Below are 81,431 nucleotides of genomic sequence, written 5' to 3' on the forward strand. Positions count from 1 at the left end.
ATACTAAATGGCGCAGCCCCAGCAGCGGTAACAGGCTGTACAGCAACATATCATAGGCCAGCATGGCGCCCAATATGCTGAGCTTTCTGACCACTCTGTGCGGTTTAAACAAACAAAGAACCAGCAGACATATTGTGGCTATTAACAGATTAGCGGCACTGCCGCAAAACATCACCCAGCCGTGTTGCGCCTGGCTAAGCGGTTCCTGCATGATGCGTGGGTTCCAAATGGCCAAGCCTTGCCAGTCCTGCATCAGGTTAAAGGCATAGTCTTGTTGTTTAAATGCGGATTCATTTTGGATGTAACGCATATAGCCAAGGCCGTCACTGGACCAGGGCAAGTGTATCTGACCCGGCTTTGGATATAACTCTATCCCCGGCCAGATAAAAGCTTGTACATCGACTTGGGGGATGCATTTCACCGCCAGCACATGGCCGTACTCATGAATCAGCACCGAGACAAAGATAAAAACGGGTACAAGCAGCACCCTGGATAATAGGGTTTGGATGCGTGACACTGGCCGTCCCTGGCTTGCGGTGAATACAGCTGCGACATTCAGTTGCAAAGAGAAGTTCCACTTTAACTCTTCTTTATACCCAGTTTTTATAGTGATAACAGGCTGTTACACAAGGGAATTGGTGTTCTGCCGGATGCCGGGTAAGATGCACTTGGGGACGTTTCAAGCCATTGGAGTGTATATGGATAAGTTAGTGGTAAGTGATGACAAGGCGTTGCTGGATCAGCACAGAATCTATGATTTTCTGACTCATCAGAGTACCTGGGCAATGGGTATTTCGTTGTCTGTGGTGCAGAAATCCATACAGCACTCAATCTGTATCGGCGCTTATCTGGACGGTTTACAAGTGGGGTTTTGTCGCGTCATTACCGATCAGGCGACGTTTGCCAATCTGGTGGATGTAGTGGTCTGGCCGGAATATCGTGGTATGGGGATTTCCCGCCGTTTGATGGAAGCCGTGTCGGAGCATCCTGCTTTACAAGGTGTACGCCGTTTTACTCTGGCTACATCAGATGCCCATGGGTTATATCAGAAATATGGCTTTACCGCGTTACACAAGCCACAGACCTTTATGGAAATTTATCGCCCCGACATTTACCAACGCGACACCCGGGAAACGGCCTGATGATTGACCCCATCAGTAAATTTCAGCGTTGGTGGCATGCTGCCCTGCACGATTCTCCGCTACAGCAAAAAAGCGCAGTATGTGTATCTACCGTGGATGCACAGGGAATACCTGATGGGCGTTTTGTTGACCTTAAAGCGGCGGATGAGCGCGGTTTTGTATTTTGTACAAACCTGGATTCCCCCAAAGGTCTGGCCATATCAGACAACCCTAATGTCGCCATGACCATATGGTGGGATCATATGGGGTATCAGGTGCGTATTGTTGGTCAGGCGCAAGCCTTTCAGGATAAAATGGCTGACCAATATTGGCACAGTCGCCATCGTGACGCGAAAATCAGCACGCTGGCATTGCAACAAAGTCAGCCAGTGGCAGACGAGCAACTGCTGTGGGAACAGGTGACTTGCTTCAGTGAGAAGTTTGCAGAGCAGGAAATCGCCCGTCCGGTCAATTGGGGGGGCTATACTGTGGTGCCTCAGCGCATTGAGTTTTTGACCTTTCGGGAATCACGCTTGCATCTTCGCGAGCTGTATATCAAACAACAACAAAGTTGGCATTATCAATTGTTGCAGCCCTGATTCTCTGCTGGAACGCGGTTGTCTGTCGCTCGCCACATTTGTATTTAAGGAAACATTATGTCTAAGAAAGTCTACTGTATTGCTCAATTCCAACCCAAACCGGGCAAGGAAGCGGAATTATTCAAGGTGCTGCAATCCCTTGAACCCAACACCCTGCGTGAAGACGGTTGTCTGCAATACGTGGTGACCCGGCATCTCAGCAGTCCCTTTGCCGAGGGCAAAAGCTTCCCTATTGCCTTTAACGAAATCTGGGCCGATATGGCCAGTTTTGAAGCGCACTGCCAGCGTAAGGAAATTGCAGACTTCTTTGCGACTTACTGCGTGGCCGAAAATGGTTTAGCCGCGGATTGGAACGTCTGCATCTATAGCGATGAACCCAGTGATTTCGACGCCCCGCTGTTGGCTGGATAGAAATGACCAGCAGCACTCAGGTTGCACTGGCCGAACTGCGCCAGAAGATGCAAAGTTATGCGCCGTTGTCTGACCAGACCTGGCAGGCAATGCGCGAGATTTGCCGGACTCAAATGTTGCCCAAGGGCACCTACTGGCTGAAACCCGGCCAACAACCTGACCGCTTTGCTTTTGTGCACCGAGGGCTGCTGCGTATCTACGTGACGGACGGGCAGGGCCGCGAATACAACAAAATGTTTTTTGCCGAGGGCAGTTTCCCTGGCAGTATGGCGGCTCTTTTAGAGAAACGACAGTCTGATTTTGGCCTGCAGGCATTAGAGGACACCTGCCTGCTGGAAATTGATTTTGCCGCCTATCGCAGCTTACTGCAGCGTTTCCACGATCTGGCCCTTTATCAGGTGCACTACCTGGAAACCAACTGGTTACGCGCCAAGGATGTGCGCGAAGTGGCGTTGGTGCAGGAGGATGCCGCCAGCCGATATACCCGTTTTATGGATGAATTTGGCTATCTTGCCCATCGGTTACCTCAATATCATATTGCCTCGCATCTGGGCATTACGCCCACCCAGCTTAGTCGTATAAAAAAAGCCGGCATTATCAACCTATGTAAATGAGTCAGCTGTGGCAGACCCTTATGCTTTTCCTACTGATTCAAACAGAGGAAAAACATAATGTCTCTCATCGATGCATTAAACTGGCGCTATGCAGTACGCGCGTTTTCTGAACAAAAGCTGGACGATATGCAGGTTCTGCAGTTGCTGGAGGCAACCAGCATGAGTGCTTCGTCCTATGGTCTGCAACCTTATCGTATTCTGGTGGTGCAGAATGACGGGCTCAGAGAAAAGTTGCTGAAGCATTCATTTGGTCAGAATAAGGTCAAGGATTGCTCGCACCTGCTGGTCTTTGCAGTGACAACTAAGCCAGTGATTGGCTTAGTGGATGAGCATTTCCAGCGGGTCAGCAGCATCAGAGACGAAGCGATTGACCAATATGTCGGCTACGCCAACCATATGAAGTCTGTGCTGGGGGGAATGAATGAACAGGCACAGCGGCAGTGGGCCCATGAACAAGCCTATATTGCCCTTGGGACCTTGCTGACCAGTGCGGCGATGTTACGTATTGATAGCTGCCCCATGACAGGCATTGACCGGCAAGGTTTTGACCAGGAATTGGATCTGGCCCGTTTTCAATTGACTACCTCCTTTATCTGCACCTTAGGTCATCGCCATCCTGATGATCTGGCCGCCAGCAAGGCTAAAGTCAGGGTGCCGCTGTCTGATTTGGTGGACTGGCAATGAAACTGCTAGGCATTCTGGCGCTTTTAGCGGGGGCTGCCATTGCCACTCAGGCCAGCATGAACGCGCAACTTGGTGTGTTGTTACGTAATTCTTTGCTGGCCACCGCCATTGCGTTTACCGGCAGTATGTTGGTAACCCTGTTGGTGCTGCTTAGCAGCAGCGCCCATTTGCCTAAACTGGATACCTGGTTGGCAGTACCTGTGCACTTATGGTTTGGTGGGGTATTAAGTGCATTAGGCGTGGGCTTGTTTTATTACCTGATCCCTAAAATGGGCGTAGGGCCGATGATGTCATTTGCACTGACCGGGCAGTTGCTGGTGGCGATGCTGGCCAGTCATTACGGGTGGTTTGGGTTGCCGGTAAAGTCGCTGGATGGCATCAAGTTTTTGGGCATTGCTGCCCTAATCACCGGGATACTGCTGATTAACTGGAGAAATGCATGAATAAATCCTCCCTGTTATGGCAGGCGAATATCGATAACCAAGTGGCCCTGTGGCGATTTATGGGGGCTGACACCCTTAACCTGCAAGGTGAACTCTGGCATACATCAGTCAGTTGGCCGAATAAGCTCTGGCCTGACAAACTGCATAACGGCTTGGGTGAAGATATGCTCCACTTACTGAGCGATGCGCTAGCACCCAGCACTGTGGTGCCTGTGTGGACCGGGTTGCATCAAGAGTGCCCTGAAACTTTACCTGGACTGGCTAAAACCGGCGAGTTGGTGCAAATGTACCTTGATCTACAGGATTATGAGCAGTCCATAGGCACAGATAAGGTGGAGCTGGTGCATGTACAGGACCAAACTAGCTTACAACAGTGGTGGCAGATATGTCAGCAAGCCTTCGGCTACGACATCGATATTGAAGTGATGCGCAGATTGATGGCGGAATCTGCGGTGAGAATACTGATGGCGGTAAATAACGGACAGCCCCTGGGTACAGCACTGCTACTGACAACCGGCAGGGTGGTTGGGCTGCATCAGTTTGGTGTGGCACCTGCTTTTCAAGGGCAAGGCTTAGCCAAGCAGATGCTGCTGCAGATACTGGCACTGGCCAAGACCTGGCCAGTTGATTATATGACATTGCAGGCATCCAGTGCCGGGTTAGGGTTATATACAAAGCAGGGTTTTGTTCAACAAGGCAAAGTACATAGCTATATGCTCAGTCCCGGATGACTGCAGATGGTCTGACTGGATGCGGTGTCCGGCGTTTGTGGCTTTGACACCCTCTGACAAGGGGGTACAATGATTATCTTTGTAACTTTCAGGCCAACGGACAGGTCTACTATGTCAGTATCCGGAACAATTGGAAATACGATGCAAAAAGCCAAGTTAACGATCTTTGCTGCCTTGTTGGGAATGGTTTCTCTAGGCGCGCAAGCCAAGGAAGACTACAGTCAAATTAAAGCCAAACTGGTGGAAACGCTGGGGCTGTCGGTCAGCAATATTGAACCCGCCCCGGTGCCTGGCTTGTTGCAGGCGCTGACTAGTCGCGGTTTGTTCTACATCAGTGAAGATGGTAAATACCTGGTGCATGGCAGAGTGTTTAACCTGGATAATCAACTGCTGAATGAAACTGAAATGGCGCTGGGTTCGGTGCGGGCCGAGGGCATTAAGAAGTTCGATGATTCCATGGTGGAATTCAAAGCCAAGGATGAAAAGTACAAGGTCACGGTATTTACCGACACCACTTGTGGTTATTGTCGCAAATTACATTCGCAGATAGATCAGTATAACGATATGGGAATTACTGTGCGTTATCTGGCCTTTCCTCGCGGAGGTGTAAACAGTGAAGGTTATCAGGACCTGTTGTCTGTCTGGTGTGCGGATAACCCGAAAAAAGCCATGACCGACGCCAAAGCAGGTAAGGACATCGCCAGTAAAAGTTGCAACACCAAAGTCAGCGAACAATATGACTTTGGTCAGCAAATTGGCATAAATGGTACGCCAGCAATAATTCTGGAAGATGGCACTCTTATCCCAGGCTACCAACCACCATCAGCGTTGAAAGCCCTGTTAGACGAACACCACTCCTGATAAAGGGCGCGCAAGCGCCCTTTAAAATGTCCTATGCTGAATATTCGTTACCGACAAGCCGAATCCTGGCTGGAGCAAGAGGCTCCACTGCATCCGCGTTTAAAACAAATCTATGCCGGTCGTGGTATCCGCCAGATGGCGCAATTACAGCACAGCACCAAAGCTTTGCTGCATTACCAACAGCTGAACGGCATTGAACAGGCAGTGTCTGTACTGGCCCGTGCCTTGCAGCAAGCCAGAAAGCTGGTCATTATCGGCGATTTTGATGCCGATGGTGCTACCAGTACCGCCCTGTGTATGCTGGCCCTTAAACAAATGGGTGCGACGCAGGTTGAGTACCTGGTGCCGAATCGTTTCGATTTTGGTTATGGCCTGAGTCCGCAGATTGTTGATATGGCCCATCAGCAGGGGGCAGAATTGCTGATTACGGTGGACAATGGTATCGCCTGCCTGGCGGGGGCCAGACGCGCCCGCGAGTTGGGTATGCAATTGCTGATCACCGACCACCATCTGCCGGGCAGTGAGTTGCCCCCGGCAGATGCCATAGTGAATCCCAATCTGACCAGATGCGATTTTCCGTCGAAAAACCTGGCCGGGGTGGGGGTGGCATTTTATCTGATGCTGGCTTTGTGTCGTTATTTGCAAAACACTGGCTGGTTTGCGCAAGCTGCAATACCTGTGCCTAATCTGGCCGACTTGCTGGATTTGGTGGCCCTTGGCACTGTGGCCGATGTGGTCCGATTGGACCAAAACAACCGTATCTTAGTGCATCAGGGGCTGCAGCGAATTCGCAGCGGCCGCTGTCGACCTGGTATTCGCGCTATGGTGGAAGTGGCCGGACGGGAATGCGGACAAATTGCTGCATCTGATCTGGGGTTTGTACTGGGCCCCAGATTAAATGCCGCCGGCAGACTGGATGATATGGCGATGGGCATCGAATGCCTGTTAGCAGAGGAAGAAGGCAAGGCCAGACGTATGGCGGTGGAGCTGGATAGCCTTAACCGCGAGCGCCGGGAAATCGAAAGCAGTATGCAGGCCGAAGCCCTAAAAACCCTCGAGTTGCTAAGCTTTAACGAGCAGCAACTGCCGTCCGGATTGGTGTTATATCAGGCTGATTGGCACCAGGGAGTAATAGGTATACTTGCCGGGCGGATCAAAGACCGCTATTTCCGCCCCACCATCGCCTTTGCCCATCAGGATGACGAGGTGCTAAAAGGCTCTGCTCGTTCTATCCCTGGCCTGCATATTCGTGATTTACTGGAAGAGATCAACAGCCGCTATCCGGGCATTATTGAAAAGTTTGGCGGTCATGCCATGGCGGCCGGCCTGTCGCTTAAAGCCGAAAAGTTACCGGCTTTTGAACAGGTATTTCAACAGGTGGCGGACGAATGGTTGCAAGGCAAATCCCTGCAGGGAGAACTGTGGTCAGATGGTCAGTTGGACGGCAGTGAACTGAATCTGGACTTCGCGCAGTTGTTGAAAGAATCTGGTCCCTGGGGCCAGGGCTTTGAAGAGCCATTATTTGACGGTGAATTTGAACTGCTGGACCAGCGACTGGTAGGTGATAAACATCTGAAAATGATGGTAAAGCAAGGCTCCGGGCCGTTGTTGGACGCCATTGCATTTAATGTTGATTTGGCGGTATGGCCAAACCGGCAAATCAAGCAGGTGCAGCTTGCCTATCGGCTGGATATTAATCATTTCCGCGGCAAAGTCTCCCTGCAGCTTATGGTAGAGGCATTAGCAGCATTATGAGCAAAGCCAACAAAGCGGTGCAGCAAATGTTGCAACGCCATCCTGATTTAGTCCATTCCCAGGATATGAAAGTCCGCTCTCATGTGCAGCGGGAAGAAGATGAATGGTTAGTCAACACCCTGATGCTGGAGGGGCAGGATGTACCGTTTAAATTCCGTCGCAAAAAGCGTTATCGCAGTTTGCAGGGGGCGCGCATCAATATTACTTACTATCCGGATACCGAAGTGGTGGCCGGACTGGAATTTGAATATATGAAAATCGTGCGGATTCGCCAGAGCTGAACGACTTTTACCCCTGACTACTGCTATTATGCACGGATTCTGACAATCGGGTATCCCCCTTGAATCACAGCAGTTTCGAAGCCTTTGTGCTGCATCGTCGCCCTTACCGGGAAACCAGTTTTCTGGTGGATATATTTAGCCGTGAGTCTGGTCGCATCAGCCTGGTGGCCAAAGGGGTACGCAACAGCAAAAGCGCCAACCGCAGCCTGTTACAGCCTTTTGTGCCCTTGCAAATTAGCCTGGTGGGGCGTCATGAACTTAAGAACCTTAAACAGGTAGAAAGCACCGGTCGGGCCATCCCGTTACAGGGTACCGCGCTGTTTTGCGCTTTGTATCTCAATGAACTGTTACAACGTTTGCTACCCTTGGAATTGTCGGCGGAAAACCTGTTTGATGCTTATGTACAATCTCTGCTGAAGCTGCAAGCCGGTCAGGCTTTTGAGCCGTTGTTAAGGGAATATGAACTGCTACTGTTGGCCGAGTTAGGTTATCAGATTGATTTCTATCATGATGCTGAGTCAGAGCAGGCCCTGCGCGGAGACAAATTTTACTGCCTTGATATTGAGCGAGGCTTTGTGCTTAGCCCGGTACAAAAAGCCAGTGCCTCGGATTTTCTCGGTGAGTGGTTGCTGCAGATTGCCGGGGGGGATTGGCAGCCCCATGCGCTACGTAGCGCCAAATTAATTAACCGTATGATGCTTAGGCCCTTACTCGGGAATAAGCCTTTAAAAAGTAGAGAGCTTTTCCAGAGCAATTAGTGGAGTGTAGATGCAATGAAAGACATTTTGCTGGGGGTCAATATTGACCATGTGGCTACCTTAAGAAATGCCCGGGGAACGGCTTATCCCGATCCTGTGCATGCAGCCGAAATAGCAGAAAGAGCCGGGGCGGACGGTATTACTATTCATCTGCGTGAAGACAGACGTCACATTATTGACCGGGACGTGGAAATTTTGCGTCAGACTTTGCAAACCCGCATGAATCTGGAAATGGCGGTCACTGAGGAAATGTTGCTAATCGCATCGCGTATCCGCCCGGAATTTTGCTGTCTGGTGCCGGAAAAACGTGAAGAATTGACCACTGAAGGTGGCCTGGACGTGGCAGGTAATCTGGAAAAGATCCGACTGGCCTGCGGCCGTCTGGCAGCCGAAGGCATACTGGTATCTTTGTTTATTGACGCTGATAAAGCGCAAATTGATGCGGCGAAACAGTCAGGTGCCCCCTATATAGAATTGCATACAGGCGCTTATGCCGAGGCGCGCAACGAACATGAACAGCAGCAAGAACTGGCCAAGATCGCAGAGGGGGCACGCTACGCTCACAGTCTGGGTCTAAAGGTCAATGCCGGCCACGGTTTGACATACCACAATGTCAAACCCATCGCTGCCATTCCTGAGATGATCGAGCTGAATATTGGTCATGCCATTGTCGGCCGCGCGGTGTTTGACGGCTTACCTAAAGCGGTGGCAGACATGAAGCGCCTGATGCTGGAAGCCAGACTGTAAAGATAATTACCACAGAGACCCGGAGAACACAGAGGTGACCACAATAAAGATAGATTCGCCGCTTAGGCCAGTTGAATTGCTGGCGACTACTGACTGGTCGGGCGATAGTGCCGGGAATATACCTACTCTGAATACTCTGTGCCTTGTGTGTCTCTATGGTGACGTAACGATATGGCGATAATTGGTCTAGGCACAGACATAGTGGAAATTGCCCGTTTTCAGGAGCCGCTGGAAAAGTCCCGTCGTTTGGCCCAAAGGGTGCTGAGCGACGAAGAATTACTGGAATTTGATCAGCATAATTTCCCGGCCCGTTTTCTGGCCAAGCGTTTTGCTGCCAAAGAAGCCATGGTTAAAGCCATTGGTAATGGCATTGGCAATGGCGTTAGTTTCCGCCAGATGGAAGTGCGTCACCTTGCCAGTGGTGCCCCGTATCTACATATTAGTGGCTATTTGCAGGAGTTATGTGTGAGCAGGGGAGTCATGTCGATCCACCTTAGTATTGCCGATGAACAGCACTATGCAGTCGCCACGGTAATATTGGAGAGCTGAACAAGCATGGTACAGATTTACAAAGCGGCCAAAGGCCGCAAGCCTGGACCGGTCAGTCTAGCCAAACAGCTTCTGACTATTGATGAGCTGGATCATGCTGGTATGGGGGTATGTCGCAGCCATCAGCCGGTGGTTTTTGTGGAAGGCGCATTACCTGGTGAACAGGTAGAAACGCGCATCATCCAAAAAAAATCCCGCCACTGGCAGGGGCAGGCGGTGAAAGTATTGCAATCCAGTCCCGAGCGGATCGAGGCATTTTGCCCGCATATTAACCAATGTGGTGGCTGTCAGAATCAGCATATTGGTCAGACTGACCTGCTTGCACATAAGCAACAGGCGGTGGCGCAGTTGCTAAGTCGCCAGTCAGGGGTATCTGCACTGCCCTGGCAATCCCCTTTACAAGGGGACGATCGTCACTACAGAAGAAAGGCCAGACTGGCTGTCGATGCACAAGGCAAAGGCGGGCCAAGTATCGGTTTTCGTGCTAAAGGTAGCGAAAAGGTAGTGAACATCCGGCAATGCGCTATTCTAACTCCGGCATTGCAGTCGGTGCTCACGCCGCTGCTACAAGCTGTGAAGGCGTTAAAGGGCGTTAGAGCCATCGGACATATTAGTTTGCTGGATGCCGACAATCAGCTTCAGGTATGTTTGCGAGTTACCCGGGATTTACCGGCAGCCGATCTGGCGCAGTTGCGAATTCTGGCAGAGAAGTGCAAAGTTTCCCTGCTATTGGAAACAGCACCGGAACGCTTTGAATACCTTTCGGGTGAAAGGTTGAGTGCCAGTTATCAGCCTGCCACGGGACTGAACCTGACAATCGGCCCCAATGACTTTATTCAGGTCAATAGTGCCATCAACCAGGCAATGGTGGCACAGGCTTTGGAATGGCTCGACATAGCACCAGGTGAACAGATATTGGATTTGTTTTGTGGTGTGGGTAACTTCAGCCTGCCGCTGGCCAAAGCTGGCACCAAGGTCGTCGGCATTGAAGGTGTTCAGGCCATGGTAACGCGTGCCAGGGACAATGCGCAGAATAACGGACTGGCGGTGGATTTTCGCTGTATGGATCTCAGTGACAGTCAGGCATTACTTAGTTTACCGGTCAAGATGGATAAGGTGCTGCTTGATCCGGCCAGAGCTGGCGCCCTTGAGCTTATGCCTGTGCTGCACAAACTAAAACCCGGGGCGATTTGTTATGTGTCCTGCAATCCGGCAACCTTCGCCCGCGACATCGCCGTACTGGCCGAAAAAGGCTGGCGCATAGATAAGATCAATCTGATGGATATGTTTCCCAATACCGTTCATACCGAGTTGATGGCGCTACTAAAACCTTCCGGGGCAGCGCGCAAAGCATAAGGCGTTTGATAGTGTTCGACCTGATAAAGCTTGAACTCCCGACCCCGACAGGATGAAATGGCAACTGGCAACTGGCAACTGGCAACTGGCAACTGGCAACTGGCAACTGGCAACTGGCAACTGGCAACTGGCAACTGACAACTGACAACTGACAACTGACATTATGGTTTCCATACGTAAGGTACATAAGCAAACTCTGGCCTTCTCCCAGTGGCTGGCTTCATTGCATCTGCCGGCAGACACCGCCGCCAGACTAGCTGCGCTTCAGGAACGCTTTGACTGTCCGCTGATGGGACGGGAAATGGTGGAAATCCTGCATGAACTGCACATGGATGACGATACCCTACAAGCGGCCTTAATGTTGCCGTTGATTGAACAGCAGCAGTGGCAGGAAGAACTCATTGCTGAGCGGCTGGGTAACGACATGCTGGGGTTAGTGCAGGGGGTGAGACGCATGGAAGCCATTCGCACCTTACACAACAATAAACAGGCCCGTACCGACGAAGCACAGATAGACAATTTACGTCGTATGTTACTGGCGATGGTGGAAGATGTGCGGGCGGTCGTGATCAAACTGGCCGAACGTATCTGTACCCTGCGCGACGTTAAAAACGCAGACGAAGAAACCCGGGTACTGGTGGCGCGGGAGTGCGCCAGCATTTATGCGCCTTTGGCTAACCGTTTAGGCATTGGTCAGCTGAAATGGGAACTGGAAGATCTGTCGTTTCGTTATCTGCACCCGGAAACCTACAAGCAGATAGCAGGATTACTGGATGAGAAGCGTGAAGATCGCGAGCAATATATCAGCGATTTTGTCAGTAATTTGCAACAACAGTTGGTTGAACAGCAAATTCGCGCCGAAGTGTATGGCAGGCCGAAGCATATCTACAGCATCTGGAAAAAGATGCAGAAAAAACACCTGGGTTTTGAACAACTGTATGACATCCGTGCGGTGCGTATTATTGCCGAGCGTTTGCAGGATTGCTACGGCGCGCTGGGGATTGTGCACGCCAACTGGAAGCATATTCCACGCGAGTTCGATGATTATATCGCCACCCCTAAGCCTAACGGCTATCAGTCTATTCATACTGTGGTGGTCGGGCCACAGGGTAAGGCGGTAGAGATCCAGATCCGTACCCAGCAAATGCATCAGGACGCAGAACTGGGGGTTGCCGCCCACTGGAAGTATAAGGAAGGTGCGCCGGGTGGACGTAGTGGTTACGAAGAAAAAATCAACTGGTTGCGCAAGATACTGCAGTGGCAGGAAGAGATGGCCGAGTCCGGCGATCTGGTGGAAGAGCTGCGCAGCCAGGTATTTGACGACAGGGTCTATGTCTTCACTCCCAAGGGCGATGTGGTCGACCTGCCTCTGGGGTCAACGCCACTGGACTTTGCTTACTATATTCACTCCAATGTCGGCCACCGCTGTATTGGTGCCAAAGTGTTTGGCCGTATTGTGCCCTTTACCTATCAGTTACAAACCGGTGATCAGGTAGAAATTCTCACCGGTAAACAGCCCAATCCCAGCCGCGACTGGATGAATCCGCATTTGGGCTATGTGCACTCGTCAAGGGCGCGGGCCAAAATCCATACCTGGTTCAAAAAACTGGACCGGGATAAAAATCTGCAGGCCGGTAAAGAAACGCTGGAGAAAGAACTGCAGCGTATTAATTTACCTGTCAAAGAAGCGGCTTTGGCGTGCGAGAAGTTTAATTTTGCCCATCTGGACGACTTGTATGTGGCCATCGGCGGTGGTGATGTGCGGTTGTACCAGGTGGTTAATTTTCTGCAGCAACGTCATGCACCGCCCGCGCCGCTGGATCTGCGCCTGAAGAAAAAGCCACATCCTGCTCAGGGTAAAGATGCGGTGGTAGTGGAAGGGGTGGGCAATCTGATGACCCAACTGGCAGGATGCTGCCAGCCGTTACCGGGGGATCCGATTCAGGGCTTTATTACTCAGGGCCGCGGTGTCAGCGTGCATCGGGAGGATTGTGAACAACTCGCCCATTTGATGCAGGAACATCCCGAACGCAGTATTGAAGTGAACTGGGCAGGTGAGCGCAGCGGTGCGTTTGAGTCCAATGTGGAAATCCTCTGTGCCGATCGTGACGGTATTTTACGCGATATCACCACGATTCTGGCCAACGAGAAAATTGGTTTATTGGGGGTGAACAGCCTGAGTAACGCCAAAGAACACACCGCCAGAATCAATCTGAAGTTGGAAGTGAAAGACTTAAACAGCCTGGCTAAAATCATTGCCAAGCTTAAGTTGGTTAATGGTGTGGCTGAGGTGCGTCGCTCTGAACTTTGAGCTGTTGGTTAGCCGTCGTCAGAGCTTTTATGTCGGAATTCAATTCCGACCTACTGTGGGGGCGCACGTTAGAATGATAAGGAACGGGTTTTGACAATCATACATGATCAGAATTATCCCAACCTCGATAAGCTCCTGTGGGTAATGGACAAACTGCGCGACCCGGATGATGGCTGCCCCTGGGATCTGAAGCAAAGTTTTGCCAGCATTGTGCCCTTTACTATCGAAGAAGCCTATGAAGTGGCCGATGCCATCGAACATGGTGAACCTGCAGACATTCGGGAGGAACTCGGCGATTTGCTGTTCCAGGTGGTGTTTTATGCCCGTCTGGGTAAAGAGCAAGCGCTGTTTGATTTTGAAGATATTGCCGGGCAAATGGCAGAGAAGTTGATTCGTCGCCACCCTCATGTGTTTGCCCAGGCAGAGTTTGATGAGACAGAGGTAAAAGCCAACTGGGAAGCCGAAAAGGCCAAGGAGCGCGCCGATAAGGCGGGTGGCAAGGTGATGCTGCTGGACAATATTCCGCAGGCATTACCGGCCTTAACCCGCGCGGCAAAAATACAGAAGCGTTGTGCCAATGTGGGTTTTGACTGGCCGGACACCGATGGCGTGTTTGCCAAAATTCAGGAAGAAATCCTTGAAGTGCAGGAAGAATTAAACCGGCCGCACGTCAATCAGCAAGCCCTGGAAGAGGAGTTAGGCGACCTGTTGTTCGCCACTGTGAATTTAGTCCGTAAGCTGAAGAAAGACCCGGAAACCCTGTTAAGAAAAGCCAATCACAAGTTTGAGCAACGTTTTCGCCAGGTGGAACAGCGTTTGACTGAGCAACATATCCCTCTTGAACAAGCCAGCCTGGAGCAGATGGAAGAACAGTGGCTTAAAGTCAAGAATCTGAAGAGAAATTGAGAAATATCAATGTCATTATTGTGCTCTGGCGCTAAGCTGGTTAGACAAACAGCTGCTTAGTCTGCTGGATTGCCAGAAGTGATAAGAGACAGTAAGCATGGCCAAACTGAAAATTCACCCGGACAGCCTGCGATTGGGCATGTATGTGAAGTTGCCCTCCGGATGGATGAAGCATCCCTTTCTTTTCAATAGCTTTAAATTGAGCAGCCATGAGCAGATTAGGGTCATTCGTGCCTTAAAGTTACCTTATATCCTGATTGATGCGGACAAAAGTGACGTACAACCACAGGAAGAGGTGCAGTTAGCCCCTGAGCCAGTATTGGATGAGGATACACAGCAGTTGCGCGAACAAATGGAGCAGGATAAGCACCAGCGCATAGAACAGCTGAAGCAGTTTCGTCGCAGTTTACAGAAAACAGAGAAGAACTTTCAGCGCAGTTTAGTGCAGGTACGTAATCTGATGACTAAGGTGGGTAGCAGGCCCTTGCAGGCAGTAGAAGAAGCACAGCAACTCATCAGCGACATGGCCGATATCATTCTGGGCGAAGAAAATGTTGCCCTGCATCTGATGAACCCGGATAAACAGGGAGATAATCTGTATTATCACTCCCTCAATGTGGCAGTACTGGCAATGATGCTGGCCAGACAAGGACAGCTTAGTCGGGAACAAGGGCAGAAACTTGGACTGGCGGCTTTATTTCATGATGTAGGTAAGCTCAAAATCCCCAGTCAGGTGTTAAGAAAAACCGACGCGCTGAGCAAGCCGGAAGAGAATCTGCTGAAAATGCACTGTCAGTACGGGGTGGATTTATTGAGCCATTCTGACGCCTTTCCGGGTGATATATTGCCGGTAATATTGCAACACCATGAACATATCGATGGCAGTGGTTATCCTCGCGGACTGTCAGGAAAAGCCATTGATCCACTTGCACAGATTCTGATGCTGGTAAATGAATACGACAACCTTTGTCATCCTAGGGATCCGGCCAAGGCTAAGATTCCCTATCAGGCGCTGTCGTTTCTGTTCAAGAATATGAAAGCCAAGTTGCCGGATAAAGAAACCAAAATGTTGGTTAAGCTGCTCGGTGTATACCCGCCCGGCACTGTGGTGATGCTGTCTGACAATAGGGTTGGCATGGTCATTTCGGTGAATACCAGTGATCTGCTTAATCCTTCCTTGCTGATGTATGATGCTTCAGTACCCAGCACTGAAGCGCCGATGATCAGTTTAAAAGAACATGACCTGAGTATTCTTAAAGTCATTAAACCCTCGCAACTGCCACCACCTATTTTCGAGTATCTTAATCCCCGGGCACGCATCAGCTACTTTGTCGATAAAGCCGGCTAGGGGCTGTTTATCTTTCAGGTCTGGATTGAAAAGATCAACAGCCCCTTATTCGCTCTTTAGCGGAGCGTTTTTAATGGTCGGTTATCGACGCTTTCTAACCAGGCCTAACGCCAGTAAACCTAAGCCCATCAGCGTTAAAGGGGCTGGCACAGGCACTGGCGTGCCGATAACGCTGCCACCCACTGTCGCACCGTCAAAGGCCATGCCGCTTTGGAAATCATTGTCATTCCAGTTAACCACGCCCATCTGCAAATAATAGTTGCCGGTATTAGCAATGGCATAACTTGCTTTTATCCAGCCGGTATAACCGCAGCCATCGTCATAACAAGTGCCTGAGTCGCTTCCTAGCTGACTCCAGTCCGGCGCCCCTGCAATAATTGGCGTGCTGGCAGGGGTTAAAGTAGCTTCTGGGGTCGGCATATTAAAACCTGGTACGGTATCGCCTCCAGGTGTTGTCCGGGCGGTGAACAATAGAGCCACCTGGTTCATTGCGCTATCGAGCAATCGTGCCCATGCATAGTCGGCAAAGCCAGCTCCATCAGAGGTGACATAATTGAAGAAAAACTCCAGGGAATCGCCTGACTCTGCGCTAAACAGAGGGGACAAGGCCACCGAACCATTTTCGGCACTACCGCTTCCGCCGACACCGTCCAATCCAAGACCAATGGTGCCATTCTGAGTGCTGACATAACCAAACTCGGTGCTGCCAAAAGGGGAAGTGGTAACATCGCCGTCTGCGGCAGAGCTGCCGAAATTACCCTGACCAGTCCAGCCTGTCATTAAAGAGGCAGAAACCTGCCCTGACAGCCCGATTAGGCTTAAAAAAAGATAAGTTGCGGTTAACTTACTCCTAAACTTCATTTACTACTCCTTGGTAATGTTAAAACAACCTGACGTTGACCTTTGTCAGGCGCGCCGTTTTAAGCATAAATTATTCCGGATGGCTTAAAATTAATAAAAAACAATTGGTTATGATTTTTGTTGATGATAAAAGATAAGCAAAGATACAATCAGTGTAAAAAAAAATGACAGTTGGGAGCTGACAGTCATTCAGTCAAACCTGCATGGCATAGTTGTTGTTACCCACTTTGCCAGCTATGTTTTTGTATAAAGTATGTTTTCTTCACGTGTAAGCTCTGGTACACATGTCATTATTACCCAGCTGTACGTTTGGAAATGCCATACAACGGATGGGCAAGTCAGGGAGTCAGGGAGTCAGGATGAGGAAGCGGAGTCAGCAGTGTTAGCCCATAAACAATTTTTCACATTACGTCTGGCTGATTATTTGGCGCCGGAAACGGTGGAGGAGTTTGACAGCTGGCGCTTTATGGGCCGCGAGTGGGCCGGAGAGGCCTTTGGCGCAACAGAGTTTTTGCGTCCACGGGGTAATCCCCATGACACTGTATTGGTAAATCTGGATCTGCAGGAGTTACCGGCACTGAAAATCAAAGAAATTTTGTCCCGCCTGGAATTAGCTCTGACACCTGGCATGGAGGAAACTGAGCTGGCTGCGTTATTGGGTCGCCCTGTCAAACAACATGACTTTTTACCAGATCGTAAAACCCTTGATTACCAGATGTTTCAGCCTGACCCTTATTATCTGTCGCTGACATTGCGCAAAGATAAAGGCCTGACCAATATCTTGTTGATAGCGGAGGAATTATCAAAACCATAGGCTTGCTGGGAGGGATGAGCTGGGAAAGCACACAAAGCTATTATCGGCTTATTAATCAAAACGTCAGGCAACGATTAGGAGGCTTGCACTCGGCCAGTATTATCCTAAACAGTCTCGATTTCGCCTCTGTTGAGAGCTTTCAGCGTCAAGGTGACTGGGAAGGAGCGGCTGAATTATTAGTTGCAGCCGCGTTGCGAGTGCAGCGAGGTGGTGCCGATTGTCTGCTGATTTGTACAAATACTATGCATAAGGTGGCGGATGCGGTTGAAGCCGCACTGGATATACCCTTACTGCATATTGCCGATGCTACAGCGACCGAGTTAAAAGGCCGGGGAATAGACCGTGTTGGCTTGCTGGGTACCGCTTTTACTATGGAACAGGCTTTTTATCGTCAACGCTTGGTGCGACGTGGCCTGGAGGTCATTATACCTGATGAGGATGACCGTCAGACCATCCATCAGGTAATCTATCAGGAACTTTGTCAGGGGCAAATTGTGGACAGCTCCCGGCAGGAATACCTGCGCATTATTCAGCAACTGACTAAACAGGGCGCACAGGCGGTGATATTGGGCTGTACCGAGATTGGTTTGTTGGTCAGTCAGAATGATACCGAGGTACCTCTACTCGATACCACAGTAATTCATGCCCACAATGCGGTGCAATGGGCATTAACTTAAGGAGATATAAATGGCGACTATCACGTTAAAAGGCAATCCAGTAGAAACGGTAAGAGATCTTCCTGCATTGGCAAGTCAGGCCGCTGATTTCAGTCTGGTGAAAACCGATCTTTCTGAAGTGCATTTGGCGGACTATGCAGGCAGTCGCCTGGTTTTAAATATTTTTCCTTCCGTGGATACGCCCACCTGTGCCATGTCTGTGCGCCAATTTAACCAGCAAGCGGCTGCACTGGATAATACTCAGGTGTTGTGCGTATCTGCCGATTTGCCCTTTGCGCTGGCCCGATTCTGTGGTGCGGAAGGGATAGATAAGGTGGTTGGCGTTTCCTGCTTCCGTAGTGACTTTGGTCAGGCGTATGGTGTGACGATTAAAACCGGTCCTCTGGCTGGCTTGCTATCTCGTGCGGTGGTGGTTATTGATGAGAAAGGTAAGGTTGTATACACCCAGCAGGTGGCGGAAATTGCTGATGAACCTGATTACCAGAGCGCATTAGCGGCGCTGGCATAATGGCGCTATAGCCTAAGTAAAAAGGGCTGCCCATGGGCAGCCCTTATTCATTACGCATATTAAGCTTCGCGACTAAATAATGATTCCAGGTTTAACCCCTGGTGACCGAGCATGTCGCGCAGGCGGCGCAGGGCCTCAACCTGAATTTGCCTGACCCGTTCACGGGTTAGACCAATCTCCGCGCCGACATCCTCCAAAGTGGAAGGCTCGTAGCCCATCAGACCAAAGCGTCTGGCCAGCACTTCACGCTGCTTGGCGTTTAGTTCATTCAGCCAGTGCACTATGCTTGAACGCATATCTTTGTCCTGAAGTTCATCTTCCGGCCCATGTCCTTTTTCATCAGCGATGATGTCCAGCAAGGCTTTGTCATTATCACTACCGATAGGGGTGTCGACCGAACTGATGCGTTCGTTTAAACGCAGCATCTTGGTGACATCTTCCACCGGTTTGTCCAGGGCTTTGGCGATCTCCTCCGCGGTGGGTTCATGGTCCAGTTTTTGCGCCAGTTCACGAGCCGCGCGCAGGTATACATTCAGCTCCTTCACCACATGGATGGGCAAACGAATGGTCCTGGTTTGGTTCATAATGGCGCGTTCTATGGTCTGGCGAATCCACCAGGTGGCATAGGTTGAGAAACGGAATCCCCTTTCAGGATCGAATTTTTCCACTGCGCGAATCAGACCCAGATTGCCTTCCTCAATCAGATCCAGCAAGGCCAGGCCACGATTGTTGTAACGGCGGGCAATTTTCACTACCAGGCGCAGGTTACTGACAATCATGCGTTTACGTGAGGCTTCGCAACCCTTAAGGGCGCGACGGGCAAAGTAGACTTCTTCTTCGGCAGACAGGAGCGGAGAAAATCCAATTTCTCCCAGGTAGAGTTGGGTGGCATCCAGATTGCGATGCATATCTTCCTGATTGGCTAGAATTTCCTCCATGGGGTCGACTTCGTCATCTACATCTTCAAGCTCTGATTCGACAACGTCATCAAATTCATCATTCAGCTCAGCATCGGTGATGGCAGTTTTCTTTTGACCCATAACAGCATCTCCAGCAAGGTTGTGTGGTTTAGATAATTTCCCTCTTTCGTCCTCTCTCTATGTTGTTATTATTTATTGTTATGGTTGTTTGGGTAAAAACCGCAACGGATCCACCGACTTGCCTTTGTAACGAATCTCAAAGTGCAACATAGTCTGTGAGGTTCCACTGCTACCCATCTCGGCGATTTGTTGTCCGGGCCGCACCCAATCCTGTTCCTTAACCAGTATTTTGCGGTTATGAGCATAGGCGGAAAGATAGGCGTCAGTATGCTTGATGATAATCAGGTTACCGAATCCTCTCAGCGCGTTGCCCGTATAGACAACCTTGCCAACTGCCGACGCTAAAATCGGCGTACCAGGCGAGTTAGCAATATCAATCCCTTTATTTCCCTGTTCCGAAAGCGAAAACTGCCCTATCACCTTCCCATTTGCTGGCCACATCCACTCTGCGACCTGAGATGGAAAATCCGTTGCGACAGCCGTTGTATTTTGTTTATCGGTTCTGACGCTGGACTTTTGAGCAGTCTTAGATTCACCATACGCCTGCTTTTTCGGGGGGTCAACTGGCTGATTTGCTTTTATTTTTGAGGTCCGACCAGATGAATTTGTAACAGGTTTTGTCTGCTTTTTGTTACTTTCCTGTAACATTAATACCTGTCCAGGGTAGATGGCATAAGGCGCTGAGAGCTTGTTAATTCGGGCAAGATCTTTGTAATCATTGCCGGAATACCAGGCGATGGAAAACAAGGTATCGCCTTTTTCCACTTTGTATTGAGCTTGCTTTCCCAGGTCCCTGAATTGTTTAAAGGATTTAGCTTCGCTGAGTTCTACAACCGGGGCGGGGACATGGCGGGTGCTGCAGCCTCCCAACAGGGCGGCTGCAAAAAGCAGTGGCATGCAGCATCCTCGCCAGCCAATCAATGTCTGCTACCTCAACAACAGGTAAGCCACAATAGCCAGTACCACGGTGGCCCAGCCGAGGGTTTCTACATAGTCGCGCAACTTGTCTTCCATTTTCTTACCTCCCCAGCGCATTAATCCAGCTACCAGATAAAAACGCATGGCGCGACCCACGGTAGAGGCGACCACAAAGGGTAGAAATGCCATTTGCAAAAAGCCAGCACTTACAGTGAATACTTTGTACGGAATAGGTGAGAAGCCAGCGATAAAGACCACCCAGACACCGTATTGTTCAAACCAGGCCACGGCCTTATCCATCTTATGCTGATAACCCATTTCTACAATCATCGGGTGTAGCAGTGACTCAAAGGCCAGTAAACCCAGGCAATACCCGGCGATACCACCTAATACCGATGCCACTGAGGTTAAGAAAGCATAACGCCAGGCTTTATCTGGGCTGGCCAGAGCCATAGGGGCCAGCATCACATCAGGCGGTACTGGGAAAAAAATGGACTCGGCGAAGGTCATGCCACCCAAATACGCTGGGGCATGCTTGTGCCTGGACCAAACCATGGCTTTGTCGTAAAGATACTGAAAAATTTTCACATTATGGCTCCCGGCACCAGCGGCACAAACCGCACGGCTTCCACTGTCTTTTGTTCAAACTCATTCCCTGTTCTGGTGACGGCGTACAATTGCTGGCTGGCATTGCCAACCGGGATAATCAGGCGCCCACCATCGTTAAGTTGTTGCAATAGCATTTCAGGCATATGACTGGCGGCCGCGGTGACGATGATAGCGTCAAAGGGGCCTTTGCTGGCCCAGCCCTGCCAGCCATCACCATGTTTCATGGATATGTTGTGTAAATCCAGAGCCTGCATACGGCGTTTGGCCTGGTACTGTAAGGCCTTGATACGCTCCACGCTATAAACCTTGGCAAACAGCTGTGCCAGCACGGCTGTCTGGTAACCTGAACCGGTACCAATTTCCAATATGTTCTGAGCCCGGTTCGGCGCATCCAACAGCAATTCGGTCATGCGCGCTACGATATAAGGCTGTGATATGGTTTGTCCCTGGCCGATGGGCAGGGCAGTATTCTGATACGCCTGATGTTTAAGGGCATCGGGTAAAAAGGCTTCCCTGGGCGTGGCAGCGATGGCATGCAATACCTGAGGATTGCGAATGCCTTCTTTGCTTAGCAACTGGGCAAGGTTTTCCCCTTTTCTGGAGGTAGCTCTAGGTGTTTGACTCATCTGGGTTCTTTATAGTTTTTCAATCCAGCTCTGCATTTCTTCCAGGCTCTGGTAGGCGGTCATATCCACGCTCAAAGGGGTAACGGAACAGTAACCCTTGGCAATGGCATGAAAATCCGTACCTGGGCCTGCATCCTGTTCCTGGCCTACTTTACCATACCAGTATATTTCCCGTCCCCAGGGGTCCTGACTTTTCAGCATTGATTCTGCACGATGCCGGCGCCCCTGACGCGTCACCTGAATGCCTTTAAGCTGATCATAAGGCAGGTCTGGTACATTGATATTGAGTATTTGATCTGCTGCTAAAGGGTGTGCGCCAAGGTGGCGGATAATATCGCCAACAATACGTGCCGCTGTGGCGAAATGGCCACCCTGATAATTGCATAATGACACAGCAATGGCTGGCAACCCCATATAACGCCCTTCCGTAGCGGCCGCCACCGTGCCGGAGTATATAACGTCGTCACCAAGGTTGGCGCCATGATTGATACCTGATACGACCAACTGTGGATCATCCTGCATAAAACTGTTGATACCCAGGTGTACACAGTCAGATGGCGTACCATTGACTGCGTAGAAGCCGTTGTTCATTTTCTGGATTCGCAACGGTTGCTGCAAAGATAAAGCATTGCTGGCACCGCTGCAGTTTCGATCCGGGGCGATCACAGTGACATCGTGTTGTGCGGCCAGTTCCTGGTACAGACTGGCCAGGCCATCGGCATGCACGCCGTCATCATTGCTGAGCAAAATTCGCATTACTTACCCCCTGTTTGTGCTATGGCGGGCTTTGGGTTGAATAGCTCGCGGGTCACTGCCGTGGCAAATCCCCCGGCTGGTAGACTGAAACTTAGGTGAAGGCAATCTTCCTGCCAATGCCAAACTAAGTTCTGTGGATATTCAACCAAAGCGCGTCTTTCCTGTTTTAACCCCAATGCCGCCAGACCTGCACAAAGCTCAGCATGTTGTTGTACCTGGGCACTTTCGTAAGCCAGGGCTGCCCCTTTGCTGGCCAGCGCACCCTCTCCCCACATGGGCGCACTGAGCAATATATCCTGGCTGTTCAGGCGTTGTTGCAACGTCTCATCCCACTGCTCGGCACAAAAAAAACTGTTACTACCTGCCAGCAGCATAATATCGCCATCCATAGGCTGGTTAAAATACTTATCGCGTATCCTGCAACTGACGATTTCATTGAATAACCAGGCTCGAAGTGCCGAGATGGCCATGGAACGTTTTTGCCTGTCGCGAATCGTTTCACCGGCAAGCATTCTTGCACCCAGATGTAAGTTGCCGTTACGGTTGCCAAAGCGTTGCTCACCAAAATAATTGGGTACACCCGCACTGAGCTTTGACAAACGTGAATTGACCTCATCCACTTGGCTGATCTCTCGCAGTACCAGCTCAAAAGCATTGGCTTTATGTGTACCAGTACGCAGTTTACGGTTGTGTCGAACGGCTTTTAGAATCTCTACCCCTGGTAAGGTAAATGCGTTCCAGTCTGGGTCTGTTTTACCTGGCAAATGCACGCCAATCCACTGCTCGGTGATAGCATATTTATCTTTACGCCCGGAAAAACTGACGTTGCGGGGATGGACACCGGCAAATCTGGCAAGTTGTTCGGCCACATTGGCCGTGTTCAGGCCATTTTTTCGTACCCACAAATAAATATGCTCACCTTCACCGCAAGGCTCATAGCCTAGTTGTTCACGCACGATAAAATCTTCGGCAAAGGCTTTGAGTAAACCTGTACCTGAGGGTTGACCCTGCAGGTACTGCCAGTGGACGGTATCAAGATTCAAAGTTTATTCCTTTTCCAGCAACACCACGGCATGGCAGCCAATGCCTTCTTTGCGCCCGGTGAAGCCGAGTTTTTCAGTGGTGGTGGCCTTAACGTTGATTTGCTCCTGGGTGGCATCCAGATCCTCGGCAATGTTTTTACACATGGCATCGACATGAGGCGACATTTTGGGTGACTCCGCCACTATGGTGACATCCAGATTACCCAGGCGATAGCCCTTGTCTCTGACCAGGGCAAACACATGACGCAGCAGATGACGGCTGTCTGCGCCGGCATATTGTTGGTCATTGTCGGGAAAGTGTCGGCCAATATCCCCCAGCCCCAGCGCGCCAAGTAAAGCGTCACAGATAGCATGCAGTGCCACATCACCATCAGAATGCGCCAACAGCCCTTGTACATAGTCAATTTTTACCCCACCGATAACAATGGGACCTATGCCACCGAACTTGTGCACATCAAAGCCATGTCCTATACGCATCTTCATATGCTGCTCCTGCCGTTATGCAATAATTTATTCAGATAAAACTCCGCCAACATAAGATCCACTGGCTGTGTGACCTTGATATTACAGGCATTACCTTCCACCAGTTGTACTGTGCCGCCAATCCACTCAATCGCAGAGGCTTCATCGGTGATCGCAACGTTGGCATTCAGGGCTTGCTGCAAACTGTCTTTTAACAAAGCCAGAGGAAAAAACTGCGGTGTCAGGGCATGCCACATGCGGCTTCGGTCCAGACTTGTGTTTACCCGGTTATGCTCATCGGCCAGCTTCATTGTGTCTCGTACCGGACAGGCCAGAATGCCGCCAACCGCACCGCCAGCCAGGGCCAGTAATTTATCCAGATCCTGATGAGGCAGGCAGGGGCGCGCCGCATCATGCACCAACACCCACTCTTCATCCTGGATGGCTGCAAGACCGGCCAGTACCGAATCGGCGCGTTCTTTTCCGCCATTCACCCTGGTCAGCCAGGGTTGGCTGGCAATGGGTAGCTCGGCAAAATAGGGATCTTCAGGGTGCAGCGCCAGCACCACCCGACTTATCTGTGGGTGGGCTATCAGGTTCTCGAGCGTTTGTTCCAACATGGTCTTACCCAACAAGGGGAGATACTGTTTGGGGATATCGGCGCGCATACGCTTACCGACACCGGCAGCCGGAACGACAGCAGTAAAGTGTTGGGCTGATGGTGGCGTCATTCTCTGATGATCATGGCTTATTGGTTTGGCGCTTTGGAGGGGAGGATGCGGTAAAACGTTTCGCCTTCCTTGATTAATCCCAGCTCATTGCGGGCTCGCTCCTCAATGGCTTCAAGCCCCAGTTTCAGGTCCTGAATATCGGCTTTCAACAGATTGTTGCGTTGCACCAGATTGGCATTCTGCATCGCCATCTGTTGCGCTTCCTCTTTCATCTGCCAATAATCAGGAATGCTGTGCTTACCAAACCACAGGCGGTATTGCAGCATGCCAAGCAGGGTAACAAGCACCAAGCTTATCCATTTCATGCCAAACCACCTCAATTAATTCGATGCAGGTATTATGCAGGCACAATATTGCCAAGTCTAACCCTTATCTTATTGCTGCTCTGATTAACCTACTGCCAACCTGGACTCTGGGTAAGCTATGCTCCTGGTTCTTGGACTGGCAAGGAAATAGGCCAGGGTTAACGGCCCTAGTCGTCCCATAAACATCAGAATGATGATAATCAGCTCACCTGCGGGTGAAAGACTGGCAGTGAGTCCCCGGGATAACCCCACAGTACCCAAGGCGGAAACCGCTTCGAATACCACATCGATAAAGGCCGCCTGTTCGGTGATCAATAGTAAGAATATGGAAATCCAGGTGACACCCACCGATATAACGGTTAACGCCAATGCCTTTTGCACTGTACCGGTGGGAATGGTGCGGCCAAAGGCTGTGACAGCACCGTCACGCCGCAGGAAACTGTAGGTTGCCAGCACCAGCACCATAAAGGTTACGACCTTGATACCACTAGCGGTGCTTAACGATCCACCGCCAATAAACATTAACAGCAATGTCAGTGCTGTGGTGGCGTCTTCCAGTTGGTGAATAGCCAGAGTATTAAAGCCCGCCGTCCTGGGTGTTACAGCTTGGAACCAGGCCGCCAGCCATTTCCCGCAGCTATTCAACGCGCCGAGAGTGGCAGGGTTGTCGTATTCAATCCAGTAAATGGCCAGCAAAGCAATGACATTGATGAGCAAGGTCCCTGTCAACATTAAGCGGCTGTAGAGGCTAAGTTTATTCCAGCAGCGCTTGCGCCACAGTTCCATCCACACAGAAAATCCCAGACCACCAGTAATAAATAAGGCGGTAATCGTCAGGTTGATGACAGGATCTGCCACATAGGGCATCAGGCTGTCAGGACTCAAGGCAAAGCCAGCATTGTTGAAGGCCGATATGGTATAGAAAAATCCATGTAGTAAACTGGTTTTCCAGCCAAGCTCGGCTGACCAATACAGGGTCAGAATCAGCATGCCGATACTTTCTACTATCAACGAAAACCACAACACCGATTTTGCAGTGCTGACTAAGGTGGATGTGTCGGTCTGATTAAATGCTTCTTTGGCAATGGTTTGCTGTAAGAAGCCAATTTTTCCGCCAAGGGCCAATAGCGTAACAACGGCAAAGGTCATTAGTCCCAGACCGCCCAGTTGTATCAATATGGCAATTACTAATTGACCAAACAAGGTAAAGGCCGATCCTGTATCCACCACTACCAGGCCAGTAACCGTTACTGCAGAGGTGGCAGTAAACAGGCTTTGCATCCAGCCGATAGATTGTGTGCTGGCAAACGGCAGTTTTAATAGCAGCATACCAAGCACTATCAACATCACAAACCCGCCACAAAGCACTAAAGGAGGAGCTGCATGGATTTTCTTTGATGCTTTGGGTTTACGCTCCAGACGGCGTACTCTGGGTTGCCACTGCACCATCAGTTAAACCAACCTTGGTGCCAAATTTTTCAAAACCGCCCGTGTACCGCAGAACAGCGCAATATCTTTGCCGCGCAGGGTGAATTGGGTGTCCGGCTTGGTAAACAATTCCTGCTCACGCTTCACCAGTAAGGTTTCCACAATCCGTAGGTTATCACCCAATAGTTCAGCCACGGTCAGACCGCTCAGCTTGTCAGCAATATGCACTTCCACTACATAGTAGCCATGGCCTATTGACAGGTAATCGTTAACCATAGGGTAGTTCAATGCCTGGGCCACCCGTACCCCCATATCTTCTTCGGGGTGAATAATGCGCGATACCCCCAGCTTAGACAGTATGGTGTGATGAGCGCTGGTGTTGGCTTTTACCCAAAGCTCCTGTACGCCGAGGTTTTTAAGGTGCAGCGTACAGAGCAGACTGGCCTGCATATCTTCACCTATGGCCACCAGTACTGCGTCACTGTTAATCAGATTCAGTTCTTTTAGGGCACGTTCATCGGTGGCGTCACAAATGATCGTTTGAGTGAGTTCTTCTGCATATTGTTCAGCCAGTTTCTCGTCGCTGTCGACACCTGTTACGGTATGACCCAGATAAATCAATTCCAGGCTCGCAGTAATGCCAAAACGTCCAAGACCAATGACGGTAAAATGTGCCATGTAAGGATCCTTAAGTTAACGGCGCCAGAATAGGGGAGAAAACAGCGCCAGCACGGTAAAATATTCCAATCGTCCGAGGATCATGGCGCCGTTAAGTAGCCATATGCCTGCGTCGCTGACCGGTAGGAAATTGCTGCCCACCTGGCCAAATCCTGGCCCCAGAACGTTGATACAGGCCGCTACAGCAGTAAAAGCTGACCAGAAATCCAGACCGGTCTGCATTAATAACAAGGTCAATACTAAAGATGAGCCAGCGGCAAATGACATAAACCCCATCACTGCGCTACGTACCTCGCTGTCCACCGCCTTGTCCTGATAACGTAACGGCAACATGGCACGAGGGTGGATAAGTTGTTGTATCTCCCGGCGAATTAATTTAAAGGTGATAATATCGCGAATTATTTTATTGCCACCTGCAGTAGAGCCGGCACATCCGCCCAGGTAGGCACAAAACACCAGAAACATGGCACTGGCCGCCGGCCAACTGCTTAAATCCGCCGCGCCAAAACCCGTACTGGTAATAAAAGACACCACATGAAATGCGGCAAAGCTGAAGGATTCCAGAGAGCCATAGCGGTTTTCCACAAGCAGATACAGTCCCAGTGCCGCAGACAATGCTACAACAATAAGGATAAACACCCGGGTTTCCTCATCCCGCCAATACAAGAGCGGCGCTTTGCCATGCAAGACGCGAAAATGCAGGCCGAAGCTGATGGCACCCAGCAGCATAAACAGATTAGAAATCGCCAACAGGCTGTGGCTTTCAAAGTACCACATACTGGCATCATGGGTGGAAAAGCCGCCGGTGGAAACAGTACTGAGACTGTGGGCAATGGCGTCAAAGCCATTCATTCCACCCAAATAGTAACTCAGAGCGCAGAGCAGGGTGATCAATACATAAATAAACCACAAATAATGGGCAGTGTTTGCGATACGCGGCGAGAGTTTATCGTCTTTCACCGGGCCCGGTGTTTCCGCCTTGAGCAGCCGCATACCACCGACGTTTAGCATGGGTAACACGGCAACCACAAAGATCACCACACCCAGACCGCCCATCCACTGCAGAAACTGGCGATACATCAGAAAAGACCTGGGCATAGCATCTAAGCCGGTTAACACTGTGGCACCTGTGGTGGTCAGAGCACTGATGGACTCAAACACCGCGTCGGTAAAGCTTACTCCTGTCACCAGCATTACTGGAAAGGCGCCCAGTACGCCGGTTAACGCCCAGGTCAGAGTGGCAAACAGCAGCGCATCACGAAAACCAATTCGGCTCAGATCGGTGTCTTTCAACAGAAAGTTAATGACCAGCGCCAGAATCAGCATAAAGCAAGCTGGCTCAAAAAAGCGCGCTGCCATCTTGTCGCGAAACCACAGTAGTGACAATAACGCAAAGGCAAACTGCACTATGCCCATCCAGAGCATTGGCATAGCCAGTAGCTTTACAACCCTGTCCAGCTTGACCATGCTGTTATTCGCCTTTTGTGCCCGGTTCGGCAATAAAGCGATAACCAACCCCTGGCTCGGTCTGGATCAGTTTTGGGCAGCCTGCATCATCGGCCAGTTTGCGTCTTAACTGACTGATAAAAATGCGCAGGTAGTGGGTGTCTTCGGTGTGGGTATTACCCCATATATTGCTTAGCAGTTGCTGCTGGGTCACCAACTTACCGGGACGACTGGCCAGGTAACTTAACAGAGCAAATTCTTTACGAGACAGGGCGACCACCTCACTCTGACGCCAGACCTGGTGATTGTCGATATCCAGGCTTAGTCCATCGAACTCCAGTCTGGTTTGTTGCACTACAGTACCAAGGTCGCGTAGCAGCACACGTATGCGGGCGATAAGCTCTTTGATGCCAAAAGGCTTACTCAGATAATCGTTGGCACCACCTTCCAGCAAGCGAACTTTCTCTTCTTCTTCATCCCGGGCTGTAAGCACTAGTACCGGGACCTGGCTGATTTGGCGCAGTTCTGTCAACAAACTAAACCCATCTTTATCGGGTAAGCCTAAGTCCAGAATCACCAGGTCCGGCTCCTGCTCCTGCATTTTTCTCAAGCCCTGCGCTGCCGTTAGTGCCTCAAGGTAACAAAAATGCTCGGCGGTCAGTGAAATGCGCATAAAGCGTTGAATTTGCGGTTCGTCGTCAATAACCAGAATTTTATGCATGGCGATCCCCCTGTTGTAACGGCAGGCGTATCCCCATAGTGCATCCCTGCGTTGACGCCAGTATAGCTAATTGGCCTTGATGAGCGCGGACAATACCGGCTGCCACAGCCAGTCCCAGACCGGTACCGCCTTCACCTTTGTCGCCCTTGCGGGTGGAATAAAACAGCTCAAATACCTTGCTGTGATCTGCCGCCGGAATGCCGGGTCCTTGGTCTTTCACCTGAATATCCAGACCGTTTAAATCCGCCTTAACCACGATGCTGACCTCGGATTCAGAATACTTAAGGGCATTGTCTACCAGATTGTACAAAGCCTGTTCCAATAGTGACTCGCGCACCGGCACATCCGGCAGGTTGGTATCCAACCTGACTTTAACGCGGGGATTGTCCAACCTGCTCACCACCGCCTGAACGATGGGGGCGACAGATTGCATGGTAGTGGAAAACCGCATCTGCCCCTGTTGCAATTTAGTGGCCTGTAACAAGTTTTCGATGTAGCGATGCAATCGGTGGCTTTCATCCAGTGCGCCTTGCAGTAATTCTTGCTGATCTTCGCCCGGCAACTTGCCAGCATAGGATTGCAGAGTACTCAGGGTGCCGATAATAGTGGCCAGGGGGGTACGCAGATCATGGGAAACTGACAGCAGCACACTTGAGCGCAACTGCGCCTGGCGCAGGGCTTCCTGTTGGCTGCGATAGTAGGCGGCCAGGTGACTGGTGAGTAGGGCGATGACCAGAAACACCAACATATTGACGATATCGTCAGCATCCGTCATATGCAGGGAGTACCTTGGCTGGGTAAATAAATAGTTGAAGCTTAGGGCCCCAATCAATGCAGCAAGCACAGCGGGCAGTCGATCACCACGCAGTGCCACTGTGGCCACCCCCAACTGTAAAATCAGTAACGTCGCCAGTTTGGGCAGAAACCACCAATCAAGCAGGTAGCTGACTAACGCGGCCAGCAGCATGATCAGCAGGGCAAAAACATAAGGGTTAATTTGTTCTAGGGTCCGCAAACTGACATGGACTCAGGTTGTTGTTGTGTAGTATCAATTTACAACAAGCCGTGCCCCTGCGGCGTAAAAGTTGCGTTAATTTATTGACCTGTCGACGATCTTTTCGATTATCGACAGGTGAAACTACAGCCAGCCCTTGTATTTAAAGAACAGGTAAGGGGTAATGCCCGACAGTACCATTAAGCCCAGCGCCCATGGATAGCCAAGTAGCCATTGTAATTCAGGCATATGTTCGAAGTTCATGCCGTAAATACTGGCCACCAAAGTCGGGGGCAGAAAGACCACCGCAGCGATAGAGAATATTTTAATTATCTGGTTCTGCTCGATATTGATAAAACCCTGAGTGGAGTCCATCAAAAAGTTGATCTTGTCGAACAAAAATGTGGTGTGCGCCATCAGGGTATCAATATCGCGCATAATTTCCCGGCAGGATTCCTGCAGCTCAGGTGCCTCTCGCAAGTGTCTGAGCAGAAAAGAAATGGCCCGTTGGGTATCCATCAGGCACAGACGGATTTTACCATTACTGTCTTCGGATTTGGCCAACTGGGCGATGGCTTCTTCCAAATCTGAGCCTTCCTCTTCCAGCACCAGATAGCTGGTTTTCTCCAGGTTGCGGTGAATATCCTCCAGATTATCGGCCAGATTTTCCACCTTCTGTTCCAGCAGGGTCACCAGCAATTCTGCCGGTGAACGGCTTTCCACCTGACCGCGACGGGCGCGCATACGCAACAGGCGAAAATCCGCCAGTTCCGTGTCGCGAATAGTAATCAGCCGGTGCGGTTGCAGAATACAGGCCACCGAGCTGGTGGTGTGTCGCCCTTCACTCTGGGTTAAAAACAGTGAGTGCACGTGAATACCGGCCTGATCGACAAAGTAGCGTGCCGAGGCTTCAATTTCCTCCATGTCGTCCAGTTCAGGTAAATCCAGCCGCATCAGATGTTGCAAAGCGTCACGCTCTTCATCTTCGGGTTCCTGGGCATCCAGCCACTGGGCATGCGGCAGAGCCTGGTCCAGCGCCGTTTCGTCACTGGCCAGTTCGCGAATCAGACCATTTTCGAATCTAAACAGTTTCAGCATACTTAGTCTCTAAGACAATACACCATAACCCAGATAGCCGGTATAACCCAGATAGACGGCGATCAGTGCCAGGCCTTCAGGGCGGGTAATTCGGCCCGGCCCTTTGAGACCAATGGCCATCAACAATAAGCCAATGGTCAGGGCCAGCATTAACGCCCAGTCGCGGGTCAAGACATCAGATTCCACGGCAAGAGGATGAATACCTGCGGCAATGCCCACAACGGCCAGGGTGTTAAACAGATTAGAACCGATGACATTACCTATGGCCAGATCATGTTCTCCCTTGCGCGCTGCGACCACAGACGAGGCCAGCTCCGGCAATGAGGTGCCAATTGCCACTATGGTCAGGCCAATAATCAAATCGCTGACGCCCATCGACTGAGCCACAGTGACGGCGCCCCACACCAGGATTCTGGAACTGATAACCAGCACCACCAATCCAATAAACAGCCAGATCAGCGCGGTTTTAAGTGACATAGGATGGCTATTCAGTTCCTCTTCCACTTCTCCGGCCAGGGCATCCTGACGCTGACTCAAACCTTCGCGGATGGACCAGCCCATCAGGCCAAGCAATACTGTCAGCAATATGGCGGCATCCATACGACCCAGATTCCCGTCATATAATTGCCAGCCTGCCAGCAAGGTCACCACCAGTAAAATGGGCAGCTCTTTACGGATAATCTGCGATTGCACGGCAATCGGGGCAATCAGCGCGGTCACCCCCAAAATCAGGGCGATATTGGTGATATTTGAGCCATAAGCATTGCCCAGTGCCAGGCCGGGGTTGCCGTCTGAGGCGGCCAGGGCGGACACTACCATTTCTGGTGCAGAGGTGCCAAAACCAATGATCACAATACCAATTAACAGGGCTGGCATACCCATATGTTTGGCGGTGGCCGCAGCCCCTTCAACAAATTTGTCTGCGCTCCAAACCAAAAGCACCAGTCCGGCTAAAATTGCTAATGCAGCCATGGTCATATGTTTCTCCTCCAGAGTTGGGCGCCTTTGTACATCATGCGGTGATTTGGGTAAATGGATTTACGTCCAATCACCATAATAGACCGCCACAAAGATTGAAAATATCAGGCTGTGGTCGTCGCGACGAACCCCAGATCATGGAATGTTAGCCGACCCGTGCTCAGCCAACATTTCCTCATAACCGATGAAGGCACCAAGCCCAAGCAGGATAGTGCCGGAAATTCTGTCTTGCCAGAGACTGAAATCGGCGTGTTGCGACAGCCATCTACCCAGTTTGTGTGACAGTAAGGCCACCAACAGGTCGCAGCATAGTGCAATCAGCAGATAAACCATCCCCAGTACTAATAACTGGCTGGTGATGGAGCCAGCGTCAGCACGTACAAACTGAGGTAAAAAGGCCAAAAAAAACAGGGCTGTTTTGGGGTTGGTCAATTCAACCACCACGCTTTGGCGGAATATTCGGGCCTTGCTCCAGGGCTTGATGTTGGCCTGTTGGGGGTTATTTTGTGGCGCGCTGCGCAGGTAGCTCCAGCCCAGATACATCAGATAGGCGGCACCCGCCAGTTTTAATGCCGTGTAAGCCAGTGGTGAGTATTTGAAAATAGCCGCCAGACCGAGAGCGGTGGCAATCACATAGATAAACGAGCCAATCGCCAGACCACCGGCGGCGGCAACGCCCGCCTGGTGGCCTTGAGACAGGCTTCTGGCCATGATGTACAAATTAGATGGGCCAGGGGACAGGCTGAGTAACAGTGCAGCAAGGGAAAAGGTCAGCAGAATCTCGATGGATGGCATGGCTTGTCTCCTGTCAGGGGCTAATAACTTCACCACGGCGAAATAACTGCCATTGGCCGGGTTGCATTTTATGCCACTGTTCATTGCAGGTCAGGGGTTCTGTGGCAATCACAGTCACCACATCATTGGGAGTGGTTTCACTGGCAAAATCAATATCTACATCGATATCGGACAGCCTGGCCTGGCCGAAAGGCGCACGCCGGGTGATCCAATGGAGCTTGGTAGTGCAATAGGCCAGCAGATATTCCCCATCTGACAGCAACATATTGAATACTCCCATTTGTCTCAGGTTATCCATTTGGTTGCAAATAAACTTAAAGGCCTGGCGACGATTTTGGGGTTTATTGGGAAATCGTTTATCTAGTTCACTCAGCAGATAGCAAAATGCATGTTCACTGTCTGTGGTGCCAACAGGCGTAAAGCGCGCGGTAGGCAGGCTCTTATGGTCTTTAAGCTGTCCGTTATGGGCATAGGTCCAATAGCGCCCCCATAATTCACGAGTAAAGGGATGGGTGTTTTCCAGGCCGATACGACCGCGATTGGCCTGGCGAATATGCGCCACTACGGCGGTGCTTTTGATCGGGTAGTCCGATACCAGTCTGGCTACTTCCGATTCATGGCTGGGCATTGGGTCCTTAAAGGTACAGACACCTTTGTTTTGGTAAAAGGCCACACCCCAGCCATCCCGGTGAGGGCCGGTGCGTCCGCCACGCTCGCGCAAGCCCTTAAAACTGAAACAGATATCTGTCGGCACATTGGCCGACATGCCCAATAACTCACACATAACTGCAAACAAGCCGATTTTGTTGCCCGCAGTTTAGCAAGAATCACGTCGCCAGGCAGCACACAGTCTCAGATTCGTCTGAGTATTACCTTTTTAGGTTTGCCAGATAGGATTGTCTGCCAGCAACCACACCGAGACCAACGTCAGGCTAAGGGCGTAGAGTTGATTTTGCCAGAGCATAATAACGCTTTGTCTGGATAGTCTTTCCAGCAACTTACCGGCACCAATCCAAAGCAGATGCATTGACACGTTCAGCAGGGCCAGCAAAACGATCAGGATGGGGATGGCTGTTGAACCAAACTGTTGCTCAGCAGGCTCGGTGAACAAAGAGAACATCAGTACCACCATTACCCAGCCTTTGCTGTTTAACAGCTGTACCATCAAACCATCACGAAAGCCCATAAACTTTTGCTGCTGCTCCTCGGTATTTTTACCGGAGCGCAGAAAACCGATGGCCAGATAAAAAAGATACAAAGCGCCAAGTAATTGCAGTAGTTGAAACGCCATGGGATGGTCGTGCAATACCGCACCAAATCCATAACCAACCAGTACGGATTTCAGTATAAACACCAGATCAATGCCACAAAGCAGCGGCAACGAGCGACGGATTCCGACTTTAGCACCGGATGTGGCAAACACAATATTGGCTGGGCCAGGGCTGAAGACCAGAGGAAACATTACCCCCAGCCATAACGCGAGAAAACTCATGGAACACTCCTAAGCGTTTAAAAACGCCAGGGTATCCAAAGACAGCAGATAGATTCTTGTATGAAATTGCAGGCTTAGTGTTTGACTTAAATGGCGCGGATATAGCGGCCAGGGGATACACCAAACACATTCTTAAAATTCCGGTTCAGATGACTTTGGTCGAAAAATCCGCAGTGCAAGGCGGTATCAACACAACTGCTGCCGGATTGCAGAAGATGACGGGCATGTTGAACCTTTAGCAGTAACAGGTATTGATGCGGGGCGATACCGTATTGGCGTTTAAAACTACGGATTAACTGAAAACGCCCCAGGCCGGTCAAGTGACACAGCTTATCCAGACCGATATTTTCCTGCCAGTTAGCCTGCAGATAGTCCCTGCTCAGGATGGCCGCTTTCTGATCGACCTTCTCCAATGCGCTTTGGCTTGATTGCCCGTGGCGTTTAAATAGGTTTTGCAATGCCAGCGTCAGCAAACTGTCCTGCGTCATATCAAGACTGTTCAATTCCAAGGTTTGATGCAGTGTCAGCAATTGTGTAAATAGGTGTGGGTCATCAATAATGGGCCCCGTTAGTGTCGGTGTGCCATTGGTACGCTGCTCGTCAAGACAGCGAGTGACCAACTTAGTATCGAAATAAAACATGCGGTATTGCCAGCCGTTTTCCGTGCCAGCATAGCCGGTGTGAACTTCGCCAGGGTTGATGGCTACAATCTGATGCTGTGGTACAAGAATATTGCTGCCACGGTAGTTCAATCCTTCGGCACCGCGCTCAATCACTCCAACTGCCAGCTCTTCGTGCCAGTGCTTATTGAAAGAAAATTGCCGGAATGACGCTTTAAGCAGCTCTAGTTCTGGCTGTGTGTGGCTGCGCCAAATTTTTGAAAATTCGCGGGGCTGAGGAGTCAAGACGTAGGGACACCGAAATGGCCACTGGGTTGAAGCAGTCTAACAGAAATTACTGAGGTAGATGAAGGGGATGCGCCGGCCCGAAGACCGGCGCAGACCGGCTAAATCAACTAGTCGCCCAGACTCAACAGCGTTGCATTACCGCCGATTGCGGTAATATTGTTGGTACGGGTTTTCTCGGTCACAAAACGCGTCAGGTAATGTGGACCACCGGCCTTGGGACCTGTGCCGGACAGACCCTGACCACCAAAGGGTTGAACTCCAACCACCGCACCAATCTGGTTGCGGTTGATATACACGTTACCCACATTCACCCGGTCAGCGATATATGCCGCCTTTGATTCATTGCGGGTGTGAACACCCAGCGTCAGGCCAAAGCCCGTGCCATTAATATCACTTATAACCTTGTCTAAATCGTCTGCTTTGTAACGCACAACATGCAGAATGGGGCCAAAGTGTTCTTTATGCAGTTCATTTATGCTGCCTATTTCAATGGCAGTGGGGCAAACGAAACTGCCCTTGCCAGTGTCTGCTGGCATATTGGCAGTGGCCAGTACCTTGCCGGATTGACTGATAGTGGCAATGTGATCATTCAGGCCGCTTTGTGCCCGGCTATCAATGACCGGGCCCACATCGGTTTTATAATGAATCGGATTGCCAACGCTCAGTTCGTTCATGGCGCCTTTCAGCAGCTCCAGAATGCGCTCAGCTACATCTTCCTGTACATACATGACCCGCAGTGCTGAACAGCGTTGCCCTGCACTCATAAAGGCAGATTGCACGGCATCTTTAACCACTTGTTCGGGCAAGGCAGTACTGTCGACAATCATGGCATTCTGACCACCGGTTTCAGCAATCAGTGTGGCAATGGCGCCATCACGACTTGCCAGGGCACGGTTAATCGCCTTGGCAGTATCGGTACTGCCGGTGAAGCACACCCCGGTAACGCGCTCGTCACTGGACAATTTGCTGCCAACTTCTGCACCACGGCCCGGCAGCAGTTGAATCGCACCAGCCGGGATACCGGCTTGTAGCATCAGTTGCACTGCCCGGAAGGCCACCAGACTGGTCTGCTCGGCGGGTTTGGCAATAACGGTATTACCAGTTACCAATGCCGCGACCACCTGGCCGGTAAAAATAGCCAGGGGGAAATTCCATGGGCTGATACAGGCAAACACACCACGGCCCTGCACAAACAGCTCATTCAGTTCGCCTGTCGGGCCAGCCAACGGGCCATGATAAGCATGCAGTTTACGGGCTTCGATGGCGTAGTAGCGGCAAAAATCCACGGCTTCTCGCACTTCGTCGATACCATCCTGCAGCAGCTTACCGGCTTCAAGGGTACATAAGGCGATAAGCTCATGTTTGTGCTCTTCCATTAAATCAGCGAACTTTTCCAGAGCTTCGGCACGGGTTTCCACCGGTGTGCGGTTCCATTCAGGGAAGGCCTGGTGGGCGGTTGTAATCGCCAGCTCTGTTGCTTTGCCATCAGCAAAGTAAATGCTACCCACCTGCTGAGTATGATCCTGAGGGCATAACACCTTAACCAGTTCACCCTGGTTAAGGGTTTTACCATTCACGACAGGACCACCCTGCCATTGCTTACCGACAAAACCGGTGACGGCGTTCATAAAGGGTTGGAGCATGGATTCAATATGCAAATTGACACCTTCGGAATTCTGACGATTGATAAAAATCTGGGTTGGCAACGGAATTTTGTCGTTGGCCAGACTGGGTAGATGCTGCAGGCTTTCCAGTGGATGATTCACCAGGGAAGACACTGGCGTATTGGGGTCAACCAGCTTATGTACAAATGAGCTGTTGGCACCATTTTCCAAAAGACGACGAACCAGATAAGGCAGCAAATCCTTGTGTGCGCCCACCGGGGCGTAGATACGCACATTGGTGCGGCCAGACTGGCCCAATACGCAGTCATACAGTTCGTCACCCATGCCATGCAAGCGCTGGAATTCAAACTCCCGGTTTGCAGCCATACGGCGAATAGCGGTGACTGTATGGGCATTGTGAGTGGCAAACATCGGATAAATGGCGCCTTCGGTATGCGCACTCAGCAGAAAACGGGCACAGGCCAGATAGCTGGCATCGGTGCTGGCTTTTCGGGTGTATACCGGGTAGCTTTCCAGGCCCATTTGCTGGCACAGCTTAATTTCCGTATCCCAGTAGGCGCCTTTAACCAAACGTACCGGAATCAAGTCACCCTGGTCTTTGGCCAGTTGGGCAATCCACATCAGCACCGGCAGGGCGCGTTTTGAGTATGCCTGCACCACAATACCAAGCTGCCCCCAACCTTTAAGTTCAGGGCTTCTGTAAATCTGCTCAATAAGTTTCAGCGACAGTTCCAGGCGATCTGCTTCTTCAGCATCAATATTGACACCAACATTCTGGCTGCGGGCCAGAGCGATAAGCTTAATCACCGACTCGGCCATCTCTCCCAGCACCCGATCTTCGCAGGCGACTTCATAACGTGGGTGCAGCGCCGACAACTTAATGGAAATGGTCGGTGGCGCCGGATAGTCACCTTCGATTTTTTCCTTTCCTATCGCTTTGATGGCATCGGCATAGGCTGTCCAGTATTTGTCGGCATCCACCATAGTCAGCGCCGCTTCGCCGAGCATATCGTAGGAGTGGGTGTAGCCCAGCTTGCGCTGTTTGCGGCTGGCCTTCAGGGCTTCTTCAATAGTGCGACCCAGGACAAACTGCTTGCCCATAATTTTCATGGCCGCGTACATGGCATTACGCACCACCGGCTCGCCCAGGCGTGACACCATGCGATCAAACACCGACTCGCTGATGCTGCCGGTGGACTTGTCCAACTGGAACAGTTTGCCGGTCAGCATCAGGCCCCAGGTAGAGGCATTGACCAGCAGAGAATCGCTCTGGCTTAAATGCGCACGCCAGTTGGCGCCAGACAACTTGTCTTTGATCAGGGCGTCGGCCGTACCGGCATCAGGTATACGCAGCAGTGCCTCGGCCAGGCACATTAAAATCACCCCTTCGTGGGTATCCAGACTGTATTGCTGCAGGAAGGCGGAAATGCCATCCCCGCCACTGGCCTCTTTGCGCACCTGTTCAACCAAAGCAGTCGCTTCTTTACGAATATCTTCAAGCGTTTGCTGGTCAGAAGGGATCAGACTAAGTAATTCCTGCAGATAGGCATTTTCATCCACAATGTAATTACTGCTGATAATAGCCGGTAAGGTGGCAAGAGGTGGCAGCTGGTAGCTGTCATTGAAGAGTTCACTGGCTTTAAACATAACAAACCCTTTCCAGTAACACTGGGGCCGAGCCCTGTAAATAAAAGGGCGCCGGACACTTTTGTAAACCGGAAACACCCACCCGAATTTTGCGCGGAGTATATCGACGGTTCAGGTCATTGTATACAAAATGCAATGCATTTTTTGCCGGTAATTTTCATGTTTGTTACAGCGGTTTGTAACTGTTGCAAAAATGTCGGTAAATGCCCTGAAAATAAGCTGTTCCGCGCTATTCAGAATCTAGCATGGTGAAATGAAAAGGCCCGGTAAAGACCGGGCCTGGAGACTGGAATTGACTAACTGTTAAGCCAGCTTTACAAAATCTGGCTCAGTGTTGGTAAATGGAGCTGTTTACATCCAACCGTCATTACGACGACGCTTGCGCGGAATCAGCATCACAATAACGCCAAGCAGGATGCCCGCCAGACCGATAATGCCGCCGCGGGTCAGCCATTCTATTTGTACTTTGTTGTCTTTAGTGGCCAGTTCCCGTTCCACGCGACTATGCTGGCTTTGCAGTTCATCCAGGTCGGTCTGCAATTGCTTGTTGCGGGAGTTAAGGTCCAGAATCTGCTGATTTAACAAATCGTTTTTGCGTTTGGCTTCCTGCAGGGCTGATTGTGCGTCGGACAAATCTTCCTGCATTTGCGGCATGGCTTCACGCACCGAAGGTTGTTCACTGATGAAACGACCGTCTACCCAGCCGGTGCGTTGCTTGTCGTCGATAATTTCAACGAAGCCTTCACTGTCATTTCGTTGCAGCAGGGTGACTTTGCTGCCGGCGGTGACTGAACCCAGAATCCGGTAGTTACGCCCTGGGCCTGCATGCATAAAAGTGTATAAATCGTCTGCGATATAAACGGTTTCACCGTCAGTATCGCTTGGCTCCTGAGCCATCACCTGGGATTGGAAAAACAGGCTGGCCAGACAGAAAAATAAAGAGGAATAACGAAGTTTAGACATGGATGAAAATGGTCTGCCGGGTTGTAAATTTTTTAGATGGTATGGCCTGCTCAGGGCAAAGGCAAGTGATTGGTGCGATTGGTGAATTGCCAAGGTGATGGTATTGAGGGTAATGTTTAGCCTTTATCAGTGTTTAACCCCGGATACATGGAAACTGAAATAGAACTGAAATTGCTGGTTTGTGGCCATCCTGATGTGGTCAAGGTGCTTGAAAATCAACTGCTCCCGACCCTTGCTGCGCACTACACAACCGTGCAGATGGCACTGTCCAACCGATATTATGATACGCCGGATAAACAACTAAGGGCCATGGACATGGGGTTCAGAGTGCGGGGGCGTGACGGTCGCTTTCAGCAAACCCTGAAGACCGCCGGACAAGTGCAGGGCGGCCTGCACCAACGCCCCGAATACAATGTGGAACTGGAAGACCAGAATCCGGATCTTGCATTATTTGACCCGGCTATTTTTCCGGCTGATATCTCAATTGCCAGTTTGCAATCCCAGTTATGCCCTTTATTCACTACGCATTTCAGCCGCCATGCCTATCATCTGACCTTCAGCAATGGTACCGAGTTGGAACTGGTATATGACAAGGGGCAAGTGGCAACCGAATCGCATCAGCAAGCCATTAATGAGATTGAGATTGAGCTGAAAAAAGGTGACGTTGCCGATATTTTTCATCTGGCACGTAAGTTGGCTGACGCGCTGCCATTGCGCCTGGGGATATTCAGTAAGGCTGCACGCGGTTATCTGTTGGCTGCGGGTCAGGAGCTGACACCAAGAGCGTTGCCAGATTTTCTCGGCCTGGACGAACAGGATAATATCGAGCAGGCCTTTCTGAAGGCGTTACATTATGCTCTGGACTACTGGCAATTCCATCAGCAGTGTTATCTGGAAACCGGTAAGCCACGTGCTTTAGGGGGCATTAGTGCGGGTATTCAACTGGTCTCTCAGGCCATCAGTTTATATTTGCCAATGCTGCAATGTGATGAGCTGCTGACACTGCAATCACGGCTGATAAAACTGAATAACGACTGGTATTGGACCGACAGTCTGCTGGCGGTTAAAGCGTTGCGCTCGCGTAAAGGACCATTTCGTAAACGTTTGGCAAAAAGTGAAGAGGTCATCAGCTATTTGCGTGGCCGATACGAGGGACTGCTGATGCAGCATCGGCCCGACGAGTTGATATTGGCGCCACAGGCTGGTCGTTTGCAATTGGAACTGGCCGCGCTGGCTGTTGAGTTGCCCTGGCGCAAAAGTGGTGAAGCCTGGCAATCTCCGTTGCTCGAACATGCGCGGGGATGGCTGGCACAAGGCTGGTTTACTATCAGCCAGAGCATGCCGCGTAAAAAGAAGTTTAACGCACAAAATTACCTGTCCAGCGAGCCGTTATTGCGTCAGACCCTGTTTAACGGCTTATTCCTGGCTGGCTTATTCAGCCCGCAGAATCGTGATCAGTTCCGGGCTCCATGGCTGGATATTATCGACGGAATTGATGAGCTCAAGGCGTTGCATCTGCTAAAGTCAGAGTTGGATGTGGCCGATGTGCAGGATAAAGAAGAGTTACTTGTCTGGTGCAAGGACAAGATGGCGCATCTGCTAGAGGTGATGGAGCAAAGTCGTAAAGCCGCCCTGAAAATGGAACCCTACTGGAAACCCTGAAGACCAGCGTTTGTTACCACTCACACTCAACAGCCGCCGGGGCTAATGCGTTATGTTAAATCAAAATCAAATATTGCTGTTGGCGCTGCTGCTGCTCTGGTTATTGCCTGTCATCCTTATCTGGGTGCGTTACCAGCGTTTGCCTCATGCCCAGGAGCTGTTACTGGCGGTACTGTTTACCCCCAGCCTGCTGGTCGATCAATACATCAGTGCCTTTGACAGCCAGTCACGCTGGACTTTTCTGGTGGGCTTGTTTAACGGCATGCCGGTGATGATTGCTGCTTTGCTGGTGCTGGCGGTGGCTAAGCTGGTGCTGGAGAAAGGCAAATACCGGCAATGGCCGATTTGGTCGGGTGTGGCCCTGATGGGGATATTGCAAATACCTTTTATGTTGGCTCCACTGGCTTATAAGGCGCAATTACTCAGTCAGCCGATAGTAGGGCAGTTATCTGTGTACTGGCCTTTATATGCCTATCTGGCGTTATGCCATTTTCTGGTGTTGTTTCTGGCTCTGAACGTTGAACAGAAAATCAGTGACTACCAAAGTCACTTGTCGGATCAGGTTGTTGACACCCATTTTTATCGCTTTTCGGTGGCCGTTAAGCTGTTTGGTGGCCTGATCACCCTGGCTTTTGTCAGTTTAGTGGTGACCATGCTGGTGGCCTTCAATCTGCTGCCGTTTGACAGCTGGCGCGGCTTTGTCAGCGTAGGTTATTACCTGCTGTTTCTGGTACTGACCCTGGTACTGATGGAACAGCGTCGTTATTCCCCTTCGCCGCTGGATTATAAAGCGCTGGAAAATCACCGTTATAGCGATGCCTTTCTGCAGGATGTACTGAACCGCGCAGAGAAGGCCATGATTGAGCACAAGGCGTATAAGATTATTGGTTTACGCCTTAAAGAGTTTGCCGATATGGCCGGAGTGAATCCGGGGGCACTGGCCATTGCGTCACGCAAGTTACTTAATCGTAATTTTCGCGCCTTTGTTTATCACTATCGTCTGGAATATGCCAAGAATGTATTAATGCGCAGCGACGCTAAAGTATCGGCGGTGGCCAAACGATTGGGCTTTGATTCGGAAAAGTTTTTAAGCGGGGTATTTGTTAAATATATTGAGCAGATGGGTAAGGACGGGCGCGGATAGGTATTTTTAGTTTTTCCACTAATTTGAAATGCGGAGAGAATTTGCTACGCTTTTTTTGCGTTTAAAACGCAGGGAAAACAGGATAATTTATTAAGGATATTGTATGGATAGCAAATTTTTTAATCTTTTATTACTTCTTATCTTTTTATTTACTGCTGGCATTAGCAACCAAACGAAAGCGGATTTTAATAGTCTGACCGAGCCGCTGGCCAGTAACACCCTTTCCCAACTCTACCTCTGTGATACGGATATCACCTCAATGGCCAGTCGCTGTGACGATCTCAGTGAACAGGCCTTGCAAAGACGGGCCGAGTTTTTAATTGGCCCCCCATTTAACCCTGAATGTGAGCAAAACCCTCAGGATCCCTCTTGTTCTGGTAGTGCGGACAATGCTTACGCTGCAGTGGAATTTTTTATTATCTTTGCCCGCGCTGGCACAGCCCAGCGTTGGCGTATTGAGAAACAAATTGGTACCTACCATGTCCGTAGTCTGAGTACCGCGGGAAAGATTGATGAGGTAGCCGGTAAATTCAAGCAGTTAAATCAAACTTATGTCTTAATGGGCAAAAAATATAATTTTACCCAGCAGAATGATGGTGGTTTCTCAAATAAACTTGGGGAAAGTTTTTACAACGGTCATGATTTTATCGAAAGCGATAATGAAAGTGAATTTTTGAAAGGTACCACGGTAAAAGGACTCTTGCTAAACGATGGTGATTGCAAGTCAGCAATTGCCTATTTATATAGTAATAATTGTATCAGCTTTATAAATGGTTGGATTCGACAGGAAGTTTTAATGGGTCAATTCAAGGAGTTTCAAAGGATTCATGCTAACCTGCGTGAGCAGTTATCCAGCTTATCAATGCAAAGTAGGGCAACTGCCGATGCCGTCCATTTAATTCCCATGCATTTTTTAGACGACTCAATCCTGGTCTTGGCGATTGGAACGAGTCGCGATAAGAACCTGCCACCAAAAATTAACGTAGAAATGCATAGAAGTCGTGCTTCCAATCAGTTTACCCTGGAACAATTTAAAGAGGCACGGCTGGGCGTTAACGGTCTTATGCTCTCCGAATCAGAGGCTTATGTATATATGACCGGTGGCGGATGTAAGTCACCTGTCCCCCTGACGAATAGCAAAAAAACATACCTTGTCACAACAGTCATGCCTGCTGAAGGATCCAGCGAAGTCACTGCGGTGGAGTTATCAGGGCGTCAGCCCATCTGGGATAAAGCGGTTAGCTGTCAGGGAAGATACTAACCCATTGTTAAATAGCAGACTGCCATGTGTTGTTGCAGTCTGCTATTCCCGGGCCGCGCCTGACATAAAGGCTTAAAGCCAGACCTTACGTGTTTTCTGCATGGAGCTGTTATTTTTGGCCGTCAGCTTGCGCCTGATGTTGTTCAGCCCATTGCTGGTCCAGCGTCTGCACCTTCAGTGCGCTGGGGCGGCTACAGACCCTGTCTACATACTTGGTGATCACCGGCAGGCGCGGCAGCATCTCGAACATCAGCCCCCAGGCAAACGCACTGCCCCATAAGATATCCACGGCGCTGATTTTTTCTCCCAGCAGGTAGGGCTGATTACGTAGCGGCGTCAGTACGGTTTCCAGCATGGTATGTTCATCGCAGTATACTGAAGTCGACTGCGGAGCAGGCTCTCTTTGCATAAATTTGTCTACCATGGCGGGCTCATAGCAGGCTGCGTAGTAAACCATCCAGCGCAAATATTCCCCGCGTTGTGGGTCGTCAACGGCCGGTGCCAGATGACACTGTGGGTACAAATCTGCCAGGTAAATAAAAATCGCCACCTGCTCGGTAATAATTTTGCCCTTGTGACCCAGGGCTGGCACCTTACCCAGCGGGTTGATGGCAAGATAATCGGCCTGGCGCTGCTCACCGGCTTTGATATTAATCAGCTTTAATTCATAGGGCACCTGCATCTCTTCCAGCAGGGTCAGAGCCACTGACGAGCGGGATTGCGGGGCATGATAAAAGGTCAGAGTGGATGGTTGGGACATAAAGTTTCTCTCCTGTTGATGACTAGCGGTTAGCTATTGCCAACAAGATACGGCACCATACCTGTCAGTTTGTGTCAGGTTTGAAAAAGAATTTATGCGTGCCAGTCGTTTGCTTTCCATTCTTATTACCTTGCAGGCCAGAGGGCAGGTCACCGCGCAGCAACTGGCAGAGGATTGTCAGGTTTCCCTGCGCACCATCTACCGGGATATGGACGCCTTAAGTGCCGCCGGTATTCCCGTGTATGCCGAGCGTGGTAGCGAAGGGGGCTATCGACTGGTGGAAGGGCATCGCACCCAGCTCAATGGCTTGTCCGGGGATGAGGCCGAGGCGCTGTTTATGCTTGGGCTGGCGGGCCAGGCCTCGGAGCTGGGGCTGGGTAATGCGGTAGCCGATGCCCAGCTTAAACTACTGGCTGCCTTACCGGCCAAACAGCGCGGTGATGCCCAACTGATGAGTAGCCGTTTTTATCTGGATGCACCCGCCTGGTTTGGCGAGGCAGATCATCCGGTTTATCTGGCTGCCCTGAGCGATGCCGTGCGCAGGCAACAGAAAATTCAGGTGCGTTATCGCAGTTGGCAGGCAGAGAAGGAACGGGTTATTGCCCCTTTAGGCCTGGTGCAAAAAAGTGGGCAGTGGTATCTGGCCGGTCAGGTTGGCGAGGATATCCGTACTTACCGGGTGGCCCGTATCCTTGAACTTGAGGTGCTCAGCGAAAGTTTTGTGCGGCCACCTGATTTTAATTTGCCGACCTATTGGCAACAGAGCCTGCAGCGTATGGAAGAACAGCTGTATAACCAGACCGCGCTGGTGAAACTCTCAGAGTCGGGCCGCAGGTGGCTGAAAGCCTTTTTATCGCCTTATCAGTTGCAGCGTTGTGTGGAAATGGGTGAGCCAGACAGTCAGGGCTGGCAGCAGATGCAGATACCGGTGGGCTCGGTGTCACATAGTGCCAGCGAGCTTTTGCGGCTTGGTGCAGAGGTGGAAGTGCTGTCACCGCAAGCTCTGCGCACACAGATGCAGAAAATGGCCGAGGCACTGGCCAGGCTCTATGTTGTCCAGGACCAGGCCTGACGCTGGTCTGTCACCATTTCGCCCGTCTTGTTATACTTACCGCCCGCATCTTCGTGTTGAACATGCTGAAACCGATTAGGATCTATTTTGACCAACAACGACATTTTACGACGTGTTCGCTATGCCTTTGATTTTAAAGATAACGCTATGGTGGAGATCTTCGCTGCGGCGGATCACAAGGTGTCGGTTCAGCAACTGCATAATTGGCTGAGAAAAGACGACGACGCGCAATTTGTGGCCTTGAGCGATGCCGAGTTGGGATTGTATCTGGATGGGCTAATTAACACTAAGCGTGGTAAACGTGAAGGCGAGCAGCCTGTAGTGAAGGAACATCTTAATAACAATGTGATATTTCAGAAGTTGCGTATTGCCCTGAATATGCGCGCCGAGGATGTGCTGGAAACCATGCAACTGGTGGACTTTCGTTTAAGCAAGCACGAGCTGAGCGCGTTCTTCCGTAAGCCCGATCACAAGAATTACCGGGAATGCAAAGATCAGATCCTACGTAACTTTTTAATGGGGCTGCAGCGCCAGTTACGTCCGCAAAGCGACAGCCCTTATCCAGAGTAAAGGTTTACTGATCAGCCCCTTTGCCCGGCTCCCACAGCTCAATCGGGTTACCTTCAGGGTCGTGGATGCGGGCAAAGCGGCCTATCTCTGAATCCCATTCTGCACGGGTTTCAATGTCGACATTGGCTTGCCTTAGTTGTGCCAGCATGGCGTCCAGATTTTGCACACGAAAATTGATCATCCACTGTTGATTGGCGGCAAAGTAATCAGTGTCTGCAGAAAACGGCATAAATACTGTGGGACCGCTTTGTTGTTGCCACACCGACTGCATAATATCCACGCCCAGGTGACGGCTATACCAGTCTGCCAGGGCGCTAGGATTCTGACTTCTGAAAAATAACCCACCAATACCTTGTACCTTTTCCATTTGTGTTCCTGCAGTGCGTGTTGACCTTCTGAGTATAAACCAGCCTTTCGGTAAGCGTCTGACCGGGATAAGATAACACCAGCTTTATTCAACGGAAACGCCATGAAAACAGAGGAATTGCAAGCCTGGCAACAAACCCGCGCCGCGGGCAAAGGTAAGTTTATCCTGATTAACGCAGTGGCCTGGGGTTTACCCATGTTGTTGATTATGTTGTATATCAATCAACCCTTTGCCGACGGTTGGTGGTCCAAAGCAGTGTGCGTGCATCTGTTAGTCTGGCCACTGGCCGGGTTGGCCTTTGCGTTGATTCTTTGGCATCTGACCGAACGCAAATATCAGAGAGCGTTAAAGCAGCTTAAGGAAGAGCATCATGGGCTTTAATCAACAGGAAAAGGCCGCCCTGCTGGCCGTTAAAGGAGTCGGGCCAACGGTTGTCAAACGTTTCGAGGAAATCGGTATTGACTCTTTTGCCATGCTGGCCGGATATGAACCAGCCACCATTGCTCAGCGGGTCGCCTCTATGTTGGGCAGCAACTGCTGGAAAAACAGCCCACAGGCACTGGCTGCGGTTGCAGCGGCCATTGCCAGAGCCAGGCAGCCCTTGGATTAATCGGCAAGGTAGCTGCAGCAATAATCGCTGACGTCTTCCACTTTGACCTGAAAAGCGGCATTGGCCGGCACATAAAATTGCTGGCCGCCGGTGAAGACTTGCCAGTCCTGGTCGGGCAGCTTGACCTGCAGTCTGCCGGCCTGAATCTCCATCAGTTCTTTTTCGCTGGTGGCAAATTCATACTCACCTGGTTGCATAATGCCCAGGGTTTTGCGGCTGCCATCCGCGAAAACTACCGTGCGACTGGTGACCTTGCCGTCAAAATAGATATTGGCCTTGCGAATAATTGAAACCTGATCGAACTGGGACATGGCATTTCCTTGGGGTTACTCATTGAGCTGATAATGTGACGCCCCTGGATGGGGCAATCAAGTTCATTTGCTGCTCAGTCAGAGCAAAAGGTTATACAGCGTCGCAGCATCGCACAGCCTGTCCGTTGCTGTGGCTGCCACAATCCATTCAGGGCAGCGGCGCAATCAGCGGGCTGCGGTTTTCAATGGTTTTAGGCGGAATCAGGGTGCGCATCGACTCCAGTTTGCCGAAACACAACAGCTTGTCTCCGGCTTCGAGCACCCGGCTGGCTTTGGGGTTGGGAATGACCTTGCTACCGCGGTACAGGGTCAGCACATTAATATCCAAATCATGCAGACCTGACTCCTGCAAGCTTTTGCCCAGTAAATATGAGCCTTCCGGCAAGAACAGTTCACTGACTCCATAGCCGCGGCTGACGGTCAGGCGCTGGCGAATATCGATTTCGGGAAAATCCACCTGGGCACCAATGTAGTCAATGATGGCGCCGGCAATATCCAGATGGGTGCAGCTCTCAATGCCCTGCAATCCTGGCGACGAATTGACTTCCATAACCTGTGGCCCGTCTTTGCCTTCCAGCATATCCACGCCAGCGATTTGCAGGCCCAGAATCTGGGTGGCACGAATGGCCGTCTCTGTGTAATGCTCATCCAGCTCTACTGGTTCAGCCAGTCCGCCGCGGTGCACATTGCTGCGAAATTCCTGGCCCTGCGCCACCCTGCGCATCGCCGCCACCACTCTGTTGCCCACTACTATGGCGCGTATATCTTTACCTTTGCTCTCGGCCACAAACTTTTGCACCAGTACGTTCTGTTTCTGGCTTTGCAGCAGTTCAATAATGGCTTCGGCATTTTTGTTACTTTCTGCCAGCAGCACGCCGATGCCCTGAGTACCCTCAATCAGTTTGATAATAACCGGGGCATCGCCAACCCGGCCAATGGCCGGTAGCACATCTTTTTTATCGCGCACAAAGTTGGTTTTGGGAATGCCCACATGGTGGCGGCTCAGGTATTGCAGCGAACGCAGTTTGTCGCGGGAGTTCAAAATGCCATGGGCGCTGTTGGCGCAAAAAATCCCCATTTCCTGAAATTGCCTGACCACTGCGGTGCCAAAATAGGTAATAGACGCGCCGATCCTAGGTAATACCGCATCATAGTCGGTGAGTTGCTGCTGGCGATAATACAAAGCCGGGGTGCCGCGCTCCAGGTCAATGGCGAACTTGAGGGTATTAAATACTTTAACCTTGTGTCCTTTAGCTTCTGCGGTCTCTCTGAGGCGGCGGGTACTGTAGTTATGAGGTTCGCAAGAGAGTATGGCCAGCTTCATATTGGGTATCCTTTCTGAGGCAAAGAACCCTAACAGTAGTTGATGTGCTGACTTTCTCCAGTGTCAGAACAATCTGCCAGAAAGCAAAATCCTGCATAGGCTGAAAAATATCCACTCTCGCAGAGCACGCCGGGAGGCTGAGAAAAGCAGCTTGGATGCTACTCAACGCCCTGTGAACTCTGCGCCTCTGCGAGAATTGTATTCAACTAGTGCTAATTAGCTTAGCGGTTCTGTTGCCAGCGCTGAATCTCTTTATCCAGACCCTGCTTGGACTTTTCCACCGCTTGCATTGGCGTCAGATTATCCGGATATTCCTCCTGCTCCACCACCAGCCAGTGGGTGCCGCCCACTTCTATATTGGCGCTTAGCAACTGTTGCCAGTTGATGCCATCCTGGCCGATCAGGGTTTTCTTACCCTTGTCACTGTCGCGCAGTTTGGCCTTGTAGTGCGTGGTCAGGGTGCGACCGGGGTAGGCCCGTACATAGGCTGCCGGATCATGGCCGGCAAAATAGCTCCAGCCCACATCCTGCTGCAACACTAAATCGTCTGGAGTATGACTGGCAATATAGTCCCACAAGGTTTTACTGCCGTGCCCCCCGGAAGAAAATTCCTGAGCATGGTTGTGATAGCCAAAGTGCAGGCCATAGGCACTGACCAGTGGGTAGAACTGATTTAAATCCGCTACCGTCTGTTTAACGGTATCGGCGGCAAAGGCCCGCTCATCCCAGGGCACAATCAAGGTCGGGCAGTCCAGGGCCTGATAAAAGGCCAGGGTTCGATAGCGGTTGGCTTCATTTAAGGCATCAAAACCAATATGGGCACCGGAGCAGGCCAGGCCCAGTTCATCCAAACGCGCCTTGAGGGCAGCGGGCTGGTCGGCATAAGGGCCAAAAACACCGGCAAATTCCACCCCCTCGAAACCCATGGCGGCCAGCTTGGCCAGCGTGTCGTCGATATCCCGTTTGATATCGTCTTTTACCGACCAAAGCTGCACGCTGATTTTGGGGAACTGGCTGTCGGCTTTAACCATGGCAAAGGGCAACAGGCAAAACAACGCGGCCAAAAACGGACGTTTTTTCATAATAAATCCTTAAGTTGAAGGCGCTACAGGCGCCCGGCTTTAAACTGGTCAATGGCATAGTGAGCTGCCCTGGCGGTCAGGGCCATAAAAGTCAGGGACGGGTTCACCACCCCTGACGAACAAAAACTGGCACCATCGGTGACAAATACATTGGGCACATCGTGGCACTGATTAAATTTATTCAGCACCGACTGCTTGGGATCCTGTCCCATTCTGGCGCTACCTACTTCGTGAATGGCCAGACCCGGCGGGGCTTGAGTGGCCTGGGCCTGAATATCTTCAAAACCGGCCACCTGCATCATGCGTTTAATGGTCTCGGCGGCGTGCTGCATCATGGTCAGTTCGTTATCCGACCAGCGGCAATTAAAATGCAATTGCGGAATACCCCACTTGTCTTTTTTGCTGGGATGCAGGCTAACCTGATTATCCGCCCGGGGCAGCATTTCCCCCTGCGCCCCCATCCAGATCTGCCAGGGGCCAGCCTGGGTCAGGCTTTGCTTAAAGGCTTCACCAAAACCATCCTGCTGACTCATACCTTGCCAACTACCGCGCGTGGCCCCACCGGCCAGGGCATAACCGCGTACAAAATCCTTATGATAGCGGGACGGCTCAAAGTGAAAGTTGGGAATATAAATACCTGTCGGGCGGCGGCCCCGGTAGTATTCCTGCTCGTAGCCCGGAATGCGGGCTGAAGCCCAGGCATTGTAATTATGATCCATCAGATAGCGGCCCAATACACCCGAGGAATTGGCCAGGCCATTGGGGAAGCTTTTACTGGTGGAGTTGAGCAGAATTTGAGTCGAGCCCAGGGTTGAAGCACATAAAAATACGATCTTGCCGCGGTATTCACGCTGACTGAGATTGTCGTTGTCGACCACCCGCACACCGGTGACGCGCTGTTTGGATTCATCAAAAATCAGGCTGTGCACCACGCTGTTTGGGGCAATATGCAAATTGCCGGTTCGGGCTGCTGCTGGCAGGGTGGCACTTTGGGTGGAAAAATACGCACCAAATGAGCAGCCGCGGTAGCACTCGGAACGGGCCTGGCAAGTAACCCTACCCAGTTCCAGATGAATCTGGCTGGGCTGGGTAAGATGGGCACAGCGCCCCACCACCATGGGTTTGTCGGGAAAATGCTCGGCCACAGTGGCCTGAAAGTCCAGCTCGGGCTTGGTTAGCTCAAAGGCGGGTTGGCTGATACTGTCAGGCAGTTGTGGCAGATTGTCGCGGGCGGCGGCAATACCGGCAAAGGTTTCTACATAGTCGTACCAGGGCGCCAAATCCTTATAGCGAATGGGCCAGTCGATACCATGGCCGTCTTTGGCGTTGGCGGTTAAGTCATAATCACTCAATCTGAAGGTCTGACGTGCCCACAGCAGGGATTTACCGCCCAGTTGATTGGCCCGTATCCAGCTAAACTCGGTGCCGTCTTCGGTGCTGTAGGGCAGGTCGCGGTCATTGCCAAAGAAATGCTTGGTGGTATCGTTAAACGCATAACACTGCTGTTGAATGGCCTGATGTTGCATGGTCAGCAGATTGTCGGCCACTGTGCGGGTCGGGTATTGCCAGGGGCCTTTGCCTTCGGTGGGGTAATCCTTACGGTGTTCTACCAACCGCCCCCGTTCAATCAGCAGGGTTTTCAGGCCAGCTTCACAGCATTCCTTGGCAGCCCAGCCGCCGGTGATACCCGAGCCCACCACTAATACATCAAATTCCTGATCGGACTGCTGAACTATGTTGTTATCTTGCATCTGCGCTGCCTTTTAAAACGGAAAACCGCCGCTGTATGCCTTACCTACCGAGGCGTAGGCAACAGAGCCTTTAAACCCGCCGGGCACCGGGTCATATTGGAGTAACTGCGTCATACCCACCTTGCTGGTAAAAAAGCCAAACACCAGTAGTGCTTTAAGTTGCTTAAAGGCTTTTGTATCGGCGCCATCAAAGCCCGACTGGCTGCTTTCCAGTGCTTGCAATAGTGTCAGTTGCTGTTGCTTTGTGGCATCAGTAAATGGCAGGCTCAGCAGTGCCTGGGCCCTGGTGATGATTTTATCCAGTATCTGCTTGGCCGAGGTCTGAGTCTCGGTTGCAAAACAGTGCTTTAACTGATTGTCCACAAACCAATGACTGTTTGTGGCTAATGCGCCGGGGGTATCGGTTTGAGGAATAGTCAGATCGCCAATAATGGCCAGCACGCGCATTTGTTCAGCACTGAAAATCTGCAGTTGGCGCGGCACAGACTGGGCAAACGCCATGGCCACCGATAGCGCATTGCCACCTAATAAACTCTGGGCCGCCTGTACGCCAAACAACACCCCAAGTCCTTTCAGCAGACTGCGGCGCTGGATTGCCAAACTGCTGGTCATAGCGGGCGTACCCAAATATTACGGAAGCTGACCAGATTACCGTGGTCCTGCAACTGGATAGGGGCACAGCCGTGGGCTTCATAGCTGGGCTCGCCTACCCACACCGTGTTGCCCTGAATTTCCGTATGGTTTTGCACCACTACACCATTGTGTAGCAAGGTGATATAGCCTGGACGGCTGAGTTTACTGCCGTCAAATCGGGGCGCGGTGAAGATAATGTCGTAGCTTTGCCATTGCCCGGGCGAGCGCATGGCGTTTACCAGCGGTATCACCTGCTTATACAGGGCGCCCGCCTGGCCATTGCTGTAGGTGCGATTCTGGTACGAGTCCAGGATCTGAATCTCGTAGCGCTGCTGCAGAAATACACCGCTGTTGTTGCGCTGTTGCCCCTGCATGTTGGGATCGGGTTCAGGCACCTGCCATTCCAGATGCAACTGAACGTCGCAGAATTCTGCCTTGCTGCGAATATCACCGCTGCCGGGTTTGACGGTCATCACGCCGTCTTTTACTGTCCAGGCAGCGTCACCGCCTTTTACACTTTGCCAGGCGTTTAACCCGGCCCCGCCAAACAACACGGTGGCATCGGACGGAGGCGCATTGTCCGGCGCTGCGATAATCTGCGGCTCAGGCTCCCAGACTTCGGTTTTCTGTGCTTGCTTTTCCATATCGCTCTGGGCCCAGGCACTGTGACTGGCCAGTATCAGCCCCATGGCTAAGCTGGATAGTTTGCTGCTGTTCATGGTTATTCTCTTTATCTGTTAGATCAGGTCGCCCAGGCTTTGTCACCTTTTTGATACGGAAACTCACCGTCATAGCGGCCGGGCACGGCCACATAGCGAAGCACTTTGGTGGCGCCTATCTCTGAAGTAAAAAAGCCCAGCAAGGTCAGTTGCTTAAACAAGGTGAAATAATGTGGCAGGGGGCGGGGCTGATCCGGTCTGCCGCCGGGGCGGCCCAACTCCCAATGATCAATCTGGTTTTCACGGTTATACTGATACGCGGCTTCATTCAGCCCGGATAACAGGCTATGGCGCTGTGCATTGTCCAGCAGTAAAAACGGCTTACCGAAACGGGATTGCGCTTCGCTGTTAATCTGTGTCATACCTTGCTTAAACAGTGCCTGTTCGGCAGGTAAATAACAATCGGCGACCCAGATGGCCATGATACGCCCTACGTCGGCGTCTTTTGCCCCTGGGGTATCGGTGCGCGGAATAATGCAGTCGGCGATGTCGTTTAAATAGGCTAAATCTTCAGCACTAAAACCGGCTGCTTTGAGTGGTGTGGCGCTGGGCACGGGTGTCCAGGCCAGGGCATTACCGACAAAGGCCGCCCCGGTTGCGGCGCCAATAAACTTGAGTAGTTCGCGTCTGTCCATCACAGGTTTCCTCGCTTCAGTTCTGCCACTGCATAGTCTGCCGCTCTGGCGGTCAGTGCCATATAAGTCAGGGATGGATTCACGCAGGAGGCGGACGTCATACAAGCACCGTCGGTGACAAAGACATTCAGCGCGTCCCATACTTGATTGTGTTTGTTCAGTACCGAGGTCTTGGGGTCACGGCCCATGCGGGCCGTTCCCATCTCGTGAATGCCCATGCCAGGGGCATAATCGCTGTCATAGCCCCGCACGTTTTTCAGTCCGGCTGCTTCAAACATTTCCATCGCGTCCTGCTGCATATCTTTACGCATCGCCAGCTCATTGGCTTTAATTTCTACGTCTATGGCCAATACCGGCAGTCCCCATTTGTCTTTTACCTGGTGGTTCAAATAAACCCGGTTTTCGTGGTAGGGCAGCATCTCACCAAAGGCTGACATACCAATGCCCCAGTGACCCGGCTCGGTCATGCCGGCTTTGAGCGTGGCACCAATGCCCAGTTCAGCAATATCCTTCTGCCAGCCCTGACGACCGGCACTGCCCTGATAACCAAAGCCACGTAAATAGTCGCGTTTGTCATTGTGCCAGTTACGAAAGCGCGGAATATAGAAGCCAGCCGGGCGCCGACCAAAAGTATATTTATCCAGATAGCCTTCCACATCGGCAGACGCGCCAACGCGGAAATGATGATCCATCACATTGTGACCCAGTTCGCCGCTGCTGCTGCCCAGGCCGCCTTCCCAGATATCGGTGGCGGAGTTCATCAACAACCAGGCAGTATTCAGGGCAGAAGCGTTTAAGAAGACAATTTTGCTCTTGTACTCAATAACCTGGTTGGTCTGTGCATCAATAATCTCGACCCCGGTCGCGCGTTTCTTATCTTTGTCATACAACACCTTTGAGACAATAGAGAAGGGACGCAGGGTCAGGTTGCCGGTTTTCATGGCGGCTGGCAATGTGGCCGATTGGGTGCTGAAGTAACCACCAAAGGGACAGCCCAGCCAACATTTGTTTCGATACTGGCAGTTTGCCCGGCCCTGTTCCGGTTTGGGTTCGGTCATATTGGCGCTACGACTGTTAATCAGGTGGCGAGTGCCCTTAAAGGCTTTTTGCAGTCGCGCGGCCACGTCTTTTTCCACGCAGTTAAGGGGAATCGGCGCCTGAAATTGCCCGTCTGGTAATACGTCCAGGCCATCCCGGTTGCCGCTGATACCGGCGAAACGTTCAACATAGTCATACCAGGGCGCCACGTCTTCATAACGAATAGGCCAGTCTACCGCGATACCTTCCTTGCCATTGGCCTGAAAATCCTCGGGATTCAGGCGGTAGCTCTGTCGGCCCCACAACAGCGAACGGCCGCCAACATGATAGCCACGAAACCAGTCGAAACGTTTGTCTTCGGTATAGGGAGCATCTTTTTCATTGGCCCACATGCCAAAGGTGGATTCATTTAGCGGGTAATCACGGCGGATGACCGGATAGTCGAGCTTCATCTGCTGGGTGGGTACATCGCGGTGCGGGTAGTCCCAGGCTTCTTTATGGGCATTTTTGTAATCCTTGATATGCTCGATATTCTGGCCGCGTTCCAGCATCAGCACCTTCAGGCCCTTTTCGCACAGTTCCTTGGCGGCCCAGCCGCCACTGATACCCGAGCCCACTACAATTGCGTCATACTCATTGACTGACATGGTCTTTTACCTCTTCAAGTCCACCGGCTGTTGTTATCAATATTACTGGTCACAAATGTGCACAGCGTCGCGCAGTGAGGCGATCTTTCCTGCTTTGTCCGGTGGTGTGGGAATAAATTCCTGAGCCAGGTAACCGCTAAAGCCGGTGGCTTTAATGGCTCTGGCGATGGCGGCATAATTCAGTTCCTGGCTGTCGTCTATCTCATGGCGTCCTGGCACACCGGCCGTGTGGTAGTGGCCGAAATAGCCATGGTTATCCTGGATCGTACGAATAATGTCGCCTTCATTAATCTGCATATGGTAAATGTCATACAGCAGCTTAAAGTGTTCGCTGCCCAGCGCTTTGCATAACGCGATACCCCAGGCGGAGTTATCTGCCATATAGTCGGGGTGATCCACCTTGCTGTTAAACAGTTCCATCTGCAAAACCACGCCGCGTTTCTCGGCGAGCGGCAAAACCTGCTGCAGGCCAGTGACAGCATTAGCCAGACCCACCTGTGGGCTGATTCCGCGCTTATTGCCGCTAAAGCAAATCAAATTTCTGTAGCCTGCATCGGCGACCAAATCGATATGCCGCAGATAACGGGCAATCAATTGCGGATGAAATGCGGTGTCGCACCAGCCATCCGTCAAATTCAGCTCGGCACCATTACACATGGATGCGTCTACCCCATACTTTTTCAGGACCGGCCAATCCTCTGGCCCGACCAAATCAATGGCGGCAAAGCCCAGGGATTTGACTACCTGACAAAGTTCTTCAAGGGACAAATCAGCATAGGTCCAGCGGCTTACCGAGTGGCGTATATGGCCCTTCAAGCCCTTCTGAGCTGGACCTGAAGCTAGAGTCAGGGAAGGCAGTGCACTAAGGCCCCCTGCCAGCGCCAGCCCTTTAAACAGTTGCCGGCGCGTGCTATTCATGGCTTTCAATCCGTTCGTTTTTAAAGCTAAGCAGGAACAGCACAAAGATCACAGCGGCAAAACCGGCCGGATACAGCCAGATGTGTTGCCAGTCATGGCCACCGCCCTGGGCAAACTGGTCGGTAATCCGGCCCGCTACCCAAAAGCCGACCAGCATACCCAGACCGTATGTGGCCAGGGTAATCAAGCCTTGTGCCGCACTTTTGCTTTGTTCGCTGGCCTTGGCATTGGTGTATATCTGCCCGGAGACAAAAAAGAAGTCATAACAAATGCCGTGTAGGGCGATGCCCAGCAGCAACATCACCACCGCACCATCAGCATCACCAAAGGCAAACAGTACATAGCGCAGGGCCCAGGCACCCATACCGACCAGTAAGGTGAGCTTGATACCAAAACGTTGCAGAAACACCGGCAGCGCCAGCATAAACAGGACTTCAGATACCTGTCCCAGGGTCATTTTACCCGTGGCGTTTTCCACGCCGATTTCGGTCAGAAAGGGATTGGCATTCTGGTAGTAGAATGCCAGGGGGATGCAGATCAGAATGGAAGACACAAAAAACAGCAGGAAATTGCGATCTTTCAACATGGCCAGGGCGTCCAGCCCCAGCATTTGCCCCAGGCTGGTCTGTCCGTCATTGGCTTTGGGCGGTGTGGCCGGCAGGCTGAAACTGAACAGGCCCAGCAGCAATGATGCCGCCGCGCAGAGCAGGAAGGTATTTTTCAGCATGCCCTGGGCAATGGCGTCTTTGGCATCCCAGGAAAACACATAGCTGATCACCAGACCGGCGACAATCCAGCCGATGGTGCCCCAAACCCGAATTTTGCCAAATTCCCTGGCCGGTTCCTGCATCTGGCCAAATGACACCGAGTTAACCAGCGCCAGGGTGGGCATATAAGCGAGCATATAGGCCAGCACATAGGGGTAAAAGGCGTCAAAACTGTCGGCGCTATACAGGCAGTACATCAACACCGCCCCCAGTAAATGCAGGATGCCAAGAATACGTTCGGCATTAAAGTAGCGGTCGGCAATCAAACCAATCACAAAAGGCGCGATAATGGCCCCCCACGATTGAGTAGAGAAGGCCATCCCAATCTGATTACCACTGGCCCCCAGATTATTGCCTAGAAAGGTACCAAGAGTGACAAACCAGCCGCCCCAGATAAAAAACTGCAGAAACATCATCAGGCAGAGTTGAACGCGAATTCCCATGCTCATGGCTATCTCCTATAAACCCAGGATCTTGCGGTTAAGTACTTCGTCGGCGCCGCTGGCAGCAAAGTCATCAAAGGCTTTATCTGTAGTGCGGATAATATGTTGGCGGATAAAATCTGCCCCTTCGCGGGCGCCATCCTCTGGGTGCTTAATACAGCATTCCCATTCCAGTACCGCCCAGCCCTGATAGCCATATTGGGTCAGTTTGCTGAAGATACCGCCAAAATCGATTTGCCCGTCACCCAGCGAACGGAAACGGCCCGGCCTTTCCAGCCAGGACTGGTATCCGCCGTAGACGCCGCTACGACCATTGGCAATAAATTCCGCGTCCTTGACATGGAAGGCCTTAATGCGTTCATGGTAGATATCGATAAAGGCAAGATAATCCAGATGTTGTAAGACAAAATGGCTGGGATCGTAAAGGATGTTTGCGGCCGGATGCTGGCCTGTCGCGTCTAAAAAGCGCTCAAAGGTGACCCCGTCGTGCAGGTCTTCACCCGGGTGCAGTTCATAGCAAATATCCACCCCCAGTTCGGCGAATTTATCCAGAACCGGCAACCAGCGCTTGGCCAGTTCGGCAAAGCCTTGTTCTACCAGCCCGGCTGGACGCTGTGGCCAGGGGTAGTGGGTATGCCAGAGTAAGCTGCCAGAGAAGCTGGCATGGGTAGTGAGTTGCATTTTGGCGCTGGCCTCGGCGGCAGCCAGCAACTGCTGGTTGGCCCATTGACATCTGGCCTGCGGATTTCCGCGCAATGACGCTGGCGCAAAGCCGTCAAACATTTGGTCGTAAGCAGGATGTACCGCCAGCAATTGGCCCTGCAGATGGGTGGATAACTCCGTGATAGCCAGGCCATGGCTGGCCGCCACTCCCAGCACTTCATCACAGTAATCCTGACTGCTAGCGGCTTTTTCCAGGTTAAACAGGCGCTGATCCCAGGTGGGCAGTTGTATGCCCTGATAGCCTAGACTGGCAGCCCAGCGACAGATGCTGTCAAAATTATTGAATGGGGCGTCGTCACAGGCAAATTGGGCAAGGAAGATAGCCGGACCTTTGATGGTATTCATGTTCAGGCTCCCTGGTCTGACGTTTGAGAAAAATCGGCTAGCTTATGCCATTTCTGTTCGGATGCGCTGGCGGCCACCACGGTTTCGATAAAGGCCATACCACGCAGGGCCGAATCAATGCCGGGCAGTAAGGATGCTGATGGCACCTGGTTTGGCTGAAAATCCATAACCTGGCTGGCAAACTGGCAATACAGGTTGGCAAAGGCTTCCAGATAGCCTTCGGGGTGACCCGGTGGAGTGCGGGTTATCCCCCCCAATGCGGTGGCTGTGGCAGTGGCGCTGCGCAAGGTTTCAAATGGCTTATCGGCATGCATCAGCTTAAGACTGTTGGGTGCCTGTTGTGACCAGTCCAAAGAGGCTTTCTCGCCGTAGACCCGGATACGCAGATTGTTTTCCTCGCCCACTGCAATCTGGCTGGCACTCAGCAGCCCGCGGGCGCCGCTGGCAAAACGCAGCATCACTACCCCGTCATCATCCAGTAAGCGCTCACCACTGGCATTCAGGTCGGCACTGAGCAAATCGATTTTGTCATCACAAATAAATTCCGCCAGATTGGCCGCATGCACGCCAATATCCGCCATACAGCAGCTCACTCCGGCCTGAGCCGGATCCAGACGCCAGGCAGCCTGTTTGCCTGCTTCCGCACTGGTGTCGGCCAGCCAGCCCTGGTGATATTCCACCACCACTTTACGCACTTTGCCCAGTTCACCTTGTTTTATCAGTTGCCGGGCGGCCACCACCATAGGGTAGCCGGTATAAGTATGGGTTAACGCATACAGGCAGCCACTTTGCTGCTGAATTACTGCCAGTTGCTCGGCTTCACGCAAATTCAGGGTGGCGGGTTTATCGCACAACACATGAAAGCCGGCCTGCAGCGCCTGTCTGGCCACATCAAAATGCAAATGATTGGGGGTGACAATGCTGACAAACTCCATGCGTTGCCCGACAGGCAAGCTTGCCTCAGCCTCGAACATAGCCTGGTAGCTGGGATAACAACGGCTTGCATCCAGATTAAGCTGTTGGCTCATCTGTGCGGACTTTTGCGCATCGCGGCTGAAGGCACCGCAAACCAGTTCAATACGCCCGTCCAAGTTGGCCGCCATGCGGTGCACCGCACCAATAAAGGCATCGGGGCCACCGCCCACCATACCCATCCTGACTTTTCTCATCTGTTATCCGCCTGGATCTTTGACTGTTAACAGGATGTTAGCGCTAGCTGCGGTGAGGTAAATAGAATAGAATCGGTTGGTTGTAGCATTAAATCGGCGCGCCCTTTATTTGTGCAAGCGTTTTCTTTCCTATTCTTGAATAAAAAATTTATTTTAATCAGATTGTTATATTTATGTTGTGATTATGTCAGGATCTTTTTTACCCGCAATATCTGAACAGTTCATGCAATCTATGCCCTGTGCCCAGTGGCTGAAGATGTATGACTTGTTAACGGACGTGCTGGTATGGGTCAAGGACAGTGACAGTCGTATTCAATATGCCAACCGGGCGTTTATTGAACACACCGGCTTAGGCAGCCTGGAGCAGGCTCTGGGAAAAACCGACTATGACTTTGCACCCCGGCATATCGCCCGTCAGTTTCTGGCTGACGATCATAAGGTGCTGGGCGGGGAAGTGATTAACGACAGGCTGGAGATGAATGTACTGCGTTCCGGCGAGCTACATTGGTTTACCACCAATAAACGGCCTTTGTACGATCATCTGGGGCGGCGTATCGGCACCTGTGGGATCTCCCGTCATCTACATAAAACCTCGATTATGCTGGGGCCATTGGCCAGTATAGAAAAACCGATGGAATTTATTCGGCGCAATTTCACGCAGCCGGTGCAGGTCAGTGAACTGGCGAATTTATGTCACTTGTCGGTCAGCGCGCTGGAGCGGCGTTTTCGCAAAGCGCTGGGAAAAACCCCAAAGCAACTGATTAATCAGCTACGTTTGGATCACGCCAGACGCTTACTGGTGGAAACCGACTTGCCGGTTTATCTGGTGGCGGAGCAAAGCGGTTTTAGTGATGCCAACTATTTCAGCCGCCAGTTTTTAGCCGAGTTTGGCGAATCGCCCAGTTGTTTTCGTCAGGCATTTCGATAAGACGGGCCCTTAATCAGCACTAAGGGTTTTGATCATGGGGAGAGCTGTATCACCGTAAGACTGGCAAAGGGTAACGTCGGCATGTCTGGTGAAACCTTGTTTAAGCCAGAATCCATCGGCATTTTGTACCGCCACCAGACTGATACTGGCAAAACCCTTGGCTGTACTTCTTCTTTGTAAGGCGCTGAGCAGTCTGGCTGCCACACCTTGTCCATGGGCACTGGGGCATACCGCTAGGTCATGCAGATACAGGTTGTCTGAGGTGACCGCCTGAACGGGATGATGCAGCTTAGGCAATTGTTCCAGCGGCCAGGGATGTGCCAGTACGTAGCCAAGTACAGTATCCTGTGAATTCATTGCCACCAGACAAGTGTCCGGTGATGCCTGGCATTTACTTGCCAGTACAGCCTGCGATTCAGGAGCAACATCGTGATAGACCCGGTCCTGGATATCCAGGATCCCCGGCCAGTGGTCATGGCTTATTGGCTTGATATTAACCATCCAGTACTTCCTAACGGCAAATCGGCAGTTTACCCCGATAAGGCAATTTTGTGGTGAAATAAAAAAGCCCCGGTTAAACCGGGGCGTGTACCTGGTATGGCGACATAGCGTTGTATGCTTCTGTGTCCTTAGTTATGACAAATTTTAACCACTTTGGTCATCGCTTGCCCGTCCTCCTGCAGTGGGAAGTCAAACTGGTTGCTGCCGTCAGCCAGTTCCAGGGTGATAGCATCCCGATGATAGAGCATAAATCGGGCTGGTGCTGGTAACTTCCTGGTCACGGTTGGGTTTGTCCTGGTCAACGTCAGTGCGCCGTAGAAGTTAAATTCCAGCTCCTGTGGCTGTGCACCGTCCTGCTTGATGTAAATTGCACTACCGGCCAGCTTAAATCCTTCGCAAAACTCTGCGGTCAGAGTGAGTGTCTGCGGCCTGGCCAGTTTTATCTCGCCCAGTTCCTGGTTGTTACTCTGAGGTTCTTCCAGGTCCATATAGTTGATCGTGTTACCACCAAACCACTGTGAAAAAGTCAGTTTTAATGGCCAGCTTTCCTGTTCGGATTTCACCACTACCAAGTCAAATTGCCCTTGCTCATTAGCCCTTGCCTGATAGCCCTTTCTACCGCCAATGACGGTCAGCGGATAAATGGGGTTGCCCAAATAGTCCAGCGCTTTGCCGGAAAAATGGTACACATTCTGGCTGTCAACAACCTCAATGCGCACCGCTTCGATATCCTGATTGACACCGTCACTTACGGTGACCTGAAGATCATAGTGACCGACTTTTTCCGGGGTAAAGTTGAGCCTGGCAGAGCGCATGTCACCAAACTGGGACGTCTGCTCTGATGGGCCGCTGTTTAAGCGCCATTGATAGGTCAAGGGATCATTATCCTGATCCTGACTACCGCTGGCATCCAGGGTAATGCTATTGCCAAGGGTCATCAGTTTGCCGTTTTCCACATCAATCCTGGCTTGCGGGGCATGACCTTCCTCTACTTTTACCCAGTGCATGGCATGATAACTGTCCTGGTGGCCATCGTTGACCAGCAGTTCAATCAGGTATTCCCCGGGGGTCTGGGTACTGAACTGACTTTTCACTTTGCTGGCGTCGGTTAAACTCGGCGTAGCGTCCTGAGGTGCTTTTTTCACACTCCACTGGTAGCTTAATGTATCTGACTCGCTGTCAAATGAACCACTGGCATCCAGGGTTAAAGGCTGGCCAAGGTTAATGCGACTTTGGCCCTGAATACTGGCTAAAGGTGCATGATTAGCCTGCACCGGCATGGTAAAGAAAACTGGCGCTGAGGTCAGTTGTCCGTCAGACACCGTCAGTGACACCAGATAGTCACCTTCTGCATCAAAGTTAATCAGCGCTGTTTTGGTTTTGGCATTGGTCAGTGCAGCCTGACTGGCGTCGGGTTTTTGTAGCAAATGCCACTGATAGCTTAGGCTGTCATTATCCCGGTCTTTCCCTTCGCCGTGGAGGGTAATACCTGTACCGGGTCGGTACGGCTCAAACATATTCACCACATTGTTGATACTTGCCACAGGTTTGCGGTTTTGCTGGTCCTCAAGCACTTCCAGCGTGGTGGTAATGGTGTTTTGTTGTGTGCCGTTGTTTAACAGCAAGGCTATCTCATATTGGCCGGGTAGATCGGCAAAAAAGTTGCTCTCTAAGCTCGTTGGGGTCGACAATTCCACTTCGCTGCCTGCGGGTGCCTGCGACACAGACCAAAGCACACCATTGCCTTCCTTGCCATAAGCGGTCAACCTGATACCTTTGTTTGGCCAGGTTTGCACAAAGTCAGCATGAATTTCCGCCACAGGTTTAGCGCTATCGGGATTGTCAGCCCAGATTGCATGCTGGGCGGTCAAAGTGCGTTTTGACGTGGTGGCGGTCAGTTCTAGTACATACTGCCCGGCACTATCCGGTATAAAGCGGGTTCTGATACCTTGTTGGTTACCCAACTGCACCTGACTGGCGGCGGGTTTATCCAGTATCTGCCAACTGAAGGTTGGCTGTTCCACCCCAATATCGTCAAATTGACTGAAGGCAGCATAAAGTGCCGTACTTTGTGCCACCACCGCAACATTATCCGCGCTTATATTTAGCATCGCCGGGGTAAGTTCCCCTGCTTGTAGCGTGACCTGGGTCTGGTGTGCATTGCCCTTACTGTCGGTCACCTTCAGGCTGATGTTGTAGGTACCAGGATGCATCGGCGTGAAACTAAGGGTCTGACCGGAAGGGTTGTCCAGCGTGACAGCGTTACCTTGCGGGTCGGTTACCTGCCATGCGAAGGTCAGATTGTCCTGCTCCGGATCGCTACTCTGCTGTGCCGATATAACGATGGTCTGGGCCACATCGATATGAGTTTGATCCAAGGTGATTTTAGCGACAGGCGGTTTGTTTTGTGGTTGAGGCTGTGGGTCATCTGAACCGGAACCACCACCGCAACCAGTGAGTATTAAAGATAAGCTCAGGGCGGCGAGGCTAAGGGGGTATTTCATGCTACTTCCTTTTTGAGTCAGCAATTACATCTTGCCGGTAAGATCACCGACATTGCATTTCCCTTCCATTCGGGAGCCTGCACGCTAGGGAAACCCATGGAAACAGTCAATTTTCAGATTGTAAAATCTTGTGTATGCAGCCTGCTGTATCCTGATGAAAAATTGTCCTTGCCTGTTACTGGCTTGTTCTGCTTAAATAAATAACTGACCGGTCAGTTATTAAAGGTGAGCATGCGACGCGCCAATACCGATGCCGCAAAAGATTTACGCCGTAGCCAGTTCTTAGAGGCGGGACTACAGGAATTTTTTGAACGGGGTTTCAGCTTTGCCAAGATGGAAAACATCGCCCGCAGTGCCGGGGTCTCTAAAGGCACGCTGTATCTGTATTTCGATTCCAAGGAAGAGTTGTTTATGGAGATTGTCTCCACCGTAGCCATTCCGCGGGTCGAAATGCTGGAAAGCATTATGCAGGAGGTTGGGGACTTTGAGTTGGCTCTGGACAGGCTGGTGAACGCGCTGCCATTGATGATCCGTGATTCCAAATTGCCGATGATTGCCAAAGTCTTGATTGGCGATGCCTTCGCTTTTCCGGAGGTAGTGCGCCGCTATCGTCAGGAGGTTATTGAACGGGCATTGGCGGCTTTAACCTTATTGGTACAGCGTGGGGTTGATGCCGGTAAAATAGAAGCTGACAACCCGCAAAATGTGGCCAGACTGATGATTGCACCGGTGATTTTCAGTGCGATCTGGACCGTAGTGTTTGAGCCGGCTGACAAACAAAAACTGGACCTGGGATCTTTGTTTGCCACCCATAAAAGCATGCTGTTAAAGGCACTGAAAGTGAAGGAGGCAAGATGAACAAGACGCTGTGTTTGTTAGTGCTGCTATTGGCGGGGTGCAGCCAGTCGTCGGATTCAGGGCATTACACCGGGTATGTGGAAGTGCGGCAATTGTTGATATCTGCCCCGCAATCCGGTTGGTTAACTGAACAACCGGTACAAGAGGGCCGGCAGGTGCAACCTGGCCAGACGCTGTTTGCCCTGGAATCCGAGCGCGAGCAATTGGAAATTCAGCGTAGTCAGGATGCCCTGATGCAGAAACAGGCGCTTTTGCAGGATATGCAAAAAGGTGCCAGACAACAGGTGCTGGACCGGATCCGCGCGCAGCTTGCCGAAGCACAGGCCAGGCTTGAACTGGCTAACCTGGAAGTTACCCGGCAGAAACAAACCGCAGAGCAGCAGCTTAGTTCCCAGGCCAGTCTGGATCAGGCCATTGCTAATCAAAAAGTCGCGTCTGCTCAGCTAAAACAGCTTGAAGAACAGCTGGCCGAAGCTGGACTTGCGGCCAGACCGGATGCATTGGAAGCGGCTCGGGCAGATGCACAGGCAGCCGCTCAGGCCGAGGCTATCAGCCGCTGGAATTTGCAACAACGTAAGGTGCGGGCAGGGCAAAGTGGCTGGGTGGATGAGGTATTTTATCGCCCGGGTGAATTTGTTAATGCCGGTGTTCCGGTGTTGTCGTTACGATTGGCAAATCAATCTAAGGTGCGTTTTTATGTGCCGGTGGCGGTACTAAGCCAGTTGGCGTTGGGGCAATCCATCCAGGTTGCCATAGACGGGCAATCGCAGGGTTTAAAAGCCACAGTCAGTTTTTTGGCCAAACAGGCTGAGTTTACTCCGCCGGTGCTTTACGGCAAAGACAGTCGCGACAAGCTGATGTTCCTGGTGGAAGCCGATTTGCCTGCGGATACCAGTATTCCGGCAGGTTTGCCCGTGGATGTGACACTATGAACGAACTGGCCATTGATGTCAGCGGTCTGGTTAAACGTTTTAATAACAAGGCCGTGGTGCGCGGTGTGGACTTGCAAATGCCAAGAGGGCAGGTATGGGGATTTCTTGGCCCCAACGGCTCGGGAAAAACCACCACTATCCGCATGATCTGCGGCCTGCTTGAACCCTCAGCAGGTGAGGGCCGTTGTCTGGGTTTTGATATTCGCCGTCAGGCGCGGAAAATCAAAGACGCCACCGGCTATATGACCCAGAAGTTTTCCTTCTGGGAAGATCTGACCATTCGTGAAAACCTGGAATTCGTAGCGCGCTTATACAATTTATCCGGGCGCAAAAAATTGGTGGACACCACCCTGGACAAACTCGGCCTGACCGAACGGCAAGGGCAATTGAGCGGTGCATTGTCCGGTGGTTGGAAACAACGCCTGGCCCTGGCGGCCGTAACCATGCACAAGCCCGATTTACTGTTACTGGACGAACCTACTGCTGGGGTAGATCCCCAAGCCCGGCGGGATTTCTGGGATGAAATCCACCAGTTGTCTAATCAGGGCATGACGGTGCTGGTTTCTACCCACTATATGGATGAAGCCGAGCGTTGTGACCAGATCGTCTATCTGGCCCATGGCAATATTCTGACCCAGGGAAAGGTCGATGACGTGATTGAAAAAGCCGGACTGATTACCTTTCAGGGCAAGGGCCATAACGTACGGTTGCTGGCTGAGCAATTGAAAGGGGTCAGTGGTGTGGAGCATGTGGCGTTTTTTGGGGCGGCATTGCATGTCAGCGGTCGCGATCGTGTCAGTCTTGAAAAGGCTATAGCGGCTTTCGCCAATGATGATGTGAACTGGCAGGAGATCCAGGCCAGTCTGGAAGACACCTTTATTTCACTGATGCAGGATGCCGGTAAAGACACCAGGGAGCATGGCTGATGAAACTATTTGCCAGTTTAGGACGGGTTTACGCCATTATGGCCAAAGAGCTGGTACAGATGCGCCGGGACCGGATGACGTTCGCCATGATGTTGGCGTTACCTATTATCCAGTTAATCCTGTTTGGCTTTGCCATCAATACTGATCCTAAATCGTTACCGACCGCCGTTTATGCCGAAGACAACTCACCGGTGGTGCGCCGGATACTCAGTGCGTTTGAACAATCGGGTTACTATCAGTTGCTGCGCCGTGCCGACAGCCCACAGCAAGGTAGTGATTGGCTGGCAAAAGGGGAGGTTTCTTTTGTTATCCATATCCCTGAAGGTTTTACCCGCCGCCTGATACGGGGTGAACATCCGCAGCTATTGGTTGAAGCCGATGCTTCTGATCCCGCCGCAGCCTCCAATGCCATCAGTCAGGCCAGGGAAATCGTCAATCAGGCCCTTGGCACAGAGCTAAAAGGGCCACTGCAATACCTGCGCAGCCCACCACCACAAGTGGATGTGGTGGTACACAAGCGTTACAACCCTGAAGGCATTACCCAATACAATATTGTGCCGGGACTGCTTGGCGTTATTTTAACCATGACCTGTGTGATGATCACTTCTATGGCCATGACCCGGGAAAGTGAACGGGGCAATCTGGAAAATCTGCTGGCGATGCCGACCCGCCCCCATGAAATGATGCTGGGTAAAATTTGCCCTTATATTCTGGTCGGCCTGGTGCAAACCCTGGTGATCCTCTCGGCGGCCAAATATCTGTTTGATGTACCGTTTTTCGGCAGTTTAGGGCTGTTGTTGGCCGGGGTGATGGTATTTATTTTTGCCAATTTATGCCTGGGCTTTACCTTTTCCACCGTAGCACGCAGTCAGATGCAGGCCATGCAGATGACATTTTTCTTCTTTTTACCTTCCATTTTGTTGTCTGGTTTTATGTTTCCGTTTCGCGGTATGCCTGTGTGGGCGCAAAGTATTGGCGAAGTGCTGCCCTTAACGCACTTTTTGCGTATGGTGCGCGGCGTGATGCTAAAAGGTAATGGCATGCCCGAATTGCAGCAGGAGTTTTTGGCCCTCACCCTTTTTATCCTGGTGGTAGGCACTGTGGCTATTTTGCGTTACCGTCGTACGCTGGACTAATCCTTTATCATCAGGAATCCAGATGACGATTCGACGAGCTCCTGCGACGCCACTTATTGGTGTCGTACAGGAGTTTTGGGCTACAGATGAGGTAGATTCTACATCCGCGGATTTGAGTCGCTGTGAGTTTATGCTACCCAGCGGCAAGATGAATCTGGTGTTTCGTCTGAGCAACAACCCATTATGGCTATATGAACCTGGTCGTCCTGAAAGTGTCACACGCTTTAACCGGGCTATGCTGGGCGGGGTGCGAAGCCGTTATTACATTCGTCAGTTTTGCAGCCCATCCAGTGCCGTTGGTGCGGTATTGCGGCCGGGTGCTGCGGCTATGTTCAGGGTGTCTGCCGATGAACTGGCTCATCGTCATACTCCTCTGGTTGATCTATTGGGAGAGCTTGCAAACAGGCTGTACGAACAATTGAGTGCAGCGCAATGCCTGCATCAGCGGATTAATTTGTTAGAAGCTGCATTGTTGACTCGCGTATCCTATATAAAAGCACCTACGGCGGTTGATAATGCTATGACGTCGTTTCAGGACTTGCCTAATGTTGGTGCAATGGTGCAACGCAGTGGATTAAGTCATCGGCACTTTATCGCTCGTTTTCGCCAGTCGGTCGGGTTGTCACCTAAACGTTATCTGCAAATACTCAGGTTTCAAAAAGCATTGCAAATGCTGCGTAGTTCAAATGCTCCATCGCTGGCGCATTTGGCGATGGACATGGGCTACAGTGATCAGTCTCATTTTAACCGCGACTTTCTCTGTTTTGCCGGGGTAACACCACTGACCTACCAGCGTAACCCGCCGTCAGAAGCCAATCATTTACCCGCGAAGATGCCGTTCAGAAAATAGAGTTAAGGATTAGAGATGAGAGGCCTATGGCATTTTTACTCTGACATTGGAGGTCAAATTTTTTCAATACCAACGTGCATCCATCTGCCAATCTGTATAGACCGTCTACTTAAAAACAATCAGGAGTCTGTTTATGAAGATCCATGAAGTGTTTGCTTACTTATGTGTTTCAGATGCCGCCGCTGCCATTGCCTTCTATCAGGACGCTTTTGCTGTAAAAGAAAAGTTTCGTCTGACCGAGCCCGGCGGGCGTATTGGTCATGCAGAACTGGATTTTGGCGGGATGACCATTATGCTCAGTGATGAATTTCCTGAATGTGAGCTGCGTTCAGCATCCTCGTTGGGGGCGACCCCGGTAAGTATTCATCTGCACGTCGACAATGCCGATGAAATGATTGCCAGGGCTTTAGACGCTGGTGCGACGCTTGAACGGGAAGCCAGGGATGAATTCTATGGTGAACGGTCTGGCGTAGTGCGCGACCCTTTTGGCCATCGTTGGTTGATTGGCCATGCTATTGAAGAGGTGGCCCCAGAGGAAATGCAGCGCAGATACAATGCGCTTTTGGCAGGCTGAAAGTCAGCCATATATCTCGTCAGATATCGGCAAAAGCCTGCTGTAACAGCGCTTGGGTAAAATGTTTCTTTAGATAGAAGCCGCGGGGACGGGTCTGTATCCAACCCCCGTCTTTACCTACTGCCTGGGTCAATGCGCTGCCATCCGCTGCTTTGGGGCGAAGTTGCATAACTTCGCCATGGCGGGCGGTAATGCTTTCCACCTGACCCAGCGCGATCATTTCCATGATTTCTTCCCAATCCTGGCGTAGCGCCTGTTCTTGTTGTGCGTCTGGCCGCCATAAGAAGGCGTTGGCGACGCGGCGCTGTGCTGGTGGAATGTCGCGGCTGGCTTCAATAGGCACCCAGCATACGCAGGACAACTTATTTTTGACGTTGGACTGCTCCCAGCTTAATCCAGCAATGCCGGTAAGGGGCGCATAGCACACATATGTGGTTTCCAATGGCTTGCCTAAGCTGTCAATGGGCAGCGTTTTAAGCTCCACACCAAGTTCAGGGAAATCCTGCTCTGGCTTCGAGCCGGCCTGCGCCCCGAGCCAGGTTTCCAGCAACTGGCCGCTCCAGCCTTTGTGTCTGCGCAAATCGGCCGGGGTGTGCAAACCGGCCATATCGGCTAGCTCCCCGAGGCTGTATCCCGCTAGTGTGCGGGCCCGTTCAAGCAGTTCTTGTATACTGTGCGGAGCATGACTAGCGGGGTGCATGGCGTCCTTCATCGGCCATCGGCGCAATCTTCAATGCGCCATTCACCAGGCACAGCTGAGCAAGGTAATAGGTTAGCATGACGGCATAGGCTGAAAATGGGAAAGGTTGAATAAACAGGTTCCAGGCCAATAGCGCGTCTGACACCAAAAAGCTGGCAGCACCAAACAGTAACCAGTGTCCAAAGCGGTTAGCCAGGACCGCCATGGTCGCCATACTGCAGATTACCAGCATATAGGCCAGAACAGGCAACCGCATCGCATCCAGTTTAGGTAGCAATTGCCACAGCATCAGTACTGCAAACAACAATACGGCCAGCAGTGGCCACAGCTTCCAGGGCTGCCAATGACGAAAACGCCAGAAGTTAGTGGCATAGGTTAACTGCGCCAGCAGAAAAGCACCCAATCCCAGTTCGAAGCTATGTTTAATGGGGAGGGCCAGAAAAATATCGCCGGTGGCAGAAAAAGCCAGGGCAAGCAAAAGCAGGTATTTATTGCTGGTGGCATTTCTCAGTACCAGCAGCATTAGCCACAGTATGGGCAGAGCCTTGAACAGGAAATCCATAGGGTAAGGGCGATAAGCCAGACTGAACAAATAGAACAGGCTGCTACCGGCAAATATCAGATTCCAATGTGTACTTCTCATCCCGGGTTCCACTGCAGGTTAAAGGTATTTTGCTCCTGGCTTTGTCGCCTATTGTAATTAATCTTTCTGGGAGCTTTGAAACCTCCATAGTTTATGGAAGAATGCGGTACTAGAAAAGAACTAATGCCCGGGAGTCTAAGTGATTGATGCCGAAGGATTCCGCGCGAATGTGGGCATAGTGATTTGCAACAGAATCGGGCAGGTATTTTGGGCAAGGCGCTACGGCCAACATTCATGGCAGTTTCCACAAGGCGGAATTGATCAGGGGGAAACTGCCGAGCAGGCGATGTATCGGGAGCTCCATGAGGAAGTGGGACTGAAGCCCCAGGACGTGGAAATTCTTGGGGTTACCAAGAACTGGGTAAGATACAAATTGCCAAAGAGGTTGATCAGACAAGGTAGCGAGCCGGTCTGTATCGGGCAAAAACAGAAGTGGTTTCTGTTACGGCTGACCTGTAAGGAAGAAGATGTGAATCTTCTGCATTCGGGGCACCCGGAATTTGACGACTGGCGTTGGGTCAGTTACTGGTATCCGATTCGTAATGTGGTGTCATTTAAACGTGACGTCTATCGGCGGGTGATGAAGGAATTTCTGCCTGTTGCGATGCCAGTGCAAGGTCGTCCGCCCTTGGCCAATAAGCCAAAGCGTAGAAGGAGAAATTAATCCGTGCTGACGCAGCTCAAGCGCATCGTTCAGGAAGTGAACCAGATTCCGATTCTGGATGATGCCCTTACCTTCTTAGCCAGACGATTGCAGGACACCATGAAGGTGGACTGCTGCTCAATCTATCTGGCTAATTACGAGCAGCAGCACTTTATGCTGATGGCGACCGAAGGCTTGTCCAAGGAGGCCATCGGCCAGGTGGCGATCGGTTTTTCTGAAGGCCTGATTGGTTTGATAGGTCAGCGCGAAGAACCCATCAATATCGAAGATGCACAGAGCCACCCGAGGTTTAAACATTACCCCGAGGTTAAGGAAGAAAAATACCACGCCTTCCTGGGCACGCCCATTATTCACCAGCGTAAAGTGCTGGGGGTGATGACCATTCAGCAGAAGCGTAAACGCAAGTTCAGTGAAGACGAAGAGGCCTTCCTGGTCACTCTGGCGGCGCAAATGGCATTGGAAATTGCCCATGCCGAAGCCCGCGGCGCGTTGAATCTCAGTGATGAGCTAACCAGGCAAACATGGCAAAAGTCTCTGCGCGGCGTACCTGGCTCCAACGGTCTGGCCATTGGTGTTGGGCACATTCCCAATATTAAGTTCAATTTGCGTGGGCTGATGCTCAGGCGCAATGCCGATGCTACCGATCAGATAGCCAGATACCGTGAAGCGGTGCGTCTTACCCGCGATGAAGTGCAAAAGCTGTCTGACAAAATGCAGGGCAGGGTGCCGGATGACGTGCTGGCTATATTTCACCTTTACCAGCACCTATTGGATGCCAACAGCCTGGGCCATGAAGTGGAGGCTAAGGTTCAGTCAGGCTGGGACGCTGCCTCTTCACTGAAAATGGTGGTGGAAAGCTACATCAACCAGTTTCGCTCCATGGACGATCCTTATATGCAGGAACGGGCCGTGGATGTGGAAGATCTGGGTAATCGTGTATTAGGTCATCTGCTTAAAACCAATCAGGAACAAAGACCCGTGCCGGACCAGGCGATTCTGGTGGCCGAAGAAGTCAGTGCATCCATGTTGGCTGAATTCCCCCATGGCAAGCTGCAGGGCATCATTTCCATGCGGGGCTCCAACAACAGTCACGCCGCCATTCTGGCCAGGGCCATGGGTTTACCTGCCGTGATGGGGGTGACAGATATTCCGCTGTCGCTATTAAGTGGCAAAGACATTTTATTAGACGGTTACTCCGGCGAAGTGATTGTGTCGCCCAGTCAGGCTATTCGTCAGGAATTTCAGCAGCTCATTAACGAAGAGCGTGAGCTCTACGGCCTGCTGCAGGAACAGGCTGATCTGCCGGCTGAAACCCGTGACGGTCACAGAGTTGAACTGTTGATCAACGCAGGCTTATCCGCCGAGCTGGAAGGGATCCATAGCGAAGTCGGTGACGGGGTGGGGCTGTACCGCACCGAAGTGCCTTTTATGATGCGTGAGCGATTCCCGTCTGAACAGGAACAATGCAAGCTCTATCGCAGTGTGCTGAGCATCAATCCGGCCAAAAACATTACCATGCGCACTCTGGATGTGGGGGGAGATAAACCTTTACCCTATTTCCCGGTCACGGAGGAAAATCCTTTCCTTGGCTGGCGTGGGATCCGCATGACACTGGATCATCCCGAAATTTTTCTTGTGCAGGTCAGGGCCATGTTGCGCGCCAGTCTGGGCTTGGACAACCTCAAGATCATGTTGCCCATGATCAGCACTATCAATGAAGTTAATGAATCTAAGCGCCTGATTAGACAAGCTTACTATGAGGTCGCAGAAGAAGCGCAGTTGGACGGTCAAACTTTGAGTATGCCCGAAGTCGGGGTGATGCTGGAGGTACCGGCCGTAATTTATCAATTACCGCAACTGGCGGCCAAGGTGGATTTCTTTTCCATTGGCAGCAACGATCTGACCCAATATTTACTGGCGGTGGATCGCAATAATGCCAGGGTGTCTGGCCTGTATGATTCTTACCATCCTGCCGTGCTCAAGGCGCTGAAGCTGATTGTTGAAGAAGCCTCAAAGCTGAATAAACCGGTCACCCTTTGTGGAGAACTGGCTGGTGAGCCGGGCGGCGCAATACTGTTGTTGGCGATGGGTTACCGTAAGCTGAGTATGAACAGTTTTAACCTGGCCAAAGTCAAGTGGGTGATCCGTACCCTGAGCATGGCCGATGCTGAATTGTTGCTGGAAGAAGTACTGGATCTGGAGCATCCCCACCAGGTTCGCGATCGTATCAATCGTCATTTGGAAACCCTGGGCCTGGGTGGACTGGTGCGGGCCGGAAAATAGTGCAGTTGCCAAGCTCTTGGCAAAATGAGGTATAGCGTTTGGACCCTTTGTTGTTTTTGATTCTCAGCTGTATGGTGCTGGGGTGTGTCGCAGGTGTGCTGGCTGGTCTGTTGGGCATAGGTGGTGGGCTGATTATCGTACCGACTTTGGTGTATCTGTTGCAGTCGCAGTTATCCCTGCCCCTCGATATTGTGATGCCAATGGCGGTGGCAACGTCACTGTCGACCATTATTTTTACCGGGTTTTCGTCTTTTCTGACCCATTACAAGTTGGGAAATCTGGATATGCGGGTGTTTCTCACCTGCTCTATTGGTATTGCTGTGGGGGCCGCCGCTGGCGCACAATTTGCCGCGATGATGCCGGCTGACTTGTTGAAACAGGTGTTTGCCGGTTTGATGTTGTTGCTGGCTTTTCGCATGGCCTTTGGTAAGAATCGCGTCACGCAAAGTTCACTGAGCCGCGGTAAGCTGGTGGGCATCGGCCTGGGCGTTGGTGGTTTCTCGTCTCTGCTTGGCATTGGTGGTGGCGCCCTGTTGGTCCCCGCTCTGGTTTGGTTCAGGGTGGCGATGAAAACCGCCATTGGTTGTGCGGCGGCATGCGGTATGGTGATTGCCTTGTTTGGCAGCGCCAGTTTTGTTCACGCCGGGTGGCTGGAACCCGGATTACCAACCTTCAGCCTGGGGTTTATTTATTTGCCTGCTACTGCCGCTATTGTCAGTACTTCTATGCTGGCTGCCAACCAGGGCGCAAAGTGGGGACATAAGTTGCCTATCCCCATACTAAAGAAAATTTTTGCTGGCTTCCTGGTTCTAGTAAGCTTGCACATGTTTTTGAACTGAACAGCCTGACGACTTTCTATGTCAGGGATGATTCAGTGCATGCATTGGTGTCCCTGTGCTTTGGATATTTGGATTTTTTAAGATGTTTCCAATTGGATTTGTTAAATGACAGAGTATTTTACTTTCCCCGAGATCGATCCCGTCATCTTCAGTGTCGGTCCGGTAAGCCTGCGCTGGTATGGGCTGATGTATCTGGTGGGATTTGTGGCGGCCTGGTTTTTAGCCGGTAAACGCCTGCACCGAACGCACTGGAGCCGTGAGCAACTTAGCGACCTGATGTTTTACGGTTTTCTCGGTGTGATTCTGGGCGGGCGCATCGGCTATGTGTTTTTCTACCAGTTCGAGCATTTTCTGCAAGAACCCCTTTACCTGTTCAAAATCTGGACCGGGGGCATGTCTTTTCACGGTGGTCTGCTAGGGGTTGTCGTTGCGCTATGGTGGTTTGCTAAAAAGAATGGCTCCAGTTTGCTGCAGGTAGGGGACTTTATTGCCCCTCTGGTACCTATTGGTCTGGGGGCCGGGCGCATAGGTAACTTTATAAATGCTGAATTGTGGGGACGTACCACCGATGTGCCCTGGGCCGTGTTATTCCCTGGTGCCGGACCCTTGCCCCGCCACCCTTCACAGCTGTACGAATTTTTCCTTGAAGGGGCACTGTTGTTTGCTATTTTGTGGTGGTATAGCGGCAAGTCCCGTCCGGTTGGTGCAGTGTCGGGTATGTTCCTGGCAGGGTATGGCGCATTTCGTTTTATCGTTGAGTTTTTCCGTGAACCGGATGCGCACATTGGTTTATACAGCGGTGCCGTGTCACAAGGGCAACTTTTGTGTATCCCCATGATCCTGATTGGCCTGATTCTGATTGTCAGGGCTGGGCGCCAACAGGTGGAGGGGCGACAGGCATGAAACAATATCTGAGCCTGATGCGTCATGTTCTGGAAAATGGCGTCAAAAAGGAAGATCGCACTGGCACCGGCACATTGAGTTTGTTTGGTTATCAGATGCGCTTCAATCTGGCTGATGGCTTCCCGTTAGTGACCACCAAGAAATGCCATTTGCGTTCGATTATTCATGAACTGTTATGGTTTCTCAAAGGGGAAACCAATATTGCTTATTTGCAGGAAAACAACGTGAGTATCTGGGACGAGTGGGCCACAGATGACGGCGAGCTGGGGCCGGTATACGGCCAGCAATGGCGCAGTTGGCAAGGGGCCGATGGTCAGGTGATTGATCAGATCAGCGAGGTTATTCAGCAGATTAAAACCAACCCGGACTCGCGGCGTTTGATTGTCAGCGCCTGGAATCCGGCAGTATTGCCAGATACCCGTTATTCCCCCAAAGACAATGCCGCCATGGGACGTCAGGCTTTGCCGCCTTGTCATACCCTGTTCCAGTTTTATGTGCTGGACGGCAAACTGAGCTGCCAGCTTTACCAGCGCAGCGGCGACATCTTTCTCGGCGTGCCCTTCAATATAGCGAGTTATGCCTTGTTAACACTGATGGTGGCGCAGGTGTGTGGATTACAACCCGGGGATTTTGTGCATACCTTTGGTGATGCTCACCTGTATCTAAACCATCTCGAACAGGCTAATACGCAATTGGCTCGTGAGCCCTATCCAATGCCACAGATGAAGATCAACCCACAGGTACGGGATATCTTCGCCTTTCGCTTTGAGGACTTCGAACTGATTAACTATCAGGCCCATCCGCATATTAAAGCGCCGGTGGCCATTTAAGCTTATGGCAATTAAGGTCCTGATTTGCGATGACTCCAAGTTTGCCCGCCGCCAGTTGGCCCGGGCTATCCCCAAGCATTGGGATGTGGAGATTCAATTCGCAGAAGATGGCCAGCAAGCTTTGGATCTGATCCGCCAGGGCCGTTTCGATGTCACCTTTCTTGATCTGAATATGCCGGTACTCGACGGCTATCAGGCTATGCAGGCCATTCGAGATGAAGACCTGCAGACCATGGTCATTGTTGTTTCAGGCGATGTACAACATGAAGCGCGCACCCGTATGCTGCAGTTAGGTGCACTGGACTTTATTGCTAAGCCAGTAAATAGCCAGAAGCTCACCAGTCTGTTGCAACAGTTTGGTTTGTATGACGGTAACGCCATTGGCCGGGAGCTGCCGCAGGAAGATGACGATGAACTGCAGGATCGGCTGGATATTTACCGCGAGCTAATTAATGTTGCGATGGGGCAGGCTGGTGACAAACTGGCGCAGGTGCTTGGTGAATTTATTCATTTGCCGATTCCCAATGTTAACCAGATTGCCAGCAGTGAGCTGAGTATGGCAATTGCTGAGATTCAGCACAACAGCTATGTATCTGCGGTATCTCAGGGTTTTGTCAGTGCCGGTATCAAAGGTGAAGCGCTGGTGATCTTCAACGATACCGATTTTGGCAATCTGGTGCGTCTGTTGAAATATAAGAGCCAGCAGTTATCCGAACAGCTGGAAATTGAAGCGCTGATGGACTTGTCCAATATTCTTATCGGTGCTTGCCTAAACGGCCTGTCCAGCCAATTAGATGTCAGCTTCAGCCAGAATCACCCGATTATTCTTGGCCGTCATTGCGATCTTGAACAGTTGCTGAAGAGTAATGTTTCGCGCTGGAATCAGGTGGTGGCCATTGAGATCGGTTATTCTATCGACAGTCACAATGTGCATTTTGATTTATTGCTGTTATTTCCGCAGGATGCCATGGATGCCATGTTCGACAAACTTATGCTGTTAAACGCGGAGGCCTGATGGACCCTTCAAACGGCCAGCAAATGGAGGACCTGCACTGGAAACTGGATCTGCTGGATTCCATCGAGGTTGGTATTGTAGTGATAGACAGGGACTTTCGGGTCAAAGTCTGGAATGAATTTATGCATAACCACAGCGGTATTCATCCTGCAGATATCGAACAGCAATCCTTGTTTGACCATTTCGCCGAAATCGATCAGGACTGGTTTCGTCAGAAAACTGAGCCGGTATTCACCCTGAAAAGTCCTGCTTTTGTGATCTGGGAACAGCGTCCCTATCTGTTCAGGTTTACCAGTTATCGTCCGGTAACCAGTGCCAGTGACTTAATGTATCAGAATATCACGCTGTTCCCCCTGGCCTCTCGCAGTGGTGAGGTAGAGCATCTGTGCGTAGTGGTGTACGACGTCACCGACGAAGTGGTGAGCAAGCAGCGTCTGGCCTCGGCCAATGAACAACTGCGTAAACTCAGCCGCATAGACGGTCTGACCGGCCTGTATAACCGTCGTTACTGGGAAGAGTCCTGTGAGCTGGAATTCAAACGTTGTATGCGTAAACGCGGTTCGTCTTCTGTCATCCTGCTGGATATCGATTATTTCAAAAGTATTAATGACACTTATGGTCATCCCGCTGGTGATCAGGTGATTCGCTCCCTGTCGCGTATCGTTCGCCACACCGTCAGGGAAACCGATGTATGTGGCCGTTACGGCGGGGAGGAGTTTGCTTTGGTGTTACCTGATACCTGTGCAGAGGAAGCCGGGCAGGTGGCTGAGCGGATCCGTGAGCAAGTGCAATTGCAGCCTGTTCAATATGAAGGCCACAGCATTCCGTTTACTGTGAGCCTGGGGGTTTGTCAGTTCAACACGTCCTTCAAAAACCATATTGCCTGGGTAGAGCATGCGGATCGGGCCCTTTATCTGGCTAAAGATGGCGGCCGTAACCGCACCTGTACTCAAAGTTAGCCTGTCTTAGTGTCCCTGGCTGCTACCCCATTGATACGACGGCTACACATGATTAGATATTCTCAGTTGATTCTCTTCTGCATCTAACAAGGTCTGCTCAGCAACGGAGCAGTTTGTTACGTATCCCGTCCAGAGTCTGGATGAAATGCCGGGCTTGCTCGTCATTTAGATCGGCCAGCATCTCGTCACGTATCTGTTCTGCGACCTGTTGAATCTGCGCAAGATGCGGCGCAGCTGCCTCGGTAAGCCGAATCTGATAGGCCCGTCTATCCCTGGGGTCAGGCACCCGCTCAATAAGCCGGTTATCCGCTAACTGATCGAGCAGTCTTGCCATGGTCATTGGCTGAATTTCAAGGGCATCAGCCAGATCGACTTGTCTGACACCTTCAAAACGGGATACGTAAAACAGTGCTCTGGCCTGTGCCAGGGTCAGTGAACTGTTTTGCAGACGTTGCTGAAACAGTCTCCTCATCAGCCTGGAAACATCTGCGATAAGGAAGCCAAGATTGTTATGGGGAGATGACATAGTTACCTCTGCATATAATAAGCATTGATTATTATATGTTTTGGTTTTTAATTGTCCAGGTTGGCATTTCTGAATAAAAGCGCACAATGGTCAACATAACTTGACGCTGGGAAGGGCTTAGTATGTCTGTAATACAACCTGTTGTGTTTTTGTCACATGGTGGCGGGCCATTGCCGCTGCTTGGCGATAAAAGTCACCTGGAAATGCTGGACGTCTTTGCCAGCCTGAAGGGAAGGCTGACAAAGCCTGCAGCCATTCTGTTGGTTAGTGCGCATTGGGAAGAGCCACAATTTACATTAACAGCGACCGCGTCACCGGGACTGGTATTTGACTACTATGGTTTTCCACCTGAAACCTATCAGTACCGCTATCCTGCGCCCGGAGCGCCCGATTTAGCCTTGAAAACTAAGGCATTACTGCAGGAGCATGGCCTGGAAGCCCATCTTGAGTTGCATCGGGGAGTTGATCACGGTGTATTTGTACCCATGCTGTTGTTGTTTCCCGACGCGGATGTACCTGTGGTGCAACTTTCATTAAAAAGAGGTCTGGATGCAGCGGAGCATTTGCAGTTGGGACAGGCACTACAGCGGCTCAGGCAACAGGGGATATTGTTAATGGGCTCTGGATATACGTTCCATAATTTGTCGGCAGTAATGGGGGTGAAAACCGCCAGTGTAGTGGAAAAGTGCATGCAATTTCATGACTGGCTTGACATACAGATTACTGATCCGGGCTTAAGTCAGAGCCAACGGTTTGCTGCGCTGACACAGTGGCAACAGGCACCTAATGCCAGATTCTGCCACCCCCGTGAAGAACATCTGCTGCCTTTGCATTTTTGCTGTGCTGCGGCCGACGGGCAAGTGGCTGAAGCGCTGCATTTTAATATGATGGGGTTACCTGCGCGCTGCTATTTCTGGGCAGGTGCAGACTGAGTTTTCAGGCCATATTGCAGCAGTTGGCTGGCGGCCAATGACAGCAGACAATAGCCAACAAAGTAGTAAAATCCATCGCCCAGCATTGACTGTGTGGCACTGCTGATATCAAAATCCAGGCGTAAGCCGAACATATTCAGGCTTTGCCGGGTTGTGGTTTCGGCATGATTGGTGGACAGCATGGCCAGAAAAATCGCCACTACAAACACATCGGCCATTGACCATTTGCCTATGGCAGCCACCCAGGTGGCCAGTCGTTTGCCTTTTTGCAGTTTGTGCCAATACCAAGCCAGGCCTACCATTATGGTTTTCAGCAACGGTATCAGTACCGAGAACACAAATATCAGTGCGGCGACCAGTAACCTCTGGTCCTGCCAAAGTTCTTCTACTGTCTGCATAATAGATAATTCTTTGTCTACCAGGGAGGCCCCTAACCGGCCCTGACCAAACCAGGCATTCATCTCGGTTTTTAAGGCAAACATGGGTAGCAGAATGCCAGGAAAGAACAGCCCCAGCGCCAGCAAATTCAAACCCAGACCTAAGTGTCTTAACACCGTTTCGCGCTCCTGAAGTTAAGCCCGTTGTCCGGCCAGATCTCTGACCCGATGACGTATCAGATAAAGCAGCACCAGGCTGGGTACTACCATCAGCGCAGTCAGCAGGAAAAATAGCTGCCAGTTACCGCCCAGGTTGTCTACTATCAGGCCGCTGTAGGCGCCCAGCGTAGTACGCCCGAAGGTACCTATGCTGGCCAGTAAGGCATATTGGCTGGCGGTAAATGCCCGGTTACACAGCACTGAGATAAAGGCCATAAAGGCTACCGTGCCCCAGGCTGCTGTAAAACCGTCGACTACAATGGTGATAAATAATAAGGTTTTGTCCGGGCCCACCGATGCCATCAGGGCAAACAGCAGGTTACTGGCGGCCATGGCAATGCCACCCACAAATAAGCCTTTTATAATGCCGATACGCAGGTTAATCAGGCTTCCCGTTACCGATGCCACTATGGTGACTGCCCAGGTCAACAGCTTGGAATAGGCCGCGATATCGGAATTGCTGAAGCCCACTTCCTTGTAAAACACAATACTCATGCGACCCAGTATCGCCTCACCCATTTTAAACAGCATCACAAACAAAATCAGTGCCAGTGCCAAGCGCACACCGTTGCGATTGAAAAAGTCCCGAAGGGGCTCGCCCATAGAAACCAGTACCCAGGCCATGGCCCGTTGGGCATGACCGCTATGCTGCATTGCCACTGGATGTGGTGTTTTCAGCATCCGGCTGGTGGCGCTGATGGCATATACCAGCAGTAAAATGACCAACAGGCTGAATACGCCATTCTGATAGCTAAACCAGCTCGGGCCGAAGACCCCGGTAAAGCATAAAACAACGGCCAGACCCATGGCCATCAGTACCAGTAAGGCCTGATGCCCTTTAGCCGAAACCGCGGCCAGGTAGCGGGACTGTGCTTCCTGATAGGCTTGCTCGCGAATAGAGTGTGGCTCTTTGGCCACACCGATAGCCAGCGTCAGTAACAACATGATCGCGCCCAGCAGCAGATAAACATCGGGCCACTGCCAGCCGGGTAAGTCGGCAATAAAAAACGGGATAGCGCCAAGTAAGGCATAACCTGTCCACCAACCCGAGGTGGACATGGCGGCTGCGCTGGATTGCTGTTCATTATGCTGCGGATCGATACTGTCGATACGATAGGCATCAATAGCAATATCCTGGGTTGCCGAACATAAAGCGATCATCAGTGCTGCCAGGCCGGCCAGGGTCAGGTTGGCGTTCGGGTCAATTTGTGACAACAGCAGGCAACACAAAGCGATCAGTAGTTGCATACCCAGGATCCAGCCCCGGCGTTGTCCTAAGCGGCGACAGAGCAGCGGTACTTTTATCCTGTCCAACATCGGCGACCAAAGAAAATTTACCGAGTACACGGCAAAAACCGCGGTGAAATAACCTATGGCCGAGCGGGTCAGCCCGGCGTCTTTCAACCAGGCCGATAACACCGAGCCAATCATCACCCAGGGAAAACCGCTGGCAATGCCAAATAGAAAAATACTTAGCATGGTGCGGTTGCCGAACTGACGGAAGTGCGAAATCAATGACTGCAAGGAGGTGATCTTGTTGCTTTTATTGTCAGGCTATTGGGCCATGACTGGCGCTTTGGGTCAAGGTTGGAGGGGGAGTTGTCAGTACTCAGTCGTCAGATGGCTGAATTAAGTGGTCAGTAAATCAGTCGGCAGTTAGCAGAAATCTGTTGACAGCGCGCGAGGGCGAGTCAGACTGAACTGCCAACTGCCAACTGCCAACTGCCAACTGCCAACTGCCAACTGCCAACTGCCAACTGCCAACTGCCAACTGCCAACTGCC

87 protein-coding genes and 1 pseudogene (1 of these 88 only partly in view) are annotated in these 81,431 nt (G+C 51.4%); 42 read left to right on the plus strand and 46 right to left on the minus strand.

Translation table 11 applies throughout. The features are described 5' to 3' along the window. Positions 1–517 carry the 5' portion of a hypothetical protein gene (locus tag CSR04_RS19600; protein WP_102798026.1) on the minus strand. The gene continues 149 nt to the left of window position 1, outside the view, so 517 of the gene's 666 nt are visible here — the first part of the coding sequence; it begins with the start codon at positions 515–517; its stop codon lies off the left edge, out of view. Between the two features lie 181 nt (positions 518–698). Between CSR04_RS19600 and CSR04_RS19605 the strand changes: the two genes are divergently transcribed. The 17 genes from CSR04_RS19605 to CSR04_RS19685 all read left to right on the plus strand — a co-directional run bounded on the left by CSR04_RS19605 (position 699) and on the right by CSR04_RS19685 (position 15,475). Then, complete coding sequence (locus CSR04_RS19605; protein WP_102798027.1) at positions 699–1,142, plus strand: GNAT family N-acetyltransferase; 444 nt, start codon at positions 699–701, stop codon at positions 1,140–1,142. Next, a complete protein-coding gene (gene pdxH, locus CSR04_RS19610) occupies positions 1,142–1,720 on the plus strand; it encodes a pyridoxamine 5'-phosphate oxidase (RefSeq protein WP_102798028.1) in 579 nt (192 codons plus the stop codon). The genes CSR04_RS19605 and pdxH overlap by 1 nt, the downstream gene beginning before the upstream one ends. A gap of 57 nt (positions 1,721–1,777) precedes the next feature. Continuing rightward, complete coding sequence (locus CSR04_RS19615) at positions 1,778–2,131, plus strand: putative quinol monooxygenase (protein WP_102798029.1); 354 nt, start codon at positions 1,778–1,780, stop codon at positions 2,129–2,131. 2 nt (positions 2,132–2,133) lie between these two features. Further along, the gene (locus tag CSR04_RS19620) at positions 2,134–2,745 is read left to right on the plus strand and encodes a Crp/Fnr family transcriptional regulator (RefSeq protein WP_102798030.1); all 612 of its coding nucleotides are present in this window, start codon (positions 2,134–2,136) and stop codon (positions 2,743–2,745) included. A 57-nt stretch (positions 2,746–2,802) separates the two neighbouring features. Further along, positions 2,803–3,429 carry an NAD(P)H-dependent oxidoreductase gene (locus CSR04_RS19625; RefSeq protein ID WP_102798031.1) on the plus strand — a complete coding sequence of 209 codons (627 nt, stop codon included), beginning with the start codon at positions 2,803–2,805 and terminating at the stop codon, positions 3,427–3,429. Continuing rightward, a complete protein-coding gene (locus tag CSR04_RS19630) occupies positions 3,426–3,872 on the plus strand; it encodes a DMT family transporter (protein WP_102798032.1) in 447 nt (148 codons plus the stop codon). Before CSR04_RS19625 ends, CSR04_RS19630 begins: the two co-directional genes overlap by 4 nt. Further along, complete coding sequence (locus tag CSR04_RS19635) at positions 3,869–4,603, plus strand: GNAT family N-acetyltransferase (protein ID WP_102798033.1); 735 nt, start codon at positions 3,869–3,871, stop codon at positions 4,601–4,603. Before CSR04_RS19630 ends, CSR04_RS19635 begins: the two co-directional genes overlap by 4 nt. 141 nt (positions 4,604–4,744) lie before the next feature. Continuing rightward, positions 4,745–5,464, plus strand: a complete 720-nt coding sequence (gene dsbC, locus CSR04_RS19640; protein WP_102798034.1) for a bifunctional protein-disulfide isomerase/oxidoreductase DsbC — start codon at positions 4,745–4,747, stop codon at positions 5,462–5,464. Positions 5,465–5,497: 33 nt separating this feature from the next. Beyond that, entirely contained in the window at positions 5,498–7,219 is a 1,722-nt protein-coding gene (gene recJ, locus CSR04_RS19645) for a single-stranded-DNA-specific exonuclease RecJ (protein WP_102798035.1), read from the plus strand. Continuing rightward, positions 7,216–7,500 (plus strand): hypothetical protein, encoded by a 285-nt coding sequence (locus tag CSR04_RS19650; protein WP_102798036.1) that lies wholly within the window; start codon positions 7,216–7,218, stop codon positions 7,498–7,500. The genes recJ and CSR04_RS19650 overlap by 4 nt, the downstream gene beginning before the upstream one ends. 59 nt (positions 7,501–7,559) lie before the next feature. Then, positions 7,560–8,258 (plus strand): DNA repair protein RecO, encoded by a 699-nt coding sequence (recO, locus tag CSR04_RS19655; RefSeq protein ID WP_102798037.1) that lies wholly within the window; start codon positions 7,560–7,562, stop codon positions 8,256–8,258. Between the two features lie 15 nt (positions 8,259–8,273). After that, entirely contained in the window at positions 8,274–9,005 is a 732-nt protein-coding gene (gene pdxJ / locus CSR04_RS19660) for a pyridoxine 5'-phosphate synthase (protein WP_102798038.1), read from the plus strand. Positions 9,006–9,176: 171 nt separating this feature from the next. Then, positions 9,177–9,554, plus strand: coding sequence for a holo-ACP synthase (acpS, locus tag CSR04_RS19665; RefSeq protein WP_102798039.1), 378 nt, complete (start codon positions 9,177–9,179; stop codon positions 9,552–9,554). Between the two features lie 6 nt (positions 9,555–9,560). Further along, a complete protein-coding gene (gene rlmD, locus CSR04_RS19670; protein ID WP_102798040.1) occupies positions 9,561–10,910 on the plus strand; it encodes a 23S rRNA (uracil(1939)-C(5))-methyltransferase RlmD in 1,350 nt (449 codons plus the stop codon). A gap of 163 nt (positions 10,911–11,073) precedes the next feature. Continuing rightward, positions 11,074–13,221 carry a GTP diphosphokinase gene (gene relA, locus CSR04_RS19675; RefSeq protein WP_102798041.1) on the plus strand — a complete coding sequence of 716 codons (2,148 nt, stop codon included), beginning with the start codon at positions 11,074–11,076 and terminating at the stop codon, positions 13,219–13,221. A gap of 90 nt (positions 13,222–13,311) precedes the next feature. After that, positions 13,312–14,127: a nucleoside triphosphate pyrophosphohydrolase gene (gene mazG / locus CSR04_RS19680; RefSeq protein ID WP_342751417.1), complete on the plus strand. Its 816-nt coding sequence runs from the start codon at positions 13,312–13,314 to the stop codon at positions 14,125–14,127. 97 nt (positions 14,128–14,224) lie between these two features. Further along, on the plus strand, positions 14,225–15,475 hold the full coding sequence (locus tag CSR04_RS19685; protein WP_102798042.1) for an HD-GYP domain-containing protein: 1,251 nt from the start codon (positions 14,225–14,227) through the stop codon (positions 15,473–15,475). A gap of 81 nt (positions 15,476–15,556) precedes the next feature. Here CSR04_RS19685 and CSR04_RS19690 read toward each other — a convergent pair whose 3' ends face one another. Further along, on the minus strand, positions 15,557–16,336 hold the full coding sequence (locus tag CSR04_RS19690; protein WP_102798043.1) for an NF038132 family protein: 780 nt from the start codon (positions 16,334–16,336) through the stop codon (positions 15,557–15,559). Positions 16,337–16,715: 379 nt separating this feature from the next. Here CSR04_RS19690 and CSR04_RS19695 point away from each other — a divergent pair, with 379 nt between their 5' ends. Genes CSR04_RS19695 through tpx form a run of 3 tightly spaced genes read left to right on the plus strand, consistent with a single transcriptional unit; the run spans position 16,716 to position 18,335 of the window. Then, positions 16,716–17,150, plus strand: coding sequence for a hypothetical protein (locus tag CSR04_RS19695; RefSeq protein WP_102798044.1), 435 nt, complete (start codon positions 16,716–16,718; stop codon positions 17,148–17,150). Beyond that, positions 17,138–17,827, plus strand: a complete 690-nt coding sequence (locus CSR04_RS19700; protein ID WP_102798045.1) for an aspartate/glutamate racemase family protein — start codon at positions 17,138–17,140, stop codon at positions 17,825–17,827. Before CSR04_RS19695 ends, CSR04_RS19700 begins: the two co-directional genes overlap by 13 nt. A gap of 10 nt (positions 17,828–17,837) precedes the next feature. Further along, positions 17,838–18,335 (plus strand): thiol peroxidase, encoded by a 498-nt coding sequence (gene tpx / locus CSR04_RS19705; RefSeq protein WP_102798046.1) that lies wholly within the window; start codon positions 17,838–17,840, stop codon positions 18,333–18,335. A 59-nt stretch (positions 18,336–18,394) separates the two neighbouring features. Here tpx and rpoS read toward each other — a convergent pair whose 3' ends face one another. From rpoS to CSR04_RS19815, 22 genes are all read right to left on the minus strand, one after another. Further along, complete coding sequence (rpoS, locus tag CSR04_RS19710; RefSeq protein WP_102798047.1) at positions 18,395–19,375, minus strand: RNA polymerase sigma factor RpoS; 981 nt, start codon at positions 19,373–19,375, stop codon at positions 18,395–18,397. A 78-nt stretch (positions 19,376–19,453) separates the two neighbouring features. Then, positions 19,454–20,272 (minus strand): peptidoglycan DD-metalloendopeptidase family protein, encoded by an 819-nt coding sequence (locus CSR04_RS19715; RefSeq protein ID WP_102798048.1) that lies wholly within the window; start codon positions 20,270–20,272, stop codon positions 19,454–19,456. A 30-nt stretch (positions 20,273–20,302) separates the two neighbouring features. Then, positions 20,303–20,881 carry a YqaA family protein gene (locus CSR04_RS19720; protein WP_102798049.1) on the minus strand — a complete coding sequence of 193 codons (579 nt, stop codon included), beginning with the start codon at positions 20,879–20,881 and terminating at the stop codon, positions 20,303–20,305. After that, positions 20,878–21,528 (minus strand): protein-L-isoaspartate(D-aspartate) O-methyltransferase, encoded by a 651-nt coding sequence (locus CSR04_RS19725; RefSeq protein ID WP_102798050.1) that lies wholly within the window; start codon positions 21,526–21,528, stop codon positions 20,878–20,880. Before CSR04_RS19725 ends, CSR04_RS19720 begins: the two co-directional genes overlap by 4 nt. Positions 21,529–21,537: 9 nt before the next feature. Continuing rightward, the gene (surE, locus tag CSR04_RS19730; RefSeq protein ID WP_102798051.1) at positions 21,538–22,284 is read right to left on the minus strand and encodes a 5'/3'-nucleotidase SurE; all 747 of its coding nucleotides are present in this window, start codon (positions 22,282–22,284) and stop codon (positions 21,538–21,540) included. Beyond that, the gene (truD, locus tag CSR04_RS19735) at positions 22,284–23,327 is read right to left on the minus strand and encodes a tRNA pseudouridine(13) synthase TruD (protein WP_102798052.1); all 1,044 of its coding nucleotides are present in this window, start codon (positions 23,325–23,327) and stop codon (positions 22,284–22,286) included. The genes surE and truD overlap by 1 nt, the downstream gene beginning before the upstream one ends. 3 nt (positions 23,328–23,330) lie before the next feature. Beyond that, entirely contained in the window at positions 23,331–23,804 is a 474-nt protein-coding gene (gene ispF, locus CSR04_RS19740; RefSeq protein WP_102798112.1) for a 2-C-methyl-D-erythritol 2,4-cyclodiphosphate synthase, read from the minus strand. A gap of 2 nt (positions 23,805–23,806) precedes the next feature. Next, positions 23,807–24,520, minus strand: a complete 714-nt coding sequence (ispD, locus tag CSR04_RS19745) for a 2-C-methyl-D-erythritol 4-phosphate cytidylyltransferase (RefSeq protein ID WP_102798053.1) — start codon at positions 24,518–24,520, stop codon at positions 23,807–23,809. 17 nt (positions 24,521–24,537) lie between these two features. After that, positions 24,538–24,825, minus strand: a complete 288-nt coding sequence (ftsB, locus tag CSR04_RS19750) for a cell division protein FtsB (protein ID WP_102798054.1) — start codon at positions 24,823–24,825, stop codon at positions 24,538–24,540. A gap of 84 nt (positions 24,826–24,909) precedes the next feature. Then, complete coding sequence (locus tag CSR04_RS19755; protein WP_102798055.1) at positions 24,910–26,274, minus strand: TrkH family potassium uptake protein; 1,365 nt, start codon at positions 26,272–26,274, stop codon at positions 24,910–24,912. Positions 26,275–26,277: 3 nt separating this feature from the next. Beyond that, entirely contained in the window at positions 26,278–26,931 is a 654-nt protein-coding gene (locus CSR04_RS19760) for a potassium channel family protein (RefSeq protein ID WP_102798056.1), read from the minus strand. 15 nt (positions 26,932–26,946) lie between these two features. Beyond that, entirely contained in the window at positions 26,947–28,398 is a 1,452-nt protein-coding gene (locus CSR04_RS19765; protein WP_102798057.1) for a TrkH family potassium uptake protein, read from the minus strand. A gap of 4 nt (positions 28,399–28,402) precedes the next feature. Then, positions 28,403–29,098: a response regulator gene (locus tag CSR04_RS19770; RefSeq protein WP_102798058.1), complete on the minus strand. Its 696-nt coding sequence runs from the start codon at positions 29,096–29,098 to the stop codon at positions 28,403–28,405. After that, positions 29,091–30,113, minus strand: coding sequence for a sensor histidine kinase (locus CSR04_RS19775; protein ID WP_245921771.1), 1,023 nt, complete (start codon positions 30,111–30,113; stop codon positions 29,091–29,093). Before CSR04_RS19775 ends, CSR04_RS19770 begins: the two co-directional genes overlap by 8 nt. 123 nt (positions 30,114–30,236) lie before the next feature. Continuing rightward, positions 30,237–31,190 (minus strand): magnesium/cobalt transporter CorA, encoded by a 954-nt coding sequence (corA, locus tag CSR04_RS19780; protein ID WP_102798059.1) that lies wholly within the window; start codon positions 31,188–31,190, stop codon positions 30,237–30,239. A 9-nt stretch (positions 31,191–31,199) separates the two neighbouring features. Beyond that, the gene (locus tag CSR04_RS19785) at positions 31,200–32,168 is read right to left on the minus strand and encodes a calcium/sodium antiporter (RefSeq protein ID WP_102798060.1); all 969 of its coding nucleotides are present in this window, start codon (positions 32,166–32,168) and stop codon (positions 31,200–31,202) included. A 135-nt stretch (positions 32,169–32,303) separates the two neighbouring features. After that, complete coding sequence (locus tag CSR04_RS19790; RefSeq protein ID WP_102798061.1) at positions 32,304–32,963, minus strand: LysE family translocator; 660 nt, start codon at positions 32,961–32,963, stop codon at positions 32,304–32,306. Positions 32,964–32,976: 13 nt separating this feature from the next. After that, the gene (locus tag CSR04_RS19795; protein ID WP_102798062.1) at positions 32,977–33,747 is read right to left on the minus strand and encodes a class II glutamine amidotransferase; all 771 of its coding nucleotides are present in this window, start codon (positions 33,745–33,747) and stop codon (positions 32,977–32,979) included. 93 nt (positions 33,748–33,840) lie between these two features. Beyond that, a complete protein-coding gene (locus CSR04_RS19800) occupies positions 33,841–34,455 on the minus strand; it encodes a LysE family translocator (protein WP_102798063.1) in 615 nt (204 codons plus the stop codon). 86 nt (positions 34,456–34,541) lie between these two features. After that, a complete protein-coding gene (locus CSR04_RS19805) occupies positions 34,542–35,360 on the minus strand; it encodes an AraC family transcriptional regulator (protein ID WP_102798064.1) in 819 nt (272 codons plus the stop codon). A gap of 110 nt (positions 35,361–35,470) precedes the next feature. Next, positions 35,471–38,635, minus strand: a complete 3,165-nt coding sequence (gene putA / locus CSR04_RS19810) for a bifunctional proline dehydrogenase/L-glutamate gamma-semialdehyde dehydrogenase PutA (RefSeq protein WP_102798065.1) — start codon at positions 38,633–38,635, stop codon at positions 35,471–35,473. 351 nt (positions 38,636–38,986) lie between these two features. After that, positions 38,987–39,598 (minus strand): TIGR04211 family SH3 domain-containing protein, encoded by a 612-nt coding sequence (locus CSR04_RS19815; protein WP_102798066.1) that lies wholly within the window; start codon positions 39,596–39,598, stop codon positions 38,987–38,989. A 147-nt stretch (positions 39,599–39,745) separates the two neighbouring features. Between CSR04_RS19815 and CSR04_RS19820 the strand changes: the two genes are divergently transcribed. From CSR04_RS19820 to CSR04_RS19830, 3 genes are all read left to right on the plus strand, one after another. Further along, entirely contained in the window at positions 39,746–41,260 is a 1,515-nt protein-coding gene (locus tag CSR04_RS19820; RefSeq protein ID WP_102798067.1) for a CYTH domain-containing protein, read from the plus strand. Positions 41,261–41,312: 52 nt separating this feature from the next. Then, positions 41,313–42,404 (plus strand): helix-turn-helix transcriptional regulator, encoded by a 1,092-nt coding sequence (locus tag CSR04_RS19825; RefSeq protein ID WP_102798068.1) that lies wholly within the window; start codon positions 41,313–41,315, stop codon positions 42,402–42,404. Between the two features lie 103 nt (positions 42,405–42,507). Further along, on the plus strand, positions 42,508–43,665 hold the full coding sequence (locus CSR04_RS19830; protein WP_102798069.1) for a hypothetical protein: 1,158 nt from the start codon (positions 42,508–42,510) through the stop codon (positions 43,663–43,665). 109 nt (positions 43,666–43,774) lie between these two features. Here CSR04_RS19830 and CSR04_RS19835 read toward each other — a convergent pair whose 3' ends face one another. Further along, entirely contained in the window at positions 43,775–44,425 is a 651-nt protein-coding gene (locus tag CSR04_RS19835; protein ID WP_102798070.1) for a glutathione S-transferase family protein, read from the minus strand. A gap of 94 nt (positions 44,426–44,519) precedes the next feature. Between CSR04_RS19835 and CSR04_RS19840 the strand changes: the two genes are divergently transcribed. Both CSR04_RS19840 and CSR04_RS19845 read left to right on the plus strand, forming a co-directional pair. Beyond that, positions 44,520–45,497, plus strand: a complete 978-nt coding sequence (locus CSR04_RS19840) for a helix-turn-helix transcriptional regulator (protein ID WP_102798071.1) — start codon at positions 44,520–44,522, stop codon at positions 45,495–45,497. Between the two features lie 87 nt (positions 45,498–45,584). Then, the gene (locus CSR04_RS19845) at positions 45,585–46,067 is read left to right on the plus strand and encodes a YehS family protein (RefSeq protein WP_102798072.1); all 483 of its coding nucleotides are present in this window, start codon (positions 45,585–45,587) and stop codon (positions 46,065–46,067) included. A gap of 4 nt (positions 46,068–46,071) precedes the next feature. On the opposite strand, the gene CSR04_RS19850 is transcribed toward CSR04_RS19845, so the two are convergent. After that, positions 46,072–46,434 (minus strand): VOC family protein, encoded by a 363-nt coding sequence (locus tag CSR04_RS19850; protein WP_102798073.1) that lies wholly within the window; start codon positions 46,432–46,434, stop codon positions 46,072–46,074. A gap of 102 nt (positions 46,435–46,536) precedes the next feature. Here CSR04_RS19850 and CSR04_RS19855 point away from each other — a divergent pair, with 102 nt between their 5' ends. Next, positions 46,537–46,815: a hypothetical protein gene (locus tag CSR04_RS19855; RefSeq protein ID WP_102798074.1), complete on the plus strand. Its 279-nt coding sequence runs from the start codon at positions 46,537–46,539 to the stop codon at positions 46,813–46,815. Continuing rightward, the gene (locus CSR04_RS19860) at positions 46,805–47,044 is read left to right on the plus strand and encodes a helix-hairpin-helix domain-containing protein (RefSeq protein WP_102798075.1); all 240 of its coding nucleotides are present in this window, start codon (positions 46,805–46,807) and stop codon (positions 47,042–47,044) included. The genes CSR04_RS19855 and CSR04_RS19860 overlap by 11 nt, the downstream gene beginning before the upstream one ends. Here the strand turns inward: CSR04_RS19860 and ppnP are convergent. The 13 genes and pseudogenes from ppnP to CSR04_RS19920 form a co-directional block, all read right to left on the minus strand. Further along, entirely contained in the window at positions 47,041–47,355 is a 315-nt protein-coding gene (gene ppnP, locus CSR04_RS19865) for a pyrimidine/purine nucleoside phosphorylase (protein WP_102798076.1), read from the minus strand. The two genes, CSR04_RS19860 and ppnP, sit on opposite strands and share 4 nt — an antisense overlap. A 148-nt stretch (positions 47,356–47,503) precedes the next feature. Further along, the gene (locus CSR04_RS25285; protein WP_425427712.1) at positions 47,504–47,740 is read right to left on the minus strand and encodes a cation:proton antiporter regulatory subunit; all 237 of its coding nucleotides are present in this window, start codon (positions 47,738–47,740) and stop codon (positions 47,504–47,506) included. Positions 47,741–47,755: 15 nt separating this feature from the next. Then, positions 47,756–48,679 (minus strand): annotated as a pseudogene (locus CSR04_RS19870) (ATP-grasp domain-containing protein); the annotation flags it as partial. Between the two features lie 221 nt (positions 48,680–48,900). After that, positions 48,901–49,761, minus strand: a complete 861-nt coding sequence (locus CSR04_RS19875; protein WP_245921773.1) for a sugar phosphate isomerase/epimerase family protein — start codon at positions 49,759–49,761, stop codon at positions 48,901–48,903. Between the two features lie 23 nt (positions 49,762–49,784). Then, entirely contained in the window at positions 49,785–51,512 is a 1,728-nt protein-coding gene (locus tag CSR04_RS19880) for a GMC oxidoreductase (protein ID WP_102798078.1), read from the minus strand. 12 nt (positions 51,513–51,524) lie between these two features. Next, entirely contained in the window at positions 51,525–52,124 is a 600-nt protein-coding gene (locus tag CSR04_RS19885) for a gluconate 2-dehydrogenase subunit 3 family protein (protein ID WP_102798079.1), read from the minus strand. Further along, entirely contained in the window at positions 52,121–52,834 is a 714-nt protein-coding gene (locus tag CSR04_RS19890; protein WP_245921782.1) for a 3-keto-disaccharide hydrolase, read from the minus strand. Before CSR04_RS19890 ends, CSR04_RS19885 begins: the two co-directional genes overlap by 4 nt. Before the next feature lie 53 nt (positions 52,835–52,887). Then, a complete protein-coding gene (locus tag CSR04_RS19895) occupies positions 52,888–53,499 on the minus strand; it encodes a gluconate 2-dehydrogenase subunit 3 family protein (protein WP_102798081.1) in 612 nt (203 codons plus the stop codon). Continuing rightward, positions 53,499–55,184: a GMC oxidoreductase gene (locus CSR04_RS19900; protein ID WP_102798082.1), complete on the minus strand. Its 1,686-nt coding sequence runs from the start codon at positions 55,182–55,184 to the stop codon at positions 53,499–53,501. Before CSR04_RS19900 ends, CSR04_RS19895 begins: the two co-directional genes overlap by 1 nt. A 42-nt stretch (positions 55,185–55,226) precedes the next feature. After that, a complete protein-coding gene (locus CSR04_RS19905; RefSeq protein WP_102798083.1) occupies positions 55,227–56,102 on the minus strand; it encodes a hydroxypyruvate isomerase family protein in 876 nt (291 codons plus the stop codon). Continuing rightward, on the minus strand, positions 56,095–57,312 hold the full coding sequence (locus tag CSR04_RS19910) for a nucleoside permease (RefSeq protein ID WP_216362605.1): 1,218 nt from the start codon (positions 57,310–57,312) through the stop codon (positions 56,095–56,097). Before CSR04_RS19910 ends, CSR04_RS19905 begins: the two co-directional genes overlap by 8 nt. A gap of 15 nt (positions 57,313–57,327) precedes the next feature. Further along, positions 57,328–58,380 carry a sugar phosphate isomerase/epimerase family protein gene (locus CSR04_RS19915; protein WP_102798085.1) on the minus strand — a complete coding sequence of 351 codons (1,053 nt, stop codon included), beginning with the start codon at positions 58,378–58,380 and terminating at the stop codon, positions 57,328–57,330. A 2-nt stretch (positions 58,381–58,382) separates the two neighbouring features. Next, positions 58,383–59,549 carry a Gfo/Idh/MocA family protein gene (locus CSR04_RS19920; protein ID WP_102798086.1) on the minus strand — a complete coding sequence of 389 codons (1,167 nt, stop codon included), beginning with the start codon at positions 59,547–59,549 and terminating at the stop codon, positions 58,383–58,385. A 223-nt stretch (positions 59,550–59,772) separates the two neighbouring features. Here CSR04_RS19920 and CSR04_RS19925 point away from each other — a divergent pair, with 223 nt between their 5' ends. Beyond that, positions 59,773–60,477 (plus strand): AraC family transcriptional regulator, encoded by a 705-nt coding sequence (locus CSR04_RS19925; RefSeq protein WP_245921775.1) that lies wholly within the window; start codon positions 59,773–59,775, stop codon positions 60,475–60,477. Between the two features lie 9 nt (positions 60,478–60,486). Here the strand turns inward: CSR04_RS19925 and CSR04_RS19930 are convergent, their stop codons facing one another. Together CSR04_RS19930 and CSR04_RS19935 are read right to left on the minus strand one after the other, a co-directional pair. Beyond that, a complete protein-coding gene (locus CSR04_RS19930) occupies positions 60,487–60,978 on the minus strand; it encodes a GNAT family N-acetyltransferase (protein ID WP_102798088.1) in 492 nt (163 codons plus the stop codon). Between the two features lie 128 nt (positions 60,979–61,106). Then, complete coding sequence (locus CSR04_RS19935) at positions 61,107–63,482, minus strand: PKD domain-containing protein (protein WP_102798089.1); 2,376 nt, start codon at positions 63,480–63,482, stop codon at positions 61,107–61,109. 231 nt (positions 63,483–63,713) lie between these two features. On the opposite strand from CSR04_RS19935, the gene CSR04_RS19940 reads away from it, so the two are divergent. The 6 genes from CSR04_RS19940 (at position 63,714) to CSR04_RS19965 (ending at position 68,758) form a co-directional block, all read left to right on the plus strand. Next, positions 63,714–64,340 carry a TetR/AcrR family transcriptional regulator gene (locus CSR04_RS19940; protein ID WP_102798090.1) on the plus strand — a complete coding sequence of 209 codons (627 nt, stop codon included), beginning with the start codon at positions 63,714–63,716 and terminating at the stop codon, positions 64,338–64,340. After that, positions 64,337–65,272 carry an HlyD family secretion protein gene (locus CSR04_RS19945; RefSeq protein ID WP_102798091.1) on the plus strand — a complete coding sequence of 312 codons (936 nt, stop codon included), beginning with the start codon at positions 64,337–64,339 and terminating at the stop codon, positions 65,270–65,272. The genes CSR04_RS19940 and CSR04_RS19945 overlap by 4 nt, the downstream gene beginning before the upstream one ends. Beyond that, positions 65,269–66,198: an ABC transporter ATP-binding protein gene (locus CSR04_RS19950; protein ID WP_102798092.1), complete on the plus strand. Its 930-nt coding sequence runs from the start codon at positions 65,269–65,271 to the stop codon at positions 66,196–66,198. The genes CSR04_RS19945 and CSR04_RS19950 overlap by 4 nt, the downstream gene beginning before the upstream one ends. Next, on the plus strand, positions 66,198–67,334 hold the full coding sequence (locus CSR04_RS19955) for an ABC transporter permease (RefSeq protein WP_216362600.1): 1,137 nt from the start codon (positions 66,198–66,200) through the stop codon (positions 67,332–67,334). The genes CSR04_RS19950 and CSR04_RS19955 overlap by 1 nt, the downstream gene beginning before the upstream one ends. Positions 67,335–67,356: 22 nt before the next feature. Continuing rightward, entirely contained in the window at positions 67,357–68,184 is an 828-nt protein-coding gene (locus CSR04_RS19960) for a helix-turn-helix domain-containing protein (protein ID WP_102798093.1), read from the plus strand. Positions 68,185–68,317: 133 nt separating this feature from the next. Beyond that, complete coding sequence (locus CSR04_RS19965; protein ID WP_102798094.1) at positions 68,318–68,758, plus strand: VOC family protein; 441 nt, start codon at positions 68,318–68,320, stop codon at positions 68,756–68,758. A gap of 19 nt (positions 68,759–68,777) precedes the next feature. Here the strand turns inward: CSR04_RS19965 and mutH are convergent, their stop codons facing one another. Together mutH and CSR04_RS19975 are read right to left on the minus strand one after the other, a co-directional pair. Then, positions 68,778–69,458 (minus strand): DNA mismatch repair endonuclease MutH, encoded by a 681-nt coding sequence (mutH, locus tag CSR04_RS19970; RefSeq protein ID WP_102798116.1) that lies wholly within the window; start codon positions 69,456–69,458, stop codon positions 68,778–68,780. Then, entirely contained in the window at positions 69,445–70,101 is a 657-nt protein-coding gene (locus CSR04_RS19975) for a lysoplasmalogenase (RefSeq protein WP_102798095.1), read from the minus strand. Before CSR04_RS19975 ends, mutH begins: the two co-directional genes overlap by 14 nt. Before the next feature lie 139 nt (positions 70,102–70,240). Between CSR04_RS19975 and rppH the strand changes: the two genes are divergently transcribed. The 7 genes from rppH to CSR04_RS20010 all read left to right on the plus strand — a co-directional run bounded on the left by rppH (position 70,241) and on the right by CSR04_RS20010 (position 77,594). Further along, complete coding sequence (rppH, locus tag CSR04_RS19980; protein ID WP_102798096.1) at positions 70,241–70,765, plus strand: RNA pyrophosphohydrolase; 525 nt, start codon at positions 70,241–70,243, stop codon at positions 70,763–70,765. A 3-nt stretch (positions 70,766–70,768) separates the two neighbouring features. Further along, positions 70,769–73,048: a phosphoenolpyruvate--protein phosphotransferase gene (ptsP, locus tag CSR04_RS19985; protein ID WP_102798097.1), complete on the plus strand. Its 2,280-nt coding sequence runs from the start codon at positions 70,769–70,771 to the stop codon at positions 73,046–73,048. A 38-nt stretch (positions 73,049–73,086) separates the two neighbouring features. Next, on the plus strand, positions 73,087–73,887 hold the full coding sequence (locus CSR04_RS19990; RefSeq protein WP_102798098.1) for a sulfite exporter TauE/SafE family protein: 801 nt from the start codon (positions 73,087–73,089) through the stop codon (positions 73,885–73,887). Positions 73,888–73,992: 105 nt separating this feature from the next. Then, positions 73,993–74,790 carry a prolipoprotein diacylglyceryl transferase gene (gene lgt / locus CSR04_RS19995; protein WP_102798099.1) on the plus strand — a complete coding sequence of 266 codons (798 nt, stop codon included), beginning with the start codon at positions 73,993–73,995 and terminating at the stop codon, positions 74,788–74,790. Next, positions 74,787–75,620, plus strand: coding sequence for a thymidylate synthase (locus CSR04_RS20000; protein WP_102798100.1), 834 nt, complete (start codon positions 74,787–74,789; stop codon positions 75,618–75,620). Before lgt ends, CSR04_RS20000 begins: the two co-directional genes overlap by 4 nt. A 4-nt stretch (positions 75,621–75,624) precedes the next feature. Further along, positions 75,625–76,635: a response regulator gene (locus CSR04_RS20005; RefSeq protein ID WP_102798101.1), complete on the plus strand. Its 1,011-nt coding sequence runs from the start codon at positions 75,625–75,627 to the stop codon at positions 76,633–76,635. Then, the gene (locus CSR04_RS20010; RefSeq protein ID WP_102798102.1) at positions 76,635–77,594 is read left to right on the plus strand and encodes a sensor domain-containing diguanylate cyclase; all 960 of its coding nucleotides are present in this window, start codon (positions 76,635–76,637) and stop codon (positions 77,592–77,594) included. The genes CSR04_RS20005 and CSR04_RS20010 overlap by 1 nt, the downstream gene beginning before the upstream one ends. 97 nt (positions 77,595–77,691) lie before the next feature. Here CSR04_RS20010 and CSR04_RS20015 read toward each other — a convergent pair whose 3' ends face one another. Continuing rightward, the gene (locus CSR04_RS20015) at positions 77,692–78,066 is read right to left on the minus strand and encodes a MarR family winged helix-turn-helix transcriptional regulator (RefSeq protein ID WP_245921777.1); all 375 of its coding nucleotides are present in this window, start codon (positions 78,064–78,066) and stop codon (positions 77,692–77,694) included. A gap of 176 nt (positions 78,067–78,242) precedes the next feature. Between CSR04_RS20015 and CSR04_RS20020 the strand changes: the two genes are divergently transcribed. Further along, entirely contained in the window at positions 78,243–79,052 is an 810-nt protein-coding gene (locus CSR04_RS20020; RefSeq protein WP_102798104.1) for a DODA-type extradiol aromatic ring-opening family dioxygenase, read from the plus strand. Here CSR04_RS20020 and CSR04_RS20025 read toward each other — a convergent pair. Together CSR04_RS20025 and CSR04_RS20030 are read right to left on the minus strand one after the other, a co-directional pair. Beyond that, entirely contained in the window at positions 79,028–79,606 is a 579-nt protein-coding gene (locus CSR04_RS20025) for a paraquat-inducible protein A (protein ID WP_172449439.1), read from the minus strand. The genes CSR04_RS20020 and CSR04_RS20025 overlap by 25 nt on opposite strands. Before the next feature lie 18 nt (positions 79,607–79,624). Continuing rightward, the gene (locus CSR04_RS20030) at positions 79,625–81,127 is read right to left on the minus strand and encodes an AmpG family muropeptide MFS transporter (protein WP_102798118.1); all 1,503 of its coding nucleotides are present in this window, start codon (positions 81,125–81,127) and stop codon (positions 79,625–79,627) included. Positions 81,128–81,431 lie beyond the last annotated feature (304 nt).

Origin of the sequence: Bowmanella denitrificans, assembly GCF_002887595.1 — a bacterium.
In the GTDB taxonomy this organism is placed as follows: Bacteria; Pseudomonadota; Gammaproteobacteria; order Enterobacterales; family Alteromonadaceae; genus Bowmanella; species Bowmanella denitrificans.

Coding starts and splice junctions, on each gene's coding strand:
- ppnP (WP_102798076.1), bottom strand. CDS start 47,355: ATGTCCCAGTTCGATCAGGTTTCAATTATTCGCAAGGCCAATATCTAT.
- CSR04_RS20030 (WP_102798118.1), bottom strand. CDS start 81,127: ATGCTAAGTATTTTTCTATTTGGCATTGCCAGCGGTTTTCCCTGGGTG.
- CSR04_RS19945 (WP_102798091.1), top strand. CDS start 64,337: ATGAACAAGACGCTGTGTTTGTTAGTGCTGCTATTGGCGGGGTGCAGC.
- CSR04_RS19885 (WP_102798079.1), bottom strand. CDS start 52,124: ATGACCAGCAGTTTGGCAATCCAGCGCCGCAGTCTGCTGAAAGGACTT.
- CSR04_RS19830 (WP_102798069.1), top strand. CDS start 42,508: ATGGATAGCAAATTTTTTAATCTTTTATTACTTCTTATCTTTTTATTT.
- CSR04_RS20020 (WP_102798104.1), top strand. CDS start 78,243: ATGTCTGTAATACAACCTGTTGTGTTTTTGTCACATGGTGGCGGGCCA.
- pdxJ (WP_102798038.1), top strand. CDS start 8,274: ATGAAAGACATTTTGCTGGGGGTCAATATTGACCATGTGGCTACCTTA.
- CSR04_RS19800 (WP_102798063.1), bottom strand. CDS start 34,455: ATGAGTTTTCTCGCGTTATGGCTGGGGGTAATGTTTCCTCTGGTCTTC.
- CSR04_RS19915 (WP_102798085.1), bottom strand. CDS start 58,380: ATGAATACCATCAAAGGTCCGGCTATCTTCCTTGCCCAATTTGCCTGT.
- mutH (WP_102798116.1), bottom strand. CDS start 69,458: ATGCACCCCGCTAGTCATGCTCCGCACAGTATACAAGAACTGCTTGAA.
- lgt (WP_102798099.1), top strand. CDS start 73,993: ATGACAGAGTATTTTACTTTCCCCGAGATCGATCCCGTCATCTTCAGT.
- CSR04_RS19950 (WP_102798092.1), top strand. CDS start 65,269: ATGAACGAACTGGCCATTGATGTCAGCGGTCTGGTTAAACGTTTTAAT.
- CSR04_RS19620 (WP_102798030.1), top strand. CDS start 2,134: ATGACCAGCAGCACTCAGGTTGCACTGGCCGAACTGCGCCAGAAGATG.
- CSR04_RS19935 (WP_102798089.1), bottom strand. CDS start 63,482: ATGAAATACCCCCTTAGCCTCGCCGCCCTGAGCTTATCTTTAATACTC.
- CSR04_RS19605 (WP_102798027.1), top strand. CDS start 699: ATGGATAAGTTAGTGGTAAGTGATGACAAGGCGTTGCTGGATCAGCAC.
- CSR04_RS19920 (WP_102798086.1), bottom strand. CDS start 59,549: ATGAGAAAAGTCAGGATGGGTATGGTGGGCGGTGGCCCCGATGCCTTT.
- CSR04_RS19760 (WP_102798056.1), bottom strand. CDS start 26,931: ATGGCACATTTTACCGTCATTGGTCTTGGACGTTTTGGCATTACTGCG.
- CSR04_RS19615 (WP_102798029.1), top strand. CDS start 1,778: ATGTCTAAGAAAGTCTACTGTATTGCTCAATTCCAACCCAAACCGGGC.
- CSR04_RS19725 (WP_102798050.1), bottom strand. CDS start 21,528: ATGAGTCAAACACCTAGAGCTACCTCCAGAAAAGGGGAAAACCTTGCC.
- ftsB (WP_102798054.1), bottom strand. CDS start 24,825: ATGAAATGGATAAGCTTGGTGCTTGTTACCCTGCTTGGCATGCTGCAA.
- CSR04_RS20015 (WP_245921777.1), bottom strand. CDS start 78,066: ATGAGGAGACTGTTTCAGCAACGTCTGCAAAACAGTTCACTGACCCTG.
- CSR04_RS19630 (WP_102798032.1), top strand. CDS start 3,426: ATGAAACTGCTAGGCATTCTGGCGCTTTTAGCGGGGGCTGCCATTGCC.
- tpx (WP_102798046.1), top strand. CDS start 17,838: ATGGCGACTATCACGTTAAAAGGCAATCCAGTAGAAACGGTAAGAGAT.
- CSR04_RS19820 (WP_102798067.1), top strand. CDS start 39,746: ATGGAAACTGAAATAGAACTGAAATTGCTGGTTTGTGGCCATCCTGAT.
- CSR04_RS20010 (WP_102798102.1), top strand. CDS start 76,635: ATGGACCCTTCAAACGGCCAGCAAATGGAGGACCTGCACTGGAAACTG.
- CSR04_RS19850 (WP_102798073.1), bottom strand. CDS start 46,434: ATGGAAAAGGTACAAGGTATTGGTGGGTTATTTTTCAGAAGTCAGAAT.
- CSR04_RS19785 (WP_102798060.1), bottom strand. CDS start 32,168: ATGACCATGGCTGCATTAGCAATTTTAGCCGGACTGGTGCTTTTGGTT.
- CSR04_RS19890 (WP_245921782.1), bottom strand. CDS start 52,834: ATGGGGCTGATACTGGCCAGTCACAGTGCCTGGGCCCAGAGCGATATG.
- CSR04_RS19965 (WP_102798094.1), top strand. CDS start 68,318: ATGAAGATCCATGAAGTGTTTGCTTACTTATGTGTTTCAGATGCCGCC.
- CSR04_RS19960 (WP_102798093.1), top strand. CDS start 67,357: ATGACGATTCGACGAGCTCCTGCGACGCCACTTATTGGTGTCGTACAG.
- corA (WP_102798059.1), bottom strand. CDS start 31,190: ATGCTGAAACTGTTTAGATTCGAAAATGGTCTGATTCGCGAACTGGCC.
- CSR04_RS19685 (WP_102798042.1), top strand. CDS start 14,225: ATGGCCAAACTGAAAATTCACCCGGACAGCCTGCGATTGGGCATGTAT.
- rlmD (WP_102798040.1), top strand. CDS start 9,561: ATGGTACAGATTTACAAAGCGGCCAAAGGCCGCAAGCCTGGACCGGTC.
- CSR04_RS19650 (WP_102798036.1), top strand. CDS start 7,216: ATGAGCAAAGCCAACAAAGCGGTGCAGCAAATGTTGCAACGCCATCCT.
- rpoS (WP_102798047.1), bottom strand. CDS start 19,375: ATGGGTCAAAAGAAAACTGCCATCACCGATGCTGAGCTGAATGATGAA.
- CSR04_RS19635 (WP_102798033.1), top strand. CDS start 3,869: ATGAATAAATCCTCCCTGTTATGGCAGGCGAATATCGATAACCAAGTG.
- CSR04_RS20005 (WP_102798101.1), top strand. CDS start 75,625: ATGGCAATTAAGGTCCTGATTTGCGATGACTCCAAGTTTGCCCGCCGC.
- CSR04_RS19900 (WP_102798082.1), bottom strand. CDS start 55,184: ATGTCAGTCAATGAGTATGACGCAATTGTAGTGGGCTCGGGTATCAGT.
- dsbC (WP_102798034.1), top strand. CDS start 4,745: ATGCAAAAAGCCAAGTTAACGATCTTTGCTGCCTTGTTGGGAATGGTT.
- CSR04_RS19715 (WP_102798048.1), bottom strand. CDS start 20,272: ATGCCACTGCTTTTTGCAGCCGCCCTGTTGGGAGGCTGCAGCACCCGC.
- acpS (WP_102798039.1), top strand. CDS start 9,177: ATGGCGATAATTGGTCTAGGCACAGACATAGTGGAAATTGCCCGTTTT.
- CSR04_RS19875 (WP_245921773.1), bottom strand. CDS start 49,761: ATGAAAAAACGTCCGTTTTTGGCCGCGTTGTTTTGCCTGTTGCCCTTT.
- CSR04_RS19815 (WP_102798066.1), bottom strand. CDS start 39,598: ATGTCTAAACTTCGTTATTCCTCTTTATTTTTCTGTCTGGCCAGCCTG.
- relA (WP_102798041.1), top strand. CDS start 11,074: ATGGTTTCCATACGTAAGGTACATAAGCAAACTCTGGCCTTCTCCCAG.
- CSR04_RS19855 (WP_102798074.1), top strand. CDS start 46,537: ATGAAAACAGAGGAATTGCAAGCCTGGCAACAAACCCGCGCCGCGGGC.
- ispF (WP_102798112.1), bottom strand. CDS start 23,804: ATGCGTATAGGACATGGCTTTGATGTGCACAAGTTCGGTGGCATAGGT.
- CSR04_RS19765 (WP_102798057.1), bottom strand. CDS start 28,398: ATGGTCAAGCTGGACAGGGTTGTAAAGCTACTGGCTATGCCAATGCTC.
- CSR04_RS19790 (WP_102798061.1), bottom strand. CDS start 32,963: ATGCCATCCATCGAGATTCTGCTGACCTTTTCCCTTGCTGCACTGTTA.
- CSR04_RS19905 (WP_102798083.1), bottom strand. CDS start 56,102: ATGAATAGCACGCGCCGGCAACTGTTTAAAGGGCTGGCGCTGGCAGGG.
- CSR04_RS19975 (WP_102798095.1), bottom strand. CDS start 70,101: ATGAGAAGTACACATTGGAATCTGATATTTGCCGGTAGCAGCCTGTTC.
- CSR04_RS19910 (WP_216362605.1), bottom strand. CDS start 57,312: ATGGGAATTCGCGTTCAACTCTGCCTGATGATGTTTCTGCAGTTTTTT.
- CSR04_RS19955 (WP_216362600.1), top strand. CDS start 66,198: ATGAAACTATTTGCCAGTTTAGGACGGGTTTACGCCATTATGGCCAAA.
- CSR04_RS19795 (WP_102798062.1), bottom strand. CDS start 33,747: ATGTGTGAGTTATTGGGCATGTCGGCCAATGTGCCGACAGATATCTGT.
- CSR04_RS19840 (WP_102798071.1), top strand. CDS start 44,520: ATGCGTGCCAGTCGTTTGCTTTCCATTCTTATTACCTTGCAGGCCAGA.
- CSR04_RS19755 (WP_102798055.1), bottom strand. CDS start 26,274: ATGGTGCAGTGGCAACCCAGAGTACGCCGTCTGGAGCGTAAACCCAAA.
- CSR04_RS19925 (WP_245921775.1), top strand. CDS start 59,773: ATGCAATCTATGCCCTGTGCCCAGTGGCTGAAGATGTATGACTTGTTA.
- CSR04_RS19895 (WP_102798081.1), bottom strand. CDS start 53,499: ATGGACAGACGCGAACTACTCAAGTTTATTGGCGCCGCAACCGGGGCG.
- ispD (WP_102798053.1), bottom strand. CDS start 24,520: ATGACGCCACCATCAGCCCAACACTTTACTGCTGTCGTTCCGGCTGCC.
- CSR04_RS19625 (WP_102798031.1), top strand. CDS start 2,803: ATGTCTCTCATCGATGCATTAAACTGGCGCTATGCAGTACGCGCGTTT.
- surE (WP_102798051.1), bottom strand. CDS start 22,284: ATGCGAATTTTGCTCAGCAATGATGACGGCGTGCATGCCGATGGCCTG.
- CSR04_RS19690 (WP_102798043.1), bottom strand. CDS start 16,336: ATGAAGTTTAGGAGTAAGTTAACCGCAACTTATCTTTTTTTAAGCCTA.
- CSR04_RS19825 (WP_102798068.1), top strand. CDS start 41,313: ATGTTAAATCAAAATCAAATATTGCTGTTGGCGCTGCTGCTGCTCTGG.
- pdxH (WP_102798028.1), top strand. CDS start 1,142: ATGATTGACCCCATCAGTAAATTTCAGCGTTGGTGGCATGCTGCCCTG.
- putA (WP_102798065.1), bottom strand. CDS start 38,635: ATGTTTAAAGCCAGTGAACTCTTCAATGACAGCTACCAGCTGCCACCT.
- recJ (WP_102798035.1), top strand. CDS start 5,498: ATGCTGAATATTCGTTACCGACAAGCCGAATCCTGGCTGGAGCAAGAG.
- CSR04_RS19835 (WP_102798070.1), bottom strand. CDS start 44,425: ATGTCCCAACCATCCACTCTGACCTTTTATCATGCCCCGCAATCCCGC.
- CSR04_RS19930 (WP_102798088.1), bottom strand. CDS start 60,978: ATGGTTAATATCAAGCCAATAAGCCATGACCACTGGCCGGGGATCCTG.
- CSR04_RS19940 (WP_102798090.1), top strand. CDS start 63,714: ATGCGACGCGCCAATACCGATGCCGCAAAAGATTTACGCCGTAGCCAG.
- CSR04_RS19860 (WP_102798075.1), top strand. CDS start 46,805: ATGGGCTTTAATCAACAGGAAAAGGCCGCCCTGCTGGCCGTTAAAGGA.
- CSR04_RS19880 (WP_102798078.1), bottom strand. CDS start 51,512: ATGCAAGATAACAACATAGTTCAGCAGTCCGATCAGGAATTTGATGTA.
- CSR04_RS19770 (WP_102798058.1), bottom strand. CDS start 29,098: ATGCATAAAATTCTGGTTATTGACGACGAACCGCAAATTCAACGCTTT.
- CSR04_RS20000 (WP_102798100.1), top strand. CDS start 74,787: ATGAAACAATATCTGAGCCTGATGCGTCATGTTCTGGAAAATGGCGTC.